The organism is Moorena producens 3L, from assembly GCF_000211815.1.
Taxonomy (GTDB): domain Bacteria; phylum Cyanobacteriota; class Cyanobacteriia; order Cyanobacteriales; family Coleofasciculaceae; genus Moorena; species Moorena producens.
The window spans coordinates 1-101,877 of the sequence record NZ_GL890975.1 but is presented as its reverse complement, the minus strand read 5'-3'; the positions used below and the strand labels follow the sequence as shown (position 1 = coordinate 101,877).

Sequence of the window (101,877 nt, the reverse complement as noted above, 5' to 3'; positions counted from 1 at the left end):
GCTTGTGGATGTGTTGAGAAATCAACAGTCGGATTCGGCATTTCAGAATCAGTTAGTTCAGATGAATTTAAAGTAGACATTTCCTGGGTATNTAAACTAATCATTAGATAAGCACTCATAATTAGTTCCCCCCATTTATTAATCTCCTGAAAATCCGTAAAACGATAATCTGTCCAACCCAGTTCTTGTTTACACTGCCGAAAACCATATTCAACCCATGTTCGCCTCCCGTAAAGATTGCCTAGAATCTTCTTAATTTTACTCCTTTTATCCTGAATATTAGTCATGACAAAAGATGTAGAGTTCTCTGGCATGGTTTCAGGATCTGTAGTCATTTCCCAATAAGTTCTGTAACTTCTCTTGCCAAAAATAATTTCTCGGATATATCTAGTTTCTGATTTTTGATTGCTAAATATTCGCTCAAACTTACACCACTTATTAGCTCTTACTCTCTGAGCAACTGGCATCCAGACCCCATGATTGCTTTTAATTGCTAATATCCAAGGTAATTTGTATTTGTCTAATGTACTGATAAATGAACTACTTTCACCATACAAGCTATCAGCTAATACTAAGTCAATCCGAAATCCATAATTGACTAATTCAGTAATTATTTCCGAGGCTAGTTCAATCTTCGTTTTGTATGTATCTCCTTCTTTCAGTTTTCCTTGTGGTTTAAAGACTTTAACTAGTAAAGGAAAAGTAATATTTTTATAGACTCCATAAGCATTTACTGACACGATTCCATTATCTACTTTTCCTACACTGCCTAAATATTGTCTGGCTACATAGTCAGTTTTATTTCCTTTTTTTCTATCCCCTGTCTCATCAATTATTACCGTGATTATTTGGGAGTTTAATGCTTTGAGCGTCCGACTTAATCTTCGGGATGTTAATTCAGTCGCTGACCAAGGAGAATTGGCTAGAAAATGATGGAGTGACTGAGCAGATTTTATGCCTACTAACTTAGCTATTTCTGGAGGTGCGACCCGTGGCGAATTTAATTCGCCTAGGTCAAGCGCACCTATAGCGACTTTCTCTTTATCGGTGAGATTATTCCTAAATGTAAATATTTGAAACATTCATAACTTCTTACTTCTGGAAACAGGTCTTTATAAGCCTCACAATATTGATCAATAACCGAAACTGTTGGTTGTGCATCTCTGGCACTATGTTTGAGAATCTGTAACTCTACATCCATTGCCCTATCTACCTTTGAGCTACCCAATCTGTTTATTCTCTTATTTTACTTCTCGGAGAGTGACAAAAGAGGGATATATATTTGGCGATAAGTCGTCAAGTCATCGCTAAATATTTGTTCGCGTAGCGTGGCCTACGGCCAGGGGTCTATCCATCCCCACCCCTGCATAGGGATGGGGATGGATAGACCCCTCAAACTCCCCGATCAGTTAAACAGTGAAAAGACTGTTGGCTTGATCAGGTTTTGATACAGGGCATTATTAGTTTCAGGCAACGATAGCAACTGCAGTATTGCCCCCATTGCCATTTGGTGTGGGGACTTTTTTGTCGTACTTTAGCTACAGCGACTTTCAGATCGTGTCGGCTTGAATACTTATCCCTGATTAATTAATCAATGCCTAAAACACCCTACCGATTTACTAGCAAAGCATCCGGAATACCTCACTTGATCAAGTAAATTAATTGGTGTAGAAACAGGTAATGCTTTACCCAGCAGACTACTCTATGACTAAAAAAATCTTGATCGTTGATGATGAACCTTATATGAGACTGCTGATCGAGCAAACCCTGGAAGACCTGGAAGATGAAGGGGTAGAATTACTCACCGCTGAGGATGGTGAAGATGCTCTAGAGCAAGTTAAGTCAGAGCAACCTAATCTGGTATTTCTAGATTTAATGATGCCGAAAATGAGTGGTTTTGATGTCTGTAATCAGATCAAAAATGTTCTGTGTATCAAAGATATTTATGTGATCATGCTAACGGCTAAGGGACAGGAGTTTGATAAACAAAAGGGCAAAGAGGTCGGCACAGATATGTACCTCACTAAACCCTTTGACCCTGATCAAGTTTTGGAAAAATCTCAAGAAATACTTGGTATCACCGCTACTAGCGTGAAGTACCCCAACCTGCTTCGCTGAGGTTGGGGCTTCCAATTCTCAGGTCAACTCAGGGACGGTTTTATTCGTCTTTCGGGCTTCCCGCGCGCGTCCCCGACGCCTCAACCAGAGGCGCGACCCAAGGCCGGGGAACCCGGCCTTGGAGGCGCGCGCCTGCTAGAATTGGTCTTACTCAGCGTCCACAGGCAGACATCCGCCTTCCGCAGACGTATAGTTTGACGACAGACTTACCTTGGAATTACAGCATCTATGGCTAACCAGCCGGGGCAAGTCTCTTCCCTGAGCTCTGCTAGTACTTTGTATACCTTCTATCAATAGGTAGCCTTTTAGTCAGTCAGGCGGGTCATCGACCAATTTTATTATATCACGAATCGGTCTCGCTATCCATCCCCAGCTTTAAAGAAGCTGGGGATGGATAGCGAGTTTTGTTAAAGCCATCATCCTTCAGCTTCTGAGTTCGCCGTAAGCACGAATCATTGCTTGAGTTCCCTGTTCACCTCCTTTACCACTGTCAAGTTGTTGAACAACTTTGAAAAGACGGTCAGCTAATTCAACTCCAGCCAAATCCAGACTAGAAGACTGGAGGCTTTCGAGTACAAGCCTGAGGTCTTTGACCATGTGCTTAATCATGAAACCAGGCTCAAAGTCAGACTCAGCCACTTGTTGCCCTAAGTTGGATAACGCCCATGACCCAGCAGCACCTGTGCTACAAACCTCAATAACTAAATTAGGGTCAATTCCTTGATGTTCTGCCAACTTCATTGCCTCGCATAGGGCTACCATATGGACAGAACAAAGCACCTGGTTGCACAGTTTAACGGCTTGACCGCTGCCCACCGGACCGCACAGGCGAATGGTTTTGCCAAGAATTTCCAGTAGGGGTTTACACTCCTCGAAGTCCTTCTGGTCGCCTCCAAGCATAATGGTTAGGGTCCCATTTTTGGCTCCGATATCCCCACCGGAAACTGGTGCATCCAGAAAACGTAGGTTGTGCTTCTTTAGTTCCCCACTGATTCCCTGGGCTGCATTTGCTCCAATGGTGGTGAAATCCACAATTAGGGTATCGGGTTTGGCATACTCAGCCACTCCCTCAGCTCCCAGCATAACCGCTTCCACATCTGGGACATCCCCCAAGCAAGAAAAAATGATGTCAGCTGACTCGACGGCTTCCCGGATCGATGAGACTACCTTGGCTCCAGCATCAGCAGCAATCTTGACTCCTGGACGACCGGGGGTGCGATTCCAAGCCATAGTGGGGTAATTACTGGTGGAATAATCACTACGGGCAAGATTGGCTGCCATATATCCACCCATAACGCCGAGACCAAGAAAGGTAAGATTGCTGTTCATGCTGATTCCATTAAGTCCGCTTATAATATTCGGTTCTTCAGTACCTAGTATGCTAAACTATTAGTTAAAATTCCAATTAAGTAAACATCTGGATTGAAAGTTTTTAAAGTTTCTGAATCCATAAGCTGAACGTTTAATAACTTTTAATTTGTTATTAATACCCTCAACCACCCCACTAGTTGTTCTGTTATCAAAGTATGCGATAATTTCATCTAACCAACGAATAATAGTATTCCGGCTTTTCGGAAAATAATTTTGCGCTTCTGATAACCATGTACCTAATTTGAATAGCCCATCTAACCAATCATTTGTTTCATCAAAAATTTGGCGAATTTTTTCTTTAAATTCGTGCATAGTTTTAAGGCTTGGAGAAACTTATTTCACTTGAGCTAGTTTCTGACTTTGTTTTTTCGTCAAATATTTTTCATTTTTAAAAAGGGCATATTTACTTTTTTTAAGTTTCTCTAAACTCTGTTTATGATTTTATTTATCTGACTTGGTTTTAGCGTTTTTTAGTAAAGTTGTTAATTGAGTTTTTTCGAGTTTTATTTGTGAGTCTAGTTCTTGATTTATTTGTACCATTACATGAAATCTGTCGGCTACAACTTGAGCATTGGGCATTAATTCTAAAACTAAGCTTTTGTATCCTTGCCATAAATCAATACTAACCTCTTCTATCTTATCTAAGACCTCTCTACCCCATTTAATCAAAAAATTTTTGATTTCTAATTGTGTTCTTCCTTCTAATATTTGAATTAATACTGACTTCTCTAAATCTATTAATACTGCACAATAATTGCCTTTACCTTTAACCAGAGCTATTTCATCAATTCCTAGCTTTTTCAAATTTTTAGGTGGAGATTTGGGCAAGTCTGACCTGGCATCTTTTAACATTCTTTCTATTTCTTCTGTTGTCACTAATCCTTTTTGGGCTACACTTCTTATATCACTTCTTAAAACTTCTTTTAGGGTTGTCTCAGCCAACCTTTTAGTATATTTTCTTCTTTTCCTGACGAAATCTAACTTTTCACTGAACGGTTTTTTACATTTTTGACATTTAAACTGTCGTCTATTTATTTCCAAAAATACTGGGGACTCTCCCCAAGGCAAATCTTTAATTATATATCGATGATTTTGATGTAATTTATAACTTTTTGTCCCACACTGAGTACAGATGCTTTCATTACTGATTGACTCAATCTGTAAAATTATTCCAATCCCTTTGTGCTGGTGACGCGAACCAACTTTTACCCCTTTTATATCCAGAAGTTCTGTCAGCACTTTAATTTCCTTCCTTTTGTGATTTCATAATAACAAATATATATTCAAGTTACTTCCCTGATAGTTCTAGTTAATAATAGCTCATCTTTATAATTTAAATAAAGCTACATTTTGGGCTATAATTTGATGCATTTTTTTTAGTGTATTAACGACTTAAATTATTAGTTTAGCATACTAGGTACTGAAGAACCATATTTTTTAGCTTTACTATAGCGGTTTGTATTATAATCAGGTACACAGGATTTTTCCCCTCTTATCTGTTCCCTGTTCCCTGTTCCCTGTTCCCTGTTCCCTGTTCCCTAAAAAATTTACCTAACCCCATTAACCCCTATACAAAATAGACACAAAATCTCCCCTTTACTCACTTTCCTGCCGTTTAAATTCAAACTTGAACAAAGTGTAGCGGGGAGAGACTGAGATCAACAGGACCATCGAAGCCCACTCCTAAAAATAAATACGATTTAGTTATTTATTTTTTTTGTAGTATATTATTTAATTAATTTTTAGCGAGCAACGATTGATAATTTTAAACTAGTTGATTAGCCAAAAGTACTATTACAATTATATATATTTCGTGAAATTTACTGGCCAAAGATATAGCTATAACCCTTAGCCAGCAACGATTTATGATTTTGCATAGTTTACAAATGATTTGGGTGTGGCTCTTTTGGAAAGACGTTTGGTCAGGTTTAGAGAGGTATCGGAAGAGTAGGAGGAGCAGTAATAGAGCAACGAGCTTGAATTAGTCGTTTCATCAAAGGAAGGCCATCTTTGTACAAAGACAAGTGATTACGTTTATGCTCTTGCTTTAAGTGAAAGGGCCAATACTCTTGCCAATCACCGCTAACATAAAGCGAGCGCAGACGTAAAACCGCCTCAGCACCCATAAGACTCCATCTAGCCCCGGTAATGTCCATCCTGTCTTTGATTAAGTGACGACAAGCGCCCTCAATAACCCCAGTGGCAATGGGAAGACCAGCTTTCAAGTAATCGTGGTATTTGAGGTAAGCAGCGTTGTTGAGTAAATATCTGGCACACTTATCCACTGGCTGACGTTGTGATGCAGAAAGTTGGCGCTTTGTAGCGCTACCACGCATACCCCCAGCAACTGTACTCGATTTACCTTCAAGGATCAGCAGTAAACGTTTACTAACCCAAACTTCGGCTTGTTGACTAGTGTCCGAATAGAAGGCAAATGCAGCCTTCCACAGATACTCAATCACATGAATAATATCCAGGACAATCGTTAACTTGAGATGGTGTTCGCGAGCAAATTTTTTCAAAGCGCGATAATTGTGTCTTGTTACCATCGACCAGAGCGCAAAAACGCTTGTGTTGATTGGGGTCGCGGTGTAATGCCTCGTCAAAAGCTTCTTTTATAACAAGTGATGGTTCTTTAACTAAACTTGCCCAAACACGCTTACCGATTGGTTTGGGTCGTTTGATTTTTTTGTGTTCTTCTTCTGTGCTGACAATTTGTTGAGGTGTACGAACAAAAGGGTTGATGGTATAAACTGAAGCCACTGTTGCCATTCGCTTTGAATTGCGTTTTTCCCCCTTAGTTAATCGTTTATTTAACTTCTTGCTATTTGCCAGCGCTCTTTTTTGCGTGGGAGCACGTAAGTCTTCTGTACGCATGACAACACCCTTGCCATCCACACTAATAACTACTATTTCCCCCGTCTCCTTCAATTCAACCGATTGTGCTTGTTGATGAGCATAGAATTGATCAAAGTCACAAGCACTTTGATCAGCCAATTGTTCAACTTGTCGCTTACCAACTTTTGCGGCTGTTGTTTTCTGTATGATTTCGACTGTTTCGCCAAACCCTGAACGAGCTACTTCGACAGCCACTCGCTCTCTCAGTCCGTGGGAGTATTTTTCTACTGGTAGGTTTAACTCGGCATCGAGTGGGTTGAGGGAAGTTATTTTTCGTCCACCATAACCGATTCGATTGGCGATGATCGTGCCAAATATTGTTGTCAGCTTCCTTGTAAATCTCTTCTTATGGGTTCTCTTGGCTTCGTCGTTACCTAAGCATTCTCCTTCGATCTCGTCATCACTTCGTCTGTCGAAGTAACCTTGCAGCAGTCGTCTTAATAGTTCGTATCCGTTTTCAAGCAGTTTACTCTCTAATTCCCCATGTTGTAAACCGCAAACACTATCTGAACCCAGCCAGTCCACTATTTCTTCAAATAGCTCTCGCGCTTGTGAGAAAAACATGTCTTCATTTGAGATCGATGGTTGCATAGGTCCAAACTTTTCCTGAACTACTGCTGACTTTTTCAGCTGGTCACCCACCAGGAGGTATTGACTCAAACTATTACTCTGACTAATTTGTCAGTTTTACTGAGATCTAGTCTACCGTACTTTTAAAAGAGCCGCACCCAAATGATTTAGAATAGCTGTAGTTATGCACTAAATACATATTCTTATTAAGCTAGATCTTTCCGGACAATTTAGTTCTTTTTTGTAATAACTTTTTTAAATAAAAATCTGCGGAAACTTAACTAATGTTTATCTCAGACCTGATCAGGATTTAAGGATGATTTTCCCCAGAGGTATAATCCTTAAATTGCGTTTAGTCAACAATTGTCGATGAATCAAATCAGTGTTTATCATAAAACAGCGAATAAGTCAAAAAAATTTTGCCAAATCCAAGCAAGATTGATCAACCAATCAATTACAGTAAACAGATCACCTACTCAGCTGTTGACAACACTTCATTAAGAACCTGATTCTACTGTTTAGCAATGACGTCAGGACTAATATTCTCTAGTCAATACTAGGCTTCGGGCGTTGCTTAATAATGGAATGATTTGAAGCGTAGGTGCGCTTTCCGCATCTAATTATTAAATTCGCCACGGGTCGCACCTGTAGAATGGGCATCAGGCGTGGAACTGGCATCTTGCCAGTTTCAATAGATTTTCCGGCGGGCAGGATGCCCACTCTACTCCTATTCATTACTTGACTGACGGAACGCCAGACTTCGCCGTAAGATGACAGATGCAGATGGGGAGATGGCCATCTGAAATTGATCTGTAGCCGTGTGAGCCGTAAGAATTGGGATTAGATCACCATGATATTGACAATTAGCCCAAATTCTAATATAGAGTTGTCCCTTGTACTCAAGTCAATTGACCAATGAAGGCAGCAGCTTAATTTGGATGCCACAAAGCGCTAAAATAAGCCAGTGACCCTCCCTGTCCTATTCATAGGATTCGGAGAATCCAGCTTTTAATTGATACAATGCCCAAGACTTACACCGTCGAATTTAATCACGAAGGCAACACATACACTATAGAGGTGCCAGAGGATCAAAAAATTCTTGAAGCTGCCTATGGGGCGGGGATAGATTTACCCAGTTCCTGCACGGCTGGAGTCTGTACCACTTGCGCTGCCAAACGAGTAGCAGAAGGCAGTGTAGACCAAACCGATGGTATGGGTTTAGGGCCAGAACTCCAAGCAGAAGGCTATGTGCTGCTGTGTGTAGCTTATCCCCGCTCTAACCTGAAATTTGACACCTCAAAAGAAGATGAAGTGTATGACCGGCAGTTTGGTCAGCCTTCATAAGGTCTATGCTGCTATATAATCAAATACCATTAGCCTAATAGCTAGACTGAATGGTTAGCTTCATCCGCGCTTATGCCCCACGTCCGCACCGTTCGCGTAGCGGCTCCCTAGGAGCAAGGTTGGCGTGGGATGAATGGCGGAAACGAACTTTGATACTTTGTTACCGTCTATGATGAAAATAGTAGGGTAGTCAAATTAAGAGCTAACCGCCACCTACTAACTGAAAAATAGAACGAGTTGTATTGTTCCGGTGCGGAGGGGCATCCCGTGTCGTCAATAAAGCTTGCCGAGCATCCGAACCGTTGGGTGGAGTTGGCAAGAAGCCCACACTGTAATCTCTGATTCAGTGTGGGAGTATGTCACATAGATTAGGATAGCCAGATTATCCTAATTAGAATTAGGGAGAAAACAATGACAACCCATTTCATTACTGCAGAAATTGACCTCCAAGAGTCCCCTAAGGAACTGCACCAAGCCATTGAAGCAGAACTACAAGAACGGGGAGAACCCCTGCGCTGGGCGGTTACTCATGTAGACCCTGAGCAGGAGAAAGCTACGGTAGAAGCTATTGTAACTAAATCAGTCAATAGTAAGTGAATCAGCGTCCCTATACCGTTGTTTTAATCATTCCTACTGGTGTAGGAGCGTCGATTGGTGGCTATGCCGGGGATGCCTTGCCAGTAGCTAGAGCGATCGCACAAGTTTGCGATCGCTTAATCACCCATCCCAATGTCCTCAATGGTGCCCAGTTGTACTGGAACTTACCCAACGCCTTCTATGTAGAAGGCTATGGCCTTGACAAATTTGCCGCTGGATCCTGGGGATTACGCCCTGTACATCAGAACCGGGTGGGATTACTCCTGGATCAGGGGATTGAACCGGAATTACGTTTGAGACACCTACAAGCAGCAGATGCCACCAGAGCTACCCTAGGACTGAATCTAACCGACTACGTAGTTACAGATGCTCCCTTAAATGTAGAACTGCGCACAGCAGCATCTGGAGCCAGTTGGGGAACAATTGGAAATCCCGATAGTTTATTGCGAGCAGCCCAAGTCCTGATTGAGCAAGCTGGAGCAGATGCGATCGCAGTAGTAGTGCGTTTTCCCGATGACTTTGATAGTGAAGCATTGCAAGATTACCGTCATGGTCGAGGCGTAGACCCCCTGGCTGGTGCTGAAGCCATTATCAGTCACTTGATTGTTCGTACCTTTCAAATTCCCTGTGCTCATGCACCAGCATTGATGCCTTTACCCATCGATCCTAAATTGTCACCTCGTTCAGCAGCAGAGGAATTGGGCTATACCTTCTTACCCTGTGTTTTAGTAGGATTGAGTCGCGCTCCCCAATTTGTGGTCAACCAAAAAAATTCCCCCTCCTCCCTTGCTAATCCAGATTCTCAAACGATTTCCTCAAAACCAGGGGACATTTGGGCTGATGATGTAGATGCCATTGTCATACCAGCAACCGCCTGTGGTGGTAGTGCAATGTTAAGCTTTAGCCAGTTGCAAACCCAGATCATTGCCGTTGAAGAAAACCAAACTACCATGGAAGTACCTCCAGAACCTTTGGGAATTAAAGCAATACGAGTAAACTCATATTTAGAGGCTCTAGGCTTGCTGGTTACCCATCGTGCTGGGATCAGTCCTAACGCTCTGAGTCCATCCCTATCATCAAAAAATTGGGTCTGAAACCCCGTTCTTCTAGGGCGGCTTTGTGTTAGAATTATGTAGACGCAGTGACCTGAAAAGAAAAGGTGAAAATCCCAGTAGTGGGACGCTTTGGTTAAATGGTAGTTACCCGAAATGGGTGCTCGGTCAAAGACTCCAATCCCAGCCCTCTACAAGCAGAAGTCTTTTTGGTGAGCGAATCAAATCAAAACTTTTAAAGTAGACTCAATGGCAATAAGCTGGAGAGAGTAGAGGCAATTGGCACCGCCAAGTGGACTGCCGATTTCTTGGTACTACGGTACGGGAAGTCGATGTGGTTGTTACGAGCAATGCCCTTGGGTATCTCCTCTAAAGAATCCTCGCACCAAAAGGCCGGGGAGTGTCAACTCTGCGTCGCTTACATTTTTCCTAGTGACAAAACAAATTCCCGATAATCCCGAACTTGAACCCCTAACCCGCATCCAAGTACTAGTGGCAATGGGTATAACTGCCGTAGTGTTACTAATCTTTGCCAAGCTATGGCTGCAACTAGGTAAGCTGAGTCTCCTGCCCATCAAATTTACCCCCAATGCCCTACTTATAGGACTAGGCATGGGGTTGGGAATTACTGGAGCCAGTGGCTTAGTGTATCGTCTTTGGCCAGCTTATCGCCAGAGTGCAGAAGTATACCTAAAGTTAATTCTCAAGCCCCTAATCATACCAGATTTAATGTGGCTAGGACTGTTGCCCGGTATGAGTGAAGAATTACTGTTTCGGGGTGTGATGTTGCCAGCAGTAGGGTTAAATGCTATCGGTATCATAGCCTCCAGTATGCTATTTGGGATTTTGCATCTAAGCGGTATCCAACAATGGCCCTATGTAGTTTGGGCAACCCTTGTTGGTTTGCTTCTGGGGTATAGTGCGGTAGCAACAGACAATTTACTCGTACCAATAGTAGCTCATATCGTCACCAACTTTGTGTCTAGTTTGGTATGGAAATTGGGTAATTTAGAAAATACAACATAGACTAGAAAAGACTATTAAATTTAATTAAAAATCCCAAATATAAAATTAAAAATCAAATAAAAATTAACAACTAAATAAAAATTAAATAATAATCTTTAATCAATTGTGATAATTTTTATGCCCGACTCCCGACTCCCGACTCCCGACTCCCTTTGCTAAATAACAAATGAACTACCCCGTCCTGGTCGTTCGCGTAGCGTGGCCTACGGCCAGGACAGGGTGTCAGCAGACCCGTCCTTAGAACGTGATTTTTGACGCTTCATCTTTCCTAGTTGCCTCATCGATCCAGTATGCTTACTGGTCTTTGAGGTAGAGCTAGAAAATCCACGTTTATCGAGGTCAGTCCCGTACCCCGGCTGTTTTCCTAGGGCTGCATTGAACATTACCATTGTGCTTGTCTTGTCTCTATCAAGTTCAAAGCCGCAAGCATCACAGACATGGTATCTATTCGACAGTTCAGCCCAATTCTTGTGAACCTTTCCACATTCTGGACAACGCTGAGATGGCTTTAATTGTCTAGTCGGTAGTTGAAGGACAATTCCGCCTTTGAGTTCAATTTTGTAGGTGAGCATTTTATTAAGAGTGCCAAATCCTACGTCTAAAATAGCCTTGTTCAATCCAGCTTTTTGTTTTTTCCTTTTTGACCCTTTCTTAGCTTTTCGGGTCATTCCTTTTGTGTTTAGCTTCTCAGTTACGCCGATGTCATAACGACTAGATAAATCTGACGTAACCTTGCGATGCAGCGCGGTCTTGGGGGTTTCCCCCATGAGCGACTGCATCAAGACGTGTTGCCAATCTCTACGTGCGTTAGCCGCTTTTCTATTCAATTGGGATTCCTTTTTGTTGGCTTTTTTCCAACGCTTAGACGCCTTAATCCCTTTCTTGAAATTAGGAGCCTGCTTCCTACGCTTTTCCTTGCCAGCAGCTTTTACCTTAGGTTCTAGAGTCTTTGTAAAACGCCGGTTAGCTATTTCCTCAAACTCGCTGCCATTGAAGGCTGTAATCGCAGTCTCAGTACCTAGGTCGTACGCTACGATTTTCTCGTATTTTAAGTCAGATTCTGAGCCATATTTAGGATCAGGAGTTTCTGTCTTAACAGTTATTGAAGCATACCAAGCATTTATACTGGGCTTGTAAGTAATTGTCAGAGTCGTTGGTGTCCCCCAAGACTTGGCTTGACCACGCATCTTTATAGTGAGTCCGAGGTCATTTAGCGTCAAGGTTCCATCTTTTCCGTTAGTGTCAGTCTTCCAACCAGCCTTGCTAGGGTAAGTCCATCCGGAGTATTTGCGAATTGGCTTATATTTTGGAATTCCACCTAACCCTTGAAAGAACCGATTATATGCAAGGTCTACTCTCTTCAGAGTAGCCTGCAAAGAAGTGCTATACAACTCCTTGTATTCCGGCCAGCATTTCTTGAAATCGGGTAAACAATTTTGTTGGTCAAGGTATCCTATAGATTTTTTATTTGCTTTCCACTCATAACGGCGATCAGCTATCCCAGCGTTGTAGAGTAACTGGTGAAGTTTTCTTGCATAAAACATCTTTGATGTAGCTGTTTTGTTGGGATATAGACGGAATGTCTGCCTGAGAATCGCCATGAGTGGAATCACATCATTGAATTCTGTGCTCTTTATTTGCTATACTATTAGTATAGTTGATGGTAAATAGAAATGTCAAGCACAAAAAGGAAAAATCCTCAGAAAAGAATGAGAGGAGCACCTGCTCATTATGACGAGATAAAAAGACAGCACGGAATCTGGCTTACAGACACTACTTGGAAATGGTTACAGCTAGCAGCTAAAGACTCTGGGGTAAGCGTTGGAGAATATATAGAGAGCTGGGTCAGGAAGCAGGTTTATAGTATTTGTTCGCGTAGCGTGGCCGTAGGCCAAGGGGCTATCCATCCCAGAGACGAAACCTTAGGATAGTGGAGCCTTTATGGTTGGTCGGCTATGTATAAAAGGGTTAAAACTTTTTGATTAAGGCTCCACTATCCTTACGGTAACTTCAATACCTGAACCTTCGCGTAGCGTGGCCGTAGGCCAGGTGGGGGAATTTCGCCCCCTCAAACTCTCCCTATTTTGTTAAAAATTGATTAATGCGATCGCTTCGACTAGAATCCGATGTTCTTGGACTTGAATCCGGGCATGGAGGGTTTCTGGGGTATCATCGGGTAGCACCGGAACAGCTGCCTGGAAAAGGATGGGACCACTGTCAACATCTAGACTGACCACGTGAACCGTACACCCTGTAATTTTTACCCCAGCCTCAAGGGCTTGTTCCACCGCCCGCACGCCTTTGAAACTAGGTAATAAGCTGGGATGGATATTGAGAATCCGATTAGGAAAAGCGTCTAGGAGTACCTGTGTCACCACTCGCATCCAACCAGCCATCACGACCCACTCCACCTCATACTCTTGTAAAGTTTGGACAATTTGTTGATCGAAATCTTCCCGTTTTTTGATCCGGTGATTATGTAGGACTGCTGGAATGCCGTATTTTTCCGCTCTAGCTAACGCTTTAATGCCTGGGTTATTGTAAATGAGCACGCTGATTTGGGCATTGAGTTGGCCGTTTGCGATCGCACTAGCTATCGCTTCAAAGTTACTGCCACTTCCGGAAGCCATCACTCCCAGTTTCAGAGGGGAAGTAGTCGGTAAGGAGTCTACACTCTTTTGGAGAGAAATGCTAGGGGAAATCAAGCTGGGGCTGGAATCTGGAGAAGTGAGATTGGCAGTCATATCGGGAAATGCGATCGCACAGTCATAAGCATTACCTATACATACTCATTTTATAGCTTGGCATGTTGATCGAAATGATTGTCTGTAACCTTCCTACCCTTATGTTCCTTTTAAATGTAGGCTGTTATAAGTAATTTTGCTTAGGAATTTTCCAATTTTGTCTGAGTAAGGCTTTTATAATTTAGATCCTGATTTGCGAGTATAAATTCCTATTAGCTTGGGGTAGCCAAAACCGATGCTAGGAAAAGATTTAAGGATTATCCTCACTCTGGCAGCCCAAACCTAATAAAAATCGAAATTTATCATGGATATGCGGATTTGGAATGATATGATCGCGGTGCAATTAAGAGTAGGATAAAAGGCGATATGATGAGGCAAGCACCTGTTTCTCCTGTGGTGCTAGTTATCTTAGACGGTTGGGGTTACCGCGAAGTAACTGATGCCAATGGGATAGCCCTAGCAAACACCCCTGTAATGGACAGCCTCTGGGCTGCCTATCCGAGTACATTAATTCGCACCTCTGGAAAGGACGTGGGACTCCCAGAGGGTCAAATGGGCAATTCGGAAGTGGGGCACTTGAATATAGGTGCTGGGCGTGTGGTGCCTCAAGAACTTGTGCGCATCTCTGATGCGGTGGAAAATGGCACTTTAAACGATAACCAAGCTCTTGTGCAAGTATGCCGAGAGGTTAAATCTCGGGGTGGGAAGATGCACATCGTGGGTTTGTGTTCTGAGGGTGGGGTGCATTCCCATCTCAATCACCTCCTGGGATTGCTAGCGCTAGCCAAAGCCCAAAATCTATCTGAGGTCTATATCCACGCGATTACCGATGGTCGTGATACTAAACCGACCGAGGGGATTGAAGCAATTCAAAAAATTCAAGATTATATTGATCAAGTTGGCATTGGATGCATAGCCACTATTAGTGGTCGCTACTACGCCATGGATCGAGACCGACGCTGGGAAAGGATTTCAAAAGCCTATGAAGTCATCACTCAGGATGGTCCTGGAAATGCTATCTCAGCAGCAGAATTCCTCAAGGAGTCTTATGAGTCAGACATTACTGACGAGTTTATCTTGCCCACACGGCTTACTCCTGGAGCTGTGACAGCAGGAGATGGAGTAATTTTCTTTAACTTCCGTCCAGACAGAGCCCGACAGCTTACCCAAGCCTTGGTGGATCCTAACTTTGATGGCTTTGAACGGGAACAGATCAAACCCCTAACCTTTGCCACCTTTACCCAGTATGACCCCAATTTTCCGGTATTGGTGGCCTTTGAACCTCAGAACTTGACTAATATTCTGGGGGAAGTTATTGCCCAGCATGGGTTGCGCCAATTCCGAACTGCGGAAACAGAAAAATACGCCCACGTCACTTACTTTTTTAATGGTGGTCTAGAAGTTCCCTTCGAGGGTGAAGACCGGGAATTGGTGCAAAGTCCGATGGTAGCAACCTATGATAAAGCACCAGCCATGTCAGCTAAGGAAGTGACCAATGAAGTGATCGCAGCCATCGAAAAACGCATTTACTCCCTGGTAGTGATTAACTATGCCAACACTGATATGGTGGGGCATACTGGCAATGTAGAAGCCTGCATAAAAGCAGTGGAAACCGTAGACCGCTGCCTAGGACGCTTAATTGATAGGATTATTAAAGTTGGTGGCACTACCCTGATTACTGCTGACCACGGCAACGCCGAGACTATGCGCGATGAGACAGGTAATCCTTGGACAGCTCACACGACCAACCCAGTACCCTTTATCCTAGTAGAAGGGGAAAAATTAAAAATCCCTGGACATGGAACAGAAGTTGCATTGCGCTGTGATGGATGTCTGGCAGATATTGCCCCGACCATCTTGGAAATCTTGCAACTCCCCCAGCCAAAAGAAATGACTGGGCGTTCTATGATCCAACCCGCTGAGTTGGAAGTCCGTAATAACCGGACACCCGTGCGAGTTTCTCTATAAAACTTCAAGTTGAGAACCCCTTTGTTTTAACCGAGGGAGAGTTCAAAACTTCTCAATGCCGTAATATTGTCAAAAGAATGGTTAATCAAATCCTGCAAATTATTTGGGTTTTATCTGGCTTGGGTCTGATTATTTTGGTTTTGCTCCATAGTCCCAAGGGAGATGGCCTTGGCGGTATCGGTGGTCAAGCTCAGCTGTTTACCAGCACCAAGAGTGCTGAAAAAGCCCTGAACCGGGTGACCTGGATCTTGGCGATTACCTTTATGAGCTTGACAGTGATTTTAAGTGCAGGTTGGTTAAACCAGTAGTTGACACTCCCCGCTAATCGCGAGACGGGGATTCTTACTTCAACGAGGTTACTTGCTCAACCAGGCCGGAGCCAAGAAGAGTAGAGGTATCCTCTCCGTAAGCGTTCGGATCGTCATTCGCGTAGCGTGACCTACGGTCAATCCAAGTTCCGGTATGCCCTACCGTACTTAAGGCTCTTTTGAGGATATTGATTGCAGCATTGTGGTCTCGGTCCAACTGACAACCACACTTACAGACGTGAGTTCGAGTTGATAGTGACTTCTTGACCTCTTCGCCGCATTCAGAACAATTTTGGCGCTTTGTAAGCAGGGTTTACTGCAACAGTTATCCTGCCGAACTTAGTTCCAAAATGCTCTAACCATTTCCTAAATTGATACCAACCTGCATCATTAATAGATAAGCCGCGACAGTGGTTTTTAGCCAAGTTCTTAACCCTCAAGTCTTGCCTTCGGCACGCTTCGCGAACGTAGGCGATCAAGTCGTTAGACTGAATTACGCAGCTCGCCGGAGACGAAACCTTAGATAGGGTCGCCTTATTACAAAAGATTTAACCCTTTTATGCAAAGCCGATCACCCATAAAGGCTCCACTATCTTGCGGTAACTTCGTTCCCAGTCTCTTGGGGTGGACTTCAAGTTGCCTGCTTATTTTAAGGTGTGTCCTGCCTAGTCTGTTAATGGCTTTTCGACGGTTAGTAGAGCCTTTCTGTTTTCGGGATACCCGGCGTTGATAAAACTTTAACCGTTTCTCTCCCGTTCGGTAAAATCTAGGATTAGGTTCAGCATGACCGTCAGAATCCGTATAGAAATCCTTTAGTCCAACATCTAACCCGATTGTGTTTCCAGTCGGTTCCAGCTCTTCATTAATATCAACCTGAACGCAAAACTGGACATAGTAACCATCAGCCCGACGGACTATCCTAACCCGCTTGATTTGCTTCTTATCGAAGCGCCACAAATCCCATGTACCCTTGAGTTTAAGTTTCCCGATTCCCTTTTTGTCACTGAATATGATTCGGCAAAGCCGACGCTTCGCGAACGACTTTTTATCAGGGGATAACTTCCAACCTGACTGTTTATACTCGACCGAACGGCAATGTTTTTGAAATCGGGGAAATCCTTTTTTACCGGGTACCTTCTTTTTGCAGTTGTCAAAGAAGCGAGGGATTGATGACCGGAGATGAAACCTTAGAATAGTGGAGCCTTTATAGGCGATAGGCTATGCATAAAAGGGTTAAAACTCATGAAATAAGACGACCCTATTCTTACGGTAACTTCTAACCATGCTCGTTCAGCACGCTTACTGACGGGCAGTAGAGTTCAACTCATTAGCAAAAGGGAACTTTTTAGCAAGAACGGCACTATATTTGTTGAGGTCGTATTTTGAGACCCCTTTGTTGTCCATCCAGTAACGCAAACAACTGTTACGGATGAATTGAACCGTTCTGATCGCCTCGTCTATAGCAGAATATTGATGTTTTTTGCCCTATGCTTTGAACTCTAATATTATCATCAGTTTCGACCTATAACTGCTGATATTTTATTCTACAAGATTCATTATAAAATTCTGGAACTTCCCAAGATATTTTTCTCATGGCTAAAAGCGCGCTGTTCGCTTTCATCCCCGCTCTAAAGAGACGGGGTTTTCAGCGTTTAGATTTTTATAAAAACAATCAGCAGCTATGGATAGCCCTGTTTCTAGGGGGTGTCACTTGTCTGTTAGTGATGTTGATTCAGTCAAGCACCGCAGCTGGTTTATACCCAAAGTTTAACCAATTAACAGAAGCCTCCTCTGCTATCGTGGCTTCGATGCCAGTAACCTCACCTGCCCTACCAGCTTCTAAGCCTCACCCTCTACCAACTCCCCTTGCCCAGTGGCAAGACCCTACCGGCAGCGGTGATTATTTTTCTGAAATCAAGGGCACTCCCTTAGGTTATCTGATCTGGTCTCAGTTTCCCGTCAAGGTTTATGTGGAACACCCCCAAGCACCGGGTGTGGTTGATGCGAAGCACCAGCGCTTCCAACAATGGGTTGATGCGGTGCTAAAGGCGGTGGCAGAATGGGGCATTTATTTGCCCCTAGAACTAGTTGACCAGCAGGAATTAGCAGATATATCGATTTTGCGATCGCGCCCTCCTCTAAAAGTTTCCTTCAACCGTGAGACCGGAACCTTTGATTGGTCTCGCGCTCGCTCAGCCGTTACTAGCTATGAATTTTACCTGGCGCAATCCATCAGTGCACCAGAGCAAATATTAGATAATCTATTATTGCATAAGTTTACCATACTTCTCTCTCCTCAGCAATCCATTGACTACACCCTTGCCACTGCCCGTCACGAACTGGGTCATGCATTAGGTATTTGGGGTCATTCTCCTTTAGAAACTGATGCGCTGTACTTTTCCCAAGTTCGCAATCCCCCTAGAATTTCTGCTAGAGACATCAATACCCTCAAACGGATATACGAACAGCCAACTCGCTTGGGATGGCCTTTGGCCAAGGTAAAAGGTAAAAGGTAAAAGGCTTGCATCCATAGGACAAACTCCAGCTAATATCAAGTCAGGTTGAATACCCATAATTTAGAGGGAGGGTGGGAAGTGTGGGGAGGGTGGAAAGTGTGGGGAGATGGGTAGATGGGGGAGATTTTTATTAAGGGTAATTATCCCGACATGATATAAAACCAAAAATCAAGGTTTTTACTAAAAAGTTTTTAGGAATAGGTTTTTACTAATAGGAAAAATCGAACTTAGGATTACAGAACTTCAGATTTACACAGGTTGTACACGGAAAGGGTGCATAAGTCCTGAGCCAAATGAGAGTGCAAACAGATCCTTGTGACATCCTACTTTCGGCGAGTATTGGACAAGCTCGAAGCTAGTGGCTGTGAGCTTCAGTCGGTAGGAATACTTACCACTGTGCCAATAGCTAGAGCGATTGTCTGGTTTTAAGGGATTACACTATACTAGTAAGTCCTTAAGAAATGGCACAATAGTAGTTCGTATACTATGCTATAACACTCAGCTATGGGTATGACGTTTTCATAGCCATTGGCATCTGAGTCAGTTACTCAGCTTTACCAGAGTGCTCGTACCAAGTTGCAGCTTAAATCGTAACGAGAGGAAATAAGGACTTGGTTATTTCGCCATTGTCCGACAAGTAAATTGCACTTGAAAAACGCAACTTGGTCTTAGCTTTCAGCCCACTTGTCTGATTCATTAGTATCGGACATTTTTGTGGGTAAGATTTTTATTTTCGGTCGTCAGGTGTACATTTACTATTCGGCAAAATACCGTAACCATAAACTAATAGCCTGAATGTGTCAATCTAGCATCATGCAGACTACCGAAAAAACTCAACCGAAACTTCTCAAACTCAAAAAACGCCTTAGTGAAATTAACGACTTAGAAGCAGCCGCATCTTTGTTGTACTGGGATCAGGCCACCTATATGCCTCCCGGTGGTGCAGCTGCTAGGGGACGTCAGCTGGCTACTCTACAAAAAATTGCCCATAGTAAATTTACTGACCCAGCCATGGGCGAACTCCTGGAAGGGTTACGCCCCTATGAAGAAACTCTACCTTACTTTTCTGACGAAGCTAGCTTAATCCGCTGCACTAGAAAAAATTACCACAGAGCCGTGCAGGTGCCAGCGGAATTTATGGGAGAATTCTCTGAACATCGGACCCAAACGTACAGTGTTTGGGTAAAGGCAAGAGCCACCAACGACTTTGCAGCGGTGCGCCCTTACTTGGAAAAAACTCTTGACCTCAGCCGTGAAATGGCTGATTTTTTCCCAGGTTACGAACATATCGCTGACCCGTTAATTGACTTTGCTGACTATGGGATGAAAGTCTCTATTTTGCGGAGGCTTTTTTCTCAGTTGCGAGAGGAATTAGTGCCAATTGTCGAGGCTATTACTGCCCAAAGTCCCACCGATGACAACTGTTTACACCAAAGATATCCTGAAGAGCAACAGTTAGATTTGACTCTCAAGGTCATCAAGCAAATGGGATATGACTTTGAGCGGGGAAGGCAAGACCAAACCCATCACCCATTTATGATCAACTTCTCTACCGGTGATGTGCGCATTACGACCCGTGTTGATCAAGATGACCTGAGTCAGGCTCTATTTAGCAGCATCCACGAAATGGGTCATGGTCTTTATGAGCAAGGAATTAGACGAGATTTGGAAGGCACTCCTCTTGCCTGTGGGACATCCTCGGGGGTCCATGAGAGCCAGTCCCGACTTTGGGAAAATATTGTTGGGCGTAGTCGGGGCTTCTGGAAATTTTTCTATCCCCAAGTACAATCCTACTTCCCCTCTCAACTGGGTAATGTTTCCCTCGATGCCTTTTATCAGGCAATCAACAAGGTGCAGCGGTCTGTAATCCGCATGGATGCTGATGAAGTGACTTACAATCTCCACGTCATGATCCGCTTTGACTTAGAACTGATGATGCTTGAGGGTAGGCTACAGGTGAGGGATTTACCGGAAGCCTGGAATGAACGCTATCGTGAAGATTTAGGGGTTGTTCCCCAGAATGACAGTGACGGGGTGTTGCAAGATGTTCACTGGTACACTGGTCAGATTGGGGGAATGTTCCAATGCTACACCTTGGGTAACTTGATGAGCGCCCAGTTTTTTGAAGCCGCAGTAACGGAACAACCTGAAATTATACCAAAAATTGAGCAAGGAAACTTTAGTACGCTCCATAATTGGTTGAAGGACAACATTTACCAACACGGTTGCAAATACACAGCGGCTGAATTGATTAAGAGCGTCACTGGTACTGCTTTACGCATCGATCCATTCATTCGCTACATCCGGCAGAAGTATGGGCAGCTTTACATGCTTTAATATTTATTTATGCCAAGATAGTTGTTTTGCGAGAACGTTGTCCATATATCTAAAAGAATATCTATTCCTGATCGGTAGTGCGCGGGAATGACTATTCTTTAGAGGAATTTTTTATAGGGTTGTTGGTTTCAATATAGTGGACTTGTATTTGGGGAGTTTCAATGCTCAACCTAATTCAGGATGTTCTCGAAAGTGACGAAAAGAGCGATCTACGTCACTTTACCAGCCAGTTAAAAACTGCAGAACCCAGGTATTTACTGCGCAACGAAATTCTGGCTGCTTTTAATGAATACTGCACTAAGCACAAAAAATCCGAATACTTTTATCATTCTTCTCATTTAGGGAAGCTGATTTATTACACCCAGGAAATTATTCTGGAAGATGAAAGTCTATGCTTGATTATCCGACCAAAAATTGCGGCTAAAAGAGCTTTCCGTCTGTTTGAAGACTTGAGGGCGCAAGAGGTGACACCAGAGGAACTGCTGGATATAGGCGATCGCTTTGTCAATCGCTACAACCCCAAGGTCGGGGAGGTTCTCCAGCTGGATTTTCAGCCGTTTTATGACTACAGCCCACTCATTCGCGATCCCAAGAATATTGGCAAGGGAGTCCGCTTCCTAAACCGCTATCTCTCCAGTAAACTGTTTCAAGACCCTGAGCAGTGGTTGGAGTCGTTGTACGGTTTCTTGAAAGTGCGTCATTTCCATGGAAACCAGCTCCTGATTAACGAGCGCATTCACAATCACCAGCAACTGTCAGAGCAGGTGAAGTTGGCTTTGGAATTTGTAAGCGATCGCCCAGACAGCGAATCCTATGATAAATTCCGCTTTAAGCTGCAAGAGATGGGTTTTGAACCAGGCTGGGGAAACACTGCTAGTCGAGTGCGGGAAACCTTGGCAATGCTGGATGAATTGATTGATGAACCCGATGATAGGGCATTGGAACAGTTCCTCTCCCGCATCCCAATGATTTTCCGGATTGTCCTGGTATCGGTTCACGGCTGGTTTGGACAAGAAGGGGTATTAGGGCGTCCAGATACAGGGGGTCAAGTGGTATATGTCCTTGACCAAGCCAAGAGTTTAGAAAAGCAGTTGCAAGAAAACCTGACTCTGGCGGGATTAAACATTCAGCCTAAGGTGATCATTCTCACCCGCTTAATCCCCAACAATGATGGAACTCGGTGTAATGAACGGTTAGAGAAAATTAAGGGTACAGAAAATGCCTGGATTTTACGGGTACCGTTTCGAGAGTTCAATCCCAAAGTTACCCAGGATTGGATTTCTCGGTTTGAGATTTGGCCGTACCTAGAAACCTACGCCATCGATGCCGAAAAGGAACTGCTAGCAGAATTCCAAGGTCGTCCTGACCTGATTGTAGGAAACTATTCCGATGGCAATCTAGTAGCCTTCCTGCTGGCGCGACGGTTGAAAGTTACCCAGTGCAATATTGCCCATGCCCTAGAAAAGTCCAAATACCTGTTTAGTAACCTGTACTGGCAAGACTCAGAACAGCAGTACCACTTCTCCCTGCAATTTACTGCTGATTTAATTGCCATGAATGCGGCTAATTTTATTATCAGCAGTACCTATCAGGAGATTGTGGGTACTGCTGATAGTGTGGGTCAGTATGAGTCTTACCAGAATTTCACTATGCCAGACCTGTATCATGTGATTAATGGCATTGAGTTATTCTCTCCGAAGTTTAATGTAGTACCACCGGGGGTAAATGAAACCGTCTTCTTCCCCTACACCCGCACTCAAGGGCGAGTAGCTAGTGATATTAAGCGGTTGGATGAATTCTTGTTTACCCTAGACGACGAGGCCCAGGTCTTTGGCAAACTGGATTATCCTAACAAGCGCCCGATTTTTTCCATGGCTCGTCTTGACCGAATTAAGAACCTGACTGGATTAGCGGAGTGCTTTGGTAAGAGTCGAAAGTTGCAGGAACGCTGTAACTTGATTTTAATTGCGGGTAACTTGCGCACTGAAGACTCCAGCGACAGCGAAGAAAAGGCAGAAATTATCAAGCTTTACCAGATTATTGAGGAGTATAATCTCTACGGCAAGATCCGCTGGTTAGGGGTGCGCTTGTCAAAGAGTGACTCTGGTGAAGTGTATCGGGTGATTGCTGACCGTCATGGTATTTTTGTGCAGCCAGCGCTATTTGAAGCCTTTGGTCTAACAATTTTGGAATCCATGATTTCTGGTTTGCCAACCTTTGGTACCCAATTTGGTGGACCGTTGGAGATTATTCAGGATAAGGTCAATGGTATCCTGATTAACCCTACTAACCAGGAGGAAATGGCTCAGAAAATCCTGGATTTTGTGACTAAGTGTGAGGAAAATCCCCAGTACTGGGAGGAAATTTCCAATCAGGGCATAGAACGAGTCTACAGCACCTATACCTGGAAAATCCACACTACACGGTTACTATCCTTAGCACGGATTTATGGCTTCTGGAACTATACGTCTAAGGCAAACCAGGAGGATATGCTGCGTTATCTAGAGGCACTGTTCCATCTGATTTATAAGCCTCGGGCTAAAAAGCTTTTGGAGGAGCATTTGACACTCCCCGCTCGTGCATAGACGGGGATTCTGCTAACAGGCTAGACTGAGGTAGCTCCCACAATCTAATCCTTGCTACGGTCGTCAAAGGCCGTCAACGAGCGTCGGCTAAGATCAATGTCTAGCTTTCTAGCTACTTTTCTAAGAATGTTTGCACTACCGTTTAAATCGGCATTTACAATTGAACCATCACCACTTTTGTAAAGACCACGTTTAAGACGCTTTCCTGACGCTTTCCACCCGTTCGGTTTTTGTCCAAACTCAGGCAGGGAGTCTCCGTCGAGATAGCTAGCCTTACTGGTGTATGCTTCTTCTGTTATCTCTAATTGAATGGGATGGATCTGGCATAGTTGCTCAAGTCTATCTTTGAGCTTTCCAAGAGGAATTTGAACAAACTTTTGATTGTTTATTATCCCCATTTTTGCCCTACTTTTAAAGCCTTCATTCCAGCCCACTACAATTGTGCCAATGGAATTTTTTAAGCAGTGATCGACGATAAGTTTAGCTGCCTTGTTTATCCCGTCTCTAATTCTGTGATTCCGTTTACGGGTAACTCGATCAAGCCATTCATCCCAATAGTCCTGGGACTTTCCTTCTTTTCTTGTCGATACTTGCTTATTCCAAAGCTGGTTGTAAGCCTTAATGGCTCGGGAGTCAACGAGAAAAGAATTCCCTAGTGTATCAACACAGGCTGCTAAATTGTCAGCGGTTCCGAAATCTATAGAAAGGGCTTATTTATTGTTTAATTGCGTGCCTTTGTACCATTCAAGAAGCTCATAGGAAATCTCTAAGTAGAAAGCTCCATTTTTGGGCAAAATAGTCCATTCCTTTATTTTTATACCCTCTAGGTTAGTAGGGAAATGAATTTCAAAATATTTAATGTCAAACCACCTTTTTACAGTCAGCCCAAGGGCAAATCTGAGATTACCATTTATAACCTTGGGCTTCTGGCCGCCCGAGTTAGGGTAACTTACCTTGAACAGTTTCGCTCCTTTGAGATATCCAGGAGGTTTTGGTTTGCTTTGTAATTGCCCATTGAACCAAATATCTCTTAGTTTATTGTAGCCTTTAAAGCTTTCAGTTACGCTTAATAACGTTTGTTGTGCTGGTGTTGAAGGAAGCGACTTAGCTATTAAGTTTTTTCCTATGCTTTCTTCGTATATCAAGTCGAATTTACCTGTCAGCAATCGGCCTGTCTTAAAGAAGATTTGCCGGGCAGAGTAAACCCCCATATTGTAGAGCTTGCCTGATTGGCGGCAAAGATACTCAACCATCGCTTCTGTCTCTTGATCTAGGTGCAACAATATTTATTTGCTGCACCCCTATCTGTTTATTGGTTTTAGCCATTATCGATCTCATATTAAGTTGTCGTTATTTTTATAAAAAACTACATTAATAACAACAGCAAGTCCGGAAGTCAAATAAATTGATAAAGAATAGTTTTGGATATAGGCATTACAATCACGCAGTGGGTATTTGTACTGTTAACCTTGTATGGTTCCCGAAAAGCAAAAAAGTACTTGTGGATAAAATTCGAGATATAATTTACGAAATATTCGCTGAGATAGCTCTAGATAAAAATTGGAATATCAAAGTTCTTGAAGTAGCACCAGACCAGATCCATTTATTCGTCGAAATCAATCCCACAGATGCGATATATCAAGTCGTAAGGGCTTTCAAAGGGAGAAGCGCCAACTACCTAAGAAAAGAGTTTCCTGATCTAAAGAAACTTCCATCTCTTTGGACTAACAGTTATTTCTTCTCAACGGCAGGTAAGGTTAGCATTGAAACTATCCAAAGATACATTAATGATCCTCATCATGGATAGTTTCTCTTAGGTGGCTTTAGCCACTGTGAGCATTCCTCCCCGGTCTAAAGACACGGGGTTTCCTGCTATCTAGATTTTTATGAGAAGGTTCTAGAGATTCCTTTATACACAACTGAACATAATAGCCATCTGCACGGCGAACCAATCTAACCCGCGCGGGTTAGCTTTTCCGTAGCGTCGGCTTTGCCGAATCGTAACGCCACAACTCCCAAGTCCCTTTCAGTTTCAGTTTCCCGATACCTTTCTTGTCTAAGAAGTTTATCGACTTAGCATCCCCTGATAATTTCCACCCTGATGTCTTGTATTCAACTGTTCGCGCAGCGTCGGCTACGCCGAATCGGGAGAAATTTTTGAACTTGGGATATCCCTTTTTACCGGGGGCTTTCTTTTTGCATTTATCGTAAAATCTAGCGATTGAGCTATAAGCTCTTTCGACCGAAGCTTGACATGCGTGAGAGTTCAAGTCTTTTACAAAGGGATACTCAGCTCTAAGCCAAGTATTATGACGATACAGCTCTTTTTGTCCTACAATTAAACTAAGCCGGTGAGTCGCCCCACCGACTCGTCTTCAGAACCGTACGTGATACTTTCGCATCATACGGCTCCTCATTATAGGAACCATTGTCATTGGTACCTCTAGAACGGGTTTTCATCTAGCTCGGAGGCGTCGATTTTTGTCCCGTGTTTGGCGTCGTGACAGTGAAGGTGTAGTAATTCTAGATTTTTATCTAGGTTATTTCCACCTAGTGCGCGTGGTATAATATGATGTTTTTCCAATGAATCTCCATCCCTGAAAGTAAGACCACAATGAGCACATTTCCGGAAACGAAACCTTAGATAGGGTCGCCTTACTACAAAAGACTTCAACCTTTTACGCATAACCTACCAACTATAAAGGCTCCACTATCTTACGGTAACTTCAAACCCTTCTTGCCGTTCTAAAAGCCTTCCCTTCTGAGTGGTCATCTCAGGATGTTTTCTCATTCTGGTATTCCAGTATATTAGGTTTCCGTCGTAGGGACTTCTGGATTCTTTGACTTTGGTGTGCCTGATTATGGGTGTTTTACCATGTTTGGGTAGGTAGTTATCCAAAGTCATGAATACCCAATTGTCCTCTTCTAGAGTTCCCCAATATTTATGGTTTACCCAGGTCTTGGATTTCTTTGGATGTCTCCTGTATCCCCATCTTTGTAATTTGTTCCAGAGTTTATGGTCTAACCCTTTGAATGTTTCTTTACTACATACTGAGCTGTAGTAATTACACCATCCTCTTATAATGGGTTTAAGGTTGTATATTAATATATCCTGGGGGGCAGCTCTATGACGGTTGATAGTGTTTGAGAGTTGCCCATAATGTTCTAGAACTTTTTCTTTTGATGGTTTGATGATGGTTTTAAAACCTTGTTTTGAGTGGTTTTTTCCTACATGATATTGACGTATATTGAATCCTAAGAAGTCAAATCCGTCAAAACTATGGATTATTTGTGTTTTACTTGGTTTTAATTCCAATCCCATGTCTTTTAACCATTCGTTTATGACCCTTTGACATTCTTCTATCACTTTCTGGTCTTGGTGTAGTATTACGAAATCATCAGCATATCTGATTAGGTTTAATCCTTTTTTGTAATAGGTCTTTTTGCCTTTAACAGAATCGGCAAAATCCCATACAACCTTTTCCATGCCGTGGAGGGCTATGTTCGCCAGAAGTGGAGATATTACTCCACCTTGGGGAGTGCCCTCTTTTGTAGGTGAGAATGTTCCATTATCCATCACACCAGCTTTAAGCCAGGACTTTATTAGACGTCTCATGGATGGATAAGTATTTAGTTTTGATATTAGGGTTTTATGGTTGATTTTATCGAAGCATTTAGCAATATCTGCATCTAGCACCCATTTTGGTTTGCTTCTGATGGAGTTGAATATTGCTTCGATAGTATCATGACATGAGCGTCCTGGTCTAAACCCGTATGAGTTAGGTTCAAATTTTGCTTCCCATTCAGGTTCTAAAGCCTGTTTGGCGAGTGCCTGTAATGCGCGGTCATACATGGTCGGTATTCCCAGTGGGCGTTTTTCTTTCCGTCCAGGTTTAGGTATCCATACCCTTCTGGTTGGCTTCGCCTTTTTGGAGGTTTTGAGGTTGGCTACTAAGACGAGGCGTTGCTTGTTGGTTAAAGCTTTGACCCCATCTATTCCGGCAGTCTTTTTACCTCTATTTTCCTGAGTGACTTTTCTGACCGCTATCATTTTGGCAGTCCAGGACTTCATCAGAGTCTTTTGCAACTTTCTTACCACGCGAACATCACCACGAACAGAGGCTCGATATATTCGTTGTCTTGATGCAGTCGCTCATGGGGGAAACCCCCAAGACCGCGCTGCATCGCTTTTGCAACTTAAATAGGGTTTTTTCTAGCTTGCGCCAGTTGACCTTATTCCATTCCGACTTTTGGGAAAATCCCAGAGTATTAGACATATCAATTGCTATTTACAACTATATCTTTTCCTATAACGTGAGTCCGTCTGCGTATCCTAAATGTTACCTTAGGCATTTGCTTCTGACTCAATCTTGCCCCCATAGGACATGCGGCTAACTACCTACTCAATAATCGACCTTACTGAGAGTACATATGGGAGTTACTTCGTTCCTGATAACCATTCTTTGAACTTTTAGGGTGATACTATTCACCGGGAATTATTTCGGAAATCTTTATAAGAAAAAGGAATCTTATCAACTTAATTCCATTGACTTTTGTCTGTAGCGTTTCAACCTTATTTCGCTACATTGGACTAACGATGATTCTGATGTATCTTCCTTTCGTACCCATGAGTTCTTTACCTATCAAATACATCGGTCAGGTTAAAGGATGTTTTGACGTTTGACCCTGGCATTAATCCATGAGTTTGTTATGTTCATGAATCAGGGTAAGGTTGTCACTCGGATTTCACGAGGGATGGAATTTCACCATCATGGTTATCAAGTTATCATGGCTCTTTATTGAGCCAAGCAGTTAATCCCCCAAATCTTTGTTTAGATAAGGTTTCTAACTAACGAATCGCACCCTTTATTGTCCATCCAGTAGCGGAGGCACTTATTGCGGACAAATTGACCGGTGCGGATCGCCTCATCAATCGCGGCATATTGAGCTTTCTTTCCCTTGACCTTGAACTCTAAGACCTTCATTGTTGACGTGGGACAACTCTGGGTAAAGTAGAACACAAAAAGAGAAAGCCGTCCGTTGTTCGCGTTCGCCTTTGGCGTGGCCATAGGCCAAGCGTGGCCATAGGCCAAGTTACCGTAAGATAGGGTCGCCTTTATGGTTAAAGACGAAACCTTAGAATGAAGGAGCCTTTATGGGTAACTGGCTATGCATAGAAGGGTTAAGTCTCTTGTAATAAGTAGGTCGGGCTTGAAAAGCTCAGGTATGTTAAGTTAAATAAAGCAATAATACTTTCAATGCTAAGAAGCATTCACTATGGGCGCACGCTTAAGAATCTTTCCTCTGTGCCGAACTTGAGCGCACTTTATTTGAACTTCGCACTGCCACTACGGTTCCCCAGCGAGTCAAAGACCGAGCGCAAGTAATTCGTTTAAACCATCAGGGCCTGTATGTAGAGAAAATTGCTGCCTATTTCGGCTGGAATGTTCGAACTGTCCGTGAGGTCATTCATCGATGGCAACACAAAGGCTTGGGGGGACTATGGGATGCTCCTAGACCCGGAGCCCAGAAGCGTTGGCAGCCTGAGGATATTGAATATCTAGAATCCTGCTTACGCCAGGAGGAACGCACCTACAATAGCAAACAGTTAGCCCAAAAGCTGGCTAATGACCGTCATGTTAAGTTGAGCCCGGATCACCTCAGACGAGTGCTTAAAAAAAGGGGGTGATTTGGAAGCGTACTCGCCAAAGTCACAGAGGGAAGCAAGACCCTATAGAAAAGGCAACCAAGCAAGCCGACCTAGAGATGTTGCAATGGTCAGCGGCAGTAGGAGAAATCGACTTATTCTATCTCGATGAGTCGGGATTTTGTATGTGGATGCCCGTAGAACACAGCTATTTCTTTAGAGGTGAGCAAAAGCGCCTTGAACAGACAGCCCGCAAAGGAAGACGCATTAGCATTTTGGGATTGCTACAACCTAAGCGTGAGCTTTGTCTATGGACTGGTGGTGGGCAGTTTCAACGGGGAGCGCTACATCACGATGATGGATGAACAAGCTCGTCAGGCCAAGCAACAACTCGATCAAACCGGTCGGCTCCGGGTGATTGTCCAGGACAATGGTCCGGTTCATACCAGCAAACAGGTGAGAGAGAAATGGGCTCAGTGGGAAGCTCAAGGGCTATATCTGTTCTTTTTACCGAAATATTGCTCAGAGATGAATCCGATTGAATCCGAATGGCATCAGTTAAAAACCCATGAATTGGTGGGTCAAATGTTTGAAGATGAACTGGCCCTAGCTTATGCAGTCATTGATGGCGTCAATGCTAGAGCTGAGGTTGGTGGATATCAGGCAGAACGATTCAGATTTCCCTCGAAGTTAGCTCCTTCATAATGTGTTACATACATGAGCTTTTCTACCCTTAGCTACTTAAGGCTCCTTCATTCTTACGGTAACTTCCGAGGCAGGCTATGGGGAAAAGGGTTAAAACTTATTGAATAAGGCGACCCTATCTAAGGTTTCTATCCAGGGAAGGACGGGGCTTGAGACCCAAAATTTTTGGTCAGAGGCGATCCGCTACTGCCCGGGGACGGGCGTGTACCCATGAGGAATGACTAGCGTACCCATTATTATCAATACCTAGGGCAAAAACTGTTCTTCATACTTACGCCATGGAGCTAAATACCCCTATCCTAATTACACAAAGCAATTGAAAGTTTTATAAATATTTATTAATCAAGACTTGACATACGGCATTTTTGTTGAACTTGTCACCAATGGCCTAATAGTTACGCCTCCCAGACAAGTAAAGTGGACTGTTAAGAGTTGGAAACTTTGGGTCTCGGAATAGGGAACAGCAACGGTTTGAGCAACTTTAATTTTCTTAACACAGTTCAAAAAAAAAAAAAATTAATAGCGTTTCTCTTGGTAATCAGATATAGAGCATTTTTTCCCTACTCTCTACTTCCTACTCCCTAAAACCTAGGATGAAAGTACCTTAATCAATGGATTACTGCTAGTGAGTACTCCTAGATGTCAGAGTACTTAGGTTTTATATAGCTGCTATGGTTGGACGAGAGTCAAGCAGAATTTATTTACGATTAGGGTTGACAGGTTATTTTTTTCGTGCTAAATTTCTCATGGTGCCTAATTTAGGGGACTCTCAATGCTCATAAACCTAAGTACACTTAAGTATAGTGAAAACAGTAAAAAACTGTTGAAAGGGAGCAAATAAGCCTTGAAAAACGCTATTTATAAAGGAGCTTGAAACTTTGGAAATATCAGATGTTCAGACCTTGACGAGAAGTTTGACAATCTGGTAGAGTTGTTGCGGTATAGAGCCCATTATCAGCCAGATCAAATCGCTTATACCTTCAATGAAAAAGGGGAAGAAGAAACTGATCGTATCACCGATGAGGTATTAGACCAACGCTCAAGGGCGTACGCCTGTCAGTTGCCGTCTCTGGGGGCAACGGGGGAACGAGCGCGAGCTAGTAGTACCACCAGGTATAGACTTCATTGCTGCTTTGTTTGGGTGCTTGTACGCTGGCGTAATTGCAGTGCCCACATATCCACCACCCCGACGCAGTCAAAATCTGTCTCGGTGGTTAGCGTAAGCATACCTATGCAGAGGCTAGGTTTGCCCTAACTACCACATCTGTTATGACCGAGTTAACCAGCTCGCCGAGCCCAGCATCCAGCTCTGGGGAAGTTGCATTTGCGAGTCTACAATAAATGCGTACGCGACTTTGGGTTGAACTGGTCTCAACCAAGCCATTACAGCAGTAGCCATGCCTAACTCCTGTAAACTTCCGGCTCTACCGGGACACCCAAGGGAGTAATGGTGAGTCAGGGTAATCTGCTACACAATCAGCGGATGATTAAGCAAGCGTTCGGACATAGCCAGCAAACAATTGTAGTAGGTTGGTTGCTGACTTTCCACGACATGGGACTGATGGGAAATGTATATTTATATGAAAATTGAATAAATTACTTAGCCAACAGCGTTGGTCAATGAAAAAATGAAATATGTAGGGAGCAATCTCTCCGTAGTTATCCTTACTGGGTTAGATAAGCGTACCCATGGATTACCAAGGCCTACTTAGCAAACCGTAAAAATTAAGGAGACAGTTTGATGTAAACTAAATATAGATGTGACAATAGATTCTTTTCAGCTAGGCAAAATGGGAAACAAGTAATGATTTTTCTAGTCTACCTTCTGAAAATTAAATGAATGTAGCAAATAATATCATTACATATTTAGGACTACTCAAAAATCAAAAGTAAAAAACTAGCTCAAATGACTACATTAAAGGTCTCCATAAAAAAAACTTTATGCTGTACAATAATGTTATCCCAGCCAAACACACAATCTAATCAAATAGAGCCAGATCAGGGGAGAGTAAATGTATTATTAATTATTCATAGGTAGTAAACCTCAATTTAATTGTAAATTTCATGGTATTTTAAGTAAATTTCCATAAAAATCCTAGCCAAGCTCACTAACATCCTATTCAGAGTAAAACCAATAAATATCAAAAAATGCTAGAGTTAATTAATCGTTACGAACACGGCTTTGTTTATATTCCTGTAATCTTAGCCTGTAGAGAAAAAGGATTATTTGAATTAATAAAAAAAAAGAGAATAACCCACCGGCAAATAGCTAATACTCTAGGGGCAAATACAGGTAATTTGCAAGTGGCCTTAACAATGATGGAATCCCTAGGTTGGCTATCCAAAAATGAAGCTGATGAATACTCCCTCAAAGACAATTGTCAAGCTTACTTGTCCATTCCTGAAGAAATATTATATTTATACAACTTACCCATAGAATCCTATTTACTAGGAAAGGAAAAGCCTGGTATTATTAAAAATTGGATAGAGCTTTCTCAACAACAGTGGAATATTAATGATAGAACAATTGCCGATTTATTAGATGGGGTCTTAATAATACCAATTATGCTAGGGCTTCACAAGCATAATTTATTAGCAGTAGATGAAGACAAGCCTTTATTCTATAATGTGACTCCTCATATACGAGAAGAATTATCAAGATTGTTTATTGCTAAAGGATGGGCTGATAAAAGTTTGATAAAAGTCCAAAAACACAGCCAAAAATCGAATAAAAATAAGAATTATCTATGCTTGACTGATATTGGTAAATGCTTAGGGCAAAGGACAATAATTAAAAGTATTAGTTTAAATTGTTTTGAAAATAATTATTACAATTTGCGCCATCCTAAAATTGAGGATTTACGTGATTTAATAGCACTAGAGACATTGTGTTGGTCAGAAAATCTCCAAGTTGACAATGAAGAAATTTATAGACGAATTTTTAAAATTCCACAAGGGCAGTTTATTTTAGAGCTTGAGGATAAGATTGTTGGAGCTATCTATTCCCAAAGAATTGATAACCCTCAACTTTTGGATAATAAAACTTGTACACAAGTCCCTTTATTACATACTGAATCAGGAGTAGTGGTACAATTATTGGCAGTAAATATCTTGCCAGAGTTGCAAAATCAGGGATTGGGAGATCGACTGCTGGAATTTATGCTTCAGTATTGTGCCCAGATAAGTGGTGTCGAAAAAGTTGTGGCAGTAACTCTTTGTCGCAATTATCCAGACTATTCCCCTATGCCCATGGCAGAATATATCCACCAGAAAAATGAGTCAGGGTTACTAGTGGATCCGCTGTTGCGATTTCACCAGATTCATGGGGCTAAAATTGAGAAACTGCTTCCTGGTTACCGCCCTAAAGATTGGGAAAACCAGACTTGTGGAGTTCTCGTATCTTACGATATTCAACATCGTCAACGTTTTGATGGTGCGACAGTTGAAAAAAATCGGCAGACTAAGGTAAAACTGACAGAAGATATAGATGAAGTTGTGGCTAGCTGTGTGCGTAAAGTTATGCACCAGAAAAAGTCTTTTGATGCCCAGCGAGCACTGATGGAGATGGGCATCGAATCTTTGGAGTTGCTGGAACTGAGATACTTGTTGCAGAAGAAGCTGGGAGTGGAAATAGATCCTAATTTATTTTTTAAGTATGGAACTGCTGCCGCGATCGCTAGTTATTTTAAAGGGGAGACAACAGAGAGAAGCGGGGAAGTTTCTGAGGTACTACCAAAGCCAGAGGCAATAAAAACTGATTCCGGTTTTTCAACGGCTCAATTAGAAAATGGAGTAGCAATTATTGGTATGGCTTGTCGGTTTCCTGGAGATGCCGATAGCCCTCAACAATATTGGTCATTGCTCCATGATGGTATTGATGGGATTACGGAAGTACCTCCAACTCGTTGGGATATTGAGCAATATTACCATCCTGAGAAAAATCAGCCAGGAAAAATAGCTAATCGTTATGGGGGATTCCTAACTGAAGTTGACAAATTTGAGCCGGATTTTTTCCGCATTTCGGCTCGTGAAGCTCTCTACATGGATCCACAACAGCGTCTGCTGCTGGAAGAACATTGGAAGGCACTAGAAGATGCTGGCATTAATCCGGAATCTCTGTCGGGCACAGAAACGGGTATATTTGTGGGTATCGCTTTTCACGATTACGAACGCTTACAGGACAAATATTATCAAGAGCAAGATTTAAATATCTATTTTGCTACAGGTAGTTCTACTGCTATCGGTGCAGGAAGATTATCCTACTTTTTCCAATTAAATGGACCATCAATTACTGTAGATACTGCTTGTTCTTCATCTCTGAGTGCGGTTCATTTAGCTTGTCAAAGTATACGCAATGGTGAATGTCAATTGGCTTTGGCATCAGGGGTGAATTTGTTGTTGTCTCCAGAGTTGAGTATCAGTTTCTCTCAAGCTGGGATGTTATCACCAGATGGACGCTGTAAGACTTTTGATGCTGCTGCCAATGGGTATGTGCGGAGTGAAGGTTGTGGGGTTGTCGTTCTCAAGTCCTTGAAACAAGCGATCGCAGACAATGATCGAATTTTAGCAGTAGTTAGGGGTACAGCAATTAACCAAGATGGTGCGAGCAATGGCTTGACAGCACCTAACCAATCGGCTCAAGAAGCGGTACTCAAAAGAGCGTTGTCGGTAGCAGGAGTTTCGGCTAACCAGATATCTTATGTGGAAGCTCATGGTACCGGTACTTCTTTGGGAGATCCGGTGGAGATTAAGGCAATAGAAGCAGTGTATGGCAAGGATCGTAGTGCAGATCGACCCTTGATGATTGGTTCAGTCAAAACCAATATTGGTCATACGGAAGCAGCTGCCGGTATTGCAGGATTAATTAAGGTAGTATTATCGCTGCAAAATCAGTATATTCCACCTCACTTGCATTGGAAACAGTTGAATCCCTATATAAGTTTGGCGGGGATTCCTGGGGTGATTCCCACTGAGGGTAAGGTATGGGAACAATATGAGGGAGATGAAACTCGTGTAGCAGCCTTAAGTTCTTTTGGTTTTAGTGGTACTAATTCCCACGCCATTGTTGAGGAAGCACCAGAAGGCAGGAGCCAGGAGCCAGGAGCCAGGAGCCAGGAGCCAGGAGCCAGGAGCCAGGAGCCACCTTACTTATTAACTGTGTCTGCTAAGAAAGAGCAAGCACTTAAAGAGTTAGTCAGTAGTTATCAGCATCATCTCGAAACCAATCCGGAATTAGAGCTAGCAGATGTATGTTACACCGCTAATACTGGAAGAGCTGACTTTAATCATCGCCTAGCAATAATTGCCACTAACCCACAACAATTAACCAACAAACTGCGGCAATACCAAGCAGGGGAAGAAGAGAGTGGGGTATTTTCAGGACAACTATCCCATAGTAGTAGTCCAGCTAAAGTAGCATTTCTGTTTACTGGTCAAGGTTCCCAGTATGTGCAGATGGGAAGGCAACTGTATCAAACTCAGCCTGTTTTCCGTCAAGTTTTAGATCAATGTGATGAACTCCTACGTCCTTATCTGGAGCGTCCGTTATTAGAAGTCCTTTATCCTCAAGATACACCAAACTCAAACTCCTATTTACTAGACCAAACTGCCTATACCCAACCGACATTGTTTGCCCTAGAGTATGCCTTGTGCAAGTTGTGGGAATCTTGGGGTATTAAGCCTCAGGTGGTGATGGGTCACAGTGTGGGAGAATATGTGGCAGCAACTATAGCTGGAGTCTTGAGTTTAGAAGATGGCTTGAAGTTAATCGCCCTGCGGGGGAGGTTAATGCAGCAATTACCTGCTGGTGGAGAGATGGTTTCTGTTATGGCATCAAAGTCTCAGGTAAAAGATGCGATCGCTAATCATACCAAGCAAGTGACAATTGCTGCAATCAACGGGCCCGAAAGTGTGGTGATTTCTGGGGAAGCAGGAGCGATTCAAGCTATTGTTACAAAACTAGAGTCAAAATTGATTAAGACGAAGCAGCTGCAGGTATCCCATGCTTTTCATTCCCCTTTAATGACACCAATGTTGGCAGAGTTTGCCGCAGTAGCCCAGCAAATCACTTACCATCAACCAAGGATACCTGTAATCTCCAACGTCACAGGAACCATAGCAGACAAGAGCATTGCCACAGCTGACTATTGGGTAGAGCATGTAGTCAAACCAGTCAGATTTGTCGCAGGCATCAAGACTTTAGCCGAACAAGATATTCGTATCTTTTTAGAAATTGGTCCTAAACCAGTTCTACTCGTTATGGGAAGGGAATGTCTCATCGGAAGCAAAAAAATCTGGTTGCCAAGTTTACGCCCTGGTAAGCCAGACTGGTTACAAATGCTGCAAAGTTTGGGGCAGTTATATGTACAGGGAGTTAAGGTTGACTGGTTAGGATTTTACCCAGATGATGCTCCCCAAAAGGTAGTTTTACCAACCTATCCCTGGCAACGGAAAAGATATTGGATCAGTGATCTGCAACAGTACAAAAATAAAGGTAAAAACGGAAAAGTAGCACCTCAGGTAGCATCTGACAACAATCAAAGCAAAAACAGCGTAGTCACAAATAACAGTAGTGGGAGCAAGATGCTCCCTGGAATTAAAGAAAGCGAACAACCGCGAATTAAAGAAAGAGAGCAACCGCGAATTAAAGAAAGCGAGCAAGATGCTCGCACTACAATAAATATACAAAAATCGGATGCTCCCGATATAGAGCAACCACAACGGAGATTATCCAACCCAGCGTCACTATCTTTATCCAAAACTACAGTAGCTAAACAACAACCAGCAAAAAGAGAATTGGCTCAATTGAGAGTGCCACTGACTCAGGTAGAACCTGCTCAAATAACTCAGCAATATCTTGAATCAGAAAAGATTACCCAAACCCTGGGTAAAGCACTACATCAAGATATTTTGATTAACCAAAAAACAACTAAGGAACCAAAAACTATGAACCGGGAACAAGTTGAACAACTTAAACAAGAGTATGAAGAGAAGGGATACTGTCAAATCAAAAAAATATTTGACTTTTCTGCGATAAAAACTATCCAAAAAACCTTGGATCAGGCTAAACAGGAAAGCCAGATATCTAAGGAAAAAGTAACTTTGAAATTGGGAGGGATTGATGATATCGATACCAATGATCATGCCTATGACTTGGTGAAATACGATTTTGTTTCTTCCTTTATCCAAGAGAAGCTGGCTCTGCTGAATTACATCACCGGCAAAAACTTGATGATCATGCACAATGCCCTGTTTTCGGTGGAACCAAACCATAAAGGCTTGCCTTGGCATGTAGGAGTCGGTTCGTTTTCCTTTACCAAAACCGAAGACTTTGGTGCTTCCATCTGGATCCCCTTGGATAAAATAACTAAAGAACATCGAGGTGGGATGCAATATGTATCTACCAAGATTTTTCCAGGACAGTTCTATTACAGTGTTTTTGACTTACATTTAAAAAATAATATTAAGTGGGATGAATCCCAAGGAGACTTGAATGAATATGTGGCTAACGCCAACACTATTTATAATAAAATTACCGAAGATGTAATCGATTATACTATTAAAGATGGTTATGAAGAAGACGAGTATAACTTAGGAGATGCCTTTTTCTTCAATAAATACGTCTTACATCAATCAGTTCCCTTAAAACCTGGCTTACATAAGTTACGTCGTGCTTTTGTGATTCGACTGGTAGATTATGACACGCGGGTGGATGAGGAACGGTTGGGTTTATTCTCAAAATACTCTCAACTGCATTCAAGGTACTACAAAACCCTACCTCGTTATAACAAAGATAGTGTACTAGTGATGGTCTCCCGTGCCGTCCAGAAAGGTTTAAAATCTCCCTACTTACGAGACATTCCTCATGTGCAACAAACCTTAGCAGCAAGGATGGCAGCTGGAGCTATCAGTTTTGAGGAAACACCAAGCATCTCTTCGGCTCCTCAAACTCAGCAACCTTTGAAAACCTTACAACCGCTGCGGACACCCCAGGTAAACCAGGTAAACTTATCAGAAATCAAGCAGGTTCTCAAACAGCAGTTAGCCGAAGCACTCTATACAGAAGAGAGTGAAATTGCCGAAGACCAAAAATTTGTTGATTTAGGCTTAGACTCCATCGTTGGGGTAGAATGGACAACTACGATTAATCAGACCTATAACTTAAACCTCAAAGCCACCAAGTTGTATGATTATCCTACTTTATTAGAGTTGTCTGGATATATCGCCCAAATCTTATCAAGTCAGGGTACAAAACCGATAAGCTCCAGTTCTCAAACTCAGCAATCTTTAAAAACTCTACAACCACTGCCGACACCCCAGGTAAACCAGGTAAACCTATCAGAAATCAAGCAGGTTCTCAAACAGCAGTTAGCCGAAGCACTCTATACAGAAGAGAGTGAAATTGCCGAAGACCAGAAATTTGTTGATTTAGGCTTAGACTCCATCGTTGGAGTGGAATGGACAACCACGATTAATCAAACCTACAACTTAAACCTCAAAGCCACCAAGTTGTATGATTATCCTACTTTATTAGAGCTAGCAGCATATATTGCCCAAACCTTGGCAAGTCAGGGTACAAAACCCCAGGTTAGTCAGCAGCCTTTGAAAACCCTACAACCATTGCCTCAACCCCAGGTAAACCTATCAGAAATCAAGCAGGTTCTCAAACAGCAGTTAGCCGAAGCACTCTATACAGAAGAGAGTGAAATTGCCGAAGACCAGAAATTTGTTGATTTAGGATTAGACTCCATCGTTGGGGTGGAATGGACAACCACGATTAATCAAACCTACAACTTAAACCTCAAAGCCACCAAGTTGTATGATTATCCTACTTTATTAGAGCTGGCACCATATATTGCCCAGGAAATTGCTGCTACTGGTGGTAGCAAATTATTCCAAGGTAATGGCAATGGAGGTCATCCCCAAGAATCTTTGCCAAATAACGGTTCACCTGTAAATTCATCAGAGGAGATGGATCCAAAATTGCGCTTACGTGCGATTCTTAATAAAGTAGCTAAGAAGGAGTTGACTATCCAGGAAGCAAACAAACTGGTTCAACAGATTAAAAAACAGGTTACAGTTTAGGAGTAAATTGGAGTTAATATGAGCAAAGAACAAGTACTAAAAATAATAAAAAAATACACTCGTGAAATAGCACCAGAATTAGAAGATTCTCCCCTAGAACCTACTGATAGCTTAAAAAAATTAGGTATCGATTCAGTTAATCGGGCAGAAATTATCATGATGGTGATGGAAGACCTATCCTTGAATATTCCCCGTATTGAACTGGCTGGAGCTAAAAATATTGGAGAACTTGCTGATTTATTTGCAGCAAAATTGTAATATTTGTTGTTGGTTGTTTGTTGTTTAGGGAGCGGGAATTGGTATTAGTGTATGAATGACATCAAGATAACTGGTATGGGCATTGTCACTCCCATTGCCCAAGAAGTTGAATCTTTCCGGGAAGCCCTATTCTCCGGTAAAACTCAATTTGGTTATCTGCAAAGACCAGGAAGGGAAAGCCCTAGTAAAAAATTTATTGGTGCAGAACTACCAGAGCTTGATGTCAGAACCCTATTTCCTCAACATAGGGGATTGTTACGCAGTGCAACCTGGAGTGGACAAGTTGCTATGTTCGCTGTTGCCCAGGCTTGGGAAGATGCTAAACTAACCTCTGCCCCAGTCAAGCCAGAACGTATTGGTCTAGTAATCGGTGGCTCCAATCTGCAACAACGCCATCAGCAACAAACTTGGCAACGTTATCAATCACGTCCAGAATTTATCCGACCAACTTATGGACTGACAGTTTGGGATACAGATATCTTGGGTTTACTTTCCCAGTGCTTTCCAATTCAAGGAGAAGGTTATACCGTAGGTGGAGCATCTGCTAGTGGTGCAGTCGCTATCATTCATGGAGCTCGCCAAATTTTAACGGGGGTGACTGATATTAGTATTGTCGTTGGTAGTCTCTTTGATATCTGTGCCTATGAATGTCAGGGACTAATGAATTTGGGAGCTATGGGTAGCGAACGTTTTGCTGATAGTCCAGAGCTTGCCTGTAGACCATTTGACCATAACCATGACGGTTTTATTTATGGGGAAGGTTGTGGAGTTATAGTCTTAGAAAAAGCTGACAGCGCTCAACAAAGAGGAGTACTTTCTCAAGGAAAACTCCTGGGTTGGGGCTTAAATTTAGCTGGCAATCGTAGCCCTGAACCATCCCAAAAAGCAGAAGCACAAGCCATGAGTGCAGCTTTAGCTATGGCAGACTTAAAACCAGAGCAAATCGATTATGTCAATACTCATGGTACCAGTTCCCCTATTGGTGACAATACGGAAGTATCTGCTCTGAAATCCACAGGAGTTGACCATTGTCTCCTTAATTCAACTAAATCTTTGACTGGTCACTGTTTAACTGCGGCTGGAGCTATCGAAGCGATCGCTACTTTATTACAAATGAACTCTAGTTTTTGTCATCCAACCCACAATTTGGTTGACCCCATTGATGATAACCTAAATTGGGTCAAAGAAACTGCTGTTCAAGGGGAAATTAACTATGCCATCAGCAATAGCTTTGCTTTTGGCGGCATCAATACAGCTCTATTACTGGGCAAGGAGTAAAGCTATGCAACAAGTTGGCATTGAAGCCCTAAGTGTATATGGAGGTGCAGCCCAATTAGAGCTGCGCAAGTTGGCACAAGCGCGTCAGTTGGATATCTCCCGCTTTGACAATCTAATGATGAAAGAGAAAGCGGTTTCTCTGCCCTATGAAGATCCCGTTTCCTATGCGGTTAATGCCGCCAAGCCCATCATCGATCGCTTGAGTGATGCTGACAAGCAGCGCATAGAAATGGTGATTACCTGCAGCGAGTCAGGCATTGACTTTGGCAAATCGATGAGCACCTATATCCAAGAGTATTTGGGCTTAAGTCGTAACTGCCGCATGTTTGAACTCAAGCAAGCTTGCTACTCAGGAACCGCTGGCTTACAGATGGCAATCAACTTGATTTTGTCCCAAACCTTTCCGGGAGCCAAAGCCTTAGTTATCGCCACCGATATCTCTCGGTTTCTGGTTGCCGAGGGAGGAGAAGCAATCAATTACGATTGGTCTTTTGCTGAACCCAGTAGTGGTGCTGGAGCCGTGGCTCTTTTAGTCAGTGATACTCCCCACATTTTTCAAATTGATGTAGGCTGCAACGGTTACTATGGTTATGAAGTCATGGATACCTGTAGACCTAATCCCGATTCAGAAGCAGGAGATGCCGACTTATCCTTGCTTTCTTACCTAGACTGTTGCGAAAATGCCTACCGACATTATCAAAACCGAGTCGAAGGAGTAGACTACCGAGAAAGTTTTGATTATTTGAGTTTTCATACTCCTTTTGGTGGTATGGTTAAAGGCGCTCATAGAAATATGATGCGTAGGTTGAAAAGAGCTAAACCTGCAGAGATTGAAGCGGACTTCCAAAGAAGGGTAATGCCGGGATTAGTCTACTGCCAACAGGTAGGCAATATTATGGGAGCAACTTTGTTTTTATCCTTAGCCAGTACCATCGACAATGGAGACTTCAGTACCCCTCGCAGAATTGGGATGTTTTCCTATGGCTCTGGTTGTTGTTCCGAATTTTATAGTGGGGTTGTGACTCCAGAAGGGAAGCAAATTCAAGCTCAACAAGGTATATCAGCCCAGTTAGCAGACCGCTATTCTTTAAGTATGGAAGAATATGAGCAGTTACTCTATCATAGTAGTGCAGTTGCCTTTGGCACTAGAAATGTCACCTTGGACTATCAACTGTTCCCCGGAGTCTGGAAAAAAATAGCAGGCAAGGGTCGATTAGTCTTAAAAGCAATCAAGGAATTCCACCGAAAATACGAGTGGGTATAGCTCTGGTGCCGCTGCGCGGAATTCAAAATTCAAAATTCTTGCATTCAAAATGTCCATAGAGTAAGGATTATATTGATATCAAACTGACGGGTTATTTACGCCAAGCTGCATCAGTGTGTTATCTGGATGAGCAACAATGAATACTGTGTAACAGAGAACAGGGGATAGGAGCAAAAAAGCTGACAGCTGATAGCTGATAGCTAATAGCTGAAAAAAAAGATGATCCAGGTTGACAAACCATTGAGAACACTATAATATGTATTACAAAACCATAAAAATAAATCATCAACCTGCTGTACAAAGAATTCAGCTCTATCGTCCAGAAGCCAACAATAGCATCAACGATCAGCTGACTCAGGAATTGTTATCAGCCCTACAAGCTGTTGAAGGCGAAGAAACCGTTAAAGTAGTGATTCTTGAAGGACTACCGGATGTCTTTTGTACCGGAATGGATTTTCAAGCAATAGCCAATGGCGAGCTGGTGGATACCAAAATCAGTGCTCACGGCTACTACAACATCCTCAAACAGATGTCCCAAAGTAGCAAGGTGATTTTGTCCCTTGTCCGTGGTAAAGTTCAAGCAGGAGGAGTGGGTTTTGTTGCTGCAAGTGATCTGGTCATTGCTGATGAAACAGTAACCTTTGTGTTATCAGAACTATTATTTGGTTTATTACCCGCTTGCGTTTTGCCCTTTCTGATTCGTCGAGTGGGATTTCAAAAAGCTTACCGCTTATCCCTCACAACTCAACCAATCTCTGGCTCAGAAGCCTATAACTGGGGCTTAGTCGATGAATACGACAGCAACCCTAATAAGTTGATTAGTCAATATATTCGCCGTTTAAGATATTTACCCTTATCTGGGGTTAAGGAATTAAAAGACTATATGAATAAGTTATGGATAATTCAAGCTGAGACTCAGAATCTAGCCGCCAACAAGTCTGCCAGCCTCTTAGGTGACCCAACGATTCAAGCAAAAATCAAACAATTCGCTAAAGAGGGGGTATACCCATGGCAGAACTGAATTTGAATCGGGACTTAGGAACTAGCAACTCTGAGGTGGTACAACTGACGGAGTTGGGCAATGGTGTTGTGCAAATTACGATGAAAGATGAGAGCAGTCGTAATGGCTTTTCTCCAAGCATAGTTGAGGGCTTACGCCACTGTTTTAGTGTAGTTGCGCAAAATCAGCAATATAAAGTAGTCATTTTGACGGGCTATGGTAATTATTTTTCATCAGGGGCTAGCAAAGAATATTTAATTAGAAAGACTAGGGGTGAAGTAGAAGTTCTTGATTTATCAGGGTTGATACTTGATTGCGAAATTCCTATAATTGCAGCAATGCAAGGGCATAGTTTTGGTGGTGGCTTGCTTCTGGGTTTGTATGCAGATTTTGTGGTGTTTAGCCAAGAAAGTGTGTATGCAACTAACTTCATGAAATATGGTTTTACCCCAGTAGGAGCAACATCATTAATCTTGCGGGAAAAGCTAGGATCCGAATTAGCCCAAGAAATGATCTACACTGGCGAAAACTATCGAGGAAAAGAACTAGCTGAACGAGGTATTCCTTTTCCCGTTGTATCGAGGCAGGATGTCCTAAATTATGCCCAACAACTAGGGCAGAAAATAGCCAAGAGCCCTAGATTATCTCTAGTCGCCCTCAAACAACATTTGAGTGCCGACATTAAAGCCAAGTTTCCTGAAGCTATCAAAAAAGAACTAGAAATACACCAGGTAACCTTTAACCAACCAGAAATAGCCAGTCGTATTCAGCAAGAGTTTGGTGAGACAGTAATTCCCAATTTGATCCAAAGCACTGTAGAACAAAAAATACCTAATCCCCAACCAGTTCAGTTAAGGATACCTAGTTATGGCTTGTTAAAGAATCTAACTTGGATGCCTCAAGAACGTCGAAAGCCTAAATCCACTGAAGTCGAAGTTCAAATAAAAGCTGTACCAGTTAATTTTCGAGAAGTACTCAACGTACTGGGTATCTTCCAAGAGTACATCAAAAAAAGATATCGCTCTGGAATTATCAGTGCTGAAAATCTCACCTTTGGTGTTGAAGGTGTGGGTACTGTTGTAGCGGTTGGCTCAGACGTATCCCAATGGAAAGTCGGCGATGAGGTGATATTGGCTTATCCCGGCAATGCTTTCAGTAGCTTTGTTATCTGCTCACCGGATGACTTATTGGCTAAGCCTTCTGATCTGAGTATGGTAGAGGCAGCTACTATTTTTATGTCTTTTTTCACTGCCTATTACGGGTTGCATAATTTGGCCAAAGTTCAGCCAGGAGAGAGAGTATTAATTCATGCAGCTTCGGGAGGTGCAGGACAAGCTGCAGTTCAATTAGCTCAATTTTTTGGCTCAGAAGTATTTGCCACGACTAGTCCCCACAAAATATCTGTTCTTCGAGAACAGGGAATAAAACATGTAATGAATTCTCGAACCACGGAGTTTGCTAGTGAAGTAAGGGAACTCACCCAGGGGAATGGAGTAGATGTAATTTTTAATAGCCTGACTCATGGAGAGTACATCCCCAAAAATATAGATATCCTGGCCCCAGGTGGACGATATATTGAAATTGGTAGGCTCAACATCTGGAGCCATGAGCAAGTTTCTCAAAGACGCCCAGATGTGAAGTATTTTCCCTTTGATATGTCAGATGAATTTGTTAGAGATAAACAATTTCATGCCAAGCTTTGGGACGATTTAGCCTTGCTGTTTGAGTCCGGTAGCCTCAAGCCATTACCTTACAAAGTATTTCCAAGTGAAGATGTGGTGGAAGCTTTCCGTCACCTGCAACATAGCAAGCATATCGGCAAAATAGTGGTAACTATGCCAGAGCTCTATAATGGCGTAAAAAATAGTTCCCAGCAAGCAAATCAAGAGTCAATGAGTCACCAAGAAGAACTACTACATCAATTGCAATCCGGTGATATATCCTTAGAGAATGCAGAGCAACTACTATTGGGGTTGACAGATCAACAGATACTAGCAACAGTGCCTAATAATGGTCAGAATAAATTAATTAATACAGATAAAACAGAGCAAATATTATCTCTACTGAGTTCAGGAGAAATATCCTTAGAAAATGCTCAAAACTTATTAGAAACAGTAGATCTAAATTCCCCAACAAAGAAAAATCTACCCACTGCCGTTCCCAATCAAGGACAGAGCAATCAGGATGAAGCAATACTAAATCAATTACAATCTGGTGAAGTTTCCTTAGAGGATGCAGAGCAACTATTACTAGAAATTCAGCAAAAAGAATCTGTAACTACTAAATCAATTCCAGATCAAAGGATAACAGACGATATAGCGATTATTGGAATATCATGTCGATATCCAGGAGCAAAAAACTGGAAGGAATTTTGGGAAAACTTAAAGCATGGAGTTGATAGTGTAACAGAACCTCCCCCTGGAAGATGGGAAGGACGAAGTTGGTATCATTCAGATCCAGAACATCCAGGTACTGCTTGTTCAAAGTATGCTGCTTTTTTAGATGACATTGACAAATTTGACCCTTTATTCTTTCAAATTTCTCCTGGAGAAGCTGAGTTAATCGAACCTCAACAAAGAATCTTTTTAGAGGAAGCTTACCATGCTATTGAGGATGCTGGATATGCTCCTGATTCTCTCAAGGGGAAACACTGTGGAGTATTTGTTGGGGCAGCAAGCAGTGATTATATCAAGTTTTTGTCCAATTCAGGTTTCGGTCATCATCGACTGGTGCTATCAGGAACTATGCTGTCAGTTCTACCAGCAAGAATAGCCTATTTCCTGGATCTTAAAGGACCAGTGGTAGCTGTTGAGGCTGCCTGTTCTTCATCATTAGTAGCTGTTCATCAAGCTTGCGAAAGTATTAAACGGGGAGAGAGCGAAATAGCGATCGCAGGTGGTATTTCTACCATGCTAACACCAGACTTCCAAGTACTGTCGAGCCAGTTTCAGATGGTATCTCCCGAAGGACGTTGTAAAAGTTTTGATGCTGAAGCATCCGGTATAGTTTGGGGAGAAGGTTGTGGTGCAATTTTATTAAAAAGGTATGAGCAAGCAGTTCAAGATCAAGATCATATCTATGGAATAATTAAGGGTACAGGTACAAATTATGATGGAAGCACAAATGGAATTAGTGCCCCTAGTAGTAAATCTCAAGCACGCTTAGCAGAAAATATTTATCAACAATTTGGAATTAATCCAGAAACTATAAGTTATTTAGAAGCTCACGGTACAGCAACACCTCTTGGAGATCCCATCGAGGTTGAGGCATTTACAGAAGCATTTTCTAAGTGGACAGCTCAAAAACAATTTTGTGCGATCGGTTCAGTAAAGACTAATATTGGTAACGCAGCAACTGCCGCAGGAATGTCTAGTTTAATTAAGACAATTTTATGCCTGAAAAATCAAAAACTGGTTCCTTCTTTGCACTTTAATCAACCCAATCCAAACATTGATTTTGCCAATAGCCCCTTCTACGTCAACACAGAATTTAAAGCTTGGGAAGTGCCAACAGGTATACCAAGGCGAGCAGCCGTGAATTCTTTCGGCTTGAATGGTACAAATGCTCATGTTGTTGTTGAAGAAGCACCAATAGAAGACAACAGGCAAACCTCCCCTGTGTCCCCTCAAGGGGGGAAGGCAACAGGTAACAGCGAAGATTACTTAGAAAATTCAGTTCATCTATTAACTTTGTCAGCCAAAACTGAAACAGCTCTTGGTGAAGTAATTAGTAGCTATCAAAATTATCTCAAAACCAATCCAAACTTAAGGTTAGGCGATGTCTGCTACACTGCTAGCACTGGAAGGACTCACTTCACCCACAGACTAGCAGTTGTCGCCCCTAACCAACAAGAATTAGTCGAAAAACTCCGACAACACCAAGAGGGAAAAAAATTAGCAGGAATCACTTCAGGAGAACTGCTAAACAACACTACAGTAGCCAAAATTGCTTTCCTATTTACAGGTCAAGGTTCCCAATATATCAACATGGGAAAGCAGTTGTATCAACAAGCACCAACTTTCCGTCAAGCGATTAACCAATGCGAGGAGATTCTCAGTAGCGTAGAAACCTTCCAGGAAACGTCATTACGAAACATTCTTTATCCAACAGACAAAAACTCGTCAGGTTCATCCCTACTAGGCCAAACAGCTTATACCCAACCAGCTTTATTCGCTATAGAATATGCTCTATTTAAACTCTGGCAATCCTGGGGAATTGAGCCAGATGTGGTCATGGGTCACAGTGTAGGAGAATATGTAGCAGCAACCGTAGCAGGAGTTTTTAGTTTAGAAGATGGCTTGAAACTAATTGCTGCTAGAGGCTCTTTGATGCAGAAATTACCTGGTGATGGTAAGATGCTCTGGGCTATGGCTCCAGAGTCTAAAGTCCTAGAAACATTGAAAGCAAAAGATCTCAGTGAGAAAGTCGCCATAGCAGCAATCAATGGACCTCAAAGCATAGTAATTTCTGGTGAGGGAAAAGCAGTAGAAGCGATCGCAACTAACCTCGAATCAGCCGGAATCACAACCAAACCACTAAAAGTATCCCACGCCTTCCATTCTCCTCTGATGGAACCGATGCTGGCAGAATTTGAAGCAGCAGCAAAAGAAATAACCTATGAGCAGCCTAGGATACCACTGATATCCAATGTCACTGGCAAACAGGTAACTGAGCAGATTACCACTGCCGAATACTGGGTAAATCATGTGCGCCAACCAGTGCAATTTGCTCAAAGCATGAAAACTTTGTACCAGGAAGGATACGAGTTATTTCTGGAAATAGGACCAAAACCAGTATTACTAAGTATGGGACGTCAATGTTTACCAGAAAAAATCGGTGTCTGGTTGCCCTCATTGCGTCCGGGAGTAGAAGAATGCCAACAGATGCTATCTAGTTTAGGAAAGTTATATGTAGAGGGAGCCAAAGTAGATTGGATAGCATTTGAGCAAAATTATGCTCGTCAGAAGGTGGCATTGCCAACATATCCCTTCCAACGAGAAAGGTATTGGGTTTCTAGCCAAAATGGTTACGAACAAAAATCCTACTGGTTAAAAGGCAAAGAGCAGCACCCATTACTAGGAGAAAAAATTAACCTAGCGGGAATAGAGGATCAACATCGTTTTCAATCATACATAGGAGCAGAATCTCCAGGTTACCTGAATCACCACCAGGTTTTTGGAAAAGTACTATTTCCCAGCACAGGCTACTTAGAAATAGCTGCTTCAGCCGGAAAAAGTCTATTCACAAGCCAAGAGCAAGTAGTCGTTTCTGACGTAGACATACTGCAAAGTTTAGTTATACCAGAAACCGAAATAAAGACCGTACAAACAGTAGTCAGCTTCGCAGAAAACAATAGCTATAAGTTCGAGATTTTCAGCCCCTCAGAAGGTGAAAATCAACAAACACCGCAATGGGTATTGCACGCACAAGGAAAGATATATACTGAGCCAACCAGGAACAGCCAAGCAAAAATCGACCTAGAAAAATACCAAGCTGAGTGTAGTCAAGCAATAGAAATTGAAGAACATTACCGAGAATATCGCTCAAAAGGGATAGACTACGGCAGTAGTTTCCAAGGAATAAAGCAGTTGTGGAAAGGTCAAGGAAAAGCCCTAGGAGAAATGGCCTTCCCTGAAGAATTAACCGCCCAACTAGCAGACTATCAGCTACATCCAGCCCTATTAGATGCAGCCTTCCAAATAGTATCGTATGCCATACCACACACAGAAACAGATAAAATATATCTACCAGTAGGGGTAGAAAAATTCAAACTGTATCGCCAAACAATCAGCCAAGTATGGGCTATAGCAGAAATACGACAAACCAACTTAACGGCAAACATTTTTCTAGTAGACAACCAAGGAACTGTACTAGTAGAACTAGAGGGATTAAGGGTAAAAGTAACAGAACCAGTATTAACTCAAAAGTCTGCCTTTAAAGAACAATTAAAATCAGCATCTGTTTCAGAACGTCAGGAATTACTAACAACTCAAATTAGTTCAGCCATAGTCAATATTTTAGGATTGAGAGATGGACAACAGATAGAAAGACATCAACCATTGTTTGACTTAGGATTAGATTCCCTGATGGCAGTGGAATTGAAAAATCAATTGGAGTCTAACTTAGGTACAAGCTTCAGTTCAACACTGTTATTTGATTATCCAACGGTAGAATCTTTGGTAGAGTATTTAGCTAACAATGTCATCCCCATAGATTCCTTTTCCGAGCTTCCTACCCTGATTCCTCATCCAGAGCAAAGGTATCAACCATTTCCGTTAAATGACATTCAACAAGCTTATTGGATAGGTCGCAATCAAATTTTTGACCTAGGTAATATTGCTACCCACATTTACATAGAAGTAGATTGTGAAAACTTAAATTTAGAAAGCTTACACCAAGCTTGGAGGCGATTAATTGACCACCATGATATGCTGCGGATGGTAGTTTTAGCTGACGGTAACCAGCAAATACTTGAGCAGGTGCCTCCCTATGAAATTGAAATTTTAAATTTGTCTGAGGAATCTCCTGAAACGATTGCTTCAGAGCTAGAGCAGATTCGCAATCAGATGTCCCATGAGGTTTTACCAACTAACCAGTGGCCTTTATTTCATCTACGGGCTACCCGTTTAAATGAACAATGTTTCCGCTTGCACGCCAGCATCGATATGTTAATATTTGATGCCTGGAGTACTTATGTTCTATTTAAGCAGTGGTCAGAACTGTACAATAATCCACAGAGTTCACTGCCTGCAACGGAAATCTCCTTCCGAGACTATGTGCTCGCGGAATTGGAACTCAAAGATAGTCCCCAGTATCTCAGTTCTCAGCAATATTGGTTCAACCGCTTAGATAACCTACCTCCAGCTCCAGAAATTCCCCAAGCGAAAGTAACTTCTGCAATTACTGATCCTCAGTTCAATACTCACACAGCTCAACTGTCTCAGAGTGATTGGCAACAGTTAAAAAACAAGGCGAGCAAAGCAAATTTAACCCCATCAGGGGTATTGTTAAGTGCTTTTGCCTCTGTCTTGAATTACTGGAGCAAAAGTTCAAAGTTTACCCTCAATCTGACTTTATTTAACCGTTTGCCCTTACACCCTCAAGTCAATGAGCTCATAGGCGACTTCACCTCTGTAATCTTACTAGAGGTAGATAACTCACAAGCAGTTCCATTCATTAGTCGTGCTCAAAAACTGCAAAGACAGCTGTGGGAAGATTTAGAGCATCGTTATATCAGTGGAGTAGAAGTGCAGCGAGAGCTCTATCGTCGAGGGCGTAGTCAACCAATGGGGGTAGTCTTTACTAGCACTTTGGGCTTAAAGTCTCTGGCTGATGAAGAGGTGGGGCGAGGATTCGGTTTGGAGCACTTTGGAGAGGTTGTGTATAGTGCAGCTCAAACGCCTCAAGTGTTGCTCGACCATATCGTAACCGAGGAGAAAGGAGCACTGGCATTTAGTTGGCATACAGTGGAAGGGCTATTCCCTGAAGGTCTCATCGAGCAAATGTTTGAGGCTTATTGTGATTTGCTTCAACAGCTAGCCACCTCTGACGAACCTTGGATGGAGACTTACCACCAACTATTACCAACAGCTCAACTAGCACTCCAAGCACAAGTGAATCAGACGACTCAATCTTGGTCTGAAGATATCTTGCATAGTTTGTTTGTTAAGCAAGTACAAGTTCAAAGTGAAGCGACAGCTGTTATTAGTCCCCAAAAAAGCCTAACTTATGGGGAACTCTATCAAAGGTCTCATCAATTGGGACATGGATTGCGGAAATTAGGAGTCAAACCGAATCAGCTGGTAGCCGTAGTCATGGAGAAAGGTTGGGAACAGGTAGTAGCAGTGTTAGGCATCTTGATGTCTGGTGGAGCTTACCTACCGATAGATCCTGGGCTACCCCAAGAAAGACAGTGGTATCTACTCGAGCAAGCACAAGTCACACAAGTATTGACTCAAACTCACCTCAAACAGTCTCTGGGTTGGCCTGAAGGAATCAAATGTTGGTCTGTAGATACTGAAGAGTTAGCAGAATATGATCCAAACCCCCTAGAACCAGTACAAACTTCAGAAGATTTAGCTTATGTGATTTACACTTCTGGTTCCACAGGTTTACCCAAAGGGGTAATGATCGATCATCGGGGAGCAATCAATACCATCCTCGACATCAATCAACGGTTTAAAGTAACACCATCTGACCGAGTACTCGCCTTAGCAGCGTTAAATTTTGACCTGTCAGTGTACGACATATTTGGTGTGCTAGGAGCAGGGGGAGCGATAGTGATGCCACCACCAAAAGCAGCAAAGGATCCAGCTTGCTGGAGAGAATTAATTATCGCTCACGAAGTTACCTTGTGGAACTCAGTTCCGGCTCTGATGCAGATGTTGGTAGAGCATTTATTAGGAACCTCAGCAACAGCAGTAGGTGATTTACGAGTGGTAATGTTGAGTGGAGATTGGCTGCCAGTAGACTTACCAAGCAAAATCCAATCTCTGTGGTCTAATGTTCAAGTGATGAGTTTGGGTGGAGCAACCGAAGCGTCAATTTGGTCGATTGGCTATCCGATTGAAAAGGTGGGGTCAGACTGGAAGAGTATTCCCTATGGTAAGCCCCTGTTAAATCAAAGTTTTTACGTACTGAATGAGTTGATGGAACCAAGACCAGTTTGGGTACCGGGACAACTTTATATTGGAGGGGTAGGTTTAGCTAAGGGTTATTGGAAAAATGAGCACAAGACCCAAGCAAGCTTTATTACCCATCCAGTCACTCAGGAACCGTTATACAAAACTGGGGATTTAGGCAGGTATTTACCGGATGGTAATATTGAGTTTTTAGGCCGAGAAGACTTCCAGGTAAAAATAAATGGTTATCGTGTTGAACTGGGGGAAATTGAAGTAGCATTAAAGCAATTTCCAGGAATTAAAGAAGCGATTGTTACTGCTATCGGAGAATCTCAACAAAGCAAACGCCTGGTTGCTTATGCCGTGTTCAAGGAAAAGTCTGTTATTAGCGATTCTTCCCTGACCGATATCCATCAGACAGAAGACAAAAATGAAGTGGGCCAGCCTGATCAAGAAATAAATTGTACTTCGGAACAATTGCGTAAGTACCTATGGCAAAAACTTCCCGAATATATGGTTCCTGATGATTATGTTATTTTGGAAGCTTTACCATTAACTGCCAACGGCAAAGTAGACCGTAAACGATTGCCCAAACCTCAAAGACAAACTATAGCCGATACGAATCAAAATATACTACCTCAAACCAAAACTGAACAACAAATTGCTGCTGTTTGGACAGAAGTTCTTGAGCTAGAAGAAGTAGGAATTCACGACAATTTCTTTGCCATAGGAGGAAATTCTTTACTTGTCATCAGAGTGCATAATAAATTGCAAGAACTATTAGGCATAGAATTGAAAGTAGTTGACCTGTTTGCTAACCCTACTGTACATTTTCTAAGTCAACACCTTACTCAGATTGGTAGTAAAGAATTATTTATGGAAACTAGTAAAACTCGTGGAGATGAGCGAGTTAAGAAAGGCACTACAAGAAAGGAAAGGCGCAATATTAGAAAAAGTCTACGCGGCAAAAAATAATTTTTTCCAAGTATTGTTGTATTGTTATAACTGTTATGAACAGCTAAGTAATTAAGAAATATAGCAAAATTAAAGTATGACAGTAAGATGATGGATGATTTAGAAGACCTTAACGATAATCAAGACATAGCAATTATAGGAATATCTGGACGTTATTCAGGAGCTGATGATATTGAACAGTTTTGGCAGAATGTTCGGGATGGAGTTGAATCAATATGTCTTTTTTCAGAACAAGAATTGCTCAACTCTGGGATCGAACAAGAGTTACTGAATAACTCTAACTACGTCAGGACTGGTAGTTTGATCTCAAACATAGATATGTTTGATGCTAGTTTCTTTGGCTATACTCCTAAACAAGCTGAAGAGATAGACCCGCAACAAAGGCTATTCCTCGAATGTGCTTGGGAAGTAATAGAGAGGGGTGGTTATAACCCGGATACCTATCAAGGTTCTATCGGGGTTTATGCTGGCATTACCATGAGCAGCTATTTCTGGAACAACGTTAATCCTTGTTTTGACTTTTCTTACCTCAATAGTAGTTCTTTTCAACAATTGCTGGCTAATGACAAAGATTACTTAGCAACTCGTGTTGCTTACAACCTGAATCTAACTGGACCGGCTATCACCGTTCAAACTGCTTGTTCCACTTCATTAGTAGCTGTTCATCTAGCTTGCCAAAGTTTGCTCAATGGGGAATGCGACATGGCTCTTGCTGGTGGTGTAACCATCCGTGTGCCTCAAGAAGTGGGATATTTGTATCAAGACGGGATGATTCTCTCCCCAGATGGTCATTGCCGAGCCTTTGATGCCAAAGCTGAGGGTACAAGGTATGGTAATGGTCTCGGAGTTGTACTACTCAAGGGACTCGAAGATGCTATTGCAGACAAAGATTATATCTATGCAGTAATTAAGGGTTCAGCCATTAATAACGATGGCTCTTTGAAAGTCGGCTACACCGCACCTAGTGTAGTAGGTCAAGCAGCGGTTATTTCAGAAGCTCAGGCTGTGGCTGGTGTGGAAGCAGAGACGATCACATATGTAGAAGCTCATGGCACAGGGACAAAACTCGGAGATCCGATTGAAATTGAAGCTCTGACCAAGGTTTTTCAGCAGAGCACCCAAAAACAAGGCTTTTGTGCTATTGGTTCAGTAAAAACTAATGTTGGGCATTTAGACGCAGCAGCAGGAGTAACGGGACTGATTAAAGCTACTTTGGCTCTCAATCACAAATTAATTCCCCCTAGCCTGAACTTTGAACAACCCAATCCCAAAATTGATTTTGTAAATAGTCCCTTTTTCGTCAATACAAAATTGTCAGAATGGAAAAGCAATGGCACGCCTCGCAGAGCTGGAGTTAGTTCTTTTGCCGTGGGAGGAACTAACGCCCATGTCATTCTCGAAGAAGCCCCAAAACAATTTAAAAACCAAGATATATATCAGCGTCCCTTACATTTATTAACCCTTTCAGCTCAAACTAAAGAAGCACTCGAAGAATTGGTTAGTCGTTATCAAAATTATCTAGAAACTAACCGAAAAATAGAACTAGCAGATATTTGTTATACAGCCAATAGTGGACGATTCCACTTCAACCATCGCCTTGCTATTATTGCCGCTGATCGACAACAATTAGCAACAAAACTCAGTAACCGAAGTGCTGGGGAAGAAGTAGTTGGGGTGTTTCAAAAAGAATTTTGTACCAGCAGTAATGTTCCTCAAGTAGCTTTCCTGTTCACTGGTCAAGGTTCCCAATATCTGAATATGGGACGGCAACTATACGAAACTCAGCCAACTTTTCGTCAAGCTTTGGAGGAATGTGACGAAATTCTGAGTTCGCTACTAGATCAATCTCTTTTAGCCGTTCTATATCATCAAACAACGGATGAGTCTGGTTCATCGCTACTAGACCAAACAGCTTATACTCAACCCGCCCTATTTGCTATCGAATATGCCCTCTTCAAGCTCTGGCAATCCTGGGGCATTGAACCAAATGTGGTCATGGGTCACAGTGTAGGTGAATATGTCGCAGCAACGGTAGCAGGGGTTTTCAGTTTAGAAGATGGTTTGAGATTAATTGCCAAGCGAGGGCAGTTGATGCAACAATTGCCATCTGTCGGTGAGATGGTATCGGTCATGGCATCAGAGTCGAAGGTGCAAGCAGTGATCGCAAACTACACGGAGAAATTGGGGTTAGCTCAGTCTAATGTGGGTATTGCAGCCATCAACGGACCAGAAAGTGTTGTGATTTCTGGAGCGAGTGCTGCGGTTAAAGCAATTAGTAGCAGCCTGGAATTGGAGGGAGTGAAAATCAAACTACTACAGGTATCTCACGCCTTCCATTCACCTTTAATGAGACCAATCTTGGCAGAGTTTGAAGCAGTAGCTCAACAAGTGAACTACCACCAACCTCAAATTCCACTCATATCTAATGTCACAGGAGAACAAGCTACCTGTGACATTAGTACACCGGACTACTGGGTGAATCATATCTGCCAACCAGTGCGGTTTGTCCAAAGTATGGAAACCTTGTACCAAGAAGGCTATGAAGTTTTCTTAGAAATTGGACCAAAACCAATTTTGTTAGGTATGGGAAGGCAGTGTTTACCAGAAGAGGTAGGTGTCTGGTTGCCTTCTCTGCGACTAGGGATGGAAGACTGGCAACAGATGCTTTTCAGTTTAGGACAATTGTATCTACAGGGAGCTGAAGTGGATTGGTTGGGAGTCGATCAAGATTATGGCTTTCAGAAAGTAGTATTGCCAACCTATCCATTCCAAAGACAACGTTATTGGATTGAACGGAGTCAAGGCAGAGGTGAAGACAAAGCCAAGCAAAATTTATCTGTTTCAACCTCATCTCCTGTAACTGAGCTATTAGATCGAGGAGACTATAAGCAGTTGACAGCAATGTTAACAGGAAACGGCTCCTTGACAGCAGTTGAAGTCGTGCAGCAACTGATTCACCACCATCAACAATCACTGGCACAAGCAGCTCTCAAGGATTGTTTGTACCATATAGAGTGGCAGCTCAAGCCTTCAACTCTAGCTCCAGAAACCCCTTCCCAGAATGGTCAATGGCTGATTATCGGAGGTGAGGCAACTGTGGCACAGAAGTTAGCAGAGCAGCTTGAGCAAAAACAGCAGAGTTGCTATGTTGTCAAGCAATTTCCTCAAGACTATTCACAACTGTTGCAGCAGGTTCAACAAGAAACTGAGCTGCCCTTGGTAGGGATTGTGTATTTGACCAGTGAGGAAGTCCCTTCTCAGATAAATACGACTTCTTCTCAAAGCTTGCTGGGACTACTACAAACCTTACTGCAAGACGACTCTTCAACTCCTGTAAAAGTTTGGGTAGTTACAGCAGGAGCAGTAGCTAAGGGAGAGCATCCTATCTCTGTAGCTCAGACTCCTCTATGGGGTATGGGAAAGGTTGTGTCACTCGAACACCCTGAGTTGTGGGGAGGATTAATTGACCTAGAACCAGGTAAAACTGCTGAAAATCACATGGAATGCCTTTTAAGGGAGCTGCTCAACCGTGATGCGGAAGACCAGGTAGTCTACCGTGGGGGTGAACGTTATGTACCCAGATTAGTGCGCAGTTCAGTTCCTACCTCGAAAATATTCAAAGTAGAGCCGACAGGAAGCTATCTGATCACAGGTGGATTGGGATACTTGGGATTGAAAGTAGCCGATTGGCTGGTTAAACAGGGTGTCCGCCATCTGATCCTACTTAGTCGTAGTGGTCTGACAAAGGAAACTCAACCCGCTGTGGAAGCACTGCAACAGACTGGGACTAATGTCAAAGTCCTGGCAGTCGATGTGGCTGATCTAACCGATATGGAACGAGTCTGGAAGCAGCTTGAAGCTGAGGAGAAACCTCTCAAAGGGATTATTCATGCGGCAGGAGTAGGAAGATTAGATACTCTCGAAGAGTTAACACCGGAAAAATGGGAGGCAGTGCTGCGTCCTAAAGTACAGGGTGGATGGAATCTACATCAACTATCTCGGAATGAGAATCTGGATTTCTTTGTCTGTTTCTCATCCATTGCCTCAGTTTGGGGCTCCCGAGGTCAGACCCATTATGCCGCAGCTAATCAGTTCCTAGATGGGTTGGTGCACTATCGTCATTCTTTAGACTTACCAGGATTAGCAATCAATTGGGGAGCCTGGGCAGGGGGTGGCATGACCACAAATGAGGCTCAGAGATGGCTAGCTCAAATTGGAGTAGAAGCACTCTCACCGGAGTTAGCTATTTCTGCATTGGAGCACCTAATATCTGCTAACCAAGTTCAGGTGACGGTGAGTCGCAATAACTGGCATCGCTTCAAGACGATGTATGCCGTTAAACGTCCGCGTCCACTCTTAGATCTCATAGCTGTTCTTCCTGAAGATATTGAAGATAAGACCAATCCAGCTCCTGGTTTGCTACAAAGGTTGGAAGCTGTAACCGAAACTCAGAGAAGGGAACTGCTGCGACAAGCACTACAAGAGGAAGTCGCTCGAGTTTTAGGTTTACCCATCACAAACAAACCAGGTTCAGAAGTAGGATTTTTTGAGATGGGCATGGACTCGCTGACCGCTGTAGACTTAAGGGATAGACTGAGCAAGCTTTTGGGAGTAAATTTATCTTCAACTTTGACCTTTGATTTTCCCAATATTGAAAAGTTGGAGAAATATCTAATCAACCAGCACCTTGTCAAAGTTGGTCTTTTTCGGACTGAGATTGATCAAGATCAACAAGAAGACGATTCACTGGAAGCTAAACTTCTAGACGAGATTAAGCAATCATCCAATCAAGAGCTTGAAAGCTCAATTGATCAAATATTGGAATCGATAATCAATTAAACAAAGTTATGTTGAATAAATTTACTAAAAAAGAGCAAATATTGAGTGAAAAACAGCAAATTAAGCAACTGTCTCCTTTGCAGCGAGCTGCATTAGCTCTGAAAAAATTAGAGACTAAGCTGAATAATACTTTGCACGAACCAATTGCCATCATTGGCATGAGTTGTCGGTTTCCTGGTGGAGCCTCTAGTCCAGAGAAATTCTGGCAGTTGTTGCAAGGGGGGAGCAGTGCGCGATCGCAAATCCCAAGAGAGAGATGGAATATTGAAGCCTATTACGACCCTGACCCAGATGCTCCGGGTAAGATGCTCACATGTCACGGCCACTTTGTGGACAATGTTGACCAATTCGATCCAGAATTTTTCGGCATTTCCCCTCGTGAAGCAACGGCAATGGATCCCCAACACCGCCTACTGCTGGAGGTGAGTTGGGAGGCATTAGAGCAAGGTGGGCAAGTGTTAGAGCGCTTGGAGGAAGCTGCTGTTGGGGTCTTTATCGGCAATGATGGTCGTGACTACGAACAATTGCTCCAGCAGCATTTGCAACAGGAGCCAGAGAGTCCATTAGTCACCTATGCAGGAACAGGTAATGCTTTATCCAATGCAGCTGGTCGTTTAGCTTACACCTTTGGTTTTACCGGACCTACAGTCACAATTGACACCGCTTGCTCCTCATCTCTGGTAGCCATTCATCAAGCCTGTAATAGTTTACGACTCGGAGAATGCCAGATGGCTCTGGCGGGAGGAGTGAAATTACATTTAACCCCAAACTCCTATATTGATGCCTCCAAAGCTAGAATGATTTGCGCCGATGGTCAGTGTAAGACTTTTGATATTTCAGCAGATGGTTTTGGACGGGGTGAGGGCTGTGGTATGGTGCTGCTCAAACGTCTGAGTGATGCACAGGCTGATGGAGACCAGATTGTAGCAGTGATTCGGGGTAGTGCAGTCAATCAGGATGGACCGAGCAGTGGGTTAACAGTGCCCAATGGGCAGTCGCAACAAAGATTAATCAAGCAAGCTCTAGCTCAAGCACAGGTTAAGCCTTCTGAGATTAGTTATTTGGAAGCTCATGGAACTGGGACTTCCTTGGGAGACCCTATAGAGGTAAATGCAGTGGTGGCAGTGCTGGGAGAGGATCGCACTCCAGAATATCCGTTGTGGATGGCTTCGGTAAAGACAAACATTGGTCATTTAGAAGCAGCTGCGGGAGTATCTGGACTAATTAAGGTGGTGTTATCGCTACAGCATCGACTCCTGCCAGCCCATCTAAACTTGCACCAACCTAATCCCAAGATTGACTGGCAGCCTTGGCTACAAGTACCAAAGCAACTGACGCCATGGGAAGTATCAGGTCATCGGTTGGCAGGGGTAAGTTCCTTTGGATTCACTGGGACGAACGCCCATGTGGTAATAGAGGAAGCACCATCTTCACAAAAAAGTCCTCAGGTAGAGAGGGAAAGACCATGGAATATATTGGCGTTATCTGCCAAAAACCAAGAGGCATTGCTGCAACTAGTCCAAAGCTATAGTCAGCATCTGGAGAGAGCTCCAGAGCAAGAGCTGGTAGATATATGCTTCACTGCTAACACTGGAAGGTTGTCATACATTCATCGCTTGAGTTTGGTAGCGGCCACAAAAGCTGAACTGCAAGAGAGACTGAAGGCTTTCGGCACAGAGGAAGAGGTTACCGGGCTCGTGAGTGGGGTCGTCAGTGGCGGTGAGTCCCCCAAAGTGGCAATGTTATTCACGGGTCAGGGTTCTCAGTATGTGGGTATGGGTAGACAGCTTTATGAGACTCAGCCGACTTTCAGAAAAGCTCTAGAACAATGTGCGGAAATTTTGCAACCCTACCTGGACAGGCATTTACTGGAAGTTCTCTATTCATTGGAAGCAGAGGAGTCTGTCCTGGAACAGACTGCTTATACCCAACCTGCTTTGTTTGCCCTAGAATACGCCTTATTCCAACTCTGGCAATCCTGGGGCATTAAACCAGATGTAGTCATGGGTCACAGTGTCGGAGAATATGTAGCAGCAACTGTAGCAGGAGTTTGGAGTTTAGAAGATGGCTTGAAACTAATTGCAGCCAGGGGAAGGTTGATGCAACAGTTGCCCTCTGGTGGTGAAATGTTTTCAGTCATGGCTTCAGAGTCTAAAGTTCGAGAAACATTGAAAGAAATGGCTCTTGGTGAGCAAGTGGCTATTGCAGCAATCAATGGGCCCCAAAGTATAGTAATTTCTGGAGAGTCAGAAGCAGTAAGAGCGATCGCTACTAACCTAGAATCGGAGACAATCAAAACCAAGCAACTACAAGTATCCCATGCTTTCCATTCACCATTAATGGAACCGATGTTGGTCGAGTGGGAAGCTCTAGCCAATCAAATCGCCTACAATCAACCAAAAATTCCAATCATATCTAACGTTACAGGAACAACAGCAGATAGTAGCATTACTACCGCCCAATATTGGGTAAATCATGTACGTCAACCGGTAAGGTTTGCCCAAAGTATGGAAGCTTTAGACAAACTTGGCTCTGAAGTATTCCTAGAAGTCGGACCGAAACCAATACTATTAGGCATGGGAAGGCAATGTCTACCAGAAGGGGTCGGTGTGTGGTTGCCATCATTGCGTCCGGGAGTAGATGCATGGCAACAAATGCTCTTGAGCTTAGGACAGTTATATGTACAGGGAGTCAAAGTAGATTGGTTAGGATTTGACCGAGATTATGCTCGTCAGAAAGTCACGTTACCCACTTATCCTTTCCAGCGAGAACGCTACTGGGTGGAAGCTCCCAAGACTGTCGTTCTATCAGGTCAACAGGTACACCGATTGTTGGGCAACAAGCTGGAGTTAGCATCGACGGGACAGACAATCTACCACCAAGACATAAACTTGAACAATCATCCGTGGATTGGTGATCACCGTGTCTATGACACCCCAGTGATTCCGGGTGTGAGCTACATAGCTATGACCCTAGCCGCAGTTGGAGTACCAGCAGCAGTTGAGGATATTAACTTCCAGCAACCACTCTTCCTTGCCGAGTCCAACACCACACGGGAAACACAGTTAATGCTTCATACGGCTGACAATGTTGGTAAACAATTTGTAGAAGTCTTCAGTCGGGATGGTGCTAAGCAGGAGGAATGGCAACAGCATGCAAGTATGAGCGTTTCAGAGAATCCGCCACCACCTCCTACTCTGAGTGTAGATATCCCGGCCCTATGTGAGCAGTTGCGACCACTGGACACCGATACCCTCACTGAAATCTATGCCAGTATCTCCCTGGTTTACGGTCCAATGTTGCAGGCTGTCCGACAGGCGTGGATAGGTGAGGAGACTAGCCTGCTCGAAATTGAAGTCCCAAAGGCACTGGCATTCCAGTTGGCTGGGGAACCTATCCATCCGGTGCTGATTGATGCTTGCACACGCCTAACGCCAGATCTATTCGATTTCAGCTCTGACTCAGGTGTGTTTTGGGCACCTTGGCGGGTCAAAGAGATGACGCTTTCGCATCCAACACCGAGCCGCTTCTATGCTTATGTGGAGGAACCATCCCGCGTCAACGAGCAGTTGCAGACGCGCTCTTATGACATCCAGTTGCTGGATGAAACAGGTCAGGCGTTCGGTCGCATTAACGGTTTCACGGTCAAGCGAGCCCCAAGTCAGCTATTTCTGAAGAGTTTACAGCCAGATGTGAGTAATTGGCTTTATCAGCTACAGTGGCAACCCTCAGAGGTTAAGGAAACAGTACCCTTGGCTACATCGCGTATGTGGTTGTTGTTTGTACCTGAGGGAGTTTGGGCAGAACAATTGACAAGCTCTTTGGCTCAACTTGATCAGCAGTATGTAGTAGTCTCACCAGGAGACGATTTTCGGTATCTGAGCGAGTATCACTACCAAGTGTGTCCTACCCAAAAGGAATCTTTCCAACAATTGTTGCAGAAGATAGTTGAGAAAGGGGTTACTCTGCAAGGTGTGGTTCACTTGTGGAGTCTGCTCAGTGACTCACAACAGTTGAACCAAGCTCAAGAACTTGTCTGTGGAAGTACACTACACTTAATCCAAGCTCTAGGCGAAGTGTTTGATTCTCAAGTACCCCCTCTGTGGTTGGTAACTCAGGGAGCTCAATGTATAGCAGCTCAAACTACCATACATGTGCAGCAATCCCCTTTGTGGGGTCTGGGTCGGGTGATTGCGTTGGAGCATCCCGAGTTTAAATGCCACCGTGTAGACTTGGATCCGGACAATGCCAGCATTGCTGAGGGAGTAGAAATGCTACTGCAAGAGTTGTTGGCTCCTGATGCTGAAGACCAAGTAGCCTATCGACAAGGAGAACGCCATGTAGCTAGACTGGAACGTTTTGTGCCCCAATCTTCAGGCGAATACCCTCAGCAACTCCGGCTGAGAGCTTACGGCACTTTAGACAATCTTGTACTTCAACCTCAGCAGCGCCGACAGCCTGAAAGGGGAGAAGTGGAGATTCAAGTTAGGGCAGTTGGTCTCAACTTCCGCGATGTTCTCACTGCTTTAGGCATGATGCAGGAATATACTCAACATCTATTTGACAGTGCCGAGCAGGTAGTCTTTGGTGGGGAATGTGCTGGTGTGGTGGTAGCTGTAGGCTCTGATGTTGAGCATTTACAAGTAGGTGATGAGGTTGTGTTGGCTTTAGCCATAGGGTGCCTGGCCCACTATATGACAATTCCAGCTGATTTAGCACTACCTAAGCCCCAACACCTAAGTTTTGAAGCAGCAGCCACTTTGCCTACAGCTTTTATCACAGCTCACTACGGATTGAACTATTTAGCCAACCTACAACCGGGAGAACGAGTGTTGATTCATTCCGCTGCAGGGGGAGTTGGACAGGCTGCGGTTCAGTTGGTTCAAAACAGGGGAGCCGAAGTCTTTGCGACAGCCAGTCCTCCCAAATGGAAGTTTTTGCAGCAGCAGGGAGTAGAGCAAATCATGAATTCCCGGACTCTGGAATTTGCTGAGCAAGTACAAGCAGCTACTGAGGATATGGGAGTGGATGTGGTGCTCAACAGCTTCAATGAAGAGTACATTCCCCAGAGCTTTCAAGCCTTAGCTCATGGAGGTCGATTTATTGAAATCGGTAAAATTAATATTTGGTCACAGAGCAAAGCACAAGAATACCGTCCGGATGTCAAGTATGAGGTTTTTGACCTGGTGGAGATGGTGCGAGAGCAGCCTGAGCTAGTAGCGCAGCTCTGGAGCGAACTAGGCACAGAGTTGAAGACGGGGAAATTGCAACCTCTGCCGCATCAAGTGTTTGAGTTAGGACAGGTGCACGAAGCTTTCCGATATCTTCAACAAGCAAAGCATATAGGGAAGGTTGTGGTTGCTATTCCCCCATTGAGAGAACAAAAGAAAGAGATACAAGCACAGGGTAGCTATTTAGTGACAGGAGGATTAGGCGCTTTGGGATTAGAGGTCTCAAAGTGGCTAGTGGATAAGGGAGCTCGTCACTTGGTATTGATGGGACGCCGTTCTCCTTCAGCTGAAGCACAAATAAAGATCGCACAGTTGGAGGATATGGGGGTAAAGGTGAGCGTTCAGCTTGCTGATGTTTCTTGCTCCCAGCAAGTATCTCAGATGATGGAGAGAATTGAAAGGGAGTTGCCTAGCTTGCGAGGAGTGATTCATGCCGCCGGGGTTTTGGATGACGGGGTACTGCAAAATATGAGTTGGCAGCAGTTCGTAAAAGTAATGCTTCCCAAAGTACAGGGTACTTGGCATTTGCATCAACTGACCAAAGATCTACCCTTAGATTTCTTTGTTTGTTTTTCCTCCATGTCTTCTCTGCTGGGAAATCTTGGTCAAGGAAATTATGCCGCAGCTAATGAGTTTATGGATGCAGTAGCTCATTATCGTCGCAGTATGGGGTTGCCAGGATTGAGTATCAATTGGGGAGCCTGGGCATCATCAGGGATGGCAGCTAGTTTAGCAGGTCAGCATCAGCAAAGGCTGGAAACCATTGGTATCCGTGCCATAGAACCTCAGCAAGGAATGCAGGCATTGGGGTCATTGTTATCACAGACTCCCAGCCAAGTTGGGGTTTTGCCCATTAATTGGTCAAAGTTTGTCAGTACACTACCAGGTGGGCAAAAGATGCCATTCTTGGAGGCATTGATTTCTACTGAGCCATCATTAACCCAAAAGTCAGCATTTAGAGAACAACTAGAAGCAGCAGCTGTTTCAGAGCGTCAAGAGTTATTAACAAATCACATTCGCTCAGCGATCGCCAAAGCATTAGGTTGGAGGGATGGACAAAAAATAGGAATGCGTCAACCTTTGTTTGACTTAGGATTAGATTCTCTGATGGCAGTGGAATTGAAAAATCGCTTGGAGTCAAGTTTAGAAACTAACTTAAGTTCAACACTGTTATTTGATTATCCTACGGTAGAGGCTTTGGTAGAGTATTTAGCAAACGATGTCATCCCAATAGAATTCTCTTCCAACCTAGATGAAATAGAAAATTTAGAACAAGAGGAAATAGATAACACATTTCGTTTTCAGGAAATGTCTGAAGATGAAATGGCCAATATACTGGCTAGAAAATTAGAATCTCTGGAGGGTAAAAAAAGCTAATGAAAAAAAGTCAAAGTAGCCGAACCATAGACTATAAAGCATTAATGGAAAATGCTTTTCTCCAGATAGAAACTTTGCAGTCTAAGTTAGAAGCTTTTGAAAATCAAGAAAAAGAACCCATAGCGATAATTGGCATGGGCTGTCGCTTCCCTGGTGGAGTAGATTCTCCTGAAGCCTTTTGGCAGTTACTCAATGATGGAGTAGATGCGATCGCCGAAGTACCTAAAAATAGATGGAACATTGATGAGTATTATGACCCAGACCCAGATGCTCCCGGCAAAATTGCTACCCGCGACGGTGGTTTTCTCTCCGAAATAGATCGCTTTGATGCCCCATTTTTCGGGATTTCTCCCCGAGAAGCTCACAGCTTAGACCCCCAACAACGCTTGTTGCTCGAAGTGAGTTGGGAAGCTATCGAAAGGGCTAACATTGTCCCGGACAAATTGTTTAATAGTCTCACAGGAGTTTTTATTGGCATCGGTAGTAACGACTACTTAAATAAGCTGGCAACCTCTGAAATACCAGAAGCTTATTGGGGTACAGGTAATGTACCGAGTGCCGCTACAGGTCGTTTATCATACATCTTGGGACTTACTGGACCGAATCTGGCAGTAGATACTGCTTGCTCTTCCTCTTTGGTATCAGTGCATCTGGCTTGTCAGAGTTTGCGACAGCGAGAATGCAATCTAGCTCTAGCAGGAGGTGTGAATCTAATTCTATCTCCCAAGTTTAGTATTGTTTTCTCTCAGGCCAAAATGTTATCTCCCGATGGTAGGTGCAAGACCTTTGATGCTTCTGCCAATGGTTATGTGCGTGGTGAAGGATGCGGAGTGATTGTTTTGAAACGACTTTCCGACGCACTAGCTAATGGAGATAATGTTCTAGCAGTAATTCGCGGCACGGCAGTCAATCAAGATGGACCGAGTGGTGGTTTAACAGTACCTAACGGACCATCTCAAGAAGTTGTGATTCGCCAAGCCTTGGCCAATGGGGGTGTGGAGCCAGCCAGTGTCAGTTATATTGAAGCTCATGGTACCGGAACTTCCCTGGGAGACCCCATTGAAGTCGGAGCGTTGGGAAAGGTATTTGGCAAAAACCACTCTATTGAACAGCCTGTGATCATTGGTTCCGCTAAAACTAATATTGGTCACTTAGAAGTAGCAGCAGGAATTGCAGGTTTGATGAAGGTAGTTCTACAACTGCAACATGAACAAATAGCACCATCACTGCATTTTAATCAGCCTAACTCTTATATTAATTGGTCACAATTACCTCTACAAGTTCCGACTAAACCGACCCCTTGGCAAACCAATGGGAAAAGTCATATCGCGGGAGTAAGTTCCTTTGGTTTTAGTGGGACTAATGCCCATGTGATCCTAGAAGAATCACCAATAGAAGGCAATAGACAAAATCCCCAAGAAGGGAAGACAACAGGCAACAGTGAAGATTACTTGGAACGCTCAGTTCATCTGTTAACACTCTCAGCCAAAACCCAAACTGCTCTTAGTGATTTACTCAGTAATTCTCAAAATTATCTAAAAACTTATCCCAAACTAGAAATAGCCGATATCTGTTATACAGCCAACACAGGACGTACCCACTTCAACCACAGACTAGCAGTTGTTGCCTCTAACCGACAAAAATTAGTGGACAAACTCCGACAGCACCAACAGGAAGAAGAGGTAACCGGAATTTTTTCAGGGGAACTGCCCAACAACAACACAACACCCAAAATCGCCTTTCTATTCACAGGGCAAGGCTCACAATATGTGAACATGGGCAGGCAGTTGTATCAAGAATCACCAACTTTCCGTGAAACGATTAACCAATGTGAGGACATTCTCAGTAACCTAGAAACGTTTCAGGAAAAGTCACTACGAGAAATACTCTATCCAACAGATGACTCATCAGATTCCTCCCTACTAGCTCAAACAGCCTATACTCAACCTGCTTTATTTGCCATAGAATATGCCCTATTTAAACTCTGGCAATCGTGGGGGATTAAACCAGATGTCGTTATGGGTCATAGTGTAGGAGAATATGTAGCGGCAACTGTAGCAGGAGTATGGAGTTTAGAAGCTGGTTTGAGGCTAATTGCCGCTAGAGGCTCTTTGATGCAGAAATTACCTGCTGGTGGCGAGATGATTTCAATTATGGCATCAGAGTTGAAAGTTCTAGAGACTTTGAAAGGGATGTCCCTAGGAGAAAAAGTAGCCATAGCAGCCATCAATGGACCCGAAAGCACAGTAATTTCTGGCGAAGCCGAAGCAGTAAGAGCGATCGCAACTAATTTTGAATCCGTTGGCATCAAAACCAAACAACTACAAGTGTCTCACGCTTTCCATTCTCCTCTGATGGAACCGATGCTAGCAGAATTTGAAGCAGTAGCCAAAGAAATGAGCTATAGTCAGCCTCAGATACCTCTAATATCAAATATTACTGGTCAACAGGTGAATTTGGAAATTACCACTGCCGAATATTGGGTAAATCATGTGTGCCAACCAGTGCGGTTTGCCCAGAGTATGAAAACTCTGCATCAGGAAGGATATGAGTTATTCCTAGAAATCGGACCTAAACCAATATTATTAGGAATGGGGCGTCAATGTTTACCAGAAGAAGTGGGTGTCTGGTTACCATCATTGCGTCCGGGAGTAGAAGAATGGCAACAGATGCTCTCTAGTTTGGGACAGTTATATGTACAGGGAGCCAAAGTAGATTGGTCAGGATTTGACCAAGACTATAACCGTGATAAAGTAATATTGCCAACATATCCCTTCCAACGACAACACTACTGGGTAGAAACAAAAGATAATGGATATCAAAGCAATGCTTCTTTTGCAGAGAAAGATACTAATACTGAGATCGTCAACCTCCTCAGTAAAGGAGAAATTGACACCTTAGCACAACAACTGGAAAAAGCAGCAAACTTTTCACCAGAACAGCTTAAACTTTTACCGAAAATCTTAGAACTACTAACTAAGCAACATCAGCAACAATTAGCAGCAGCAAGGATTAAAGATTGGTTCTATCAACTTCAGTGGCAACCTTTACCTGAAATTTACCTAAAAAACGGCATTCAAGTGAGTCATTGGTTGATTTTTGCCGACAATACGGGGGTAGCAGAGAAATTAGCCCAAAAATTACAACAGCAAGGACATAAATGTAGCTTAGTTTATCGAGCAGATAAATATCAACAACTAGCAACAGGAAGATATCAACTCAATCCCTCTGCTCCTGAAGAATTTGGACAACTTTATGAAGCCATTATAGAAACCAGTCAACTGCCCTTATCAAGGGTAATCCATTTGTGGAGCTTAGATGCTCCAGTTACGGAACATTTAACCCTAAACACCTTAGAGCAGACTCAACTGTGGGGGTGTGCTAGTGTATTGCACCTGCTACAAAGTGTGCTCAAAACTACCAATGTTCCTCAATTATGGCTAGTCACCAGGGGCGCTCAGTCAGTATTATCGAACATGGAAAAACTAACAGTAGCTGCCTCACCCTTGTGGGGATTAGGTAGAGTCGTGTCTCTAGAACATCCGCAGCTTTGGGGGGGATTGGTAGATTTAGACCCGCAAACATCAGAAGAGGATGTAGAAAAGCTGTTGCAATTACTAGTAAACAACTCAGAAGAAGACTATCTAGCTTTACGAGAAGGAAAAACCTATGTAGCCCGTTTGGTTCAGCAATCTCTTCAGGCATCTGTTGAAGCACTATCCTTAGCATCTGATGCCACTTACTTAATTACAGGAGGACTCGGAGCTTTAGGGTTACATACAGCACAATGGCTAGTAGAAAAGGGCGCTCGACATCTGGTGTTGACTGGACGTAGTGCTCCATCAGAAAAAGTACAAGAAATCATAGAAAAGTTAGAACAAGCAGGAGCTAAAGTTAAGGTTTTGTTAGGAGATATTTCTCTTGAACAAGATGTTGCCCAAATTATTGAACAGATTCAGACATCTTTACCTATACTAAAAGGTATTATTCATGCCGCCGGAATACTTGATGACGCAACCCTGCAACAGATGAGTTGGGAGAATTTTGCCAAAGTAATGGCACCAAAGGTAGGAGGAACTTGGCATTTACATCAATTTACCCAAGAGCTACCGTTAGATTTCTTTGTCTGCTTCTCTTCAATAGCTTCCTTAATCGGTTCACCAGGTCAAGGAAATTATGCTGCTGCCAATGCCTTTATGGATGCTTTGGCTAACTATCGTCGAAGTAGAGGATTGTCTGGATTAACTATTAACTGGGGTCCTTGGGCGTCTGGAGGAATGGCGAATAATTTAGCGGCTCAGCATCAAAATCGCATCCATACCAGTGGAGTTAATGATATTGCCCCCGAACAAGGAATGTCTGCCTTGGAGCAACTGTTAGCCAATCAAACTCTAACTGGACAAATTGGTGTAATATATGTAGAGTGGTCATTATTGGCACAACAGTGGAGTAATCTAAATAAAAGTTCATTACTACAGGAACTATTACACCAAGATGAATTACAGCAACAAGATATTCTGAAGCAGAAGCTAGAACGAGAAATTTTAGATCAATTAGATAAGGCATCAGCAGGCGAACGTAAGGAAATTCTAAAGGAACACATTCGAGGGCAAGTAGCCAAGGTATTAGGCTTAAGTTCATCTCAATTACCAGAAATCAATTTGGGCTTTATGGAAATGGGGATGGACTCTTTGACAACAGTGGAATTAAAGAATCGATTACAAGCTCAACTAGGGATTACCTTACCTGGGACAGTAGCTATGGAATATCCCACAATTGACAAACTATCTCGGTATATATTTGAAGAAGTCATGGGATGGAAATCAGTAGCAGATTCCGAGAGTAATTTACCTGAACGAAAAGAGGTAGATGTAGATGAGCAGATTTTGCCAGTTATCGAAGATATCTCAGAAGAGGAATTTGAAGCACTAGCAGCTCAACAATTAGAAAAAATTAAGAGTATGCTTTGATAAACTTCTGAAATAAGGACAGTTTAATTAATCAAAAAGTCAAATAATAAGTCAAGGATCAAAATTCATGGAACCGACTACCAACAAAGAGCAACTATCATTATCCAAACAGATGTTTCTGGCGCTAAAGCAAGCAGAAGCTAAGTTGGAGATGATGGAACTTGCCAAAAGTGAACCTATTGCCATTATTGGTATTGGTTGTCGATTCCCAGGAAATGCCAACACTCCAGAAAGCTTCTGGCAACTGTTAGCTAATGGTGAAGATGGAGTTAGAGAAATTCCACCTGAACGCTGGAATCCAGATTATTTTTACCATCCTGACCCTGATACTCCAGGGAAAATGTATATCCGTCATGCTTCCTTAGTGGATCAGGTAGATCAGTTTGAGCCTGAGTTTTTTGGCATCTCTCCGAGAGAAGCCCATAGCCTTGACCCACAACAACGTTTTCTTTTAGAAGTAACTTGGGAAGCTTTAGAAAGAGCGGGAATTAACCCCCAACAATTAGAAAATACCCACACAGGAGTGTTTCTAGGTATGGGTCAAAACGATTATGCTGATTTGGGTTTTAACCAACTAGAAAATATCAGCCCTTACGATGCTACAGGCAATGGCTTTTGTTTTGCCGCAGGTAGGCTATCTTACTTCTTGGGATTGCAAGGTCCATCTTTAGCAATAGATACAGCTTGTTCAGCATCTCTGGTAGCTATACATGAGGCTTGCCATAGTCTGCGTCGGGGTGAGTCTAATCTGGCTTTAGCAGGAGGGGTACAACTGATACTCTCTCCTCACGTTACCACCGCACTATCAAAATTGAAGGCTCTATCACCGGATGGCAGATGTAAGACTTTTGATGCTGCGGCGGATGGTTATGGTAGGGGAGAGGGATGTGGCATGGTAGTACTTAAGCGCCTGTCTGATGCTCTTAAAGATGGTGACCAAATCTGGGCAGTGATTCGTGGTTCAGCGGTTAATCATGATGGACCTAGTAGTGGGCTGACAGTACCTAATAAACTAGCCCAAGAACAGCTTATTCAACAAGCTCTCAAAGCAGCCAAAATAGAACCATCTCAGGTAGGTTATGTGGAAGCTCATGGTACAGGAACTTCCTTAGGGGATCCGATGGAAGTTAGAGCCTTAGGCACGGTGTTTGAGGAGGGACATAACCAAGAACATCCTTTGAGGATTGGTTCAGTTAAAACCAATATCGGTCACCTAGAAGCCGCAGCGGGAATTGCCGGATTGATTAAGGTAGTTCTACAACTCCAACATCAAAAAATTGCACCATCACTGAATTTTAAACATCCTAACCCCTATATTGATTGGGAGAATCTACCTCTAGAAGTTCCCACTCAACTGACACCTTGGTCCTCATCCAGTGGTCAACGAGTGGCAGGAGTTAGTTCCTTTGCTATTAGTGGCACTAATGCTCATATAGTGCTAGAAGAAGCTCCAAGAGAAGGCAACAGGCAACCCCCCCCTGTGTCCCCCCAAGGGGGGAAGGCAACAGGCAACAGTGAAGATTGCTTAGAACGTTCAATTAATCTACTAACGCTGTCAGCGAAAACAGAAATCGCCCTGGCGGAGTTAGTCATTAGTTATCTCCATTATCTGGAAAATCATCCAGAATTGGAGCTAGAAGATGTCTGTTATACAGCCAACACAGGAAGAGCTCATTTCAAACATCGATTAGCGGTTATTGCTGCTGACCGCAAAGAACTAGTAGAAAAACTACATTACCAGGAAACTGGGGAGCAAGCAGTTGGACTATTTTCTGGACATGCTAGCAAAAATCCACCGAAAATAGTTTTCTTGTTCACTGGTCAAGGTTCCCAGTATGTGAATATGGGAAGGCAACTCTACGAAACTCAGCCGACTTTCCGTAAAGCTTTGGAACAATGTGACCAAATTTTAGAGTCCTATCTGGAATATCGACTCTTAGAAGTTCTCTATCCTCAAAATGCACCATCATCAAGCTCCTCTCTACTAGACCAAACAGCTTATACCCAACCCGCCTTATTTGCTATAGAGTATGCCTTGGCTAAGTTATGGGAATCTTGGGGAATTAAACCCAATGCGGTAATGGGTCACAGTGTGGGAGAATATGTAGCAGCAACAATAGCAGGAATTTTTAGTTTAGAAGATGGTCTAAAACTCATTGCAGCTAGGGGAAGGTTAATGCAACAGTTACCCTCTGATGGTGAGATGGTTTCAGTCATGGCTAAGAAGTCAAAAGTTCGTGAATTGATTACCCCCTACACAGACAAGGTCGCAATTGCTGCAATTAATGGACCAGAAAGTGTGGTTATTTCTGGTGAAACAGAAGCTATTGCAGCTATTGTCAATCAATTAGAGTCAGAGGGAGTCAAAACTAAAAGACTACAAGTATCCCATGCTTTTCATTCACCATTAATGGAACCGGTGTTGGCAGAGTTTGAAGCTGTAGCTAATCAAGTTACCTACCATCAACCAAAAATACCACTAATTTCTAATGTTACAGGCAAAAAAGTAGACAATGGTATTGCCACAGCCAACTATTGGGTCAATCATATACGCCAGACCGTAAAGTTTGCCGCTAGTATGGAAACCCTACACCAACAAGGTTTAGAAATATTCCTAGAAATAGGAGCCAAACCAATATTATTAGGCATGGGACATCAATGTCTGCCAGAAGGGGTAGGTGTCTGGTTGCCTTCTTTGCGTCCTGCGGTAGATGAATGGCAACAGATACTCTCTACCTTAGGACAGTTGTATGTACATGGAGTTCAAGTCAATTGGTCAGAATTTGACAGAGATTATAACCATCAGAAAGTCGTTTTACCAACTTATCCCTTCCAACGTAAAAGGTATTGGGTTGAAACAACTAATGATTGGGATGGAAAAACAATCTCTACAACTAAGCTCCATCCTCTGATTAATCAAAAGTTTCAATCTCCCTTATCAAAAGAAATCTTTTTTGAGTCTTACTTTAGCACTGAAAATCTGCCATTTTTAGCTGACCACATTGTGTATGAACAAGTGGTAGTTCCTGGTGCCAGTCATATCTCCCTCTTGTTAGCAGCGGCATCTCTAACCTTTGCCGCAACCGAATGTCAAATCGAGGATATTCTGTTTCCTCAAGCACTGGCAATTCCGGAACAAGGGGTGCGAACAGTTCAGGTGGTTTTGACACCGCAAAATAACTCTTTTTCATTTCAAGTGATTAGCTTTGACGACTCTTTAGAATCACAGATTAATCAAGTTTCAAACAATGGTAGTCACATCAGTGACTGGGCAGTTCATGCCACAGGAAAATTGTCTGTTGCCAATGCTGAGCAATCACTAATACCTCTAGAAGAAATTCAAGCCAGATGTAGCCAAAAAATAGATAGTGCAGAAATTTACCAGCATCTCTGGGATAGACAGATTCACTTAGGACAGAGTTTCCGTTGGATAGAGCAGGTATGGTTAGGAGAGGGAGAAGTTCTTTGTCAAATGAAAGTCCCAAAAACTATCCTTAATACAACAAAGTATCAACTACATCCGACTCTAGTTGACTCGTGCTTTCAATCAATAATCGCACTTGTTTTAGATCAATCTGGCAACAAGAATGAAACGTTTGTTCCGTTCAGTATAGATAAATTCACTTTCTATAATAGTTCTGATAATGATCTGCTTTGGTGTTATACCTGTGGCTCGAAAGATAAACAATCAGGAGAAAAATTCAAAGCCGATATACAATTGTTTGACCAACATGGGCAGCTAGTTGCTCAGGTTATTGGTTTTGAAGGTAGGAAAGCTAATCCCAAAATTTTGTTGATGACTCTGGGTTCAGATTTGAGTAATTGGTTGTATGAAGTAGAATGGAGAACCAAAGGTCTTTTGGGCAGGTTGCTACCTCCAGATTTTCTGCTAGATCCTGTAGAAGTCTCCCAGCAATTGGCTCCCAGTCTCACAGAATTAGTAACTCTCTTAGATAATGCTCGCACCTCAGAAATCGGAACTCAATTAGAAGAATTAAGCGTAGATTATATAGTGCAAGGTTTGTTGCAGATGGGTTGGTCATACCAGCCGACAGAGAGCTTCGACTTAGATGCAGCAGCCCAATGTTTAGGGGTAGTTCCAACTCAGGTAAGGCTATTCGAGCGTCTACTACAAATCCTAGCAGAAGTAGGAATACTCCAGTCTAATCAACAGCAGTGGCAGGTTCAAAAAACAGCGCAGAAAGTCAACCCGAGTAAACAAAGCCAGAGTCTACTAAGTCAATATCCAGATGAAGCAGCAACATTGACATTATTGGAGCGTTGTGCATCTCAACTAAGCGGGGTACTACGAGGAGAAATTGACCCAGTGCAACTGGTGTTCCCTCAAGGGGATTTAACCACAGCAACCCAACTGTATAAAGACTCAGCTGTAGCAAAAGTGATGAACACGATAGTGGAAAAAGTCATCATGAAAGCTATGGAGAAGTTACCACCTAGCCGAGGAATACGTTTGTTGGAAATCGGAGCCGGAACAGGAGGGACGACAAGCTATATTCTGCCTCACCTCAATCCTAACCAAACAGAATATATCTTCACCGATATAGGAGCATTGTTTACGAGTAAAGCCCAAGAGAAATTCCAGGATTATCGATTCTTGGGATATCAAACCTTAGATATAGAGGTAGACCCAAGCAGCCAAGGATTTGAGTCTCATCGATATGATGTAATTATTGCGGCCAATGTCCTCCATGCAACCACAAGTCTTAAGCAAACCTTATCCCATGTGCGACAACTGTTAGCACCAGGGGGGATATTGGTCTTGTATGAAGCAACAACTCGATCTCGGTGGGTAGATTTAATCTTCGGACTATTAGAAGGATGGTGGAAATTTACTGATTATGAATTAAGACCAGACTACCCTCTGCTGAATCGGGAGCAGTGGAAAAAAGTATTGAGTGAAACAGGTTTTACTCAAGTAGTGACTCTGCCAGAAGTTGAAGGAATGGCAGAAGCTTTGTCTCAACAGACGGTGATTGTAGCCCAAGCAGCTTCAACAAAGTTAGAACCAACGAAGGAGACACCAAAGGGTTGGTTGATACTAGCAGACCAACAAGGAATTGCTCAACAGCTAGCTAGCCAACTGCACTCAGAAGGAGACGTTTGTACCTTAGTATTTTGGGGAGAAAACTATCAACAGATTGCCCCAGGAGAATTTACCATTAACCCCGACAACTTCTCAGAATTTGAACAACTAATAGAGACAGTAAACGCCAAATCACCATCGTTATCTGGAGTAGTGCAATGTTGGACAACTGAAGCGGGGGTGATTAATAACATCAACTCTGAGGAATTAAAAAACTTATCTAAACTAGGGTGTGGCACTACTTTATCTTTGGTACAAGCATTAGTCAAAGCTGGGTTATCCCAACCACCCCAGTTATGGTTAGTCACTTGTGGTGCCCAACCAGTACCCTCAAGTTATCCGGTAATACCAGGACTAGCCCAATCTTCACTGTGGGGAATGGGGAAAGTGATTAGCTTAGAACACCCTGAACTAAACTGCGTGCGCATAGATTTAGACCCACACCAGACGATAAAGAAGCAAGCTGATGTACTATTCAAAGAAATCTGGTCTAAGGATCAAGAAGACCAGGTAGCATGGCGAGGAGATGGGCGTTATGTGGCTCGATTGGTGGCTAGTCACCATCAGCAGACTGATGCCACTACCGAACAGTCTTTGAGTTTCCGTGAGGATTCTACCTACTTGATTACAGGAGGTATGGGAGGTTTAGGGTTACTGGTGGCTCGTTGGATGGTGGACAAGGGAGCCAAGCATTTAGTTTTGTTAGGACGCCGTGCACCGGATGATGCTGCCAACCAAAAACTGACTGAGTTAGAAATGGCTGGAGCTCAAGTGGTCGTGGAAAAAGCTGATGTGTCTGATGTTGAATCGATCACCAGAGTGCTGTACAAAATTGAGCATTCAAAAATACCATTAGCAGGGGTCATTCATGCGGCAGGGATGTTGTCAGATGGAGTGCTACAAAACCAGAGTTGGTCGAGCTTTGAGCAAGTGATGGCTCCCAAAGTTCAAGGAGCTTGGCATTTGCATCAATTCACCCAAAACCAACCATTGGACTTTTTCGTGCTGTTTTCTTCCGCAGCATCTCTGTTGGGTTCACCGGGTCAGGGAAATCATTCTGCAGCCAATGGGTTTCTTGATGGTTTAGCTCACTATCGTCGAGGAATAGGATTACCCGGATTGAGCATTCATTGGGGAGCTGTTGCTCAAGTGGGAGAGGCAGCTGAACGGGGAGCAGATGTTAGGGGGCAGCAGCAGGGTATGGGTGCGCTCTCTCCAACTCAGGTGTTAGAGTCCCTTGAGCTACTGATGAGTAGTACAGCTAAGGCTCAGGAAAACAACCTATCAGATATAGAAGTAGGAGTTGTGCCAATCGAGTGGTCAGCTTGGCAAGAAAGAGTAGCTCAATGGCCTTTCTTTACAGATTGGCAGGAAACAATCCAAACTACTTCTGAAATATCCAAGTCAGAATTTTTGTTAAAGCTTGAAGCAACAGCACCCAGCAAACGTCGCTCATTATTACTAGCTCATGTCCGTCGTCAATTAGCCCTCGTCTTAGGAATCAATCATCCCGAATCCATTTCATTAGAAACAGGATTTTTTGATCTAGGTATGGACTCTTTGACCTCTGTAGAGTTCAGGAATAAATTGCAAACTAGCTTTGATTGTTCACTACCATCAACTATAGCTTTTGAGTATGCGAATATTGAGTCTTTAACTGATTACCTAGAAAACAAAGTGATTCTATCATCAAATAGTACAGCCGCCAGTGAGGCTGAAACACTAGATGATATGGTAGATGAAGGTTCCTTAGAATCAGAGCTTTCAGAAAGTCTAGCTGCTGAAATTAATCAGCTTTCAGAAGATGAAATGGATCTAGCAGTTTCCCAAGCTGTAAGTCAGCTTGATCAACTTCTATAAGTGAAGTCAGTAAGTAATAGCAAATTTCTTAAAATAAGAGAGTACAGAAGCAATAAAGATGGAACTTAGCTCCCAAACAACCCAACTATCCAATCAGCAACTTCTGCTGCTAAAAATTCAACAAGCAACTGCCAAACTGCATGAAATTGAAACAGCAGCTACAGAACCAATAGCCGTTATTGGCATTGGCTGTCGTTTTCCTGGTGGAGTTGATAGTCCAGAAACTTACTGGAAATTGCTCCAAGAGGCAAGGGATCTCAGGACAGAGATTCCTAAAGACCGATGGGATGTTGATTTATACTATGATTCAGACCCTGATGTACCTAACAAAATCTATGTTCGTCAGGGTTATTTTCTCCAACAACCAGTAGACCAATTCGAGCCAGAATTTTTTGGGATTTCTGGTACAGAAGCAGCCAATATGGACGCCTCACAACGCCTGCTTTTAGAAGTTACTTGGGAAGCTTTAGAAAATGCAGGTATCTCCCCCAAAAGTTTGAAAAATACTGATACAGGAGTATACGTTGGTCAGATGACCAATGATTATGCAGTTATTGGTACAAATCGACCTGACAAATTACCTGATTTTTATTTAGGCATAGGCTCTAATATGGGTATGTCAGCAGGTCGAATTGCCTACATTTTGGGGTTACAAGGACCTACTTTATTCCTAGACACATCTTGTTCTTCATCTTTGGTTGCCTTACATTTGGCTTGCCAAAGTTTACGTTCTAGGGAGTCGAATCTATCTCTAGTGGGAGGGGTAAACTTGATGCTTGCTCCTAATACTACTCATGTACTTTGCAAAGGTAAAGCTTTATCACCTGATAGTCGGTGTAAAACCTTTGATGCCAGTGCTGATGGTTTTGCCCGGGGAGAGGGTTGTGGAATAGTTGTACTCAAGCGTCTTCGAGATGCTCTAGCAGATAGTGACCGTATTTTAGCACTGGTAAAAGGTTCAGCAATTAATCATGATGGGCCTAGTAGCGGGTTTACAGTTCCGAATCAGCAGGCTCAGAAAAAGGTAATTCATCAAGCCTTGAACAATGCCAAGGTTAATCCCTTACAGATTAGCTATGTTGAGTGTCATGGTACGGGTACGTCTTTGGGAGATCCTCTGGAGGTAAGAGCGCTCGACGAAGTCTATTGTCAACAAAGAACTAAGGAACAACTTCTGTTCTTAGGTGCAGTCAAAAGTAATATTGGACATTTGGAAGCAGCAGCGGGAATAGCTGCTTTGATTAAAGTTGTTCTAGCTCTTCAGCATCAAGAGATTCCGGCAAATCTTCACTTCAATCAGCCTAATCCTCGGATTAATTGGGAGCAAATACCAGTTAAGGTTCCGACAAAAGCTTTCCCGTGGCTCAAAGGAGAGAAACCTCGTTTGGCTGGAATCAGTGGATTTGGCATGAGTGGAACGAATGCTCATGTAATTTTAGAAGAAGCGCCAATACCGGTCAAAAGCAAGTCCTCAAGGGCCACGGGTGGTCAAAAGCAAGTCCTCAAGGACAGCAAAGGAGCAAAACTCAAAAGAGAAGAGTATTTAGAACGTTCACTCCATCTATTAACTCTTTCAGCTAAAACTCAAACAGCTCTTGATGAGTTGGTCAGTAGTTATGAAAATTATCTCAAAGCTCACCCTGAATTAGGGGTAGCCGACATCTGCTATACAGCGAACACAGGACGTACTCACTTTAACCACAAACTAGCAGTTGTCGCTTCCAACCAACAAGAATTAGTTGACAAACTTCGACAACAGCAAGAGGGAGAAGAGGTAGTCGGAATCTACTCAGGAGACCTGCCAAACAACAGTACAGTTCCTGAAATCGCCTTGTTATTCACAGGACAAGGCTCCCAATACGTCAACATGGGAAGGCAGTTGTATCAACAAGCACCAACTTTCCGTGAAGCGATTAACCAATGCGAGGAAATTCTCAGTAGCCTAGAAACGTTCCCAAATAAGTTATTACAAGAGATTCTCTATCCAGCAGACGACTTATCAGATTCATCCCTACTAGACCAAACAGCTTATACCCAACCAGCTCTATTTGCCATAGAATATGCCCTCTTCAAACTCTGGCAATCCTGGGGCATCAAACCAGATGTCGTTATGGGTCACAGTGTCGGAGAATATGTAGCAGCAACCGTAGCAGGAGTATTCAGCTTAGAAGCTGGTTTGAAACTAATTGCTGCTAGGGGCTCCTTGATGCAGAAACTACCTGCAGGTGGAGCAATGGTTTCAGTGATGGCATCAAAGTCGAAAGTGCTAGAAACTTTGAAGGCGATGTCCCGGTCAGAAAAAGTAGCCATAGCAGCCATCAATGGACCCCAAAGCATAGTAATTTCTGGGGAAGCAGAAGCAGTAGAGGCGATCGCCACTCACCTCGAATCCGTTGGCATCAAAACGAAACAATTACAGGTATCCCATGCTTTCCATTCACCATTGATGGAACCGATGTTGGCAGAGTTTGAAGATATAGCCAATCAACTCACCTACAATCAACCAAGGATACCACTAATATCGAATGTCACAGGTACAAAAGCGGACAATAACATAGTGACAGGCAAGTATTGGGTAAATCATGTGCGCCAACCAGTGCAATTTGTCCAGAGCATGAAAACTCTGCACCAAGAAGGATATGAATTATTCCTGGAAATCGGACCTAAACCAATTTTGTTAGGTATGGGGCGTCAATGTCTACCGGAAGAGATGGGTGTGTGGCTGCCCTCATTACGTCCGGGAGTGGATGAATGGCAGCAGATGCTCTCGAGTTTAGGACAGTTGTATGTGCAGGGAGCTAAAGTAGATTGGTTTAAATTTGACCAAAACTATAACCGTGAGAAAGTAATATTGCCCACTTATCCCTTCCAAAGAGAAAGGTATTGGGTAGAAACTCAAAATGGCTACCAACCAAAACCCTATGGGTCAACCGCCAAAAACCTGCATCCGTTACTAGGAGAAAAACTCAACCTAGCAAGAATAGAAAATCAACATCATTTCCAATCATACCTAACAGCAGAATCCCCAGCCTACCTGAGTCAGCACCAAGTATTTAACAAGGTGCTCTTTCCAGCCACAGGCTATTTAGAAATAGCCGCTGCAGTTGGGAAAAATTTGTTAACGACTGGAGAGCAAGTCGTAGTTTCTGATGTAACCATAGTGCGAGGGTTAGTGATACCAGAAACAGACATAAAGACAGTACAAACAGTAATCAGCACCTTAGAAAACAATAGCTATAAGCTTGAGATATTTAGTACATCAGAAGGTGACAATCAACAGGCAAACCAGTGGACATTGCATGCCGAAGGTAAAATATTCCTAGACTCAACTACCAACACCAAAGCCAAAATTGACCTAGAGCAATACCAGAGAGAATGTAGTCAAGTAATAGACATCCAACAACATTATCAACAATTTAAGTCAAGAGGGATAGACTACGGCAACAGCTTCCAAGGAATCAAACAATTGTGGAAAGGTCAAGGGAAAGCCCTAGGGAAAATAGCCTTACCAGAGGAAATAGCAGGACAGGCAACAGACTATCAGTTACATCCAGCCCTCTTAGATGCTGCTCTACAAATCCTAGGTCATGCTATAGGCAACACAGAAACAGACGACAAAGCTTATCTGCCAGTAGGAATAGACAAATTAAAACAGTATCGTCAGACAATAACTCAAGTATGGGCGATAGTAGAAATACCAGAAAACACTTTAAAAGGAAGTATTAAATTAGTAGATAATCAGGGAAGTCTACTGGCAGAAATTGAGGGATTAAGAGTAACGGCAACTACAGCCGATGCCCTATTGAAAAGCCTGCAACCAGATATTAGCCATTGGTTTTATCAGATCAACTGGCAAACCCAACCCCTACCATCAACTACCCCATCATCAGCAACTGACAAATGGTTAGTTTTCGCACAGGATACTCAACTGGTAGAAGCACTACAACGCAAAAGTCACGAGTCTATCAGAGTCTCACCAGGAGATACCTATAAGAAACTAACTCAGCAACACTATCAAATCAATCCCACCAGTAGAGAACAATTTCAACAGCTGCTAGCAGAAAATTCAGGGATTACTCGGATTGTCTATCTGTGGGGAGTGCAGGAGAGCGAAAGCAAAGACAATCTAGAAATACAAACAGTTCAAGAACAAAGTTGTGCCACAGTGCTGCATTTAGTGCAAGCAATTATCAACAGCAAACCTGAAACCATCCCAAAACTGTGGTTAGTCACCCGAGGAACTCAAAGGGTAATCTCAGACTCAGAAGTAATCAACCCTGAGTATGGAAGCTTATGGGGACTAGGACGAGTCATTGCCCAAGAACACCCAGAATTAGGGTGTAAACGCCTTGATTGTGACCCAAACTTAGAGCAGACTCAAATATTAGACTCCCTAGTAGCTGAACTCTTATCAGAAGATGTAGAAGACCAAATAGCGATACGTCAAGGAAGTCGCTATGTAGCCAGACTAGTACAAAAACCACAGCAAAAACCAATCACCTCAGCGGACCAACCAGTGCAATTAAAACTGTCAGAATACGGAGTCATAGACAACCTCAACTGGCAGCCAATGCAGCGGAAAACGCCCTTGGCAAATGAAGTAGAAATTGAGGTAGCAGCGGTGGGGCTAAACTTCCGAGACGTGCTCAATGCCCTCGGATTACTCAAAGACTACTATGCCGAACACTTTAACATTACTAGCGCAGAGCAACTAACATTCGGCTTTGAATGTGCTGGGAAAATCTCCGCAGTAGGAGAACAAGTTTCACAGTGGCAAGTAGGAGACGAAGTAATAGGATTACTCTTGCACGATGGCTTGAGCAGTTTCATTACCACCTCAGTAGAGTATGTAGTAGCCAAGCCCAAACAAATGAGTTTCAGCGAAGCGGCGACTCTACCCTTGACATTCCTAACTGCCCAATACGGGTTGCAGCACTTAGCCAAAATTCAACCAGGAGAGCGAGTATTAATTCATGCAGCAGCTGGTGGAGTAGGGCAAGCGGCAGTCCAAATAGCCCAAGTTGCAGGAGCAGAAATCTTTGCCACAGCTAGTCCAAGCAAATGGGAATTTCTCCAATCTTTGGGCATTAAACACATTATGAACTCCCGCACCCTAGATTTTGCCGAGGAAATCATGAAACGCACGGCAGGAGAAGGGGTAGATGTCGTGCTCAATAGCCTCAACGGAGAGTATATTCCCCAGAGCTTGGCAGTATTAACCCCAAAAGGCAGATTTGTGGAAATCGGCAAAATCGGAATTTGGGAAAAAGAGCAAGTCAAGGAAAAACGACCAGATGTGAGTTATTTCCCCTTTGATTTACAAGAAGCAGTCCAACAGCAACCGGGTTTAATTGGGCAACTATCAGAAGAATTAACCCAGCAGTGGAACCAAGGAAAACTCAAAGCCTTACCTCATAAAGTATTTCCTAGTACAGAAATTACAGCAGCCTTCCGGTACATGCAGCAAGCTAAACATGTAGGCAAGGTAGTGGTTTCCATGCCAGAAGCCCAAAGTGAGCCCAAATCTATCACAGCAGACGCAAGTTATTTGATCACTGGAGGATTAGGAGCCTTAGGATTGGAAGTAGCCCAATGGATGGTAACTCAAGGAGCAAGAAATATCGTTTTAACTGGACGTCGTGCTCCGAAGGAAACCGCACAAAAAATTATTGAGGAGTTGGAAACAGCTGGAGCCTCTGTGAGTGTATTACTGGGGGATGTTTCTCAACGAGAAGATCTGGCGAAAATTTTCCAGCAAATTCAGGCATCATTACCCCCCCTCAAAGGAGTAATTCATTCTGCCGGGGTGTTAGATGACGCATTAGTACAAAATATGAGTTGGTCACAGTTTACCAAGGTAATGGCACCAAAGGTCCAAGGAACTTGGTATTTGCATCAACTAACCAAAGATTTCCCCTTAGACTTCTTTGTATGTTTTTCGTCTATAGCTTCTATGTTGGGTTCACCAGGTCAAAGCAATTATGCTGCAGGGAATGGGTTTATGGATGCCCTAGCTCACTATCGTCGCAGTATGGGACTGCCAGGATTGAGTATCAACTGGGGAGCTTGGGCATCAGCAGGCATGGCCGCTAGTTTAGCAGTTCAAAATCAGCAACGGATGGAGAGCATGGGCTTAAGTGCCATAGAGCCAGAAAGGGGCATGCAGGCATTGGGGTCATTATTATCAGAATCTCAAAGCCAAGTGGGGGTATTCCCGGTTAATTGGTCACAATTTATCAGGCAGTTTCCTGGTGGACAAAAGATACCATTTTTGTCGGATTTCATTTCCCAAACACCATCATTAACTCAAAAGTCGGCATTTAGAGAAGAGCTAGAAGCAGCACTGGTTTCAGACCGTCACGAGCTATTAACAACTCACCTTCGCTTAGCGATCGCTAAAACATTAGGCTGGAAAGATACACAAAAGATCGGCATGCGTCAACCTTTATTTGACTTAGGATTAGATTCTTTGACAGCAGTAGAATTAAAAAATCGATTGGAGTCAAGCTTAGGAACAAGTTTAAGTTCAACACTGTTATTTGATTATCCTACAGTAGAAGCATTGGTAGAGTATTTAGCCAATGATGTCATGCCGATAGATTTCTCTTCTCATCTAGACCAAACAGAAAAAGCACTAGATGAAGAAGATGTTGTGGCGGACGGCTCATCCCAATTATCAGATATCACTGAACTTTCAGAAATTGAACTAGAAGCATCAGTTTTGCAAGAAATTGAAGCATTAGAAAAGTTAATCTGAACCGAGGTGGCTATTGGTGTTTAAGTAAAGAAGCTAAACATCATACCTATAAAATCTAATACAACCTTATCCTTTGAAAACACCATGAACCTAAAACAAGAACAAGAAAAGGAACAATCACTCTCAGCCTTACAAAGAGCGCTTATAGCCCTTAAAGATGCACGCTCCAAACTAGAAAAATACGAAACTCAAAGCAAGGAACCCATAGCGATAATTGGCATGAGTTGTCGTTTTCCTGGTGGAGTAGACTCCCCAGAATCCTTCTGGCAACTACTCAATGATGGGGTTGATGCTATCTCTGAAGTTCCCTCAAACCGATGGAACATTAATAACTACTACGACCCAGACCCGGATGCTACGGGCAAAATTTCTACTCGTGACGGTGGTTTTCTCTCACAAATAGATGGTTTCGATGCTCCATTTTTCTGCATTTCACCCCGGGAAGTTCAAAGTCTAGACCCCCAACAACGCTTATTGCTGGAAGTAAGTTGGGAAGCAATAGAAAGAGCGAACATAGTCCCTGACCAATTGTTTAATAGTCTCACAGGAGTATTTATTGGCATTGGTAGTAGTGATTATTTAAATCAGCTGGCAACCAGTGAAGTACCACAGGCTTATTGGGGTACAGGTAATGCGCCAAGCGCTGCTACAGGTCGTTTATCATACATATTGGGACTGACAGGACCTAATCTGGCAGTAGAAACGGCTTGCTCTTCGTCTTTGGTATCCTTACATCTAGCTTGTCAGAGCCTGCGACAACAAGAATGCAATTTGGCTTTAGCTGGAGGTGTCAATCTACTTCTATCTCCTGAGACTAGTATTATTTTCTCTCAGGCTAAAATGTTATCTCCCGATGGTCGATGCAAGACCTTTGATGCCTCGGCAAATGGCTATGTACGTGGAGAGGGATGCGGAGTGATTGTTTTAAAACGACTCTCTGACGCGGTAGCCAATGGGGATAATGTTCTGGCAGTAATTCGTGGAACTGCGATCAATCAAGACGGAGCCAGTGGTGGCTTGACAGTGCCTAATGGTCCATCTCAAGTAGCGGTTATTCGCAAAGCGTTATCCAATGGAGGAGTAGACCCAGCAAGTGTTAGTTATATCGAAGCTCATGGTACGGGAACTTCCTTGGGAGACCCTATTGAAGTTGGAGCGATAGGAACGGTATTTGGAAAAACCCACTCCCAAGAGCAACCTTTAATAGTTGGTACCGCTAAAACTAACATAGGTCACTTAGAGGTAGCAGCAGGAATAGCAGGTTTGATGAAAGTAGTCCTGCAACTGCAACATCAACAGATTGCACCATCACTACATTTTAAGCAACCCAATCCTTATATTAATTGGTCTCAATTACCAGTGCAAGTTTCGACTCAACTCACCCCTTGGCAAACCAATGGTAAAAGTCGCATCGCTGGAGTAAGCTCTTTTGGTTTTAGTGGAACTAATGCTCATGTGGTTATCGAAGAAGCACCAAAAGAAGGTAACAGCTTATCGGCAACAGTAGAGGAGAATGGCAATTCGACTGTAAAAGAAGATACTCTAGAACGTGCAGTTTATCTATTAACTCTTTCAGCCAAAACTCAAGCAGCTCTTGATGATTTAGTTAATAGTTATCAAAACTATCTCAAAAATTATCCAGAATTAAGAATCGCTGATATTTGTTATACGGCTAACACATGCAGAAGTCACTTCAACAACAGATTAGCAGTTGTCGCCTCGAACCAACAAGAATTAGTGGAAAAACTCCGACAGCACCAACAGGGAGAAGAGGTAACAGGAATCTACTCAATAGAACTGCCAAACAACAGTACAGCACCTAAAATCGCCTTGTTATTCACAGGACAAGGTTCCCAATATGTCAATATGGGTAGGCAGTTGTATCAACAAGCACCTGTATTCCGCAAAGCACTTGAGCAATGTAATGAAATTCTCCTTGGTACAGAAACGTTCCGGGAAAAGTCCTTACTAGAAATTCTCTATCCAGCAAACCAAGAACAGTCTAATTCATCCTTACTAGACCAAACAGCCTATACCCAACCCTGCTTATTTGCCCTAGAATACGCCTTATTTAAACTCTGGCAATCTTGGGGAATCCAACCAGATGTGGTCATGGGTCATAGTGTAGGAGAATATGTAGCAGCAACAGTAGCAGGAGTATTCAGCTTAGAAGAGGGCCTCAAACTAATTGCAGCTCGTGGAAGATTGATGCAACAATTGCCCGCAGGTGGTGAGATGGTTTCGGTTATCGCCTCAGAGTCGAAAGTGCTGGAGATATTTAAGGCTATGTCCCTAGAAGAAAAAGTAGCCATAGCAGCCATCAATGGACCCGAAAGCACAGTCATTTCTGGGGAAGCAGAAGCAGTAGGAGCGATCGCAACTCACCTAGAATCCCTTAGCATCAAAACGAAACAACTACAGGTATCCCATGCCTTCCATTCACGATTGATGGAACCAATGCTGGCAGAGTTTGAAGCAGTAGCCAAACAGGTAACCTATAGTCAGCCTCAAATATCACTAATATCTAATGTTACTGGTCAACAAGTGGGCTCAGAAATTACTTCTGCCGAATATTGGGTGAACCATGTCCGGCAACCAGTGCGCTTTTCCGAGAGCATGACAACTCTGCACCAGGAAGGGTATGAGTTATTTCTAGAAATCGGACCCAAACCAATTTTGTTGGGTATGGGACGTCAATGTCTGCCAGAAGGGGTTGGTGTTTGGTTACCATCCTTGCGCCCTGGAGTAGAAGCATGGCAGCAGATGTTGCAGAGTTTGGGACAGTTATATATGAAAGGGATCAAGGTAAACTGGTCAGGGTTTGACCAAGATTACGCCTGTCATAAGGTAGCAATACCCACCTATCCATTCCAGAGAGAAAGTTATTGGATAGATACTGACAAAAATCAAGGGCAAAAAGCTGTTAATGGTAGCTCAAGTTTAATTGTAGACTTACTTAATCAAAGTGATATAGAAGGGTTGAATCAGGAATTAAGCTTTTCTACAGAATTAACTGCAGACGAACAAAAAATGTTGCCTAAGTTGCTAGGAATCTTAGTCAACCGTCACCAAGATTATCTGGAATTTAAAGGTAATGTAGTTTATGACTATTACAATTCTTTTGCAGAAATTAGTCAAGAAAAATTGAGTAAAGAAAAGCAACAAGAAAATAATTCACTGCAATTCTTAACTTTTGGAATATTACCAGAAAGTATTCCCGGTTTTTCCTGGCTAAAAATGTTGACTAACTCTAATCAAAACCCGACCCATAAAACAGCCTTATTAGAGGCACAGCAAGAGTTGAGAAGGCTATGTTTTTCACAAGTAGACTTCTCATCTACCAAAAAAGTGTTAGATTTTGGTTGTGGATATGGCTCGGATTTAATAACCTTAGCCAAAAATCACCCACACCTACAACTAAACGGTTATACAATTTCTAGTGGACAAGCTAAATTTGCTGCCAACCAAGTTAATGATTATCAACTGCAAGAGCAGATACAAATTTTTAACCGAGACAGTTCAAAAGATGAGTTTCCTGATAATTACAACCTGGCATTTGGATTTGAAGTAGCTCATCATATTAAGGATAAATCGCTGTTATTTTCCAATATAAGCAGGCATCTTCAGGAAGAAGGTCTATTAGTAATGGCAGATTTTATCGCTAATAGTGATGTTGATATTGACCACGAAGAAACATCATCTTACTTTATTACCAAACAACATTGGGTAGAGCAACTCTCACCAAATAAATTGCAATTAATTAGTGCTATAGATATTAGTCATGAAGTATCCAACTATTTGTATGATGCTGAATTTGAAGAAAATCTCAGAGAATTATATGAACAAAATCATGACGATAATGTTAAGTCAGCTTTTCAATCCTATAATCAGTTAGGTAAATTACTGAGCAAAGGATTGGCTAGCTATGTATTACTAACAGCAAAAAAACAAGAAAATTTACCACAAGAGCAAAGTTATCAGTTGAACCGAGAAATGCTAGCTCAACTGTCTTCTTACTCTGAAGTAGCTGTTAAACAATGGGTTTACGAACTGAAGTGGGAAACCAAAAAACATCAACAGTTGCTATCACCCAATAAACCAGGAAATTGGCTCATATTTGCTGATCAGCAAACGCAAGCATTGAAAACGGTCTTAGCAAAACAGAATCAAAATTGTCTCATCGTAACCCCAGGCTCTAGTTACAAGCAGTTAGATGACCAACACTATCAACTAAATCCCACGAATGCACAAGAATTTCAACAACTAATAAAAGAGTTGTTTACTACCCAAGATACCCTAGAAGGAGTAGTTCATCTATGGAATATTAATACCTCAACAGAAGAGTTGGAAGCTGCTCAAGAACTAGGTTGTGCCAGCGTACTATATTTAGTGCAAGCATTGGTGTCAAACTCGCAATCATCAATAGTACCTCTATGGTTAGTTACTCAGGGAACACAAAATGTAGAAGAGAATGAACCGAAACTAGCAGTACAGCAAGCACCAGTGTGGGGGTTGAGTCGGGTAATAGCACTAGAACACCCAGAGCTGAAATGTAGGCGAGTTGATTTAGACCAAACCAGGAACAGCTTAGAAGCCTTAGAAGCATTAGGTAAGGAACTCTTAAATCCTGATGATGAAGACCAAATAGCAATTCGTGGAGGAGTGCGTTATTCCGCTAGATTGGCAAGGCGAACCCAAAAGTCAATTTCAGAGCAAGAGCAACAGATAGCATTCGGAACAGAAGGCAGTTACTTATTGACTGGTGGTTTGGGAGCATTGGGATTGGAAGTAGCCCAATGGATGGTTAAGCAGGGGGCACGACATATAGTATTAAACGGGCGTCGTACTCCCTCAGAAACAGCTCAGGAAACTATCCAGCAATTAGAACAAACAGGAGCTAAAATCTCAGTCATACTAGGAGATGTTTCTAAGGAAGAGGACGTTGCTAGTATCCTGAAGCAGATTGAGGCATCTCAAGCACCATTACGAGGGGTGATTCATGCAGCAGGATTCCTGGATGATGGTGTTTTACAACAGATGAGCTGGGAGCGTTTCAGGAAAGTTATGGCTCCGAAACTACAAGGAGCTTGGTATTTGCATCAGTTGACTCAGAAGCTACCACTAGACTTCTTTGTTTGTTTTTCCTCCATTGCATCCTTACTAGGTTCACCTGGTCAAGGAAACTATGCCGCAGCAAATGCTTTTATGGATACTTTGGCTGACTATCGTCGGAGCATGGGCTTACCGGGATTAAGCATTAATTGGGGAGCTTGGGCTCAAGGAGGGATGGCTTCTCGTCTAGGAAGTCAACATCAAAGTCGGTTGCGTACAACCGGAATGAATCTTATAACTCCAGAGAAGGGATTGCAGGTATTAGGAGAGTTGCTATCACAGCCCGTTAGCCAAGTAGGAGTATTCCCCATAAATTGGTCTCAATTCTTAGGACAGCTGCCAGTAGGACATACAATTTCATTTTTAGAAGCTTTTGCTTCCAGAAAACTACAAAAAGAAACAACTAAGGATGAAAACTTTTTAGAACAACTAGCACTAGCAATTGAAAGTGAACGCAACCAAATTCTGATCGGTTATCTTCAAGTTAAAGTCGGTAAATTGCTGGGATTTGATAAATCCAAACTGCCCAATCCAGAGTTGGGATTCTTTGACATGGGCATGGATTCCTTGCTAACAGTTGAGTTAAGAAATCTCTTGAGTTCTAATTTGGGTTGCTCGATTAGTGCAGCTGAGTTGTTTGGGACTTCTAATATCCAAAACTTAGCGGAACATTTAATCAAAGAAATTTTGCCAGAGGGGCAAGAGGAAGAAGAAGTTGATCTTGATGACAGTCAAAATACACAAAACCTAGATTCTGCCCAGATAGAAACTCAAGGAAAAGTTGATCATGCGATTGCTGCTGAGTTACAAGAAATCAAGAATTTACTGAAGGAGGGTAACTGACAATGAGCAATGTTTCTAAAACAACCCAACAAGATGTATCCTCTCAAGAGGTGCTTCAAGTATTACAAGAAATGCGGAGTAGGCTTGAAGCAGTCAACAAAGCAAAAACTGAACCAATCGCTATTGTGGGCATGGCCTGTCGGTTTCCTGGTGGAGCTAATGACCCATCTACATATTGGCGCTTATTACATGATGGAATAGATGCTATTACACCAGTACCACCTCACCGTTGGGATGTTAATGCTCATTACGAGCCTAACCCAGAAATTCCAGGAAAAGCCTACACCAAACAGGGTGGATTTATTGAGCAAGTTGACCAGTTCGACCCTTTGTTTTTTGGTATTTCTCCTCGGGAGGCAATTAGTTTAGATCCTCAGTACAGACTACTTTTAGAAGTTACCTGGGAAGCTCTGGAAAATGCTGGGCAAACATGGACTAACCTTAAGAATAGTAAAACAAGTGTATTCATGGGCGTCTCCACGGATGACTATGCGAGTCTGAGTAATCCTATTCTTATTAATAATCGAAGTCTTGGTGTAGGTCGTATTTCTCATTTACTTGGTTTACAAGGGTCTAATATACAGTTAGATACAGCTTGTTCAAGTTCTTTAGTTGCGATCCATCTAGCTTGTCAAAGTTTGCGATCAGGAGAATCTAATTTAGCATTAGTAGGTGGAGTGAATTTAATCTTATCACCAATCAGTACTATTGGCCGCTGTACAATGAAAGCACTATCCCCTGATGGTCGCTGCAAGACTTTTGATGCTGCGGCTAACGGTTATGGTCAGGCAGAAGGATGTGGTGTTGTCGTTTTGAAGCGTTTGTCCGATGCAATTACTGATGGTGATTTAATTTCAGCACTTATCCGAGGTTCTGCAATCAATCACGATGGACCTAGTAGCGGTCTTACAGTTCCTAATGGAATGGCCCAGAAACAAGTGATTCAACAAGCCTTGAGCAATGCTAGGTTAGAACCCCATCAGGTGAGCTATTTGGAAGCTCATGGGACAGGAACTGCTTTAGGAGACCCCATCGAAATAGAAGCTTTGGCCGCAATATATGGCAAAAATCGTCCAGTGGATCAGCCTTTAGTAGTTGGTTCCGTGAAGACTAATATTGGACACTTAGAGGCAGCCGCAGGTGTATCAGCTTTAATTAAGGTCGTTTTAGCACTTCAGCATCAAGAAATTCCACCTCATTTACACTTAAAGCAGCCTAATCCCTATGTAGATTGGGATAAATTACCAATTAAAATACCAACTTCATTAATGCCTTGGAATTGTGAAGCCAAACCGAGAATAGCAGGGATTAGTTCTTTTGGTATAAGTGGCACTAATGCTCATTTACTCTTGGAAGAGGTTCCTGAGCTAATCAAGGGTCAAAAGGCAAAAGGAAAAAGTGAAAATGACTTAGAACGTCCCCTCCATATACTAACCCTGTCAACCAAGACAGAAAAAGCGCTCGAAGAGTTAGTCAGTCGTTATCAAAACCATTGGGAAACTTATCCAGAATTGGCTATCTCAGATGTCTGTTACACAGCTAACACAGGACGTGCCCAGTTTAACCATCGCCTAGCCGTTATTGCCTCTGGCTCAGAGGAATTAACACAAAAACTTCGGCAACACACAGCAGGGGAAGAAGTAGTTGGAGTTTTTTCTGGCAAAGTACCCAATAGTGGCAGTGAGAGCAAAGTAGCTTTCTTATTTACAGGTCAGGGTTCCCAGTATTTGAATATGGGAAGGCAATTGTATGAAACTCAACCTACTTTTCGTCAAGCTTTAGATACATGTGACCATATCCTGCGTCCTTACCTGGACAATCCACTCCTAGAAATTCTATACCCTCAAGATGCACAAAAGTCAAATGATTCTCCACTAGATCAAACTGGTTACACCCAACCAGCTCTGTTCTCTATTGAATACGCTTTGCTGAAGTTATGGGAATCTTGGGGTATTAAGCCAAATGTCGTGATGGGTCACAGTGTGGGAGAATATGTAGCAGCAACAGTAGCAGGAGTATTTAGTTTAGAAGATGGCTTGAAACTAATTGCCGCTAGAGGAAGGTTAATGCAAGGATTACCTGCTGGTGGAGAGATGGTTTCAGTTATGGCTTCAGAGTCCAAGGTTCTAGAGACTCTGAAGGCAATGTCCCTAGAAGACAAAGTAGCAATAGCAGCCATCAATGGACCCGAAAGCATAGTCATTTCCGGTGAAGCTGAAGCCATTAGAGCGATGGCAACTCACCTCGAATCAGTAGGCATCAAAACCAAACAGCTACAAGTATCCCATGCTTTCCATTCACCCTTGATGGAACCCATGTTGGCAGAGTTTGAAGCTGTAGCCAATCAAATCACCTACCATCAACCCAGGATTCCCATCATATCTAACGTCACAGGCACAAAAGCAGACAAGAGCATAGCCACAGCCCAATATTGGGTCAATCATGTGCGCCAACCGGTAAGGTTTGCCCAAGGTATGGCAACCTTGCACCAACAAGGCTATGAAACTTTCCTAGAAATTGGAGCCAAACCAATATTATTAGGTATGGGCAAGCAATGTCTATCGCCAGACGTTGGTGTGTGGCTGCCATCTTTGCGTCATGGAGTGGATGAATGGCAACAGATTCTTTCAAGTTTAGGACAGTTATATGTACAGGGAGCCAAAGTAGATTGGTCAGGATTTGATCGAGATTATAGCCGTGAGAAAGTAGTATTGCCAACTTACCCATTCCAACGAGAACGGTATTGGGTAGAAACTAGTATAAATCAACAACAAGTTGTATGCTCTGGGGAGCCAAACCTCCAAGGTACTCCTGAAGGTACGAGTACTACTATCGTTAAATTACTCAGCCAAGGAAATACTAAAGAGTTAGCAGAAAAAGTCGAAAAAACTAGTGATTTACCACCGGAACAGTTGAAATTATTACCGGATTTATTAGCCTCATTATCTCAACAACATCAACAAGAATTAGCCAGATTAACTACCAAAAAATGGTTTTATAAAGTCCAGTGGATATCTCAAGCTATAAAACCCCAACGAAACAAATCAAATAATCAAGTCTGTCATTGGTTGATTTTGACAGATTCAAAAGGATTGGGCAAATCTTTGGCCACTCATTTGCAACAGCTGGGAAATGAATGCAGTGTAGTTTATCAAGCTGATAATTATCAAAATTATGAACCAGGGATTTATCACATTAATCCATCTCATCCCCAGGAATTTGAACAAGTATATCAAACAATATTCGAAAACGGTAAATTACCCTTACAAAAGGTAATTCATCTGTGGAGTTTGGATACTGCTTCTGAACAAGATTTAACCACCGAAACCTTAGAACAAGCGCAACTATGGGGATGTGGCAGTACACTGCACTTATTACAAACTTTAGTCAAAAACCCCAACTCAACACCACCAAAACTCTGGATGATCACCAGAGGGACTCAACCTGTATTGTCACCAACAGAGAAACTAACAGTGGCAACATCACCATTGTGGGGATTAGGTAGAACGATCGCTTCTGAACATCCGCAGCTTTGGGGAGGTTTGGTAGATCTCGATCCACAGGGTTCCGAAGATGAGGTGGAAGTACTATTACAACAGATAATAGATAGTCAAAAAGAAGACCATCTAGCGGTGCGCAATCGCAAAATATACGTTGCTCGTTTACTCAAGCACATTCCCCAAGAATCTCAACCCCTGTCACTGCGATCTGATGCCACATACCTAATTACTGGAGGATTAGGAGCCCTGGGGTTGAAGACAGCAGCATGGATGGCAGAAAAAGGAGCTAGAAATTTAGTTTTAATCAGTCGTCGTCAACCCTCTGAGCAAGCACAACAAACGATTCAAAGTTTGGAAGAATTAGGCACTCAAGTAAAAGTTCTTTCAGCAGATATATCAGTTGAATCCGATGTCGCCAATATCCTAGAGCAAATTCAAACATCTCTACCCCCACTACTAGGTGTAATTCATGCAGCAGGCGTTTTGGATGATGGCCTACTGCAACAAACCAATTGGGAGCGCTTTACGAAAGTGATGGCCCCCAAAGTCAACGGGACTTGGAATCTACATAAATTAACCCAGCATTTATCCCTAGATTTCTTTGTTTGCTTCTCATCTATGAGTTCCTTATTAGGTTCACCCGGTCAAGGAAACTATGCTGCAGCTAATGCTTTTATGGATGCTGTAGTTCATTATCGTAGGGAGATGGGATTACCAGGATTAAGTATTAACTGGGGAGGCTGGTCTGAAGGTGGTATGGCGACTCGTCTTGCAAGTCAGCATCAAAATCGAATGCAAACGGCAGGGATAAGTTTGATTTCTCCAGAGCAAGGAATACAAGTATTAGAGGAACTTGTACGCACTCAGTCTACAGCACAGGTGGGAGTATTGCCTGTAGATTGGTCGGTATTGGCAAAACAATTTAGTTCGGCAAATCCAAGTTCTTTACTATTAGAACTCTTGCAACAGGAGACAAGCTCAGAAAAGACAGACGAACGCATTTTAGAAAAATTGCAAGCTGCACCAATAACTGAACGTCAAGATATTTTGAAAAATTATATTCAATTGGTAGTAGCAAAAACTCTCGGAATCAATCCATCAAAAATTTCCACTGATGACAATTTTGTAGAGTTGGGTATGGATTCCCTAATGGGAATGGAAGTTGTCAATAAACTTAGTGGCGACCTAGATTTTATTATCTATCCCAGAGAGTTTTACGAACGACCAACAATCGACTCCCTGACTCAATATTTGAGTGCTGAGTTGAGTGAAGATAATCTTGCTACTCAACCATCTCCAACAAGCTTAGAAATCTTTGCAACCAAAAGTTCACCTAGTGGAAACTCTGCACGTCCAGCCTCCGTCTCTTCACGTCTTCCTGGTATTATTTTTATCCTTTCGAGTCCCCGCTCAGGTTCAACTTTACTCAGAGTCATGCTAGCGGGTCATTCTTCCCTGTTTTCACCACCGGAGTTGCATCTGTTACCCTTTAACACCATGAAGGAGCGACAGGAGCAACTAAACCTTTCTTACTTGGGGGAAGGGCTACAAAAAACTTTCATGGAAGTAAAAAACCTGGATGCAACAGCTAGTCAGGCTCTAATTAAAGACCTCGAGTCACAGAACTTATCAATTCAGCAGGTATATGGGATGCTCCAGGAGAACATAGCACCTCGTCTACTCGTAGACAAGTCTCCTACTTATGCTATGGAGCCCACTATCCTAGAACGAGGGGAAGCACTCTTTGCTAACTCCAAATACATTTATCTAGTTCGTCATCCCTACTCAGTCATAGAATCATTTGTGCGGATGCGGATGCAAAAACTTGTCGGGTTAGGTGAGGAAAATCCTTACCGGGTAGCGGAGCAGGTGTGGGCTAAGAGTAACCAGAACATTCTAAATTTCCTGAGCCAGTTGGAGCCAGAGCGTCAGCATCAGATTCGCTATGAAGACTTGGTGAAAAAACCTCAACAAGTGCTATCCCAACTATGCGACTTTCTCAATGTTCCCTTCGAGCCAGAACTTTTGCAACCTTATCAGGGCGATCGCATGACAGGGGGTGTTCATCAAAAGTCATTGTCAATCAGTGACCCTAACTTCCTCAAACACAATACTATTGATGAGAGCTTGGCAGACAAATGGAAAACGATTCAATTACCTTATCCGTTGAAGTCAGAAACTCAACGGATAGCCAGCCAACTTAGTTATGAGTTGCCAAACCTAGTTACAACTCCGACAAATCAACAGCCTCAAGTCTCTACAACTCCCTCAACAGAGCAGCCTATTATGGAGGAAAAATTCCTGGAGTTCGGAGGAAATCAGATCTGTCTGTGTAGTTGGGGTTCCCCGGAGCATCCTGTAGTTCTGTGTATTCATGGAATTTTGGAACAAGGATTAGCTTGGCAAGAAGTCGCACTTCCTCTAGCAGCACAAGGTTATCGGGTAGTGGCTCCTGACTTATTTGGTCACGGGCGCTCTTCTCATTTGGAAATGGTGACTTCTTATAGTTCACTGACATTTTTAGCTCAGATAGACCGGGTAATTCAGGAATTACCAGACCAACCTTTGTTGTTAGTAGGTCATTCCATGGGTGCCATGCTGGCAACTGCGATCGCTAGCGTGCGACCAAAGAAAATCAAAGAGTTGATTTTGGTAGAACTTCCGCTACCTGCTGAGGAAAGCAAGAAAGAATCCGCAGTTAATCAGCTAACGACTTGTTTAGACTATCTCAGTTCTACTCCTCAACATCCCATCTTTCCTGATGTGGCAACTGCTGCAAGTAGGTTGCGTCAAGCGATACCTAGTCTGTCAGAAGAATTTTCTTATATCTTAGCTCAGCGAATTACACAACCAAATCAAGGTGGAGTTCGCTGGAGTTGGGATGCAATTATTCGTACTCGTTCTATTCTGGGTTTAAACAATTTACCTGGTGGTCGATCTCAATATTTGGAGATGCTCAAATCTATCCAAGTTCCGACTACGTTAGTTTATGGAGATAGTAGCAAACTAAATCGACCAGAAGATTTGCAACAACAGAAAATGACTATGACTCAAGCTAAACGAGTTTTTCTGTCAGGAGGGCATAATCTTCATATTGATGCTGCTGCTGCTTTAGCATCACTTATCTTAACATCCTGAGGGGGTGACATGAGCCCCAAAAAGCTTACTATATAAGGTTTTGATGCCAATGGGCTCATGGAAGATACAGTCCCAAATTGACCCTACGAATGATTTTATGGCAAGCTCAAACCCTTATAAATACGTCCAAAGTCAGCCCAAAACAGAATGTATCTTTTGGAAAATTATGGGCTGAAATGATTACTCAGTAAGGATTTCAGCTTGCATGTCACCCCCCCAGCTTAACATCACAATAAGCAGGTGCACAAAATTAATTACCCATTTTCAAAAAATCAAAGCCTTACACTGTAAGGGTTACAGAGATTGGTAGTAGTAAATTAATTTTGTTTAGGTGCTTAAAACCTGTTACAGTAGGCTGGATGTGGATTTCGACAAGATTCAGGTACAATACTAAGGTATAGAGGTTATTTGATAATGGAAACTAAAGAAAAATTTTTATTCTTCCAACTCTGGTGGGAAATTCCACTAGCATTGTTATCTTTGATATTTTATAAAGCTGTTAAGGGACTTATACCCATTCTTTTTCAAAAGAAAACCAAAACCAAGAAAAAAATAGCAGACTTAACCAAAAAAGAAGTTTATAAATGGCGATTTGTTTCTGAAGAACTGCTAAAACAGCCTCTGGTACTATCCTATATTTTAACTACTGGTCCTCGATGGAATGTCCACGCCATTATTGCCACTACAGAACCGGTTCCAGTCAAAGAATCATTAAAAATTGATATCAGTTCTTGTGTGGCTTCAGCTCAGTCATGGAGTATAGGTATCTATAGTTTTCCTGAAGGCAAACCTGTCAAATACATAGCATCTCATGAGCCAAAATTTCATAAACAATGGCAAGAAATCAAACTGGAACCGGGAAAATATAATTTAGCTTTAAGATATTATAATTGGTACGATCAAGTCAGTTTACCTGCTGTTATTATGGATAATAATCAAATTATCAATACTGAATCAGTTAATAGTAGTCAGATTAACAATTACTTCAATTATTTGCCCAAATTAATAGGACAAGATAATATTTTTTATCGATTTCTTAATTACTATATATTCACTATTCTAGTATGCCAGAAATGGCTACCTAAAGAATGGGTTAGAAAAGAATTTTTACCTGTGGGAGACCCCAATAATGAGTTTGTCTATGGAGTTATTTATAAAGGTTACTATTTGGCTCTGACATTAAATCCATTATTACTCACTAATTATGATGTTTATTTAACCACATACAATCGTTCTAGTCTACCAATTAATTTTTGTCAAATTAATACTGACAAATACACAACTTCTGTGATAGAAACCGACGGTTTTTATTTAGTGCGATTGCGTCCTAAGTCAGATTTAGACAATAATTTATTTCAGCTAAATTGGATTAGTACAGAGCTTGTATCAGAAGTTTCCTGTAACCGTTCAGGGGGCGAAGTCTGATACTCTAGAAGGGGAGCAGGTCAAAGTTGTAGACCATATTAACTATAGCAATCCGATCTGATTCGTGAAATATAGTGGCCGAAGCGTTCCCGTAGCGTCGGCTACGCCGAATCGCGATAGCCTCGACTGCACCGAATCGCTATAACCCTTCCCCAGCAAAAAATTGATATTTTGCTGATGGAAAAAATGATTGAGGATTGCTATAGGTACTATCACAGCAAGCTAAAACCCATGAGGGGGCTTTAGTTTTAGTCCAAATTTTATGCATAAGTGACATGCTCCTAACCTGGGGTCTTTTAATAGGGGGAGATATCATGAAAATGCTCCTATAAAGAATTAGAAAAGAGTAGTAAATTTTAGCTATTCATGATACAACAAAATTGAATTATATAGCGTTTTTCGCAGTTATGATGTACAGTATGTCACGAAACACAAAATTGAACATCGAATGCAGCGATCGCATAACTATACCCAGCAGCCAAAGGAAGAAGACTACAGCGAAATTATTGATGTGCGCTCCCCGAGTGAGTTTGCTGAGGATCATATGCCAGGTGCGATTAATCTACCTGTGCTCGATGATCAGCAAAGGGCTAAGGTGGGGACTATCTATAAACAAGTGTCTTCCTTTGAAGCTCGCAAAATTGGTGCCTCTCTAGTTGCTGGGAATATCTCTCGACATCTGGAAAGTCACTTTGCTGCTAAGGATAAAAATTACCATCCCTTAGTCTATTGTTGGCGGGGTGGAAAGCGTTCCCAGAGTTTGGCAGCAGTGTTAGTTCAAATTGGCTGGCAAGTTACAGTTCTCGACGGGGGATACAAAACCTATCGAGCTTATGTAAGGGAACAATTAGAACAGTTGCCACAACAGTTTACTTACCGAGTATTGTGTGGACTAACCGGTAGTGGGAAAACCCTGATCTTGCGGCAACTTGCTAAGGAAGGTGTTCAGGTACTGGATTTGGAAGAGTTAGCCAATCATCGAGGTTCCCTGCTCGGTCAAGAGTGGGAAGGTGAACCATTATCTCAACCATCCCAAAAATGGTTTGAATCCCTGCTATTGGAAAAATTGCAACACTTTGATGTCCATAAGCCAGTATGGGTGGAAGCAGAAAGCAATAAGATTGGACAAATTTATTTGCCTCATGCAGTATGGCAAAATATGAAGGATGCTAGCTGTGTGGAAGTTGAGTTACCCTTGGCACGTCGAATTGAATGGTTGTTGCAAGAGTATCCTCACTTGGGTACTAACCCTGAGTTTTGCAAAGCTAAACTAGAGTGTCTAAGGTCTCGCTATGGCTGGAAAAAAATTAACCAGTGGTATGGAATGATTGATAGGGGTCAAGGTGATGCTTTGGTAGGAGATTTGCTTGAAACTCATTATGATCCAGCTTACCGCCGCTCGATTAGTAAGTGTTATGGAAATGTAGTATCAACCTTACCGATTGTGGATTTATCAGATCAGAGTGTTCATAATTTTGTCAAAAGTTTGGTGTCTTTGACGGAATTATGCTGTTGAATTATTTTACCCACTACCATAAATTATTACACAATTGGGCAACGCCAAATTATGACTCATGCAACACTTCTGCCCGTTCCCAGTCCTCTGGCACCCCATAGGTTTGATACCTTTGGCAGCGTTTGACATAGAGCATCGCTGCTTTATCCTGGGGATTGGTTTGTAAAACTGACTGAAATATCTGTTCAGCTTGGGCGAAGGCTTGCCGATGGTAGAGAAAAGCAGCTTGTTCAAAGTTACTCTTAGTTTGTCTCTTTAACTGCTTCAGTTGTGGCTGATCTTGATCAAATAGCTCAAATACTGCCACCGGTTGATTTTTTCCCTTAACTTTGACTCGATCCAAAAACCTATAACTGTACTTTTGAAACTCATTCAGGTTATAGAGGGTTTGTTGGCTAATCATAATCCCTGCACCATAAAGTTTGGTTAATCCTTCCAAGCGGGAAGCAAGATTCACTGCATCAGAAATCACCGTACTTTCCATCCGCTTTTGTTCACCGATGGTTCCTAGCATTAAGCTACCTGTATGTAAACCAATACCGATAGTAATCGGAAGATATCCACTCTTGCACCGATGCTGGTTGTAGAGTGCAACTGTTTGTTGCATCTCAAGTGCACCTTGAACCCCATCATCCGCTGATTCAGGAAAAAGTGCCATAACTCCATCTCCAATGTACTTATCAATAAAGCCATTGTGAGCGCGAATTGCTGGACTAACTCGACTCAGATAGCTATTAATAAAATTAAAATTTTCTTGAGGAGATAACTGTTCTGATAGGCTGGTAAAAGAGCGAATATCAGCAAAAAGAACTGTCATTTCTTTTTGAACATGGTCCCCTAATTTAACATCAACAATACTTTCATATCCTAGGAAGCGCAAAAAATCATGGGGAACAAACTTACCATAAGCCGAGGTAATTTTAGAAAGCCGTAGATGACTTTTAATTCGGGCTAACAATTCATGTTTAGAACAAGGCTTAGTCAGATAATCATTTACCCCAAAAGTAAACCCTTCTACCAAATCGGAAATTTGATTGTTGGCGGTTAACATGATCACCGGAAGTTCACTGGGCAAAAACTTCTGGCGAATTTTTGCACAGACTTCATAGCCCGTCATGCGGGGCATCATCACATCCAGTAAGATCAAGTCAGGCTGGAAGCCAGTTGAGAGCATTTCTAAAGCTTCTAAACCATTAGTGGCTGTAGCGATCGCATAGTTTTCCATGGAAAGATAATTGCTAATAACCTGGCGGTTGACTGGTTCATCGTCCACTATCAAAATTTTGATATATCCACTGTCTGCTGCTAAGACTCCAGTAAAGTTCGGGGTTTCATTCGTCAAGTCCGGAACTGGAGCAATGGATTCAATTGGCAACATTGCTGAGGTCTGCTGAACCGGCCTCTGACACACTGGCAAAGTAAATGTAAACTGGGAACCAGACTTATTTTGCGATCGCTTAGGGGATCCTCCCAGACAGCATTGTGCTTCTCCCAGCCTAAGCGATCGCACATGAATTTTGCCACCGTGTAACTCGACTAACTGTCTAGTAACCGCTAATCCCAAACCCCTCCCGCCGTATTCTTTAGTCCTGGAGCAATCTACTGATTCAAAGGAGTCAAAAATCCGATTTAATTTATCTGCTGGAATACCAATTCCTGTATCTGAGACAGTAATGACTAACATTGGTAACTCGTCATTGCTAACGGGTAACTGCTCAGCTGATACTTCAACCTTACCAGATTCAGTAAACTTAATAGCATTCTCGATTAAGTTATAAATAATTTGTTGCAGCCGATTTTCGTCAGCATCGACCAAGGGCATATCGGCAGCAATTGAGTTAATTAACTGCAAAGGTTTTTTGCCAATTAGAGACTGGGAATGCCCAAGGATGAGATTGGCTATTTCTCGCAGGCTGACTGGCTTAATTTGAAGTTCAAGATGTTTGTGTTTTAGCTTGGAAAAATCCAGGAGATCGTTGACTAAATTCCCTAGTCTTTTTCCACTAGATGCAATGATGGCAAGATTAGCGTTTGCTTTGGAGGGCAATTGTCCTGCAACACCATCCATCAGGGATTCAGCAATGCTGATCATGCCATTGAGGGGAGTGCGGAGTTCGTGGGAGGTATTGGCTAAAAATTCGTTTTTCAGTTGATCGAGGTGCTGCAATTCAGTATTCTTGGCTTCTAGGGTGGCAAACGACTCTTGCAATTGTCTTGCCATGTTATTAAATGCCTTAACCAAAACCCCAAGTTCATCGGAGCGCTCCTGATTGACAATTTGGTCAAATTGTCCCTTCTCTAGAGCAATGGCTGCATCCTTCAGTTGGAGGATAGGCCGGACAACCCAACGGGATGTAACGATTCCGACTTCTGTTGCCAGTAACAATGCTACTAGGCATAAGGCAATAGTAGTGCGGGTATGGGCGTGGATTTGTTCGATGAAATCCCCTTCTGGCACGACTACCACAATCAACCAATCCAAGTCAAACTGATCTTGAAAAGGCTGTATTTGTACAAATTTTCGTTTACCGTCAACAGCAAATTCCCATTGCTGTAAACGTTGAATTGGTTGTTTTTGATTCAGCTTGGTTGATAAATACTGAGCCGTAGCTTTAGTGAAGGGATTACTACTATCCGTTGCTTTAAATCGTTCGGCTCCGTAGTCTTTGTGAGTAGTGCGAAAAGGCTTCTCACCGGTAGAAGTAGCCACGATCATTCCCGAACGTTCAATGATAAAAACTTGTCCAGTTTGGCCAACGTTTAGACTGCTTAAAAAGTTGCCGATTTGTGATAGATTTATATTAGTTAGGAGTACCCCCTGCAATTGATCCTGTGTGTCGTAAAATGGCATTGATGCACCGAGATAGGCAGTTACACCAGCAGTATTGGGGTAAATTTCACTCCAAGTTGAGCGACCAGCTTTGACAGCAGTGTTATACCATGGTCGAGTGCGCGGATCAAACTTAATACTGTCTAGGATTTCCTCACGCTTCTTGATGCAGTCGCTCATGGGGATTTCCCCCTTTGGCCGACTGCATCGCTCCCCAAATTCGTTAGTAGAATAGGAGTAAAAAATCTGATTGCTAGCTTTGGTGGATACTCTAAGAGTCAGTGTACCATCATCTAATCGTTCTGCTCCTAGGTTGTCTTTATTCTCTAAGCCTAATCCAGTAAATGTGAGGGTATTAAATATCTGAAGCTGTTGCCAAAAGTAACGTTCTAATTCAGGAATATCTTGCCAATTCAATTGACCTAGATTGATGGCAGTGGCATTAATCTGATTAACTAGATCAGGAATGGTTAGATAAGCCTCCAAATTCTGCTCAACCCGAGCATTGACTTCTTCAAGCAGTTGAGTCGCAACATCATTAACCGCTCTCTTGCCGTTTCTATAGGACAGATATGCCACAAGTCCGACTGCTGCGAAGATTTGCAGGACAAATGGTATGACCAAGATCAGGGGAAGGGGAACTTTCCCAGAAACCTTGGAAACCCCTTGGGCTAAAGATTTGAATAACATTTGCCTATGCCATCCTGCTTGACTGACAAATCCTTAGGAGTTACATTCACAGAATTCCCAGAAATCTAAAAAAAGTAGCGTCAGCACCCTTGACTAAAGTAAAGGGGCTTAAAGTCCTTTATTTACTGATGCCTGAATCCTTAGAAAGGACTTCATAAATCGTAAGCATTCAGCCGTCAGCCGTCAGCCGTCAGCCGTTGGCCTATGGCTGAATGCTGAATGCTGAATGCTGAATGCTGAATGCTGAATGCTGAATGCTGAATGCTGAATAGACATCTCCAAAAATTAACCTCAAACCCTTGCACTGCCTGGGTCAAAACCGAGTTTCTGGAGATGTCTAATGCTGAATGCTGAATGCTGAATGCTGAATGCTGAATGCTGAATGCTTACCATAAATCAAAGGACTTCATAAATCTTTA

35 protein-coding genes and 8 pseudogenes are annotated in these 101,877 nt (G+C 42.7%); 29 read left to right on the top strand and 14 right to left on the bottom strand.

Annotated elements, in window-relative coordinates:
- Positions 1-1,201 (bottom strand): annotated as a pseudogene (locus LYNGBM3L_RS33380) (IS701 family transposase); the annotation flags it as partial.
- Positions 1,202-1,704: 503 nt separating this feature from the next.
- Between LYNGBM3L_RS33380 and LYNGBM3L_RS33375 the strand changes: the two are divergent.
- The gene (locus LYNGBM3L_RS33375; RefSeq protein WP_044495885.1) at positions 1,705-2,118 is read left to right on the top strand and encodes a response regulator transcription factor; all 414 of its coding nucleotides are present in this window, start codon (positions 1,705-1,707) and stop codon (positions 2,116-2,118) included.
- A 423-nt stretch (positions 2,119-2,541) separates the two neighbouring features.
- Here the strand turns inward: LYNGBM3L_RS33375 and LYNGBM3L_RS33370 are convergent, their stop codons facing one another.
- The 3 genes and pseudogenes from LYNGBM3L_RS33370 to LYNGBM3L_RS37700 all read right to left on the bottom strand — a co-directional run bounded on the left by LYNGBM3L_RS33370 (position 2,542) and on the right by LYNGBM3L_RS37700 (position 6,978).
- Positions 2,542-3,447 (bottom strand): NAD(P)-dependent oxidoreductase, encoded by a 906-nt coding sequence (locus LYNGBM3L_RS33370; protein WP_044495884.1) that lies wholly within the window; start codon positions 3,445-3,447, stop codon positions 2,542-2,544.
- A gap of 60 nt (positions 3,448-3,507) precedes the next feature.
- Positions 3,508-4,734, bottom strand: a pseudogene (locus LYNGBM3L_RS33365) (ISL3 family transposase).
- A gap of 683 nt (positions 4,735-5,417) precedes the next feature.
- Positions 5,418-6,978 (bottom strand): ISKra4-like element ISMpr2 family transposase gene (locus LYNGBM3L_RS37700; RefSeq protein ID WP_193374691.1). Its coding sequence is split into 2 segments (ribosomal slippage): positions 5,418-6,014 and positions 6,016-6,978, totalling 1,560 coding nucleotides; the frame shifts between segments, so codons are not numbered across the junction.
- Between the two features lie 999 nt (positions 6,979-7,977).
- Between LYNGBM3L_RS37700 and LYNGBM3L_RS33350 the strand changes: the two genes are divergently transcribed.
- The 4 genes from LYNGBM3L_RS33350 to LYNGBM3L_RS33335 all read left to right on the top strand — a co-directional run bounded on the left by LYNGBM3L_RS33350 (position 7,978) and on the right by LYNGBM3L_RS33335 (position 10,976).
- Positions 7,978-8,301, top strand: a complete 324-nt coding sequence (locus tag LYNGBM3L_RS33350) for a 2Fe-2S iron-sulfur cluster-binding protein (RefSeq protein WP_008191861.1) — start codon at positions 7,978-7,980, stop codon at positions 8,299-8,301.
- Between the two features lie 411 nt (positions 8,302-8,712).
- Positions 8,713-8,898 (top strand): DUF8621 family protein, encoded by a 186-nt coding sequence (locus tag LYNGBM3L_RS33345; protein WP_008191859.1) that lies wholly within the window; start codon positions 8,713-8,715, stop codon positions 8,896-8,898.
- Positions 8,895-9,992 (top strand): DUF3326 domain-containing protein, encoded by a 1,098-nt coding sequence (locus tag LYNGBM3L_RS33340; protein ID WP_008191858.1) that lies wholly within the window; start codon positions 8,895-8,897, stop codon positions 9,990-9,992. Before LYNGBM3L_RS33345 ends, LYNGBM3L_RS33340 begins: the two co-directional genes overlap by 4 nt.
- Before the next feature lie 390 nt (positions 9,993-10,382).
- Positions 10,383-10,976 carry a CPBP family intramembrane glutamic endopeptidase gene (locus LYNGBM3L_RS33335; protein WP_008191857.1) on the top strand — a complete coding sequence of 198 codons (594 nt, stop codon included), beginning with the start codon at positions 10,383-10,385 and terminating at the stop codon, positions 10,974-10,976.
- A 203-nt stretch (positions 10,977-11,179) separates the two neighbouring features.
- On the opposite strand, the gene LYNGBM3L_RS33330 is transcribed toward LYNGBM3L_RS33335, so the two are convergent.
- A complete protein-coding gene (locus LYNGBM3L_RS33330; protein ID WP_008191855.1) occupies positions 11,180-12,577 on the bottom strand; it encodes an RNA-guided endonuclease InsQ/TnpB family protein in 1,398 nt (465 codons plus the stop codon).
- Between the two features lie 72 nt (positions 12,578-12,649).
- On the opposite strand from LYNGBM3L_RS33330, the gene LYNGBM3L_RS33325 reads away from it, so the two are divergent.
- On the top strand, positions 12,650-12,907 hold the full coding sequence (locus tag LYNGBM3L_RS33325) for a hypothetical protein (RefSeq protein ID WP_008191853.1): 258 nt from the start codon (positions 12,650-12,652) through the stop codon (positions 12,905-12,907).
- Positions 12,908-13,063: 156 nt separating this feature from the next.
- Here LYNGBM3L_RS33325 and purN read toward each other — a convergent pair whose 3' ends face one another.
- Entirely contained in the window at positions 13,064-13,720 is a 657-nt protein-coding gene (gene purN, locus LYNGBM3L_RS33320; protein WP_008191850.1) for a phosphoribosylglycinamide formyltransferase, read from the bottom strand.
- Between the two features lie 369 nt (positions 13,721-14,089).
- Between purN and gpmI the strand changes: the two genes are divergently transcribed.
- A complete protein-coding gene (gene gpmI, locus LYNGBM3L_RS33315; RefSeq protein ID WP_008191848.1) occupies positions 14,090-15,688 on the top strand; it encodes a 2,3-bisphosphoglycerate-independent phosphoglycerate mutase in 1,599 nt (532 codons plus the stop codon).
- 77 nt (positions 15,689-15,765) lie between these two features.
- Positions 15,766-15,996 (top strand): preprotein translocase subunit SecG, encoded by a 231-nt coding sequence (gene secG, locus LYNGBM3L_RS33310; protein WP_008191847.1) that lies wholly within the window; start codon positions 15,766-15,768, stop codon positions 15,994-15,996.
- 34 nt (positions 15,997-16,030) lie between these two features.
- On the opposite strand, the pseudogene LYNGBM3L_RS48210 reads toward secG, so the two are convergent.
- Positions 16,031-17,457, bottom strand: a pseudogene (locus LYNGBM3L_RS48210) (RNA-guided endonuclease InsQ/TnpB family protein).
- 131 nt (positions 17,458-17,588) lie between these two features.
- Here LYNGBM3L_RS48210 and LYNGBM3L_RS33300 point away from each other — a divergent pair.
- The 3 genes from LYNGBM3L_RS33300 (at position 17,589) to LYNGBM3L_RS33290 (ending at position 23,434) form a co-directional block, all read left to right on the top strand.
- Positions 17,589-18,512: a hypothetical protein gene (locus LYNGBM3L_RS33300; RefSeq protein WP_008191843.1), complete on the top strand. Its 924-nt coding sequence runs from the start codon at positions 17,589-17,591 to the stop codon at positions 18,510-18,512.
- Positions 18,513-19,325: 813 nt separating this feature from the next.
- On the top strand, positions 19,326-20,849 hold the full coding sequence (locus LYNGBM3L_RS33295; protein ID WP_008191841.1) for a carboxypeptidase M32: 1,524 nt from the start codon (positions 19,326-19,328) through the stop codon (positions 20,847-20,849).
- Positions 20,850-21,010: 161 nt separating this feature from the next.
- Entirely contained in the window at positions 21,011-23,434 is a 2,424-nt protein-coding gene (locus tag LYNGBM3L_RS33290) for a sucrose synthase (RefSeq protein ID WP_008191839.1), read from the top strand.
- 44 nt (positions 23,435-23,478) lie between these two features.
- Here the strand turns inward: LYNGBM3L_RS33290 and LYNGBM3L_RS48200 are convergent, their stop codons facing one another.
- Together LYNGBM3L_RS48200 and LYNGBM3L_RS48195 are read right to left on the bottom strand one after the other, a co-directional pair.
- Positions 23,479-24,135: an IS200/IS605 family accessory protein TnpB-related protein gene (locus tag LYNGBM3L_RS48200; protein ID WP_081431932.1), complete on the bottom strand. Its 657-nt coding sequence runs from the start codon at positions 24,133-24,135 to the stop codon at positions 23,479-23,481.
- Positions 24,136-24,144: 9 nt separating this feature from the next.
- Positions 24,145-24,687 carry a hypothetical protein gene (locus LYNGBM3L_RS48195; RefSeq protein WP_229414783.1) on the bottom strand — a complete coding sequence of 181 codons (543 nt, stop codon included), beginning with the start codon at positions 24,685-24,687 and terminating at the stop codon, positions 24,145-24,147.
- 152 nt (positions 24,688-24,839) lie between these two features.
- Here LYNGBM3L_RS48195 and tnpA point away from each other — a divergent pair, with 152 nt between their 5' ends.
- On the top strand, positions 24,840-25,241 hold the full coding sequence (gene tnpA / locus LYNGBM3L_RS33280; RefSeq protein ID WP_008191833.1) for an IS200/IS605 family transposase: 402 nt from the start codon (positions 24,840-24,842) through the stop codon (positions 25,239-25,241).
- A gap of 70 nt (positions 25,242-25,311) precedes the next feature.
- On the opposite strand, the pseudogene LYNGBM3L_RS33275 reads toward tnpA, so the two are convergent.
- The 4 genes and pseudogenes from LYNGBM3L_RS33275 to LYNGBM3L_RS50740 all read right to left on the bottom strand — a co-directional run.
- Positions 25,312-25,770 (bottom strand): annotated as a pseudogene (locus LYNGBM3L_RS33275) (RNA-guided endonuclease TnpB family protein); the annotation flags it as partial.
- A gap of 107 nt (positions 25,771-25,877) precedes the next feature.
- Positions 25,878-26,060: pseudogene (locus tag LYNGBM3L_RS37690) on the bottom strand (HNH endonuclease); the annotation flags it as partial.
- A gap of 105 nt (positions 26,061-26,165) precedes the next feature.
- Positions 26,166-27,711: pseudogene (gene ltrA / locus LYNGBM3L_RS33270) on the bottom strand (group II intron reverse transcriptase/maturase); the annotation flags it as partial.
- Positions 27,712-28,266: 555 nt separating this feature from the next.
- Positions 28,267-28,419 (bottom strand): hypothetical protein, encoded by a 153-nt coding sequence (locus LYNGBM3L_RS50740; RefSeq protein WP_353814701.1) that lies wholly within the window; start codon positions 28,417-28,419, stop codon positions 28,267-28,269.
- 292 nt (positions 28,420-28,711) lie between these two features.
- Between LYNGBM3L_RS50740 and LYNGBM3L_RS39265 the strand changes: the two are divergent.
- From LYNGBM3L_RS39265 to mnmH, 17 genes and pseudogenes are all read left to right on the top strand, one after another.
- Positions 28,712-29,786: pseudogene (locus tag LYNGBM3L_RS39265) on the top strand (IS630 family transposase).
- A gap of 1,426 nt (positions 29,787-31,212) precedes the next feature.
- Positions 31,213-31,377 (top strand): annotated as a pseudogene (locus LYNGBM3L_RS37685) (AMP-binding protein); the annotation flags it as partial.
- Positions 31,378-31,934: 557 nt separating this feature from the next.
- Positions 31,935-38,870, top strand: a complete 6,936-nt coding sequence (locus tag LYNGBM3L_RS35215; RefSeq protein ID WP_008191817.1) for a type I polyketide synthase — start codon at positions 31,935-31,937, stop codon at positions 38,868-38,870.
- 18 nt (positions 38,871-38,888) lie between these two features.
- Positions 38,889-39,128: an acyl carrier protein gene (locus LYNGBM3L_RS33245; protein ID WP_008191815.1), complete on the top strand. Its 240-nt coding sequence runs from the start codon at positions 38,889-38,891 to the stop codon at positions 39,126-39,128.
- Positions 39,129-39,179: 51 nt separating this feature from the next.
- Positions 39,180-40,406 carry a beta-ketoacyl synthase N-terminal-like domain-containing protein gene (locus LYNGBM3L_RS33240; protein WP_008191812.1) on the top strand — a complete coding sequence of 409 codons (1,227 nt, stop codon included), beginning with the start codon at positions 39,180-39,182 and terminating at the stop codon, positions 40,404-40,406.
- Positions 40,407-40,410: 4 nt separating this feature from the next.
- Positions 40,411-41,670: a hydroxymethylglutaryl-CoA synthase family protein gene (locus LYNGBM3L_RS33235; protein WP_008191809.1), complete on the top strand. Its 1,260-nt coding sequence runs from the start codon at positions 40,411-40,413 to the stop codon at positions 41,668-41,670.
- A 256-nt stretch (positions 41,671-41,926) separates the two neighbouring features.
- The gene (locus LYNGBM3L_RS33230; protein ID WP_008191806.1) at positions 41,927-42,691 is read left to right on the top strand and encodes an enoyl-CoA hydratase/isomerase; all 765 of its coding nucleotides are present in this window, start codon (positions 41,927-41,929) and stop codon (positions 42,689-42,691) included.
- Positions 42,679-52,266 (top strand): hybrid non-ribosomal peptide synthetase/type I polyketide synthase, encoded by a 9,588-nt coding sequence (locus LYNGBM3L_RS48185; RefSeq protein WP_008191804.1) that lies wholly within the window; start codon positions 42,679-42,681, stop codon positions 52,264-52,266. The genes LYNGBM3L_RS33230 and LYNGBM3L_RS48185 overlap by 13 nt, the downstream gene beginning before the upstream one ends.
- Positions 52,267-52,353: 87 nt before the next feature.
- Positions 52,354-57,105: a type I polyketide synthase gene (locus LYNGBM3L_RS33215; RefSeq protein WP_008191801.1), complete on the top strand. Its 4,752-nt coding sequence runs from the start codon at positions 52,354-52,356 to the stop codon at positions 57,103-57,105.
- A gap of 8 nt (positions 57,106-57,113) precedes the next feature.
- Positions 57,114-63,713 (top strand): type I polyketide synthase, encoded by a 6,600-nt coding sequence (locus LYNGBM3L_RS35205; protein WP_008191799.1) that lies wholly within the window; start codon positions 57,114-57,116, stop codon positions 63,711-63,713.
- Complete coding sequence (locus LYNGBM3L_RS33205) at positions 63,713-68,683, top strand: type I polyketide synthase (RefSeq protein WP_008191797.1); 4,971 nt, start codon at positions 63,713-63,715, stop codon at positions 68,681-68,683. The genes LYNGBM3L_RS35205 and LYNGBM3L_RS33205 overlap by 1 nt, the downstream gene beginning before the upstream one ends.
- Before the next feature lie 67 nt (positions 68,684-68,750).
- Positions 68,751-75,647: a type I polyketide synthase gene (locus tag LYNGBM3L_RS35200; RefSeq protein WP_008191795.1), complete on the top strand. Its 6,897-nt coding sequence runs from the start codon at positions 68,751-68,753 to the stop codon at positions 75,645-75,647.
- 58 nt (positions 75,648-75,705) lie between these two features.
- On the top strand, positions 75,706-82,404 hold the full coding sequence (locus tag LYNGBM3L_RS33195) for a type I polyketide synthase (RefSeq protein WP_008191793.1): 6,699 nt from the start codon (positions 75,706-75,708) through the stop codon (positions 82,402-82,404).
- Between the two features lie 84 nt (positions 82,405-82,488).
- Positions 82,489-88,359: a type I polyketide synthase gene (locus tag LYNGBM3L_RS35195; protein ID WP_008191786.1), complete on the top strand. Its 5,871-nt coding sequence runs from the start codon at positions 82,489-82,491 to the stop codon at positions 88,357-88,359.
- Positions 88,360-88,361: 2 nt separating this feature from the next.
- Entirely contained in the window at positions 88,362-94,997 is a 6,636-nt protein-coding gene (locus LYNGBM3L_RS33185) for a type I polyketide synthase (protein WP_008191784.1), read from the top strand.
- A gap of 414 nt (positions 94,998-95,411) precedes the next feature.
- Positions 95,412-96,422: a DUF6208 family protein gene (locus LYNGBM3L_RS33180; protein WP_008191782.1), complete on the top strand. Its 1,011-nt coding sequence runs from the start codon at positions 95,412-95,414 to the stop codon at positions 96,420-96,422.
- Positions 96,423-96,870: 448 nt separating this feature from the next.
- A complete protein-coding gene (mnmH, locus tag LYNGBM3L_RS33175; RefSeq protein WP_008191777.1) occupies positions 96,871-97,938 on the top strand; it encodes a tRNA 2-selenouridine(34) synthase MnmH in 1,068 nt (355 codons plus the stop codon).
- A gap of 49 nt (positions 97,939-97,987) precedes the next feature.
- Here the strand turns inward: mnmH and LYNGBM3L_RS33170 are convergent, their stop codons facing one another.
- Positions 97,988-101,458, bottom strand: coding sequence for a response regulator (locus LYNGBM3L_RS33170; protein WP_008191774.1), 3,471 nt, complete (start codon positions 101,456-101,458; stop codon positions 97,988-97,990).
- Positions 101,459-101,877 lie beyond the last annotated feature (419 nt).

Coding starts and splice junctions, on each gene's coding strand:
- LYNGBM3L_RS33245 (WP_008191815.1), top strand. CDS start 38,889: ATGAGCAAAGAACAAGTACTAAAAATAATAAAAAAATACACTCGTGAA.
- mnmH (WP_008191777.1), top strand. CDS start 96,871: ATGCAGCGATCGCATAACTATACCCAGCAGCCAAAGGAAGAAGACTAC.
- secG (WP_008191847.1), top strand. CDS start 15,766: ATGGTTAATCAAATCCTGCAAATTATTTGGGTTTTATCTGGCTTGGGT.
- LYNGBM3L_RS48195 (WP_229414783.1), bottom strand. CDS start 24,687: ATGGTTGAGTATCTTTGCCGCCAATCAGGCAAGCTCTACAATATGGGG.
- LYNGBM3L_RS33205 (WP_008191797.1), top strand. CDS start 63,713: ATGAAAAAAAGTCAAAGTAGCCGAACCATAGACTATAAAGCATTAATG.
- LYNGBM3L_RS33185 (WP_008191784.1), top strand. CDS start 88,362: ATGAGCAATGTTTCTAAAACAACCCAACAAGATGTATCCTCTCAAGAG.
- LYNGBM3L_RS35215 (WP_008191817.1), top strand. CDS start 31,935: ATGCTAGAGTTAATTAATCGTTACGAACACGGCTTTGTTTATATTCCT.
- LYNGBM3L_RS33330 (WP_008191855.1), bottom strand. CDS start 12,577: ATGGCGATTCTCAGGCAGACATTCCGTCTATATCCCAACAAAACAGCT.
- LYNGBM3L_RS33370 (WP_044495884.1), bottom strand. CDS start 3,447: ATGAACAGCAATCTTACCTTTCTTGGTCTCGGCGTTATGGGTGGATAT.
- LYNGBM3L_RS33240 (WP_008191812.1), top strand. CDS start 39,180: ATGAATGACATCAAGATAACTGGTATGGGCATTGTCACTCCCATTGCC.
- LYNGBM3L_RS33345 (WP_008191859.1), top strand. CDS start 8,713: ATGACAACCCATTTCATTACTGCAGAAATTGACCTCCAAGAGTCCCCT.
- LYNGBM3L_RS33325 (WP_008191853.1), top strand. CDS start 12,650: ATGTCAAGCACAAAAAGGAAAAATCCTCAGAAAAGAATGAGAGGAGCA.
- LYNGBM3L_RS33230 (WP_008191806.1), top strand. CDS start 41,927: ATGTATTACAAAACCATAAAAATAAATCATCAACCTGCTGTACAAAGA.
- LYNGBM3L_RS33215 (WP_008191801.1), top strand. CDS start 52,354: ATGATGGATGATTTAGAAGACCTTAACGATAATCAAGACATAGCAATT.
- LYNGBM3L_RS48185 (WP_008191804.1), top strand. CDS start 42,679: ATGGCAGAACTGAATTTGAATCGGGACTTAGGAACTAGCAACTCTGAG.
- LYNGBM3L_RS33375 (WP_044495885.1), top strand. CDS start 1,705: ATGACTAAAAAAATCTTGATCGTTGATGATGAACCTTATATGAGACTG.
- LYNGBM3L_RS33195 (WP_008191793.1), top strand. CDS start 75,706: ATGGAACTTAGCTCCCAAACAACCCAACTATCCAATCAGCAACTTCTG.
- LYNGBM3L_RS33290 (WP_008191839.1), top strand. CDS start 21,011: ATGCTCAACCTAATTCAGGATGTTCTCGAAAGTGACGAAAAGAGCGAT.
- gpmI (WP_008191848.1), top strand. CDS start 14,090: ATGAGGCAAGCACCTGTTTCTCCTGTGGTGCTAGTTATCTTAGACGGT.
- LYNGBM3L_RS33235 (WP_008191809.1), top strand. CDS start 40,411: ATGCAACAAGTTGGCATTGAAGCCCTAAGTGTATATGGAGGTGCAGCC.
- LYNGBM3L_RS33180 (WP_008191782.1), top strand. CDS start 95,412: ATGGAAACTAAAGAAAAATTTTTATTCTTCCAACTCTGGTGGGAAATT.
- LYNGBM3L_RS50740 (WP_353814701.1), bottom strand. CDS start 28,419: ATGAAGGTCTTAGAGTTCAAGGTCAAGGGAAAGAAAGCTCAATATGCC.
- LYNGBM3L_RS33350 (WP_008191861.1), top strand. CDS start 7,978: ATGCCCAAGACTTACACCGTCGAATTTAATCACGAAGGCAACACATAC.
- LYNGBM3L_RS33170 (WP_008191774.1), bottom strand. CDS start 101,458: ATGTTATTCAAATCTTTAGCCCAAGGGGTTTCCAAGGTTTCTGGGAAA.
- LYNGBM3L_RS33295 (WP_008191841.1), top strand. CDS start 19,326: ATGCAGACTACCGAAAAAACTCAACCGAAACTTCTCAAACTCAAAAAA.
- LYNGBM3L_RS35195 (WP_008191786.1), top strand. CDS start 82,489: ATGAACCTAAAACAAGAACAAGAAAAGGAACAATCACTCTCAGCCTTA.
- LYNGBM3L_RS35200 (WP_008191795.1), top strand. CDS start 68,751: ATGGAACCGACTACCAACAAAGAGCAACTATCATTATCCAAACAGATG.
- LYNGBM3L_RS33300 (WP_008191843.1), top strand. CDS start 17,589: ATGGCTAAAAGCGCGCTGTTCGCTTTCATCCCCGCTCTAAAGAGACGG.
- LYNGBM3L_RS35205 (WP_008191799.1), top strand. CDS start 57,114: ATGTTGAATAAATTTACTAAAAAAGAGCAAATATTGAGTGAAAAACAG.
- purN (WP_008191850.1), bottom strand. CDS start 13,720: ATGACTGCCAATCTCACTTCTCCAGATTCCAGCCCCAGCTTGATTTCC.